Raw genomic sequence first — 81,958 nt, forward strand, 5'->3', positions numbered from 1 at the left:
CTCCATGGGCCCGGCCAGCAGGGCGGTGACCTTGCGCCCATGGAGCACCGAGCGCCCGCTGGCCGGATCGATGCAGCGTGCCAGGGCCAGGGGGCCGTGGCACACCGCGGCCACGGGTTTGTCGGCCTGGAAGAAGGCCAGGATGATCCGCCGCACCTCCTCGGATTCCAACAGGCTGCGCATGCCCCGGGCGTGGCCGCCGGGAATCAGCAAGCCCTCGTAGGCCGCCGGGTCGACCCCGGCATAGGGCAGAGGGCTGCAAAAGGCCGGGTCGCGGGTCATGGCGTGGTAGCGGGCCAGGTCGGCCGCCGGGGTCATCAACAACGGGTTGAGCGGGCCGAACCCCAGGCTCACCAGGCGCGAATCGGCGTAGGCCGGCATCCCCAGGGGGGTGGCGAACTGCGCGGCAAAACCGGCGTCCCGGGCAGCCTGCCAGGGCAGGCTGCTTTCGCTGGGGTCGTAGTCGGCGTGGGGCAGCAGAATCAGGATCATCGCGCGGGCTCGCAGCACCTAAGGGTGCGTTGCAGGTTAGCAGCCCGCCAGGGGATGCCGGCACGCCGCTGTTGCGCCGTGCCGGCATTTGTCACTTGGCCGCGGCGGCGCGGGTGCGTTCGATGTCCTGCACCAGGCCGTCGATGCGTTGCAGTTGCTCGCGGTTGTCGTGGTCCCAGGGGTGAAAGCCCGGCTTGAAGAATTGCAGCCAGGGCAGGGCGATCCGCGGGAACACCCCCTTGGGGCCGTAGAGGTACTTGACCACCTGCCACAACCCGCGCCAGTGGCCGCCGCGACGGCGGTCGGCGATCAGCATGCGCACATGGAAGTCGAACACCACCAGCCAGAAGCCCAGGGTGGTGAACAGCATGCTCCCGGTGCGGATCAGGTAACGCTTGGGCCCGGGCTTGATCACGCTGTTCCAGACGTCGTAGGACACGGCCTTGTGCTCGGTTTCCTCCAAGGCGTGCCACAGCCACATCTGCCGGTAGCCCGCCACCGAATTGCCGAAGCGGCTGGGGTCGCGCAGCAGCAGGTCGGCGAGGATTGCCGTGTAGTGTTCCAGGGCTACGGTGATCGCGAGGTTGAAGGCCGGCGGGAAGTGCTTCTTCTGGAAATCGAGGAAGAAGCGCAACCGCCGGTCCAGCAGATGGGCCGGCAGCCCGGCGTCCTGCAGCAGGTCGTTGTAGCGCAGGTGCTCGCGGCTGTGCATGGCTTCCTGGCCGATGAAACCCTGGATCTGGCGCTTGAGCTCGGGGTCGTGAATCTGTTCGCGGTAGTGGCGCACGCTGTCCATGAAGAACAGCTCGCCGGAAGGAAACAGCAGGGACAACGCATTGAAGAAGTGGGTCACGTGGCTGCCTTGCTCGTGCCAGTCGCAGGCGCGTTCGGCAGGCAGTTCGACCTTGATGTCGCGGCGGATGGGCAGCATGGCTGTCGCTCCTCTAGACATGAAAAAGGGTGGGCGGCGCTACAGGCCGCGTTCGTCCTGGGGCTCGTAGACCGCCGGCCGCGTCTTGCCCGGCTTGGGCGCCATGCGCCGGCTGGCCCACACCACCAGGGCCTGGTAGGCGCTGGGCAGCAAGCGGATGAACAGGTCGAGCAAGTGCGCGTCGCGGCCGATCAGCACCCGGCGCTTGTTCTTGCGCACCCCCAGCAGGATCACCTTGGCGGCGGTTTCGGCAGAGGTGATGAAGAGTTTTTCGAAGTCGTCCCGGGCCTGCTGCTCGTTGTCGATCAGGAAACCCTTGACGTTGTCGCTGATGCGGCTGGTGCGGGCGATATCCGTGCGGATGCCGCCCGGGTGCACGCAGGTGGCGGAGACGCCGTTGCCTTGCAGGTCGAGCTCCTGGCGCAGGGATTCGGTAAATCCGCGCACGGCGAACTTGGTGGCGTTGTAGCCGCTCATGCCGGGCTGGGAGAACAGCCCGAAGACGCTGGAGGTGTTGATGATGTGACCGTCGCCGGATTGCCTGAGGTAGGGCAGGAAGGCCTGGGTGCCGTGGACCACGCCCCAGAAGTTGACGTCCACTATCCACTCCAGGTCCGCCAGGCTCGAACCTTCCACGGTGCTCGACAGCGCCACCCCGGCGTTGTTGAAGATCAGGTTGATCTGGCCGTGTTCGGCGGCGCTGGCGGCGGCCCAGGCGAACATCGCCTCGCGGTCGCCGACGTCCAGTTCCTGGCTGCTGATGCGCAGCGGCAACAGGGTCGCGGCCCGGGCCTGGGCCACGGTCTGTGCCAGGCCCTGGGGGTTCTTGTCGGCCAGGGCCAGGTGACAGCCCTCACGGGCCAGGGCGACGGCCAGGGCGCGGCCCATGCCGGAGGCGGCACCGGTGATGGCGGCGACTTTACCGTTAAAGTTTTTCATTGAGAGCGGCCTCTTCAAGGTGCAGGGGGCGCGCGGCGGCCGGTGCGGCGGCGGGCTGGGCGTGGGGCAGGTGGCTGGCCTGGTAGTCCTGCAGCTCGAAGTGCTGCAAGGTCTTCTTGAAGCTCCAGGTGGAGCCCGGCCAGAGGGTGGTGTTCTGCCCGCTGCGCGGGTCCAGGTACCAGCTGCGGCAGCCCCCGGTGGACCAGATGGCCCCGGCCAGGCGCTGCTGCAGGCGCTGGTTGTACTGGCTTTCGACCTGGGGCCGGACTTCGATGCTGGCGATACGTTCGCGCTGCATCTGGCCCAGGGCCTTGAGGATGTAGTCCACCTGGGCCTCGATCATCAGGATCATCGAGTTGTGCCCCAGGCCGGTGTTGGGGCCGACGATCATGAAGAAATTCGGGAAGCCCGGCAGGCAGGTGCCCAGGTAGGCGTGGGCGCCCCGGGCCCAGCTGTCCATCAGGTCCTGGCCATGGCGGCCGAACAGCAGGCCCCGGGGGATCGGGTCGGTGGCCTGGAAACCGGTGCCGAAGATGATGCAGTCCACGGGGTGGCGGCTGCCGTCTGCAGTGATCACCGCGTCGCCGTCGATGCGCTGGATGTCATCAGTGATCAGCCGCACGTTGCCCCGGGTCAGGGCCGGGTAGTAGTCGTTGGAGATCAGGATGCGCTTGCAGCCGATGGTGTAGTCCGGGGTCAGGCGCTGGCGCAGCATCGGGTCGGGCACCTGTTTGCGCAGATGGCGCAGGGCCACGCGCTGCACCACTTTCATCAGTCTGGGCCGGCGGGCGAAGGCGATCACCCGGCTTTCCAGGGCCCAGTACAGCGCCGAGCGCACCAGCCGCTGGGTGAAGGGCAGGTGCTTGAAGGCCCAGCGTTCCACCGCGCTGAGCTCGCGGTCGGGCTTGGGCATGATCCACGGCGGGGTGCGCTGGAACAGCTTGAGCTGAGCCACCCGCGGGGCGATTTTCGGCACGAACTGAATGGCGCTGGCGCCGGTGCCGATCACCGCCACCCGCTTGCCTTGCAGGGCGTAGCGGTGATCCCACTGCTGGGAGTGAAACCGCTTGCCGGTGAAAGTGTCGAGCCCGGGGATGTCCGGGATCGCCGGGCGCGACAGGCCACCCATGCCGGAGATCAGTACCCGCGCACTGACTTCCCGACCATTGCTGAAGCGCAGGTGCCAGCGCTCCCGGGCTTCATCGAAGACCGCCTGTTGCAGGCCCATGTTGAAGTGCAGGTAGGGCGCCAGGGCGAAATCCCGGGCGCAGTTTTCCAGGTATTCGCGGATTTCCGGCTGGGGCGCGAACTGCCGGGTCCAGTTCGGGTTGGGCGCAAAAGAGAAGGAATAAACGTGGGATTGCACGTCGCAGGCGCAGCCGGGGTAGTGATTGTCGCGCCAGGTGCCCCCCAGGGACGCGGCGTGTTCGGCGACGAAGAAATCCTCTATCCCCGCTTGCTTGAGCTTGATCGCCATGCACAGCCCGGCGAAGCCGGCGCCGATGATGGCGATGTCAACGACCTCGGGGTCGTCGGGTGGCGAGTACGCATTCATGGTGTGTACCTCGATTGTAATGATGCTGCTGGGTGACTTTCGTCAGTGGGTGAAAACTCAGGATTGCACAATTTAAAATAATGTTTTAAAAATTAATTTAAATAAATTACCTGAAAATGTCACCTGCGCTGGTCGCCTGTGGATTTTGCGGGGCTCATCCAGGCCATGGGTGAGGCGTCACAGGCGGCACCAGGCCAGGGCGACACGCCACACCGCCAGGTCATTCCGATCACGGGCGAACGGCGCAGGGAAGCTGAGGGGGCGGGTTATGGAGTGGCTGGTAGCGGCAGCGGTATTCCTGGCGGTCAGTGCGGTGCTCTGGGTGGTGAGTTTTCGTATCAACCGCCGGATTGAAAGCCAGGTTCCGATCAACGGACGCTTTCTCGAGGTCGGTGGCGAGCGCATTCACTACACCGATGAGGGCAGGGGCCCGGCGCTATTGATGATCCATGGCCTGACCGGCTGCGGGCGCAACCTGACCCACTCCCTGGCCCCGCAACTGCGCGAACGCTTCCGGGTGATCACCATCGATCGTCCCGGTTCGGGCTATTCCACCCGGGCCCGGGGCGCCGCCGCAGACCTACCGGCCCAGGCCAGCCTGGTGGCCAGGTTCATTCGTACCCTGGACCTGGGCCAGCCGCTGGTGCTGGGGCATTCCCTGGGCGGTGCGGTGGCGCTGTCCCTGGCCCTGGACCATCGGCAATCGGTGTCCGGGCTGATCCTGGTGGCCCCCTTGACCCATCCGCAGCGCATGTTGCCGCTGGTGTTCCTGTCCCTGGCAGTGCGCCCGGCTTTGCTGCGGCGCTGGATGTCCCTGACCCTGGCGGCGCCCATGGCCATGCTCGGGCGCCGTGGCCTGGTCAAGTCGGTGTTCGCCCCGGACCCGGTGCCCGAGGATTTCGCCGAGCGTGGCGGCGGGTTGCTGGGGATGCGTTCGGACAGCTTCTACAACGCCTCCAGCGAAATCGCCGTGGTCAACCGTTCGCTGCCGGGCATGGTCAAGCATTACCCCAGCCTGAAGCTGCCGGTAGGGCTGATCTATGGCTCGGCGGACCCGGTGCTCAGTTACCGCCGGCACGGTGAGTCAATGGTCGGCAAGGTGCCGGGGCTGTCCCTGGAGATCGTCCAGGGCCGGGGCCACATGTTGCCCATCAGCGCAGTCGAGCGGGTGGTGGCCATGGTCCAGCACGTCGCTTCCCAGGCTGCGCCACAACGCAGCGCAACCATCCTGCACCCGCCGTTCGCGGCTTCAAGAGCAAGTTGAGGGCGTGGTGGGGGGCGGTTTCGAGCGCCCCTGCCGCGGCGTCGACAGCAGCTGTAAATGCTTCACGGGCGACATTCGAAACAAGCCGAAAAAATAGTTGACGAGCTAACGAACCCGAGCTATTTTTTTAAAAAAATGTTTTGAATGTTTTTTTTGAAAGTGCAATTGAGCGATTAAAAATAATGAAAATAACGCCATTTCACGCTTTTATTTTTTCATCCCTTCCCGCTCTGCACAGCGCAGCCGCGCTGTCCTTTATAGCACCTGTTTCGACTGCCATCCTGCGGAGGCTGCCATGACTGTTTCCGTGGCGGCACCCGGCGTCTGGACCGATAGCAAGCGTCACCTGTGGTGGCTGGGCACCTTGCCCATGATCACCCCTCTGCTGTCGGGGATCTTCGCCCTCACCACCGGGGTGCAAGTGTTCTGGTGGAGCGGGGTCCTGGTGATCTTCGGCCTGATCCCGCTGATTGACGGCCTGATGGGGGAAGATGCCAGCAACCCGCCTGAATCCGCCGTTCCCGATCTGGAAAAACAACCCTACTACCGCTTTATCGTCTACAGCTGTGCCGTGCTCTCGGTACTGTCTTTGGTGGTGACCGCCTGGATGGCCATCAGCGGGGTGGACTGGATCATCGCCGGCGGCCTGCTGCAACTGAGTGAACAACTGCACCTGCAAGGCAGCCTGGCGAGTTTCGCCGCCTTCCTCACCGAGCGTGCGCAACTGCACGGCAGTATCGGCTGGTTCACCTACCTGGGCATGGCGATGTCCACTGGCGCGGCCACCGGCATTGCCATCAACATCGCTCATGAGCTGGGGCACAAGAACCGCGGGATGGCCAAGTTCCTGGCCAAGCTGGCCCTGGCTTCGACCTTCTACGGGCACTTCTTCGTCGAGCACAACCGCGGCCACCATGTGCGGGTGGCCACCCCGGAGGACCCGGCCAGTTCACGCCTGGGCGAATCCTTCTGGAGTTTCCTGCCGCGCACCGTGTGGTTCAGCCTGAGTTCGGCCTGGCATCTGGAAAGCCAGCGCCTGGAAAAACTCGGCCTGCCGACCCTGCACTGGAAGAACGGCGTGCTCAGCGCCTGGTTGTACAGCGTGGTGCTGTGGGGCGTGCTGATCGCCTGGCTGGGGGCGGCGGTGATTCCCTTCCTGGTGATCCAGGGGATCTACGGCTTCTCTCTGCTGGAGGTGGTCAACTACGTCGAGCACTACGGTCTGCTGCGCCAGAAACAGCCCAACGGCCGCTATGAACGCTGCTCGCCGCGCCACTCCTGGAACAGCAACCGGATCGTCACCAACATCTTCCTGTTCCAGTTGCAGCGCCACTCCGACCACCACGCCAACCCGACCCGTGCGTATCAGGCCTTGCGTCACTTCGACGAGTCGCCACAGCTGCCCTATGGCTACGCCACCATGATCGTCTGGGCCTATGTGCCGGCCCTCTGGCGGCGCCTGATGGACCACCGGGTGCTGGCGCACTACTCGGGTGATGTACGCCTGGCCAACATGCACCCGGCCAAGCGTGACGAGCTGCTCAAGCGCTACGGCTTCAGCAACACCGATTCAGACACCGCTCTTTAGTTGTACCGCTCACCCCTTCAAGTGCTGGTGAACCGGTCGTGTTCGCCTGTGATGTGCCCGCTTGAAGGGTGAGCAACGCAGTAGGCAGTCCTTAAGCAAGTTGACCGACAACAACAATAAGCAACTGTAAGGAAGTCACGGATGTCTATTTCACCGCTATTCACTGCCCAGTTGTTCGTGGTCCTGGTGGGGATCTCCCTGATGGGGGCCGCCGAAGCCGCGCGCATTGAACCGGCCAATACCGAGTTCACCGCCAAGGGCCCCATCAGCTTTGCCAAGAGCATCATCAATGCCGACTGCACCATCCAGGTCAGCGGCAAGGTCAGCACCGACGGCAGCTTCGCCAGCGTCGAGAAAGTCGACTTCAGCGGCGGCCTCAAGTGCGGCCAGGTGGAAGCCACGCACCTACCCTGGAAGCTGATCGCCAAGGACGAAACCAGCGGCGCTATGTCGGGTATCCAGGTCACCGTGCACGCGCCCCTGGTGGGCGGCGACTGCGGGCCGTCCACCGCCGAAGGCAGTTGGAACAACAGCACCGGAAAACTCGAAGCGGCCCAGGTCAGCCTCGACGGTGGCTGCACCATCAAGACCGTATCGATCCAGATGCCACCCACGTTCCGGGTTGCACCCTGACGCGCACGTCACACCTTTATCGAATTGAAGATTTGGCTGGAAAGGGAAGCTCGGTCGCTGTTCTCCGTGTCGTCTCGCTCAAGGCCATTACCCCGGCGAAATGAATCGCCATACATGTGAGGAAAAACAACAATGAAAGGCATCAAAACTCTCGTGTCCGCCACCGCCATCGTTGCCTGCTTGGGAGCTGCTTCCATGGCCAGCGCTGCATCCATCGCCATTGATGGTGCGAACCCGGATGGTCCGTTCACTACCCCTGGCGGCACCATCACCGTGCGCTCGCCGTCCTCGTTCAACCAGCCCGTGACCTGCAACATCAACTTCAGCGGCAACATCGCCGGCGGCGTGGCCAGCATCACCGGCGCCACCGTCAGCGGCAGCAACGCGCTGTGCAACCTGCCGAAGATCACTGGCTTGCCATGGACCCTGAGTGCCTCCAGCACCACCGCAGGTACCGTGACCAACGTGGGTTACACCATTTCCTTCTTCCCTGCCACCAACTGCGGTCCGACCACCATCAACGTGGCCTGGAGCAACGTGACTCACTCGCTGAGCCTGAGCACGCCTCAGACCCTGAGCGGTGGCTGCTCCGTGGATGTGCTGAACGCCAAGCCGTCGCCACAGGTCAGCGTGATTTAAGCGTTATCTGGAACCAAGGGCTGATCACCCGCTGAAGGACACCGCCTCGCAAGAGGCGGTGATCTGCAGATCAGGAGGGCCCTGTAGTGTCGGTTGCTATCGATAATAATAAGGAGTGGGGCATGAATAATAAGAAACAACAGTTGCAGATCGCGGTGGCACTCGCCCTGTTGGGGGGCTTTGGTGCGATCGGCACTGTTCAGGCAGGCGGCTTCACCACGCCTACCTACGGCGCTCCCGGATGGGGCCGGGCCTTCGGTGGTGGTTCGTTGTTCAAGAACGACCCCAGTGCGGCTTACAACAACCCGGCGGCCATGGCGTTTATCGATCAGAACGTGGCACAGATGACGGTCGACTACGCCCGCATCAAGATGAAATACAAAGGCGATGCCTACGATTATCAAGGGAATCCGGCCACCACCTTGCCGGTGGATGCATCCGGCGTCCCCACCAGCGGTCCGGTGCCCCTGGAGGGCAATGGTGGCCAGGGCGGCTTCACCGCCTGGTTGCCGACCGGCTTCATGGTAATGCCGATCAACGATCAGTTTGCCTTCGGCCTGAGCCAGGTCGTGCCCATGGGCATGCGCAGCACCTGGGATAACGACAATTCAAAGATCCGCGACTTTTCGGTGGATACCAAGATCGAGACCGTGGGCCTGACCGGCTCGCTGTCGTTCAAGGTCAATGACGACTTCTCCCTGGGTGCCGGGGTCATCGTCCAGCACAGCAAGGGCTTCGTCAGCCAGAACCTCAACCTGACCGGTGCCGCGGCGGTATCTCCCGGCCTGGGCGGGATCCCGCTGCCATCCGGCGTCGGGGCGAACCTGATGCGGGTCAAGGTGGACAATACCTCGGTAGGCTGGTTCACCGGCGTGGTCTGGAAACCCACCGACCGCGACACCCTGGGCCTGAACTACCACGCCAAGATCAAGAACAAGATGGACGGCAAGTACAACGTGCGTGCCGACGCGGTAGGCCGCCAGTACATGACCCAACCGGCCGGGCCCAATGGTGAAAGCCTGGTGGAACTGGCCTATCCCGGCCTGAAGCTGAACCCGGATGGCGCCAACGCCAGTGCCCAGCTGGACATTCCAGCCTCCGCCGGGCTGGACTGGGTGCACGTGTTCGATGACCGCTTCACCCTGGGTGCCAGCATGCTGTGGACCCAATGGTCGTCGTTCAAGGACCTGACCCTGAAGTCCGATGGCAATACCCTGGTCTCCATCCCGTACAAGTACAAAGACACCATGATGTATTCCCTGGGTGGCGACTACCGCTTCACCGACCAGCTGACCCTGCGGGCCGGTGTGGCGTACGACCAGACACCAACCCGTAACAGCACACGTGACCCGCGGATTCCCGACAACGATCGCTGGTTCACTTCCTTGGGCTTCGGCTATGACATCAGGGCGATCCCCGGCCTGACCATCGACGGCGCCTATTCCCGGCAATTCGTCAAGGAAGCCAAGATCAAGACCCAGAACGTGGACCGTCTCGGTGCCTCGCGCCTGGATGGCAAGGTCGACGCCAAGGGCGAGGTGGTGAGTCTCTCCGCGACCTATCACTTCTGAGGGTAAAGGCTTTACCCACGCCTCGAGATAACGGCAGTACAAAGGGATTGTGCTACTGCCGTCGGCGGGACGGGTCACCTCAGGACCCGTCTTGACCTGCCATTTCCCCAAGCCCTGGCTGACATCGTTCGGCCGTTGTGCGTTGCTGAAATCACTCAAAACAATATTTAAAAATAAAATTTGAAACGCGGCAGTTTCCTTTGTAGGGTGATCTTCGAGGGGCCGGCACAACGCCCAGGCTCCAAGTGGTCGTCTGCATAGAACAAGAGAGGTATTCCATGATTGTCTGGTTATTGGTGGGACTCGCCGCTGCGTTCGCACTGGCCTATCGGCAGGCCCCGGCATCCTGGTGGCTGGGCTCGGCCCTGGTCTGGCTGGGGGCAGGGCACTGGTTGGGCCTGGTGGGCTCGCTGGGCATCACCCTCGCGGCGCTGCTGGTGGTGCTGCCGGCTGCGCTGCTGAGCGTCAAGCCGCTGCGTCGGGCCTTGCTCACCCGTCGTGCCCTGGTCATGTTCCGCAAGATCATGCCGGCCATGTCCGACACCGAGCGCGCGGCCATCGAATCCGGCACGGTCTGGTGGGATGCCGAGCTGTTCAGCGGCAAGCCCGACTGGTCGCGCCTGATAGGCGCCGCGCCGGCCAGCCTGAGCGCCGAAGAGCAGGCGTTCATGGACAACGAAGTGGAAACCCTGTGCGACATGGCCAACGACTGGGAAACCACCCAGGTCTGGCAGGACCTCTCGCCCAAGGCCTGGCAATACACCAAGGACGCGGGTTTCCTGGGGATGATCATTCCCAAGCAGTATGGCGGCAAAGGCTTCTCCCATTACGCTCACTCCCAAGTGGTGATGAAGCTCTCCACCCGCTGCTCGGCGGCGGCAATCTCGGTGATGGTGCCCAACTCCCTGGGCCCGGCCGAACTGCTGCTGCACTACGGTACCGAGGCCCAGCGCCAGCATTACCTGCCGCGCCTGGCCCGGGGCGAAGACATTCCCTGCTTCGCCCTGACCAGCCCCTATGCCGGCTCCGACGCCGGGGCCATTCCCGATACCGGCGTGGTCTGCAAGGGCCAGTTCGAAGGCCAGGAAGTGCTGGGCTTCCGGGTTACCTGGGACAAGCGCTACATCACCCTGGGCCCGATCGCCACGGTGCTGGGCCTGGCGTTTCGCGCCGAGGACCCGGACGGCCTGCTGGGCACCAAGGGCAGCCTGGGGATCACCTGCGCGCTGATTCCCACCACTCATCCCGGGGTCAATACCGGGCGGCGCCACTGGCCGCTGAACGCGGTGTTCCAGAATGGCCCGACCACCGGCAAGGATGTGTTCATCCCCCTGGAATGGGTGATCGGCGGTGGCGACCAGGTGGGCAACGGCTGGCGCATGCTGATGGAATGCCTGGCCGCCGGGCGCGCCATTTCCCTGCCCTCGGCCAACGTCGGCCTGGGCAAAGTGGCGGTGCGCGGCACCACGGCCTACGCGGCGATGCGCAAGCAGTTCGGCCTGCCCATCGGCAAGTTCGAAGGGGTGCAGGCGCCCCTGGCCCGCATGGCCGGGCACCTGTATGCCTGCGACGCGGTGCGCAAGGTCTCGGTGGCGTCCCTGGATGCCGGCGAGAAGCCCTCGGTGATCTCGGCCATCGCCAAGTACCACGTCACCGAGCGCGCCCGGGCCATGGTCAATGACGGCATGGACATCGTTGCCGGCAAGGGCATCTGCATGGGGCCCAACAACTTCCTGGCCCGGGCCTACCAGCAAAGCCCGATCGCCATCACCGTGGAAGGCGCGAACATCATGACCCGCTGCCTGATCATCTACGGCCAGGGGCTGATCCGTTGCCACCCCTATGTCTTTCGCGAGATGGAAGCGGCCCGGGATACCGGGCGCAAGGGCCTGGAAGCGTTCGACAGCGCGATGTTCGGCCACATCAGCTTCGTCTTCGCCAACACCGTGCGCGCTGCCGTGCACGCGGTCACTGGCGGGCGCCTGATCAAGGCCCCGGGCAATACCGACAAGGCCCTGGCCGCCTATTACCGGCAGATCCAGCGTCTGTCGGTGGTCCTGGCCCTGGCCTCGGACATTTCCATGGGCGTGCTGGGCGGTGCCCTCAAGCGCAAGGAAAGCATCACCGGGCGCCTTGGGGACATTCTGTCCCAGCTGTACATCCTGTCCTGCGTGTTGAAGCGCTTCGAGGACGATGGCCGGCCGCAGGCCGACCTGCCGCTGGTGCACTGGGCCGCCCAGGACTGCCTGCTGCGGGCCCATGAAGCCCTGGCCGAAGTGCTGGACAACTATCCGTCCAAGGCTGCCGCGCGGATCATCCGTGGCCTGAGCTTTCCCCTGGGCATTCCCCAGCGCAAGCCGTCGGACCGCCTGCTGGCGCAAGTCGCCGAACTGGTGCAGACCCCGGGCCCGACCCGCGACCGCCTGCTGGCCGACTCCTACATCCCGCAGCCGGACATCGACAAGCTGGCCTATGGCGAACTGGCGTTCCGCCTGCAGCCACAGGTGGACCTGATCGAGGCGCGGCTCAAGCCGGCGATCAAGCAGGGCAGCCTGGCGCCGTTGCCGATCTCCCGCGAGGCCTTCGTGATCTGGCGGGTCAAGGCCCTGGAGCTGCAGCTGATCAGCCCGGACGAGGACGAGCTGCTGGGGCGCTATGTGGAATACGGCGACCACGCGATCCAGGTCGACGACTTCCCCCAGGACTTCGGTCTGCTCGAAGCCCTGCAACAGCGTCAGGCTCACTTCGAACAAAGCGCCAAGCCGGCCTCGCGCAAACGCGCGGCCAGCAGCGAAGACGCAGTGGCCGCCAGCGATTCGGCCTATTGACCCTCTACAGGATTGGATCGGGATCTCTTTATGTCTGACGGTTATCTTTCGTTCGTCAATTCCGGCTGGGGCCGCTGGCTGGCCCAGCGCACCGGCCTGCCGCAACCGGTGCCGCTGCAACGGCACCGCGAGGGGCAGGGCGGCAACCTGCTCAACCCGGTGGTCCTCGCCGCAGCGCCCGAGGGGCGCCTGCTGGGCGAGCTGCAACGGATCTTCGCCGCCACCGACACCGTGGCGGCCCAGGCCGCAAGCATCACCGCGCCTTCCACGGTGAAGGTCCAGGGCCTGGTGTTCGATGCCAGTGGGGTGGCCAACATCGCCCAGCTGGACGAGCTGTACCGCTTCTTCCACGCCAATGTGCGGCGCCTGACTGCCCACGGCCGGGTGCTGGTGCTGGGTACGCCGCCGGAGCACTGCAAGGAACTGGCCCAGGCGGTGGCGCAACGGGCCCTGGAAGGCTTCGTGCGTTCCCTGGGCAAGGAGCTGCGTCGGGCCATCACGGTGCAGTTGCTGTACGTCGAGCCCGGCGCCGAAGCCGAGCTGGACAGCAGCCTGCGGTTCTTCCTGTCGCGCCGCTCGGCCTATGTATCGGGGCAGGTGGTGCGCATCGGCGAACCGGTGGAAGTGCCCCGGCACATCGATTGGCAACAGCCCCTGGGCGGGCGCCGGGCACTGGTCACCGGGGCCTGCCGCGGCATCGGCCTGGCCATTGCCAAGGTCCTGGCCCGGGAGGGCGCCCAGGTGGTGTGCCTGGACATTCCCCAGAGCGAGGCCGAGCTGCAGCAGGCGGCTGCCGGGATCAAGGGCAGCGCCCTGGCCCTGGACATCACCGCGGCCAACGCCGGGCAACGCCTGCTGGAGTTCGTCGGCGAGCACGGCGCCTTCGATATCGTGGTGCACAACGCCGGCATCACCCAGGACAAGACCCTGGCGAAGATGACCGAGGCAGCGTGGCGCAAGGTCATGGCGGTCAACCTGGAAGCGCCGCTGCTGCTCAGCCAGGCGCTGCTGGAAGGCCAGGGCCTGAATCCCGGCGGGCGCATCGTCTGCGTCTCGTCGATTTCCGGGATCGCCGGCAACCTCGGGCAGAGCAACTACGCCACCTCCAAGGCCGGGGTCATCGGCCTGGTGCAGAACCTCGCCCCTTTGGCGGCGCGCCAGCAGATCACCGTCAATGGCGTGGCCCCGGGTTTTATCGAAACCCAGATGACCGCGAAGATCCCGCTGATGATCCGCGAGGCCGGGCGGCGCATGAACTCCATGAACCAGGGCGGTCAGGCCGAGGACGTGGCGCAAACCATCGCCTGGCTGGCCCATCCGGCCTCCGGCGGGATCAATGGACAGGTGGTCCGCGTCTGCGGGCAAAGCCTGCTGGGGGCCTGAGCCATGAATGCTGATACCGCAATTCGCATCATCGAGCCGCCGCCCTCCCGGGGGCAGCTGCTTTACGACGGCATCCGCAGCCTGCGCAAGCCCAAGCCGGACGCCGCGCCCCAACTGCCGACGGAGCGCCTGGTGCGCCCGGCGGTAGAGCTCAAGGCCGACGAAATAGCCCGTTACGCCCGGGCCTGCGGCTTTCGCCGGGAACACGGGGTGCCGCTGGCGTTTCCCCACACCCTGGCGTTCCCGCTGCATCTGTTGCTGCTGACCCGCCCGACGTTTCCCTATCCGGCCAGTGGCATGGTCCACCTGGCCAACCGCATCCGCCAGTACCAACGGTTGGAGGAGGGCCAGGCCCTGCGCCTGGAGGTGTTTGCCGAGCGTTGGTTGGCCCATCCCAAGGGCCAGGCGCTGTCGATTGCCACCCGGGCCCACAGTGGCGGCAGCCTGGTCTGGGAAAGCGACAGCCTGTACCTGCGCCGCGGTGTAGCCGGGCCCATCGGCGAGCCCTGGGAGGGCTTGTTGCAATGGGATGAGCAGGCCTTGGTGCGCACTCAGCGCTGGAGCCTGGGGGGCGATCTGGGCCGCCGCTTTGCCCAGGTCAGCGGCGACTTCAACCCGATCCATACCTCATGGCTGGGCGCCCGGCTGTTCGGCTTCCGCCGGCCCATTGCCCACGGCATGTGGACCCTGGGCCGGGCCCTGGCGGCCCAGCAACCGCCCCATCCTCTGGCGGCAGCCCAGCTGGACTGCGAGTTCAAGCTGCCGATCTTCCTGCCGGCGGCGGTGACCCTGTGGAATCGCCTGCCGGACGGCCCGCGCCATGAGTTCGAAGTGCGCAACAACGCGGGGGACAAGCCCCACATGCGCGGTCTATTTATCTGGGGAGCTCGTTGATGGCTGAGTACAGTTTCAATCCGGCGCCGGTCCGCCGGGTGGCGATCCTGGGCGGTAACCGGATTCCGTTCGCCCGTTCCAACACGGTATATGCCAATGACAGCAACCAGGACCTGCTGGTGGCGGCGTTGCAGGGCCTGGTGGATCGCTACGGCCTGTCGGGCCAGCGCCTGGGGGAGTTCGCCGCGGGGGCGGTGATCAAGCATTCGCGGGATTTCAACCTGGCCCGGGAAAGTCTCTTGTCCACCACCCTGTCGCCGCAGACCCCGGCCTATGACCTGCAGCAGGCCTGCGGCACCGGGCTTGAGGCGGCGCTGCTGGTGGCCAACAAGATCGCCCTGGGGCAGATCGAAGTGGGCATTGCTGGGGGCGCCGACACCACCTCCGACGCGCCCATCGGCATTAACGAAGGCCTGCGCCGCACCTTGCTCCAGGCCAACCGCGCCAAGGGCACCGGCAACAAGCTGCGCAGCCTGCTCAAGGTGCGCCCGGGGATGTTCTTCAAGCCGTTGCTGCCACGCAACGGCGAGCCGCGCACCGGGCTGTCCATGGGCGAGCACTGCGAAGAAATGGCCAAGCGTTGGCAGATCAAGCGCCTGGCCCAGGATGAACTGGCCCTCACCAGCCACCACCAGTTGAATGCGGCCTACCAGCGCGGCTTCTTCGATGACCTGATCACCCCGTACCGCGGCCTGAAACGCGATAACAACCTGCGGGCCGACGCCAGCCTGGAGAAGCTCGCCGGCCTGGGCCCGGCCTACGACCGCCACAACGGCACCCTGACCGCCGGCAACTCGACCCCGCTCACCGATGGCGCCTCGGTGGTGCTGCTGGCCAGCGAAGACTGGGCGGCGGCCAACAATCTGCCGGTGCTGGCCTACCTGCGTACCGGGGAAACCGCCGCGGTGAACTTTGTCGACGGCAGTGAAGGGCTGCTCATGGCCCCGGCCTATGCCGTGCCGCGCATGCTCGCCCGGGAGGGCCTGAGCCTGGAGGATTTCGACTTCTACGAGATCCACGAAGCCTTTGCCGCCCAGGTGCTGTGCACCCTCAAGGCCTGGGAGGACGCTGATTACTGCCGGGACAAGCTCGGCCTCGACGGACCTCTGGGCAGCATCGAGCGCAGCAAGCTCAACGTCAACGGCGGCTCCCTGGGCTGCGGGCATCCGTTCGCCGCCACCGGTGGGCGGCAACTGGCGACCCTGGCCAAGGCGATCCATGAGCGTGGCGGCGGCCGCGGGCTGATTTCCATCTGTGCAGCAGGCGGGCTGGGCGTAACCGCCATCGTCGAAAAATAAAATAACAAGGAGACTGCCAATGACTGTCGTGAGCCTGCAACCCGTCGAGCGTATCTGGCTGAACGCTTACCTGCCGGGAGTGCCCAGCGATATCGAAGCCGAGATCGACCGTTACCCGTCGCTGCGGGAAGTGTTCCTCGAACACGTGGACAAGTATCGCCAACGGGTGGCCTATGTGAGCATCGGCACCGAGATGGGCTACGACCTGTGGGAGAAGCGGGTATTCGCTTTCGCCGCCTGGTTGCAGTCCAAGGGGGTGAAGAAGGGCGACCGGGTGGCGTTGATGATGCCCAACTGCCTGCAGTACCCGATCTGCCTGTTCGGCACCCTGCTGGTGGGGGCCGTGGTGGTCAACGTCAACCCGCTGTACACGGCTCACGAACTGCGGCACCTGCTCAAGGACAGCGGCGCCGAGACCGTGGTGATCTTCGAGAATTTCGCCCACACCCTGGAACAGGCGATGCCGGGCAGCCAATTGAAGAACATCGTGGTGGCCGCCATCGGTGACCTGCTGGGCACCTTCAAGGGCGCAGCCCTGAACTTCGCCTTGCGCCATGTGCAAAAGCAGGTGCCGAAATTCAACCTGCCGGGGGCCATCCGCTTTCCGGCGATGATGAAGCTGGCCAGCGTGCTGGAGCACCGCCCGGTGGAACTCAAGCAGGACGACATCGCCTTCCTGCAATATACCGGCGGCACCACGGGCGATGCCAAGGGCGCCATGCTCACGCACCGCAACATCCTCGCCAACCTGATGCAGGCCAAGGCCTGGGTCGGTGACCAGCTGGACGAGAACCAGCAGGAAACCAACGTCACCCTGTTGCCGCTGTACCACGTGCTGTCGCTGACGGTGAACTGCCTGATGTTCATGTGCCTGGGCGGGCGCAACATCCTGATCGCCAACCCGCGGGATGTGAAGCGGGTGCAGATGATCCTGCGCAAGGAAAAGTTCAGCGGCATCGTCGGGGTCAACACCCTGTTCAACGGCCTGCTGGAGAACGAAGAGTTTCGCGGCAGGGATTTCTCCGACCTGAAGCTGGCGATTGCGGGCGGCATGGCCACCCACACCTCGGTGGCCCGGCGCTGGAAGGAAGTCACCGGGGTGCCGATCATCGAAGGCTACGGCCTGACCGAGTGCTCGCCGGTGGTGAGCATCAGCCCGATCGACATTGCGCGCATGCGCGAAGGCGATTTCACCGGGACCATCGGCGTACCGCTGCCTTCGACCTGGGTGCGCTTCGTGCGCGAGGACGGCCAACTGGCCGAGCTGGGCGAGGAGGGCGAGCTGCAGGTACGCGGGCCGCAGGTGATGAAGGGCTACTGGCAGCGCCCGGAGGAAACCGCCAAGGTTCTGGACCGCCACGGCTGGCTGTCCACCGGGGATGTCGGGGTGATGAACGAGCAGGGCTTCATTCGCCTGGTGGACCGCAAGAAGGACATGATCCTGGTCTCCGGTTTCAACGTGTACCCCAACGAGATCGAAGATGTGGTGGCCCTGCACCCCGGGGTGGCGGAAGTGGCGGCGATTGGCGTCGAGGATGATGTGACCGGCGAGAAAGTGAAGATCTTCGTCGTACGCAAGGACCCGGCGCTGACCCAGGACCAGTTGCTGGCCCACTGCCGGGAATACCTCACCGGCTACAAAGTGCCGCGCTATGTAGAGTTCCGTACCCAAGAGCTGCCCAAGACCACCGTGGGCAAAGTCCTGCGCCGCGCCCTGCGCTGACCCGCAGGAGCCGGCTTGCCGGCGAAGAGACCCCTGGGCCTTGCGCCGTTTCCGAAGGCGCCTTCGCTGGCTAGCCAGCGCCTACAAGGCGTTGGGCAGGCGGACCTGGCCCGGTTGCAGGCCGAACACTTCCACGCCCTCCGGGGTCGATTGGCCCACGGTCACCGGCACCCGCTGGCCTGGTTGATCGGCCGTTGCCCGGTATTCCACGCTCATGCCGTCGGCGTCGCGCTGGATCGCCGCAGGCGGCAGCACGATGGCCTGGTCGTTGCGGTAGGTGACGATGGTCAGCCGCGCGCTCATGCCCAGGCGCACCCGTTGCAGTTGTTCGCGGCTCAGCTTGGGCACCGACAGGGTCACCGGGAATTGCGCTCCGGCACCTGCGGTTTCGTTGGGCAGGGCCAGGCTGCTGACGATATCCACCACGCCTTCCAGGCGTTCACCATCAAAGCCATCACCGAGAATTTCCACGCGCTGCCCCTGGTGCAGTTGGTTGATGTCCAGCTCCGACACCTTGCTGACGATCTTCAGCTGTTCGATGTTGGCCAGGCCGAACAGCACTTGCCCCGGGCTCAGGCGTGAACCGGTCTGCACCGGACCGTTGGCGGCACCGGCGGTGTTCGGGCCCGCGCCGCCATTGGGTGGCGGCACCACGATGCCGGCAAAGGGGGCGACCACGTTCTTGTGCTCCAGCAGTTTGCGCAGGGCGTCGTACTTGACCGTGGCGTTGGTCAACTCCATTTCGGCAATCTGCCGGTATTCCCCCGTGCCCTGGTTCAGCGCCTGCTGCAATTCACTCTGGGCGGCGGCCAGGTCCAGGCGCTGCATCTGTGCCTGTTGCTCCTGGTCGTTGAGCTCGTTGCGCGGAATGATTCCGCGCTGGAACAGGTTCTGGCTTTCCCGCAGCTTGCGTTCGGTATTGGCCAGGGACATCTGCGAGTTGCGCAGGGTACGGCGGGCCCGGGTGACCACGGCGCCGTTGTTCCAGTCCTGCAGCTCCTGGACGGTGCGGCGGGCCTTGAGCAAGGTGGAAAGGGCTTCGCGCGACTGGATTTCCACCAGCCCCGGGTCCATCTGCAAAAGGACCTGGCCGGCCTCTACGCGCTGGCCCTGTTCCACCAGGCTGGCCTGCACATTGCCTTCGAACGGGGCGGTGAGGACCACGGTCTTTTGGGGTTCGATCTTGCCCACCAGGCCGATCTGGTGAGTCAGTACCGTGCCTTGCACGCTGACCCAGCGGGCCTCGCTGGCCGGAGTGCTGGCGGGGGACTGGAGGGTGACCAGGGCAGCGGCGCCCACGGCGAGGGCGACGGCCAGGGCCAGCGCTTGCAGGGTATGGCGACGGCGCTTGCTCGCCTGCGGCTTGTCAGAAGTCATTGAGCGCAATGTCCCAGCTCTCCAAAGTCATGCCCAGGGTCAGGTCCAGTTGCGTCTGGGCGTTCAGGTAGGCGATCAGCGCATTGAGCCGGGCATTCTCGGCGTTGCGCAGGTCACCCTCGAAACTCAGCACCTGGAAGTTGCTGGAACGGCCGGCACTGAGCTTTTCCCGTTCGATGTCCAGCTTGCGCTTGGACAGTTCGCTGGCGCGCTGGGCAATCTCGTACTGGCGCCAGCGGGTGCCCAGGTCGCGCACCACGTTGTTGACGTCACGCTCCAGCACCTGGCGGGCATCGGCCAGGAGGATTTCCTGGTTCTCCACATTGACCCGGGCGTGGACCTCGGCCTGGCGGGTACTCAGGTCGCCAATGGGAATCTGCACCTGGACCCCGGCGTAGCTGTCCCAGCGCCGGTCCGAACCGTTGCTGGTGTCATTGTCATAGCGGCTGCGGGTCTGGTTGGCCCCGGCCACCAGGGATACGTCCCAGCGCGACTGGTCCTTGGCGATCACCAGGTTCAGATCGGCCTGCTGGCTGCCCAGCAGGGTAGCCAGGTATTCGGGCTGCTGGATCTGCGCAAGGCGCAGGGCCTCGCGCTGGTCGATGCTGATCTTGGCCGCCTGCAGGGCCTCGCTGGCGTGGATCCGGCTGGACATGTCCAGGGCCAGCAGACGCAGCAGCGACAGGCGGTTGACGTCCACCTGGTTGCGCGCTTCCTCCACCCCCAGCTCCTGGCTGGCGATGTCGGCTTCGGTCTGCACGATCTCGAACTCGGCCATGCGCCCGGCGCTGATCAGCGCGCGGTTGACTTCCAGCAGGGCATTGGCGCGCTTGAGGGCTTCCTGGGCGATGGTCAGCTGTTCCTGGGAACGCAGCAGCTCGCGGTAGGTGGTAATGATCGCGGTGATGGTCTGGGCGACCCCGGCCTTGAGGTTGAGGCGGTTGCTTTGTTCGGTGATGCGCGCCAGGCGCAACGGCGCGGTGGTCACGTCCCAGCCGGCGCCGCGCAGCAATGGCTGGATGATCGCCAGGTCCAGGCCGTCGCTGCGCTGGCGGCCGGCCCGATCGGCTTTGTTCAGGTCCTGGATCCAGGCCATGCTCAGGCGCGTGCCGTACTCGCTCAACAGGCTGGTGGCCGGGGCCATGTTGAGGTTCTGCGTGGTGTCGCTGCTGCCCCGGGTGGTGCGGTAGTTGCCGGTGATCAGCAGCTTGGGGTTGAACACATCCTCGGCCACCCGCAGGTCGAACTTCTGCGCCACCCGCTGCAGGTACGAACTGCGGATGCTGCGGTTGTTGCGCAAGCCCAGGTAGACCGCGTCCCCCAGGGTCAGGTCGGTGACCTGCTGGCTGAGCAGGGCGCTGCGCGAGTAGTCGCTGCGCATGGTGGGAGCGGAAGGGCGATCCACCCGCTCATCGGCGCTGAGCGCCGGCAAGTACAAAAGGCACAGGCAGGCGAGTGTTCGCAGGCGCCAGTCATTCATCGCGCAACGCCTCCACCGGTTGCAGTCTGGATGCCGAAATGGCCGGGTACAGGCCGAAAAACAGGCCCACCAGCAGGGTGCTCCCGATCCCCAGCGGCAGTGCGGCTCCCGCGAGGGAGAAGTGCCAGCCGGACATCCGGGCGTAGATAAAGGCCGAGGCGACCCCCAGTATCGCCCCCGACAGGGCGCCGACTGCGGTCAGGCTGACCGCCTCCAGCAGGAACAGGTTGCGGATGTCCTTTTGCCGGGCGCCCAGGGCCATGCGGATGCCGATCTCGCGGCGGCGCTCCGAGACATTCATCAGCATCACGTTCATCACCCCCACGCCACCCCCCACCAGGGAAATGCCGCCCAGGGCCATCAGCAGGTAGCCAAAGGTGCGGCTCTGCCGGGTCATGCCGTCGATGATCTGCTGCGGTACCTGCACTTCCACCTCACGTCCGCGCAGGATCTTTTTCAAGGCCTGGGTCATGGCCGCGGCGACCTGCTCCATGTTCTGGCCACCGGCGACCCGGGTCACCACGTTGTCGATCTGTGGCGAAGGGAAAATCCGCCGCATGCTGCCCTGGGGCAGGAACACCGAGTCATTGGCCTGGATTGGCACCAGCACCGCGCTGGGCTGGTTCTGCAGGATACCGATGACCAGGAACAGGTAGTCGTTGATCCGCACCCGGTCCCCCAGTTGCAGCGGGGCCCCGGCGGCGCCCAGGGTCTGAGCCACCTGATGGCCGACCACCGCATAGATTTCGTTCTGATCGAAGTCCGAGAGAAAGCGTCCCTCACGCAACTGCAGGCGCATGGCCGGCGCCAGCTCGGCGGTCGCGCCCACCACGCTGGCGTTGGCGGAGCGGCCATTGCGAATCAGCGTGGCGCTGAGCAACACCGTCGGGGCAATGTTGATCAGGCTAGGCACCGCCTGGCTCAGCGCCCGGGTGTCCAGGGCCGCGGGCAGCGGCGTGCGGCTGTCGGCGCTGGCGGGAAAGCGGGCCACCAGGGTGTCGGTGCCCATGTTCTGGAAGATTGCCGCGGCGTCCTCGGCGGCGTTGTGGCCGATGTTGATCAGTGCCACCACCGAGGAACTGCCGATGACGATGCCCAGCAGGGCCAGGATCGAACGCTTGCCCAGGGTGCGCAGGCTGACGAAGGCTTCGTGCAGCAGCTGGCTGGCGCTTTGCTCGACCTTGAGGCTCATGCCGGGCAGACCTCCTGCACCACGCCATTGGTGACACGGATCTGCCGTTCCAGGCGCTGGGCGATATTGGGGTCGTGGGTGACGATGATCAGGGTCACCCGGCGCTCGCGGTTCAGCGCCAGCAGCAGGTCCATGATGTCCTGGGCGGTGTGGCTGTCGAGGTTGCCGGTGGGTTCGTCGGCGAGGATCACCGAGGGTTCGCCCACCAGTGCCCGGGCGATCGCCACCCGCTGGCGCTGGCCGCCGGAAAGGTCCGCCGGGCGGTGGTCGGCGCGTTGCCCGAGGCCTACCTGGTCGAGCATGTGCATGGCCCGCTCCAGGGAATCACGCCGGGCCACGCCGCGGTAGCTCAGGGGCAGGGCGACGTTGTCCAGGGCGCTGAGACGCGGCAGCAGGTTGAAGCTCTGGAACACGAAGCCGATCTGCTGGTTGCGGATCGCCGCCAACTGGTCGGGGCTGGCGCGGAAGATATCGTGGCCGGCAAAGTGATAGTCGCCGCTGTCGGGCAGATCCAGCAGGCCGAGAATGTTCAGCAGGGTGCTTTTGCCGGAACCGGAGGCACCCAGGATGGCGCAGCTTTCACCGGCCTCGATGCAAAGGGAGACGTTCTTGAGAATGTGGAGCGGTTGCTCCGCCAGCCGATAGCTCTTGCCTATGCCCTGCAGGGAGATAAAACCTTGGTCGATTATCGTCTCTGTCATCGCTTACCGCGCCGGCTGGCTCGACTGGCTGCTTGAACAACCACGGGGCGCAGGGATCACGCAACAGGGGTATTCACGGGCAGGGCCAAGCTCTGGTTTTATTTATTATTTTAAAAACATTGTTTGAATAGTAACTGCGTTCATCCTGCCACGCCAGCCGTCTGAACCGGGTAATTGAGGGCTTTTTCCAGGTTTTTTTGCGGAGAAACCCGTGGGTCACAAAAAGGCCGGTGGCCACCGTGACGGTCCCTCGGGCGCTTGCTTTTAGGGCTTCTCGCAGGTATAAAAAATCAAATTTTTTTTTAAAACACTGTTCGAACGGTCAGTTTTTCATCCCAGCAAAGGTTAGTCCTCCATGGTCGCCAAGAAACTCAGTGCCCCCAATGTCACCAAGACCCGACTGCTGGAAGCGACCGAGGCATTATTTATCAAGTACGGCTACGACGCGGTGCTGCTGCGCCAGATCACCGAGCGGGCCAAGGTCAACCTGGCGGCGGTGAACTACCACTTCGGCGACAAGGATTCGCTGATGAAGGCCCTGTTGATGCAGCGCCTGGGGCCACTCAATGATCAGCGCCTGGAACTGCTGGCCAAGTGCGAGGAACAGGCCGAGGGCCCGCTGGACTGCGAAACCCTGCTGGGGGTGCTGTTCGCCCCGGCCATGGGCCTCGAGCGCAGCGACGAGAGTGGCGGCGTGGAAGGGCGCTCGTTCATCCGCTTCCTTGGCCGGGTCTACAGCGATACTTCGCCCTTTATCCAGGAATACCTCAAGGAGCATTACCAGCCGGTGTTCGAGCGCTTCTTCAAGGCCTTTGCCCTGGCTTTGCCGGACCTGCCGCGCAACGAGCTGGGGGTGCGCCTGCAATTTGCCCTCAAGGCTATTTCCGGCGTCATGGCCGGCACCGAGCTGCGCCTGCTGATGCAGGCCATGAGCCTTGGACGCCCGGCCACCGATGCTGAAGTCATGGCCAAGCTCATCAGCCTGGTGTCGGCGGCGATTCGCGCCCCCATGCAGGACCCCGATTCCGAGCAGGCCCTGGAGAAAGTCCTCGATACCCAGCGCCTGATCCGTCAGCAATCCCATTCCCTGGCCGGCTGATTCCCGGCTGAGCCGCCCGGCCCCGACAGCGCAGCAGGATCATTCGGAGCGTCAATGATTCTCGGGGCAGGTGCCCACATCTGCTAGGTTCTGCTCCTTGCATCTGCCTTGGAGCATTCGCCATGAGTTCCTCCCAACAGCATGTTCTGGCCGTCAACGGCATCGAGCTCAGTGTGCGGGTCAGCGGCCCGGAACACGGGCAGCCGGTATGGCTGCTGCACGGTTTTCCCGAGTGCTGGCATTCCTGGCGCCATCAAGTGCCGGCCCTGGTGGCAGCGGGGTTCCGGGTGTTCGTCCCGGAAATGCGTGGCTATGGCCGCAGCTCGGCTCCCGAGGCGGTGCAGGCCTACGACCTGCTGACCCTGTGCGCCGATATCCAGCAGGCCATGCACGCCTTCGGCCAGCAGCGGGTGTGCATCGTCGGCCACGACTGGGGCGCCCCCGTGGCCTGGCACCTGGCGCTGCTGGAGCCGCAGCGGGTGGCGGCGCTGGTGACCCTGTCGGTGCCCTTTGCCGGGCGGCCGAAACGCCCGGCCAGCGAGATCATGCGCCAGGTGCACGGCGAGCATTTCAACTACATCCTCTACTTCCAGCAGCCGGGAGTGGCCGAGGCGGAACTGGACGCCGATATAGACGCCAGCCTGCGCCTGTTCATGGGCAATGTCGGTGCATTGCTGCAACCCAAGCCGGCCGATGCCCGCTTGTTCGACGGGGTGACGGTGCCCGCAGGGTTGCCGCAGTGGTGCAGCGAGGAGGATTTCCAGGCCTATCGCCAGACCTTTGCCGGGCGCGGCTTTCGCGGTGCCCTGAACTGGTACCGCAATTTCGAGCGGACCTGGAAGCGCACCGAGTTCCTGGCCGATGCCCAGGTCCAGCAACCGACCTTGTTCCTGCTGGGCGACCAGGACCCGGTGGGTGTACTGGAAGCCCATACCCTCAAGCGCATGCCGGGCAAGGTGGCGGACCTTGAGCAGCACCTGCTGGCGGACTGCGGGCACTGGATCCAGAACGAACGGCCGCAGCAGGTCAATGCCCTGTTGCTGGATTTCCTGCAGCGCCGGTTCACCTAGGGAACCCGCCGCCCCGCAGGAGCTGGCGTGCCAGCGAACACGCCAGCAGGTGCGGCGCAAGGTGTTCGCCGGCAAGCCGGATGCTACGAGGCCGGGTGGTGCCAGCGAAGGGGGCCGATCAACCGAGCATTTCCCGCATCCGGTGCCAGAGCATGCCCAGGGCCAGCAGTGGTGCCCGCAGGGCCGGGCCGCCGGGGAAGGTCATGTGCGGCACGCCGCTGAACACGTCCAGGCCGCGACTGTGGCCGGCATGGATGGCTTCGGCCAGTAGCCGCGCAGTCCAGTGGGTGACGTTTAGGCCATGCCCGGAATAGCCCTGGGCGTAGTACACATTGGGGTACTGCGACAGGCGCCCGACCTGGGGGAAGCGATTGGCGGTGATGCCGATCTTGCCGCCCCACTGGAAGTCGATCGCCACATCCTGCAACTGCGGGAAGACCTTGAGCATCTTGGGTCGCATGTAGCCGGCAATATCCGCCGGATCACGCCCCGAATAGTGGCAGGCACCGCCGAACAGCAAGCGCCGGTCCGCGGTCAGGCGGTAGTAGTCCAGGCCGACTTTCTGGTCGCACAGCGCCAGGTTGTCCGGGATCAGTTGCCTGGCCCGGGCCTCGGCCAGCGGCTCGGTGGTGATGATGTAGCTGCCCGCCGGCAGCACCTTGCCACTGAGCCGCGGCTCGAGGTCTTCCAGGTGGGCATTGCAGGCCAGCACCAGGTGCCCGGCAGTGACGGTGCCGGTCGCGCAGCGCACTTTCACACTGTCGCCGTGGGTCAGTTCCAGCACCGGGCTCTGCTCGAAGATCCTCACCCCCAGGGACGCTGCCAGCCGCGCTTCGCCCAGCACCAGCTTGAGCGGGTGCAAGTGCCCAGAGCCCATGTCCACCAGCCCCCCGGCATACGCCGAGGAGGCCACCACCTGCTGCATGTCCTGGGGCGCCACCAGCCGAGTGGGGTGGCGGTAGCCCAGCCTGACCAGGCTGTCCTGCTCGGCCTGGAAGGCGGCGAACTGGGCCGGGGTGTTGGCCAGCTCACAGAAGCCCCAGCGCAGGTCGCAGTCGATGGCATGTTCGCTGATGCGCTGGCGTACCACCTCCACCGAGTCGATGCCGGCCTGCTCGAGGTATTTCACCCCTTCCTGGCCGACGTAGCGGGCAAAGCCTGTGACCTCGTGGCCAATGCCGCGGATCAGTTGGCCGCCGTTGCGCCCGCTGGCGCCCCAGCCGATGCGCCGGGCTTCCAGGAGGATCACCGAGAGCCCGCGCCGGGCCAGCTCGATGGCGGTGTTGACCCCGGTGAAACCGCCGCCGATCACGCAGACGTCGGCGCTCGGTTGGCCCTCCAGCGATGGGTAGCCGGGCAGGCTGCCGGCCGAGGCGGCGTAGTAGGAGCGGGCATGCCCGTTGGCGCTGCCCGAAAGGTTTGGCTGAATCATTTGTTGGACTTCACTTTGCTCCAGGAGCGGGTCATCAAGCGCATGATGGCCGGCGACTGGGTGGTGGAGATGTACAGCTTGTCGAGCACGGCCTGAGGTGGATAGACCTCGGGGTTGTTCACCAGGTCGGCCTCCATGTACTGCTGGGAAGCCGGGTTGGGGTTGGCGTAGCCGACATAGGCGCTGACCTTGGCGATCACTTGCGGGTCCAGCAGGTAGTTGATGAAGGCGTGGGCTTCCTTGACGTTGCCGGCATCGGCGGGAATCGCCAGCAGGTCGAACCACAGGTTACTGCCTTCCTTGGGAATCGAATAGGCGATGTTCACCCCGTTCTTGGCTTCCTTGGCCCGGTTGGCGGCCTGGAACACGTCTCCGGAGTAACCGAAGGCGATGCAGATATCACCGTTGGCCAGGTCCGAAACGTACTTGGAGGAGTGGAAGTAGGTGATGTAGGGGCGCAGGGTCAGCAGCTTGGCCTCGGCCTTCTTGTAGTCCTCGGGGTTCTCGCTGCGCGGGTCCAGGCCCAGGTAGTTGAGCACCGCCGGGAACACTTCATCCGGCGAGTCCATCATCGACACCCCGCACTGCTGCAGCTTCTTGAGGTTCTCAGGCTCCAGCAGCACCGCCCACGAGTCGATGTGGTCGATGCCCAGTACCTGCTTGACCTTGTCGACGTTGTAGCCGATGCCGTTGGTGCCCCAGAGGTAGGGCACCGAGTACTGGTTGCCGGGGTCGTTCTGCTCCAGCAGGGCCAGCAGCTTGGGGTCCAGGTTCTTCCAGTTGGGCAACTGCGAGCGGTCGAGCTTGAGGAACGCGCCGGCCTTCACCTGGCGCGCCAGGAAGTGGTTGGAGGGCACTACCACATCGTAGCCGGTGCGCCCGGCCAGCAGTTTGCCCTCCAGGGTTTCGTTGGAGTCGAAGACGTCGTAGATCACCTTGACCCCGGTCTTGCCCTGGAAGTCGGCGAGGGTGGTCTGGCCGATGTAGTCGGTCCAGTTGTACACGCTGACACTGGGTTGTGCCTGGACGGCGGTGCTGCACAAGACCGCCAATGCTGCCGGGACCACTGCTTTCAAAAGACGCATATCGACACCTCTTCGGGTTGTTTTTGTTGATTGCAGAATGCGGGTTGTCAGACGCTGAGCAGCAGGAACTCGCGTTCCCAGGAGCTGATCACGCGCTTGAAGTTCTCGTGTTCGGCACGCTTGACCGCCACGTAGCCGCGCACGAACTTGCGCCCCAGGTACTGCTCGATGGTCGGGCAGTCCTCCATGTGTGCCAGGGCGTCCTCGATGGTGATCGGCAGGCGCAGGTTGCGCCGCTCGTAGGCCCGGCCTTCCACCGCGGCGCTGGGCTCGATGCCCTCGACCATGCCCAGGTAGCCGCACAGCAGGCTGGCGGCAATGGCCAGGTAGGGGTTGGCGTCGGCGCCGGGCAGGCGGTTTTCCACGCGCATGGCGTCGGGGCTTGCGGTCGGAACCCGCAGGCCCACGGTGCGGTTTTCCTCACCCCATTCGACGTTCACCGGGGCCGAGGTGTCCGGCAGGAAGCGGCGGAACGAGTTGACGTTGGGGGCGAACATCGGCAGCAATTTGGGGATGTACTTCTGCAGGCCGCCGATGTGGTGCAGGAACAGCTTGCTTTTCTCACCGTTGGCATCGACGAAGATCGGCTTGCCGGTGTCGATGTCCACCACGCTCTGGTGCAGGTGCATGGCGCTGCCGGGCTCGTCGGCCACCGGCTTGGCCATGAAGGTGGCGGTGACGTTGTGCTTGAGCGCCGCCTCGCGCAGGGTGCGCTTGAACACGGTGATCTGGTCCGCCAGGTCCAGGGCGTCGCCGTGGCGGAAGTTGATTTCCATCTGCGCCGGGCCGTCTTCGTGGATCAGCGTGTCCAGGTCCAGGCCCTGGGCTTCGCACCAGTCGTAGACATCTTCGAACAGCGGGTCGAATTCGTTGGCGGCATCGATGGAGAACGACTGGCGACCGCTTTCCGCTCGGCCGGAGCGGCCCAGGGGAGCCTTGAGCGGCAGGTCCGGGTCTTCGCAGCGCTGGGTCAGGTAGAACTCCATTTCCGGGGCGACGATCGGCTTCCAGCCCTTGTCGGTGTACAGCTGCAGCACTTTCTTCAACACGTTGCGCGGCGACAGTTCGATGGGGTTGCCGAATTTGTCGAAGGTGTCGTGGATGACGATGGCGGTGGGTTCGATGGCCCAGGGCACCAGGTAGATCGATGACGAGTCGGGGCGGCAGACCATGTCGATATCGGCCGGGTCCAGCAGTTCGTAGTACAGGTCGTCGTCGACAAAATCCCCGGTTACCGTTTGCAGCAGGACACTTTCCGGCAGGCGCATGCCTCGCTCATGCAGGAACTTGTTGGTGGGCGCGATCTTGCCGCGGGCAATGCCGGTCAGGTCGCTGACCACGCACTCTACTTCGGTAATCTTGTGATCTTTCAGCCAGGAGGAAAGCTGATCGAAAGGGGCGTTCATAAAGACCTCGATGATTGGTTTTGTCTGCACCGAGGTGAGCGGGAGTATCCCGGCAAGGCTTCCCCTGCGGCGCATTGGCGACTATCTTGGGCGAGCCTTGTTGTTCCATCTATCCACTTTAAGCAGCACCAAAGCGCACCAAAAGAGTGCGCAAGGTCCCCCGATGACAGCGTCCAATCCGCTTCAGGTTCAAGCCTTCAACACCTTCGATGTCGCCGATCAGATCCGTGCCACCCCGGGTTGGGTCCAGCACTACCAGCAGATGTCCCCCGGGCATTTCAACGGTCTGGTGCGTTACCTCGACCTGCAGGGCGTGGAGATCTACGAGGAGTGCATGAACACCCGGGTCGAGCAGAATTTCAGCGCCCCTCAAGGCGCCCTGGCGTTCTGTTTCGATCGCAGCGACAACGCGCTGTACGTGCTCAATGGCGAGAGCCGCAACATCTGGATCACCCCGGAGAACTACCAGGAAGTGGCGGTGGTGTTCGGCCCCGAGTTCGTCCGCGGCCACGGCCTGGGTGTGGAGCGCCTCGACGGGCTGTTCATGGCGCCCCTCAACAGCCAGCAGAACGCCTTGTTCTGCCGCTGGCTGAGTTCGACCCTGACCCGCCTGTCCCAGACCCTCGACCCGCCCAGCCGCGAAGCCCTGACCCAGCAACTCCTGGAGGACTGCCTGTACATCCTCGACAACGCCTGCGTGCGCCTGGACCGCGGCGGCCTGCAACGGCGCAGCGAGGAGCGGGGGATCATGCAACGGGTAGCGCAGTGGGCCGCCGACGTGCCCGAGGAAACCCTCAACCTGCTGGAGCTGTCCCAGGTAGCCGGAGTGTCCCTGCGCCAGTTGCAGAGTGCGTTCAAGGCCTTTACCGGGATGGCCCCCAGCCAATGGCTGCGCCTGCGCCGGCTCAACAGCGCGCACCGCGAACTGCTCAGCCGAGGGCCGACTGAGACCACGGTGGCCGAGGTGGCAATGCACTGGTCGTTCTGGCACCTGGGGCGGTTTTCCAGCAGTTACCGGGCGCTGTTCAAGGAGCTGCCAAGCCAGACCTTGAAACGCAGTGCCGTGGTGCGTCGCTAGGGCGAGCGCCCGGGCCTTGCGGGCAAGCCCTCAGTACACTTGCAATGACTGGTTGAGGTCGCGCAGGGCCTGATCCAGCCGGGCCACCGCGGTGGACAATTGCTGCTCCTGGGGCGCTTCGGCCACCAGCTCTTCCAGGCTGACGCACAGCTCCAGCAAACCTTGGGCATTGAGCAGGTAGGCCGTGCCCTTGAGCTTGTGGGCGATGGCTTTCAGGGCCTGGCGATTGCCACTGGCCAGGGCCTTGCTCAAGGCCTGCAGTTCCTGGTTGTTGCTGTTGATCACGTGCTCGGCCAGAGCGGCGTGGATGTCGCCGTTCAACGACGGCACCGCGTTCTGCGCCGGGGGGGACGTCAGGCTCAGCTTGGGGATCAGGCGGTTCAGCCCGGCAAGGCTGATCGGCTTGGCCAGGGCACTGTCCATGCCCGAAGCCAGGCAGCGTTCCAGTTCCTCAAGCTGGGCGCTGGCGGTCAGGCCGATGATGGTGCAGGGGCGCACCCCCATCTGGCCCTCCATGCGCCGGATCGCCTGGCTCATCTCATGGCCGCTCATCTGCGGCATGTTGCAGTCGGTGATGATGATATCCACGTCATGCTCTTGCCACATGGCCAGGCCTTCCAGGCCGTTGTAGGCGATCAGGGCCTCGTGTCCCAGGTAGTTGATCTGCTGGTTGAGCAGGTACTGGCTGGGCAGGTGGTCTTCGACGATCAACACGCACAGGGGCTGGTCGGTGCTGTTGAGCACCGCTTGTTCCGCGCTGTCGGTGGCGCTGCTGCGCTCGTCGGCAACGCGCTGAAAACAGGCCTTGAAGGTCATGCGGGTACCTACGCCAAGTTCGCTCTGGACCTGCAGGCTGCCGTTCATCAACTGGGTCAGCGAATGACTGATGGACAGGCCCAGCCCCGACCCGGCGTTAGGGTTGCTGACCACGCTGTCGACCTCGAAGAACGGGGTGAAGATCTTCTGGATCTGCGAAGCCGGAATGCCCGGGCCGGTGTCGATCACTTCGACATGGAAGTCGAGAAAGTGTTGATCTTTCACCTGGCCCACGCAACGGATATGGATCTCGCCCTGTTCGGTGAACTTGATCGCGTTACTCAGCAGGTTGGAGATGATCTGCTTGAACTTCAGGCCATCGATCCACACTTGCGCGGTGGCCCAGGCATCGAACTGCAGGTGGATGTCCAGGTGCTTCTGGCGGGCCAGGCCATCGAAGACATTGGCCACCGATTCGATCAGGTCCTTGAGGCTGGCGGCTTCCGGGCGCAGGGTCAGGCGCCCGGATTCGATCCGCGAGATATCCAGGATATGGCCGATCAGCGCCAGCAGGTTCTGCGCCGACTCGTAGGCGATATGCACGGAACGGGTATTGAGTTCGCGGTCGTTGTCACGGGTCAGCACCAGCTCCAGCATGCCGACGATGGCGCTCAGGGGGGTACGGATCTCATGGCTCATGGTGGTCAGGAACACGGTCTTGCTGCGGCTGGCATGCTCGGCGGCTTCTTTGGCATCGCGCAACTGGTCGAGGATCAACTGGCGCTGCAGCAGGTCCAGGCGCTTGCGAATGATCCGTCGTCGCTGGCTCAGAATCCACCAGGCCGCCAGCATCAGCATCAGGCCCAGGCTGCCCAGGATTTTCCAGGTGAAGGCCGTAACACCTTTCCAGTAGCTGTCGTCGGTGCTGCCGCTGGCGCGCCAGCGACCCAGGATCTGCAGGTATTCCTGAGGGCTGATCTCGGCCATGGCCTGGTCGATGATGGCGATCAGTTGCTGCTGGCTTTGCGGTGCGGCGAAGGCGATCCGGGCTTCCTGGCCTTGCATCATGCCGTGAATCTTCAGGCTGTTCTGGAGCCTGAAGGACAGGTAGTAGTTGGCCAGGTTGGCTGGTGCCAGGGTGAAGTCCGCCTTGCCTTGGCGCACCCGGTTGAGGGCCTCGGCAACGGTGGATGTCTGCTGGACCCATAGCCGTGGATAGCGCTCGCGCAGGTCCTCGCTCTGCAGGTAGCCGGAGGCGAGCGCCACGGAGCCGATGGAGTCGCGGTTCAGCGGTGCCAGGGGCGGTGCGTCGGTCTTGCGCACAATCACATAGGGCGTAGTGACGATGGGCCGGGTGTACAGGTAGGACGCACGCCTGGGGTTGGCGCGGGCCAGTATGCTGAGGTCTGCACGGCCTTCGCGCAGGCGGGTGTCGACCTGCTTGAGCGAGCCGACCCGGGAGACCTCGAAGCGCAGCCCGCTCTTGCGTCGGATGAGGTCCAGAAGGTCCGAAGCGATGCCGTTGAACAGCCCGCGGCTGTTGAAAAACGCATAGGGCGCCAGGTCGTCGCTGATCACCAGCCGCACCGGCGGTGCATGCTCCAGCCAGAGACGCTGATCGGCGTCCAGGCGTTCGCGAAAACTGTTGGAGTCGCAGTTACCCGTACCGCCCCACATCTGCAGCGCCGATATCACCTGGCAGCGCTTGATGCCGCCCAGGGCTCGCTCGAGCAACTGTTGCAGGTGGGTATTGTCACGGGCCACGGCAAACCCGACCCGGATTTCCGGCAACCGTGCACTGTGGCTGATCACCAACTGGTCGCTGAACAATTGGCTGGATAGATAGCCGGTAGACAGCGAGTCCCCCAGGTAGATGTCTGCGTCGCCATCGAGTACCGAGCCCATGGCGGCGCGGGGGGAATCGTACAGCTGGATCAGGCCCCGTCCGCCGGTGCGCAGATAGAGCTCCAGGGCCATGCCGCGGGTGGCGGCGATCCGTGTCCTGGAGATGTTCGCGCGGTAGTCCCGCAGGTCACCGCTCTCGGCATACAGGGCCAGTTCGGTGACCGCGTAGCTCGGGCTCAGCCGGACCTGGTAATCCTCGGCTTCCACCTGGGTAGCGCTGTCTACCAGGTCGACCTCACCACTGCGCAAGGCGTGATAGGCGGCATCCGTATTGGGGTAGGTGCGGACTTCCACGGGGATCGCCAGCTCGCGCTGCAAGGCCCCCAGGTAGTCGGCCCCTATGCCTTCGAGTTCATGGCGCTGGTTGATTTCCCGGTAGGGGGGCAGGTCGCCACTGACGATGCCGACCAACAGGGCCTCTTTGTTACGCAGCCAGGTCTGTTCATCGATGCTGGGGCGAATATCGAGGAAGTCCAGCGGCTGGCGGGCACGGATCTTCACCCTGTCCTGCGCGAATACCGGCAGGGCCAACCACAATATCAGTACGAAAAACAGCGGGCGCGGCAGTAACCTCACATCAGGTTACTCAGACCAGTTCGTTCTGCCTGGCGATGTTCACCAGATCCACCACCGAAGTGACCCCAAGCTTGCTCAAGATATTGATCTTGTGGCCGCTGACGGTCTTGTTGCTCAGGTGCAGTTTCTCGGCGATCTCAAGATTGGTCAGACCTTCAGCGAGCAGCTTGAGGACTTCCAGTTCACGATTGGTCAGCGCCGCCAGGACGTCGCTGCTGTGTTTGCCGCGGCCGCCATCGCTGAACGGCATCGACTTCTTTGGGAAGAACACATAGCCCTCGACGATGGTGTCCACCGCCTTGAGCAGTCTGGTCAGGGGTTCGTTCTTGCTCACGAAACCACTGGCTCCGGCCTGCAGGCAGCGCATGGCATAGGTGTCGACGGACTGGGCGGTGAACACCAGCACCCGCACATCCAGGTTCGCTTGGGCGATGCGCTTGAGCACGGTGAGACCGTCCATTTTTTCCAGGCTGACATCCAGGATCACGATGTCCGGCTTCAGCGACAGGATCATGTTCAGGGCGCTGATACCGTCGGCAGTTTCGCCAACAATGGAGTAGCCCTGAGTCTCCAGGGTTTTGCGAATCGCCTCACAGACTACCGGGTGATCATCGACGATCAGTACACTTTTACTCATGCCAGGTTATCCAGAATCAAAATATCTAGGTAATAAGTGAGCCAACAACGGTCAGCGCCTTGATGAAATCTGAGGCTGGTTGAGATTTTTCTCTGACCTAGGGCGGATTTGCGGAAAGCTCAAATAAGAAAATGATGCCGAATAAGCCCCTCAGGGTCATCAGAATGTCACTGGCAGGCTAGCAGGAAGCAACCTGAGTACTGCCAAGAAAATTCCTGTTTTCGAATCCATTCCTTCGGGTTGACGGGCTCTTGGCAGCGATCTCGACTAGATGAATGCAATTCAAGACTATTCCTACATCCCACCCACAACGCAGAGCTTATCTTGCCCTGTCATTCAGCCAGGCACAGGGCGAGCCTGAGTGGCGGGCAGCATTCTAGTGCACTGTGCCAGCGGTGTGACGGCCCACTATTTTTCAGAGGTCGAACCAAGCGATGTTGAAGTTAAGGGTAGGGGTACTGGAGCAACATAATATTGTCCGCCACGGTCTGTACAAGCATCTGTCCAGGCAGTCGGTTCTGTGCCTGAGCGAGTTCTTCAATTTCGCCGACATGTTGGAGGCCCTGGAACAAAACCAGCTGGACGTGCTGATGATCGGCCACCTGATGGATAGCGACCCGGTTCATCTGGTACGAAACTTGATCACCCGCTACCCCGGTCTGAAAATACTCGTGCTGCTGAACCGTCCCGATCCTGTAATTGCCTCGCAGCTGCAGGCCGTGGGCGCACATGGGGTGATGTCCAAGACGCAGTCTTTGCCGGACTACGCTGATGCGCTGCGAAGCCTGGCCCGCGGCGAGCGCTATGCCATGCTCAGCGATGGCCGGGCAAGCATGGAAAAGCCACTCTACGACGCCTAGCCGAACAGGCCGCGTCGCCCTCGATTCAAGATTTTCTTTGGAAAACTTCAAGACGTTTCTTGTTATGGCGAGGCGGCCGGCGCTCTAGAGTACCCGGCACTGGTGACCTGAAAGACTGTCGCAAGGCCGTGACGGTCGGTGGGCCAGGACCACTCGGACTAGAGGCTTGAGAGGATGGAATATCCAGTTCTGAAGACCACCATCGAACGTTCTGGAGGCGCTATGTCACTTGTCGTTAACAAGCCCTTGCGCATCGCAGTGCTGGACGATCACGCATTGATTCGCATGGCAATGCAGCTACAGCTGCAGAGCGTGGCGGATTTCCAGCTGGTGGGTTTGTATGCCAGCAGCGGCGAGCTGATCTCGGCTCTGCGTGATACCGAACTGGACCTGCTGGTGCTCGATTACCAGCTGCAGGAATGCGACCTGGATGGCCTGCGCCTGATCCGCCTGTTGCGCAACAAATACCCGCATTTGCTGATCCTGGTGTCCTCGGCCACCGAGACGCCGTTTTTCGTCAAGCAGATCATCGATATCGGAGCCAATGGCTTTCTCGGCAAATCACAATCCCTGGACGACCTGATTCCGGCCATCCGCACGGTAGCCAGCAAGCGGCTCTATCTGTCGCCGTTGCTGGCTTTCGCCGTGCAGCACCCGCCAATCGGCCCCGCCGCCGAGCCGGGCAGCCCGCCATTGACCAGCCTTGAGACCCTGTCCCCCAAGGAGAACGAAGTCTTGCGCTGCTTTCTGGATGGCCTGCGGATCTCGCAGATCGCCAGCAAGTTTTCCCGCAGCATCAAGACCATCAGCGGGCAGAAGCAGGCCGCGTTCAGAAAGCTGGGGATCCGCACCGACGCCGAGCTGTTCAAGGTGCAGCGCAAGCTGGACCTGCATATTGCTTCCCGCGAGCCGGCAGACGAGCGTGCCCAGGACGACGCGACCCAACTGCCCCCTTAATTGGCCCGGAGCACTGTCCAGATCGCCGATGAACGCTCTGGACGCTGACGCAAGTTTCCTGGCTTCTCAGCCATTAACAGCCTCGTACCCCATGCTTAAGCTGAACCTCTCGTCCAGTGCCCCCGGGCAATTGGGTCATTGAACCCCGAAGGGAAAGTTCAAGCATGAAAAAATTGGAAAAGAAAGTTGCCCTGGTGACAGGGGCTTCCAAGGGTATTGGCGCGGACATCGCCAAGCAGTTGGCTCGCAACGGCGCCACGGTGATCGTCAACTACGCTCGCAGCAAGGCCGACGCCGACGCTGTGGTGGCGCAGATCTTGGAGCAGGGCGGTAGGGCCTATGCGATCCAGGCCGATGTGGCCAGGAGCCTTGAGGTCAAGACCCTGTTCAAGACCATAGAGCATCTGTACGGCCGCCTCGATATCCTGGTCAATAACGCCGGGGTCTATTCCACCGGCTCACTGGCGCAGGTCACTGAAGATGAGTTCCACCGGCATTTCGACCTGAACGTATTGGGTCTGATTCTGTGTTGCCAGGCGGCGTTGGACTGCTTCAACCCACAAGGGGCGAGCATCATCAATGTCAGTTCCAGCGTCACCTCCTTCACCCCTGCCAATTCGGCGATCTACACCGCTTCCAAGGGCGCAGTGGATGCGATAACTCGCACCCTGGCCAATGAGCTGGGCCCCAGGAACATCCGGGTCAATTCGGTCAACCCGGGACTTGTGATGACTGAGGGGGTGCTCTCCAGCGGCTTCTTCGCAGATGAGTTCCGCACCAAGATCGAGACACTCACGCCCCTGGGGCGCATTGGCGTACCTCGGGACATTTCGCCGGCGGTGGCCTTCCTGGCCTCGGACGATGCCAGTTGGATCACTGGCGAAACCCTGGTCATCGGCGGTGGTTTGCGCTGAGCGCTACAGGCTCTGCTGGCCGCGCTGATAATGGCGCGGGGCTTCGCTCATCACGCGCTTAAAGGCGGTACTGAAGGCGCTTTCGGACTCATAACCCAGGGAGAAGGCGATGCTGGAGATACTGTCGTCGGAATTGCGCAAGCGGTCGCTGGCCAGCAGCATTCGCCAGCGGGTCAGGTATTCCATGGGAGCAACCCCGACTACGGTCTTGAACCGCTGGGCAAAGGCCGAGCGCGACATGTTGGCCAGGCGTGCCAGTTCTTCCACGCTCCAGCGCCGCGCTGGCTCACCATGCAGTGCACTGATGGCGGCACTCAGGTGTCGGTCGGCCAGGCCGGCGAACCAGCCGGTGCCATCGCTGCCCAGGGTTCCCAGGTGAGCACGCAGCACCTCCACCAGCATGATGTGGGCCAGGTGTTCGGTCATCAATGAACGTCCCGGCTTGTGCTGGTGCAGTTCCGAAGTAAAGCGCTCCAGGGCCCAGCGCAGAATCGAGGCCTGGGCCGAGACACCGGTCAGGTGCACCAGGGACGGTAGGGTGCTGAGCAGGACTTGGGCCGGGACCCCGGTGAACTCGAAGCGTCCACCCACCAATTGGGTATCGGCGCCGCAGTAGTCAAGGGTGATTTCGTCTTCAGCGATCCGTTGGAAGTAGGAGGCGGAATCCATCGGGACCTGGTTCATATCGCTGTAAAGGGCAAAGGGCACGCCCCGGGTCATGAGGAAACAGTCACCTTGTTGCAAGCGTTGCGGTTGTTGTTCGCCTGCAACTAATAGCCAGCAGCCACCTTGAACTACGGTAGTGAACTTGATTCCGGCATTCTCGGGAAAACTGAACGCCCAATCACCCGCCATTCTTAATGTTGCGGAGTGATAGTTGCGAATTCGCAATAAAGAAAGAACGCCTGAAAGCGGATCCATTGGTTGCCCTTTGGGGATTTTGAAAATGGGAGATGAATGTTAACACCGTGATTATCCTGATGGATATATAAAGTCGCGCATCGACTTGCCCGAAATCGTTATGAAAGTTGTAACTTGAAAAGGAATAAACATGAATATCCAATTAGACGAAGTCTATGGTCCGTTGATTAACGGTGTATTTGAGAGTCGTGACAAACAGCCATTGCCCGCCCTGGATCCGGCCACCGGAAAGTGCCTGGCGACTATTCATTACTGTGACGCTCAAGATGTCGATCGAGCGGTGAATGCGGCGCAGGCGGCCTTTGCCGGATGGAATGCTTTGGGTCAGCAGGAACGGGGTCGATTGCTCAATGCCCTGGCCGACGCGGTGGAGGCGGACAGTGAACGCTTGGCGTGGATCGATGCCCATGACGTGGGGCGTTGCATCAGCGAGGTACGCAAGGATTACCTGACTGCGGTACGTCACTACCGCTACTTTGCCTCGGTGATCATGGCCCATGAAGACCATGGCCGAGAGATCCCCGGTGGCTACGCCCTGGGCAAGCGCGAGCCCCTGGGGGTGTGCGGGCAGATCATCCCCTGGAATGCGCCGGCGATCATGGCATCGTTCAAGCTGGCGCCAGCCCTGGCGGCTGGCAACACCGTGGTGCTCAAGCCGGATGAAAATGCTTCGCTGTCGACCCTGGAACTGGGCAAGCACATCACGCGGATTTTCCCGGCTGGGGTGGTCAATATCGTCACCGGCCTGGGGGAAGTCGTAGGTGCAGCCCTGAGCCAGCACCCCAAGGTGCGCAAGCTGTCCTTTACCGGCAGCACCGAAGTGGGGCGCATCGTTGCGCGAGTAGCGGCCGACCGGCTGGTGCCGGCGACCCTGGAACTGGGTGGCAAGAGCGCCAACATCGTGTTCCCGGATATCGATGACCTGGATGCCGTGGTAGACAACGCCACCTTCGCAGCGATCCACAATAACGGGCAGTCATGCCTGGCTGGCACTCGGCTGTTCGTCCATGACGCTATCTTCGAGACGTTCAAGCAAAAGCTGATCGAGTCATTCCAGCGCGTCAGCGTGGGTTCGCCGCTGGATGAAAATGCGCGGGTCAGTTGCCTGGTATCGGCCAGGCAGGGTGAAAAAGTCCTGGAGTACATTGCCCTCGGAGTGCAGGAGGGGGCTGAGCTGCTGGTGGGCGGAGCCCGGGTCGAGGTGCCGGATTGCCCAGCGGGCTACTTTATCCAGCCCACGGTTTTCGAGGTCCGCAATGACATGCGCATCTGCCGGGAAGAGATCTTCGGCCCCGTACTGTCACTGATCCGCTGGAGCGATTACGAGCAGATGATCGCCCAGGCCAATGACTCCGAATACGGTCTGGCCGCCGGTATCTACACCAGCAACCTGAAGCACGCCATGGATACCGCCAATCGCCTGGAGGCCGGTTCAGTGTGGATCAATCGCTACTCCAACATCAGCGACGGCACGGCGTTCGGTGGCTACAAGAACAGCGGTATTGGCCGCGAGTTCAGCCGCGAAACCCTGAATGCCTACACCCAGATCAAGACCATCACGGTCCAGGCTGAGGTGCCGGCGCCCTGGTTTGCACCGCGCTGAATCGCGAGTGTCATTAAACCGCCTGTTCCCTCCGGGAGCAGGCGGTTTTTCTTTTGTAATCAATTAAACAAGCTATAGGTTTGTAGGATTAGTCCTACATATTTAGATGATTTATCTTTAGATGTAGGGCGATTCCTACGATTGTTGCACTTTCTGTCCTGGGTAAGAATTTGCTCGCTTCCTTTAAGGAACAATTAAAGCCATCAACTTACACAGACCAAGGAAATGACAGTGTTCAATCCCATGAGAGCTATTCTGGCAATTACTGCCTCTGGCCTTGTTGCCAGTTCCGCAATGGCGGCTGACGGGACAATCAACTTCACGGGTGAAATCAGCAGCGTATCGTGCAGCATTACAGCCGGCGGAGGCACAGTCGGAGGTAGTGCTCAAACTATTACCGTGCCTTTGGGGAAAGTCAGTATTGATTCAATAAAAACCCCCGCAGAGGGTACTATCGCCTCAACTGTCCGAATCAATCTAAATCTGGACTGCGGCTCAACCGGATCGGGTCTTAGCACAGTTGATATGAAGTTTGACCCTGCTGCCGGTTCTGGCATTGATCTCAAGGACCCCAGACTCTTGAAAACTCAGGGGGCGGGCAAAGGTGTAGGTATCGCGATCTATAATGAAAATAATCAAATAGTAAATATGTCCGCGAACGAAATCATCAGTGGAACATTGACTCAGTCACCTCCAAGTACTGGCACTTATAAGAGTAGCATCAGCTTGCGTGCCGGTTATGTTGCCAATACTGAAGATTTTGTCGCAGGCCAGGCTAATGGCACCCTGCCGTTTAGCTTGACTTACAGGTAATAGTAAAAAAGAGAGGCTGAACATGCCTCTCTTGCTCACGAGTGGTGCCTATTCAATGAACGCAATTTCCAGATACTTGCTGCTGGGCTTCGCCTTGCTCGGCAGTAGCCTTGCCTGTGCCGGAATTACCCTCGATGGAACTCGAGTGATATACCCGGAAAAAAGCAAGGAAGTTTCAATCCTGATCAGGAACACTGGTTCGCAGGACATCATGATTCAATCCTGGCTGGAATCCAATGAACTGCATAATGAACAGAATATTCCCTTTGCTCTGACCCCTTCCTTGAGTCGCCTTGCCGGGAATAACCAACAGATGTTGAGGATCTTTTATTACGGCAAGGGTTTACCAACTGATAAAGAGTCGATCTTCTGGTTGAACGTGCAGGAAATCCCGCAAAAGTCAGCGGAACAAAATACCCTGCAAATTGCCGTGCGTCAGCGCATCAAGGTGTTCTATCGCCCGAAAAACCTGACGGAAAACTCCCAGGAGGCAGTCGGTAACTTGAAGTGGAAAATGCTTCGCGAGAATGGGAAGAGCTATTTGCAAGTTTCTAATGGTTCGCCTTATCACATCTCCTTTAGTTCGGGAGTGTTAAGTGTGGGCGAAAAGAAATACCCCGTTGAGTTGGATATGGTGACGCCCGGAAGTGTCAGCAAGTTTGCTGTGACGGGAGAGCCTACGGCTCAGCCAAGCCAGCGGGCGCTCGTTGAGTTTCATAGCATTAACGACTACGGCACTCCAATCAAGGGTACAGCGACTGTCACTTATTGAAAGTGGCTGCCTCGCTGGTTTATTCGATACTTGCTTTGTAGAGAGCAGGCTGATGTTCAATCACTGGTATAAGGGATTGCGCCTGTGCACGTTTTCAGGAAAAAGCTCAATCTGAAGAATACAGGTTGTTCCTTTTTATTTTTCATGAGCATGGCCACGCCTGTGGCCGCGTTGTCAGTAGAGTTCAATGAGGTTTTCCTGAACAAGGGTGGAGCCCCGGTAGAGTTGAAGTACTTCGAATCGGGTAGTGGTATTTCCCCCGGAAACTACAATCTCGATATCTATCTCAATCAAGCGATGGTAGTTCGGCAGAGTGTCACCTTCATTGCAACAGGCAACTCGCCTGAAGTACGCCCGCAGATCAGTCTGGGCACTCTAAAAGCAATGGGCATCAATACTTCGCGGCTTGCTCAAGAGCGGCTCATCGCTACCGACAGCAGCGATGAATCGATCATCGACGTTGCCAGGCTGGTCAGTGGTGCCAGCGTCGAGTTTGATGTCAGCGCTCTGGCCCTGAAGATCAGCGTGCCCCAGGCCTACATCCAGCGCGGTGCCGGTCATTCGGTGGATCGCTCCCTGTGGGACGATGGTGTTACCGCGCTCTTCACCGACTATCAGTTGAACTTCAACCGCAATATCAGCCAGGGCTACCACAACGACTACCGCTTCCTGGGGTTGCGCAACGGTTTCAACCTGGGTGCCTGGCGGTTACGCAACGAGTCTTCAGTGTCGGGTTACACCGGTGTGCGCGACACCTTCAGCAGCAACCGCAGCTACATCGAGCGGGATGTTGCCTCTCTGAACGGCCGGTTTGCAGCGGGAGAGTTGTACACCCAGGGCGAGGTCTTCGACAGCGTGCGTTTTCGCGGGGTGCAGCTCAGTTCCGAGCTGAGCATGTTGTCGGATGAGGAAATCGGTTACGCACCGGTGGTGCGTGGCATTGCCGAGACCAACGCCACGGTGGAGGTGATCCAGAACAACTACGTCATCTACTCCACCAGCGTCTCGCCGGGCGCCTTCGAGATCCAGGACATCTATCCCAGTGGCTCCAACGGTGACCTGGTGGTGAAGATCATCGAGGCTGACGGTCGCGAACGGCAGTATTCACAGGCCTATTCCTATCTGCCGGTCATGATCCGCAACGGCAGTGCTCGCTACAGTGTTGCCGCTGGCCAATACAAGAACCATGACCAGGCTGCGCCAGGATTCGGCCAAGGCACCCTGGTATATGGCATGAGCGACAACTTCACCGGTTACGGCGGCCTGCTGGCGGCCACGGGGTACAAGGCCCTGAACCTGGGGCTGGGCATCAACTCGCCCTGGGGCGGGGTGTCGTTCGACGTGACCCAATCCAGTTCCGAGAGCCTGCGGGGCCAGGTGAGCCGGGGGCAGAGTGCCCGCGCTCTGTACTCCAAGACCCTGGGCACCACCGATACCAGCTTCACCATGATTGGCTATCGCTACTCCACCGAGAACTACCGGACCTTCAGCCAGCATGTGGAGGAGTCCGGCGACGTCGGTGGGAGCCATTACGGACGGCAGAAAAGCCGCTTTGACCTGAACGTCAACCAACCCCTGGGGCAATCGGGTTCGCTGTTCGCCAGTATGGGGGAAACCAGCTACTGGAATCGTCAGGGCAGTACCCGGCGCTGGCAGTTCGGCTACAACGGTAACTATCTGGACGTCAGCTACAACCTGGCCCTGTCGCGTACAGAAGGCCAGGGCATGGAGCAGGGCGCCGATAACCAGCTCAGCGCATCGCTGAGCGTGCCATTCGGTGGCTCGGGCCGGCACCAGCGGGCCTATAGCAGTGTGACGTCGTCGTCCCAGGGGGATTCGTCGGTCCAGACTGGAGTCTCGGGCAATTTGGATCAGCGAAATGCCTGGAACTACTCGGTCCAGGGCAGCCAGAGCCGGCAGGGTGGACGTTCCGCCAACCTCGACCTGAGCTGGGATGGGCCCGCAGCGAAGGTCAGCGGCAATTACGGCCAAGGCTCCGCCAGCAAGCACATGAGCCTCGGCGCTGCGGGTTCGCTGGTGGCCCACGCAAATGGCATCACCTTGGGCCCCTCGGTGGGGGAAACCTTTGCCCTGGTCGAGGTGTCCGGGGTCAAGGGGGTAGGGGTCGATAGCAGCGCTGTCACACGTACCGATGACAAGGGTTATGCCATCGTTCCCTATGTACAACCCTATCGCTACAACTGGATCAGCCTCGACAGCGACACCCTGGGCAGTGATGTAGAAATACAAGAAAGTTCGCGCATGGTGGTGCCCACCCGGGGTGCGGTAGTCAAGAGTCGCTTCGAGTCCACGTCCGGGCGCCGCCTGCAGTTCGACCTGCGCACAGTAGATGGCCAGCAAATCCCATTTGGCGCTCAGGCCTATGACTCCCAGGGAAACTTGCTGGGTGTCGTCGACAACTTGTCCAGGCTGTTGCTGTTTGGTATCGGGGATAAAGGTGAGCTGGATGTTCGCTGGGGTACAAAGCACTGCAAGGTGAATTATGAGTTGCCCGCGGCGAACAAAGAGATGATTTACGAAAAGTTTGAGTTTTCCTGCAGTACTCCGAAGGCCTTGATGGCGAGCACTGAAGTAATTAGTTCAAGTAGCCAATGATGGCTTCGAGGTAAGTGGATGAAGCTGGTTTGTGTTTTTTTTGCAAGAATATGGCTGTGCATGGTTCTGGGGGGTGTCCCGTACGCCATTGCCGGATGTTCTCAGGTGCTCGGCCAGACGCTCCAACCGGCGATACCGGAAGTCTCGCAAGGAGCGACAGGAATGCTCTCCAGTTATTGGGCATCAGCAACGGTCTTGGTGTCCTGTAGCGGTCTGGTGGCATATGGGAAGTACTTTAACAACATCTATGCAACCGCGGGCGACTCGGGGAAGACCCTCTATTTCGAGGGCGCCAACTACAAGCTTTACAAGACTAGTTCCGCTGATGTGATGTTCATCGCCAAGGCTGCTGGTCCGGATAATATAGCTCGCCCTTTGGGCGACCTGAACCGCACGCCCGTATCTGTTAGCAGCACAGGAACTGCCGGCTTCGGGATGATCATTTATGTGCGGTATTATTCCCCGTCGCAGAAGCTGTTTCCGGGCTTGTACAGCATCACCGGGCAAGATCTGTTTGCCGGGCTGCTCAGTTACAACAATGGTGATCCTTCGGTTAATTTCGGTTATTGGGGAACCAAGGCGCTGGACTTTTCATTTCTGGTCATGGCGAGAACTTGCCAGCTTTATAATAATGCTCCAGTGAAACTGAAAAAAATCAGTTTGTCGGCACTGCCAGTTCGAGGCTCAACGGTGGACGCGGGAACAGTCCGCCTGGATATAGGCTGCGAGAGCAGCATGAGCAGCAATAGAATCAGCGTCAATATGATTGATATGGCCACCCCCTGGAATAACTCGTCGAACCTGACATTTACTACTCACGCCACCCAACCTTCGGGAGTCACCTTGCAACTGATGAATGCCGGGAAGCTCCTTAATCTAGGCGTCTCGTCCAGTAATGTTATTGGCTATACGCCGGCCGGCACCACAGACATCAGTAAAGTGCTTGACGTTCGTTATATCCGCACCGAAGACAAGGTAATCCCAGGAGCAGGCAATGCGGCAGTTTCAGTTACCGTCACTAGTGACTAGCCTGTTTTGCATAATCTTTTTCAAGCTATGCATTCACTATTATTCTCAAGTCGCCTACGGCATCATCCACCGAGTCAAGAAATCAGGAACAACCAAATCATGGGCAACATAGTCATAGTCGACGATCATCCACTGATGCGCATGGCCGTGCGTGTCATGCTCGAAAGTGAAGGGCATACCATCATGGCGGAAATCGACAACGGCGTGGATGCCCTGGAAATCATCCGCAAGTTGCTGCCTGACCTGATCGTGCTTGACCTGAGCATCCCCAAGATGGACGGTCTTTCGGTGATTGCGCACCTGACCTCCATCGGTATCTCCACCAAGGTGCTGATCCTCACCTCGGGCGACGCCCGCAACTTTGCCATGCGCTCGCTGCAGGCGGGAGCCGCAGGTTTCGTGTGCAAGGACGACAGCCTCGATGAACTGGCCGGGGCGGTGAAGGCGGTACTGGCCGGATACAGCTATTTTCCGGCGAACACGATTCACATGCTGCGGGACAACTCCCAGGCTGCGTCTCAGGAAAGCCTCAAGCTGGCACAGCTGTCCGATCGCGAGATTACCGTGCTCAAGCTGCTGGCCCGTGGCATGGGTAACCAGGATATAGCCCAGCAGTTGATGATCAGCCACAAGACGGTCAGTACGTACAAGGTGCGCCTGCAGAGGAAACTCAGCGTGGAAAACCTGATCGCCATGGTGGAACTGGCCAAGCGCAACGGCCTGGTGTGACCCCCGGCAGGGCCGGCGCAGGAGAACCTGCGCCGGCCTTTTTTTGCCTGGGCTTCAGTGCGGCAGGGCGAAAGCCTTTTCGATCCGCAGCAGCTCGGCTTCCAGCTCCGCGGTTCTGCCGGGCAAGGTGTCCGGATTGTGTTCCGTGCAAGCCTGCTCCAGGTCCTTGCACAGTTGCGTCAGCCGGGCATTGCGCATGATGGCTGCACTGCCACGGATACGATGCGACAGGCGCACCAGGGCGTTGACATTCATCTCTTCGCACAACCACCGCAGCTCCTCGAGGTCCCGGCGATTGCTCTTGAGCAGTTCAAGGCGGAACTGTTCCTGAAGTGTCGGGTTGCTGCTCAGTTTGTTGAGGGATTGGCTGGCATCGCCATGGGCCTGGAGGATGTCGGCGGGCGGCGGGGATTCCTGGTAGGCCAGTGTCTGGGCCTGGTCCTGGGGCAGCAAGGTCGACAAGCGCTCCTCCAGGGTCGCGAGGCTCACCGGCTTGATCAGGCAGTCGCGCATGCCGGCATTGATGCAGCGCTCTATTTCCTCCTGCTGGGCATCGGCGGTCAGCCCGATAATCAGGGTGCGCGGGCGTTGCTGCTCATGCTCCTCGCGGCGAATGGCCAGGGCCAGTTCAACGCCATTCATCTGTGGCATGTGATAGTCGGTGATCAGCAGGTCGAACGCCTTCTGCTGCCATAGCTGCAAGGCCTGCACGCCGTTTTCGGCTTCCACCGCCTGGCAGCCGAGGAACTCCAACTGGGCCCGCAGCATCTGCCGGTTGGGGGTGTTGTCGTCAGCCACCAGAACCCGGGTCGCCCGCTGTGCTGCGAACCGCAGCTTGTTGATTGTCGGCGCGGGGGCCTCGGGCACCGGCTCCAGCACTTTCAGGCGCAGGGTGACCGTCACTGTGGTTCCCTTGCCTGGGGTGCTGAGCATCTCCAGGGCGCCGCCCATCATTTCGCACAGCGAGCGCGATACCACCAGGCCCAGGCCGCTGCCGCCCTGGCCACCGAGGGAGGGTTGGGCCACTTGGGCAAAAGGCCGGAAGAGCAACTGGCGGTCCTCCACCGAGATGCCTCGGCCGGTGTCCTGTACTTGCAACTTGATGTCGAGCATCTGCTCGCCGTCGAGTGCGCTTTCAAGGCGGATGCTCACCCGGCCCTGATCGGTGAACTTGATCGCATTGCTCACCAGGTTCGTCAGCACCTGCTTGAAACGCATGGGGTCGATCAGCACATCGAGATTGCTGCCCGCGTCCATTTCCAACAGCAGTTCCAGGCTCTTCTGTTGCGCCAGGCCTTCGAAGACCCGGGCCACGGGCTCCAGCAGTTCCTTGAGACGGGTACGCCGGGGAAAGAAGCTCAGGCGCCCGGATTCGATACGCACGATGTCCAGGGTATTGCCCAGCAGTTCTAGCAGGTTCTTCGCCGCGCTGTGGGCGACATCGATGTGGTAGCGGTCGAGCACCCCTTGATCGGCCCGTTTCAGGACCAGCTCCAGTGTGCCGATCACCGCGCTCATGGGGGTGCGTATTTCATGGCTGATGGTGGCCAGGAACTGGGTTTTCGCCTGGTTCGCTTCATCGGCCTGGCCCTTGGCCTGTTGCAGGTCGTGGACCAGGCGCTGGTGTTCGGAAATGTCCTGCCAGCCACAGATCACTCCCTTGATAGTGCCCGAGGAGTCACGAAATGGCTGGATCCAGTGCTCGATGCACAGGCTGTTGCCGGCAATGACGATCTGATACTGGCGTTCGATGGTGATGCCGCTGTCCATGGCTTGCAGGTAGCTGTTGTGCAGGGCCAGGGCCACCTCGAAGTGCTCGATGGGCATCTCCAGGGCGGTCTTGCCCAGTACCTGGTCCTGACGCAGGTTCATCACCTGCATATAGCTGCGGCTGCAGGACAGCAGGCGGCCCTTGCGGTCGCGCACGTAGATGGGAATGGGCATGGAGTCGTCCAGGGTGCGCTGGAACTGCAACTGGTCGCTCAGGGCTTTCTCTGCCAGCAGGCGCCGGCGGATCTGCCGGCGCAGCTGGAAGATGCGGATCATGAACACCGTCATCACCAGTAGAGCGCAGCCGAGAATTTCCAGTATTACCCGCCCGTAGTCGCGCCAGCTCTGGCCACTCATCGCGGCATTGGCCCGCCAGCGAATGGTGATGGCGTTCAATTCATCGGGCGGGATGCTCAGGATCGCCTTGTCGAGGATCGACTGCAGCTGGGTGTCACCGCGGCGCATGGCGAAGCTGGCGGTGGCGGCATCGCCGTCGAGGATGGCGGCGATGCGCAGTTTCTTTTCGTACAGGCGCGCGGTGTAGTAGCGCGCCATGGACAGCGCCATGACGGCGGCGTCTGCCTGCCCGCTGGCCACCATGCTCATTGCCTCCAGGTTGTTGGAAGGGCGTAGCAGATGAATCTGCGGGTAATCGACGCCCAGGCTGGCGCTCAGTACATGTCCCCGGGCGATGGCCAGGCGTTTCCCGGACAGCGCAGCGAGGCTGGCGATGTCCTGCCGGCCCTGGGCAGTGACCAGGACAAAGGAGCTGGTGGCAAAGGGGTGAGTGAAACGGAAGGCTTCCTCACGCTCGATGCTCGGTGTCAGCACCGCGAGGTCGGTTTCGCCGTTGCGCAAGGCTTTCTGGATGCCCTGGAAGCTGGAGGTGCGCTGCACCTCGAAGCGCAGGCCGGTGCGCTGGGTGATGATCTCGAACAGGTCGGAGATCACCCCGTTGAAGCGCCCGTCGGCATCGAAGAATGCGGAGGGGGCCATGTCGTCGTTGATCATCAGCCGGGCTACCGGGTGCCGAGCCAACCAGCGCCGCTCCTGATCGTCGAGGACCACCCGGTCTTCGGGCATGACGATGCCTCCACCGGTCCAGCGCTTGACGATAAAGCTCATGCGCAAGGCGCCCAGCGAGGTCAGGGTGCGGTTGAGGATGTGCATCAGGCGCTGGTCGTCGGCGCGCAGGAGAAAGCCGTAGCCCCCGGATTCCAGGTCGATGAAACGGCTGAATTTCAGGTAGTTGAAGAAGCTGTGGTTGATCAGATAGTGGGCGCTCAGGGAGTCGCCGATGTAACCGTCAACGCCCTGGAAGGCCACCGCGGCCATGGCCTGGGCGGCGCTGCTGTAGCTGAGAATCTGCGCCTCGGGGAAGTGGCTGCGAAACAGCTCCGCGGGCAGGTAGTCCTGGACCACGGCGATGGTCATCCCCCGCAGGTCCTCGGGCAGGTTTCGCTCATCGCCCTGGCGTCGATAGAGCGAAGGCGCGTTCTGCGCATAGGGCAAGCTCAGGGCGGTGGCTGGAGTCTGGCGCTGGTAGTCGCTGGCGCGGCTGAGCAGGTCGACCTTGCCGGCCCGCAGGGCTCTCAGAGCGTCTTGGGCGTCATCGAAACCCAGTACCTGGATCTCGATGTTCAACTGCTGTTTCAGCAGGGCCACCACATCGGCGCTGACCCCTTCGTAGTCACCGTTGCTGTAGATGATATCCATGGGCAGGGAGGAAGGCCCGGCGATCCCCAACACCAGCCGTCGCTTCTCCCGCAACCAGGCCCAGTCCTCGGCGTCCAGCTGGAGTTTCTGCGGCTCGCTGGCCAGTTGGCTGGTGAGGTGCAGGTGGTCCGGCACGGGCGCTGCGTGGCTGCGGGTGGCGAGCAGCAGGGTCAGGCAAAACACGCAGGACGTGATCAGTGACTTGGTCATGAACATAGGACGACTACCAGGGATAAAGCGGTCGGTTAGGGGGGCGAGATGAAGGGGCGCGGGCTCCATGGATCGCAAGGCATGGGCAAGCAACTCAGGCAGAGGCTATGGAACGTCGCGAGCGGGCGTTGTGCAGGCAGTAGTTGATCAGGTGCTGCTCCGGCATCGGCCGGCCGATGGCGAAACCTTGGACGACGGGGCAACCCAGGGCCTTGAGCTGCTTCATCTGCCTTGGTGTCTCCACTCCCTCGACCACCAGTGACAGGCCCAGGGTGGCGGCCAGCCGCACAGTGCTTTCCACCACACTGCGGCAGGTGGGATGGGAGTCCAGCTTGCGCACGAACGAGGCGTCCAGCTTGATCTGGTTGAACGGCAGGTCGCACAGCCGCTGCAGCGAAGAGAAGCCGCTACCATAGTCGTCCATCGACAAGCCGCAGCCCAGCACCCGAAGTTGCAGCAGGTTCTTCAGGCTGACGGCGGGCAAGTGGATGGAGCCGGTCTCGGTCAGTTCGAACATGATGCCTTCGGCCGGGCAGCGGTACTCGCGCAACAGATCGCTGACACCCTTGCTGAACCCTGGGTTGCTCAATTGCTGGGGCTCCAGGTTGAACGCCAGCTCCATGGTCACACTCAGTTCGGCGAGGATCTGCTGCAATTGCAGCCCCTGCTCGAAGAGCTGGGCAAACAGCATGTGCACCAGGCCGGCCTGGCACATCACGGGCAGAAAATGCTCCGGTGCCAGTATCCCCGCCTCGGGGTGGTCCCAGCGCGCCAGGACTTCGGCCCCGGCCAGCCTGCCATCGAGCAGTGACAGCTTGGGCTGGTAATAGGCGACGAACTCGTGGCGCCTGAGGCCCTGGAGCACTTCATCGGCACTGGGGGCGGCCAGTGGTACAGGGCTGAAAGATCCGGCGTCGGATCTGGGCGTCCCGTGTTGCGCTCGCCGCGCCGCGGGCACAGGCGCGCGGTCAAGCAAGGCGGTGCGGTTGAGGAAGGAGTTTTTCATGGCGCTCGACGATCCAATACGGTCTACCCACATTGGCGTAGCTCGATCAGACTGTCAGTCGGCGTTTTCGATGACAAATGTAGGACCGCTCCTACAATGGCAACAAGTTCAGGTAGTGTGCGTGACCCTCGCGGGTGCGGGGTGATGTTGATGAAGGACCTTTGGGGAGCATGAGATGCAACAAACAGCAGGTTTCGCCGGTTCACCCTCCCATGGTCTATAGACAATCCAGGGTCAAGCGCCTGGAGCGTGTGTCGCTGCGATTGAACCTCGGCCTGGTGATTTCCTTCCTGCTACTGGTGTTTTTCGTGAGTGCCGGTTACTGGGCGACCTACAAGGTGATGCGAGGTGAACTGGTCAAGGTCAATTACCACTTCCTGCGCCTGGTGGCCCGGGCCAACGACCATGAGACCTTTTTGCTGCGTGCCATCAAGAGCAGCGGTTCCAGCACCTACCGGCCCGAGACCGACTACCGGGGCCATATCTTCACGGAAATGCCCAAGGGTGATGTGCGCATCTACGAGGGCCTGGCGTCGCAGTACCTGACCAAGGTGTCCGTGGTCCTGCCCGAACACACCGACCGCCTGGGCCCCAGGGTCATCAACCGGCAACTGGGGCTGGCCCGGGGCCTTGCCAATGTCTACAGCGACTTCTGGATCGGTTCGTCCTTTACCGCGCCACAGATGTTCCTGTTCGACCTGGACCGTCACTTCGACATCGCCATTCCCTGGATCGAAACCCAGCCGCAGCAGGTTGGCGCTACGCAGCCCGACCTGTTGCCGGTGCTGAGCCGGGTCAAGGCGGCGATCCGCCGCGACCCACCGAAAAACAGCGATCTGATCGTGCGCTGGAGCCCCGCCGAGCCGTTCATGATGAACGGGCGCCAGGCCCTGCTGGCCTATGTCCTCGATCAGACGGCGGACGAGTACCGGGTGGCGGGGCGTGCGCCACGTGAGGTGGTGGCAGCCACCCTGCTGGAGCTGAGTGAGCTCAACGATTTCGGCGAGCGGATCGACAGGCAGTTCTATGAGCGGCCGGACTTCGAGTCCATCGACCTGCTGGCCCCCGACGGGCGCTTGCTGGTGGGCGCTGCCGACAGTGATATCCGGGACTATCAGAACGGCTTGCACCTGAGCGCATCGGGGTTGCTGATCAAGCGCAGCGCCGGTACCCAGGGCACCTGGCAGGCGCTGTACCGGATCAGCTACAAGAGCCTGCTGGAGGACGGATTCTGGCCGCTACTGAGCCTGTTGGGGCTGCTGCTGACGTGCGTCTTCGGTGGCTGGGGAGTGATCGAGTGGTATCGGCGGCGGGTGGTGGAACCGGCCGGCAGCGATTTTCGGCAATTGCTGGTTACCCATGATTTCAACCACTCCATCCTGCAGACCGTACCGCTGGCGTTGTGTGTGGTCAGGGGGCCGACGCTGCAGCCGGTAACGCATAACAGTTTGTATGGGGCCTGGCTGGGAGAAGCCACGGACCTGCGTTTGCTGATGCAGCACTGGGAAATGTTCGACCAGGGCCGGCCGATTTCGGGAGAAGGCTGCCTGGAAGTCGGCCCGCGTTCCTTGTACGTGCGTTTTGCGCCCACCGACTACCAGGGTGAGGATGTGCTGCTGTGCACCTTTACCGACATCACGTCGCACCGCGAAGCCGCGGCCTCGCTGATCATGGCCCGGGACGCGGCGGATGCCGCCAACGAGCAGAAGAGCAACTTCGTCGCCACCGTCAGCCATGAGATCCGAACACCCTTGTATGGTGCCCTGGGGACCCTGGAGCTGTTGGCGATGACTGACCTGAGCGAGCGTCAGCGCGCCTACCTGCGCACCATCGACAGTTCATCGACGGTGCTGCTGCAACTGATCAGCGATGTGCTGGATGTGTCCAAGATCGAGGCCGGGCAAATGGTGCCTGAATCGGTCAGGTTCAACCCACGGGAGCTGCTGGAAGAAACCCTGCGGGGCTTTTCGGCCATGGCCGCGAGCAAGGGCCTGGCGCTGTACGCCTGCATCGACCAGCCGTTGCCGGTGGAGGTCCTGGGGGACAGCCTGCGCATCCGGCAGATCGTCGGTAACCTGATCAGCAACGCCATCAAGTTCACCGCTCACGGGCGGGTGGCGGTGCGCCTGAACCAGGTGCAGTGCGCAACGGGCCGGGCTCGCTTGCAATGGCAGGTGGCCGATAGCGGGCCGGGCATACCCCAGGAGGTGCAGGCGCGCCTGTTCGAACGTTTCTACCAGCGGGACAACCGGCAGCCGAACATACGCGGTACCGGACTGGGCCTGCCGATCTGCGCCAGCCTCAGCCAGATGCTGGGGGGGCACCTGAGTTTCAGCAGCGAAGAGGGCCAGGGCAGCACATTCAGCTTTGCCCTCGACCTTGAACTGGCGGAGTCCGAGGGGGCCGCCCCGGTGGACCTGCGCCTGCAGGGCAAGCGCATACACCTGCGTACCCCGTTCGCCGATCTGAGCGCCAGCCTCGGCGCCTGGTTGCAGCAGCACGGGGCGCGGGTGTCGACCCAGCCCGAGGCTCTGGGCGACATGCCCGATGTCATGCTGGAGGTGATGCCTGAAGCCCTGGCCGGCCTGGATTGGGCCGGAACCAAGGTCTTTGCCCAGCACGATTTCAATCTTCAGCCTCAGGTCATAGGCAAGGACATCCTGGTCAATCAGCACAGCCTGCCGGCCATCCTCCAGGCCTTGAACATGGCGCTGACGGGGGAGGTGTGCGAGCCCGACACCACGCCCGGTGGAGCGAGCAGACAACCGCTGGGCCTGAGCGTGCTGCTGGCCGAGGACAGCCCGGTGAACCAGTTGCTGATGAAGGAACAGCTGGAAACCATCGGCTGCCTGGTGGATGTGGCCAGCAATGGCATCGAAGGCTTGCACCTGCTTGACCAGCAGGCCTACGACCTGATCCTCACCGACGTCAACATGCCGCTCATGGACGGCTATGCCTTCGCCCAGAGCGTGCGCGAACGCAATCTGGACACGCCGATCATCGGTGTCACTGCCAACGCCTTGCGCGAGGAGGGGGAGCACTGCATCCGCGTCGGGATGAACAACTGGCTGACCAAGCCGATTGATATCCAGGGGCTTTACTTGTGTCTCAAGGCGGCCATCGAGATCCCGTTGCAGCCCGTGGTTGCCGACGCGGTCCAGGCAACGGGCCTACCCCAGGACGATCCGTTGCGCGTGCCCGAGCGCATGCTGGAGCTGTTCCAGCTCACCATCGGCCAGGACCTGGAGGCGCTCAAGGCCGCGCTGGCAGGGGGCGACAAGGTGCAGCTGATGGACCAGTTGCACCGCATTCGCGGTGCCCTGGCAGTGGGCAAGGCCAAGAGCCTGATCCTGGTTTGCGCCAGCCTTGAAGCCTCGGTGGGCGGCCATGGTGCCAGGCTGGAGGAGGGCCAGTTGCAGCGATTCATCGAACGGGTCGAGCGGCTGATCAGCCAGCTCTGAGCGGCTAACCCGCCGGGGGTAATGCAACGGGGTAATCGTCAGCGGTTGTGCGGATTCTTACACTTCGACCCCTTGATTGTTCGACAGTGGAGACCGCAACCATGCGTATACGCGACCTTGGCATCACCCTCGGCACCGGTACCCCCGGCATCTACAACGCTATTACCGATGTGCCGGGGGTGCGTGTCGGCCATCACACCCTCAACCTGGAAACCGCCGATGCGTCGATCCATACCGGCGTCACGGTGATCGAGCCGCGGGCCGGTTCGGCCCACCTGGAGCCGTGCTTCGCCGGGGTCCATGTGCTCAATGGCAACGGCGATGCCACGGGCCTGGAGTGGATCCGCGAGGCCGGCTTGCTGGCCACACCCATTGCCTACACCAACACCCATAGCGTTGGCGTGGTGCGTGACGCCCTGGTGGCGGCCGAGCGAGAAATGGCCAGGCAACATACTTACTGGTGCATGCCGGTGGTGCTGGAAACCTACGACGGCGTGCTCAGCGATATCTGGGGCCAGCACGTGACGGCCGAACACCTCCACGCGGCCCTGAGCCAGGCCAGTTCCGGGCCGGTGGCGGAGGGCAACGTCGGAGGAGGCACCGGCATGATCTGCCACGAATTCAAGGGCGGTATCGGCACTTCTTCGCGGGTCCTGAGCCAGGAGCAGGGTGGCTGGACCGTGGGCGTCCTGGTACAGGCCAACTATGGAGTGCGCGAAGCGTTGCGGGTGGCCGGCTACCCGGTGGGCACGGTACTGGGGGACGTGGCGTCACCGTTCAAGGGCCCGACTCCGGTCGGTGAGGCCGGCATGGGTTCGATCGTGATCACCATCGCCACCGACGCGCCCCTGCTGCCACACCAGTGCACGCGCCTGGCGCAGAGGGCCAGCATCGGCCTGGCGCGGGTCGGGGGAGGCACCGAGGATTCCAGCGGAGACATCTTCCTGGCGTTCTCGGTGGGCAATCGCAACCTGCCGGTGGCCAATCACGGCCACCCCGGTGCCCCGACCAGCGCCTTGCAGATGGTCAACAACGATTACATTTCAGCGCTGTTCGTGGCGGCCGCCGATGCGGTGGAAGAGGCCATTCTCAACGCCATGCTGGCCGCTCGCGATCTGTCGGGCTGTGGCAGCCAGGCCCGTGCGCTCACTCCCGAACGCTTGCTGGCTGCCCTGGAACAGGTCGGCTGGCGACCACGGGGCCAGTGACAGGAGCAGGCACACGGGGTTGAGACTGTGCACCGGATGCTCGATTTATCTGCACAGTCTTGACGATTATTCCTTGAGTCGCTGTCTCCCACTCTTATTCCGGGGCCGCAACATCCACTCTTAGACTTCGCCGCAATTGCCCTGACATGCCTCCAACCCTCATCGGACGGGGCTGCATTGTCATCCTGCGGAGAGACCTCAGTTGTCGAGATGGAAAGGCCCCTGGCCCTTGCGCGGCCTGATCGCCCTGGTGCTGCTTGCCCCTCTGGAACAGGGCCTGGGCGCGCCGGCCCTGGGCTCGCTTGGCAATGGCTCGCGGCATCAGGACCAGCAACTGGAAGCCTTGCAGGCCCAGGCCTTGAAACCGGTGGACATGCTTGCCGAACAGGCCCCGGTGGCCGGCAGCTCGCTGCGCCTGCCGGCCGAGTCGCCCTGTGTGCTGATCCGCTCGGTGCAGTGGCAGGGCGCCGAGGCCTTTGCCTGGATGACCGCTACCTCGCCGATCATTGGCCAGTGCGTCGGCGGCAACGGCCTGGGCTTGCTGCGCCATTGGCTGGCGGAGCAACTGATACTGCGTGGCTACCTTACGACTCAAGTCGCCATTCCGGCCCAGGACCTGGCCGGCGGACGCCTGCTGATCCAAGTGATCGCCGGGCGGATCGGCACTATTGAACAGCAACCCCAGGGTATCGGTTGGGCCCGGCCGTTGTTTCCCGCCGGCCAGGGCCAACTGTTGAATGTGCGCGACCTGGACCAGGCCCTGGAAAACCTGCGGCGCCTGCCGGGGCAGGCCCTGAGTGCCTTTGACCTGATTCCGGGGACGGCCCTGGGCAGCACCGATATCGTCATCCGGCAACCCGAGGAGGTACGCCGGGTGATGGGCATGCTGACCCTGGACAACGCCGGCATCGACGCCACCGGGCGCAATCAGTTGGGGGCCATCCTGGCGATCGATTCGCCCCTGGCCCTGTATGACCAATTGCTACTGACCGCCAGTTCGGACAGCGCATTCGCCGACCACAGCCTGGGTTCCTGGTCGAGGAGCCTGGCCTGGAACCTGCCTCTGGGCTACACCGCGCTGTCCTTGGGCGCCAGTGAGTGGGGCAGCCGCCAGCAACTGTTCAAAGACGCCGACCAGCGCCTGGGGTTCATCTCCAGGACCCGACGTCTGGATGCCGGCCTCAGCCTGGTGACTTACCGCTCGGCCCACAGCCGGGGCACCTTGCAGGGGCGGTTGGTGCGTCGCCAGGACCGGGCCTGGGTCGGCAACACCGAGTTGGGCCAGCTTTACCGGGACATCACCGGCTATGAACTGAGCATGGCCCACCGGGAAAAATGGAACGCCAGCACCCTGGATTTCGAACTCGGCCTGCGCGGCAGCCTGCCCGGGATGAGCGCAGCGCCGGGGGCGGTCTACGAGGAGCAGTACTGGAACGGTCGTTACCGGATCTTCACCGGCAAGGCCGCAGTGGCCGGCGCCCTTGGCGTGGGCGCCAGTGTGCTGGGCTACCAGAGCGGTTTGTTCGTGCAGTACGCGCCGGTGCCGGTGCCGCCCACCGAGTACCTGCAGATCGGTGGCCGCTACACGGTGCGCGGCTTCGATGGCAACAGCACCCTGGCCAGCCCGGGTGGCTGGACCTGGCGCAACGAGCTGGCCGTGGCGGCAGGCTGGGGCAGCCAGTTCTACACGGCCCTGGATGCCGGCCAGGTAGTGCCCAGCGCCAGCCTGCGGTCAGGGGAGCGCACCCTGATCGGTAGCGCCGTCGGCCTGCGCGGCAGCTTCAGCGCCCTGAGCTACGACATTGCCCTGGGCCTGCCGTTGAAAAAGCCCGACGACCTCAACAGCCGTACTCCCACCCTGGATTTCTCGTTGCGTAGCCGCTTCTAGGCCATAGCGTTTCGCCAAGCGGCCTGTCTTCCAGCCCTGAACCAGGAGGTGCCACCACCGCCGAACCTGTTACCCGCGTGCCCGCCGATTCAAGCGCACGCCTTATGCCAACAACACCACCGAGATCAATATGAAAACCAAGAATAAATCTACCCCGCACCTGCCACAGCCCGCTTTCGGGGCACAGCGCCTGGCGCTGGCCATCCTGCTGGCACTGCCGCTCCTGGAGCAGAGCGCCCTGGCCCAGCCCGGGCTGGTGGTGGACCCGTCCGCGGCGCTGCGACCGGTGCTCTCGACCAGCAACGGCACGCCGCTGGTGAACATCGTCGCTGCCAATGGTGCGGGCCTGTCCCACAACAAGTTCACCGAGTTCAACGTCGGCCAGGCCGGGCTGATCCTCAACAACAGCACCACGGGTGTGCAGACCAGCCTGGGCGGCGCCATAGCCGGCAACAGCCTGCTCAATGGCCAGTCGGCAAGCGTTATTCTCAACGAGGTAACCGGGAAAATGGCCTCCCAGCTCAACGGCGTGATTGAAGTCGCCGGTGCCAATGCGCGGGTGATCGTGGCCAACCCCAACGGCATTTCCACCCAGGGCGCGGGGTTCATCAATGCCAATCGAGTGACCCTGGTGGCCGGCAACGCTGTGCTGGACGGGCAGGGTGGAGTTGCGCGCCTGCATACCGAGAATGGCCAGATCCGTATCGACGGCGCGGGCCTGGATGGTTCCGGGGCCAATGAAGTGGACCTGGTAGCCCGTACCATTCAGTTGAATGCGGCGCTGCAGGCGCAGAAGCTCAACCTGTCCGCACTCAAGGGCGATGTGAGTGCCAGCAACACCTTGTCCCTGGCCAGCTCCGGCAGCGCTGGACAGTCCGCGGTGGGGGTGATCATCAACGGTAAGGAGCAGGGCTTTACCGGCAACCAGATCATCATCAATGGCCAGGTGCAATCGGGTTCCGACTTTGCCGACAAACCCTTCAACAGCAGCCAGTTCGGCAAGGGCAACACCCAGGTGGTTTCCGGCCCGCCAGTGCCGGTGGCTGGCGTTTCAGTGCCAGAGGTGGTGGCTGAGACGGTTGTTCCCGAGGTCGCCATCGATGTGGCACGCCTGGGCAGCATGCACGCGGACTCGATCCGCATGCTGGGCCGATCCGCCGGTGTCGGGGTCAATGTGGCGGGGCAGGTCAAGGCCCTGACCGGCAACCTCACTGTCACCGCTGATGGCAAGGTGCAGGTGGCCGCTGGTGGGGCCCTGGAAGCCGGGCAGGCACTGTCGATCACCGGCGGCCTGGACAACCAGGGCCAGGTTTCGGGTGCCCGGGTCTCGGTCAACGGCGATACGCTTCAGGGTCGACAGGGGGCGCTCGTGGCGCACGGCAGCCTGTCGCTGCAAGGCGCCCTGGAAAACCATGGCACCCTGCGCAGCGGGCAGGCGATGACTCTCAACGCCAGCAAGGTATTCAACGACAATCTGATCCACAGCGGCGCTTCGCTGACTGCCTACGGCGCCCTGGAGAATCACGGCACCCTGCGCAGCGAGCAGTCCATGACCCTCAACAGCAGCACGCTGTTCAACGACAAGGTGATTCACAGTGGCGCCTCCCTGACGCTCCTGGGCAGCCGCCTGGACAACACTGCCAGCGGCACCATCACCAGTCGCGGCAGGCTCACCAACTGGGTCGGCAGCCAGCGCAATCAAGGGGTACTGGGGGGCGGTCATGCCGAGCCTCCACGCCAGTCCGGCGCAGCGGCGACTCCGGTCTCCAGCGTGGCGCTCAAGCCGGCTCCTGCCGTGCTTTCGGCCTATGGCCATGGCTCCTACGGCTACGCACAGGTCCAGTGGACAGCTCCGAGCTACGTCTGGACCGGGCTCTCGGAAATGGCCTACCAGGCGCCGGGGCGAGGTAACTACCTGCGCTTCTAATGCCTGAAACTGCGGGGGCGGGGCGCTGGCCGCTGCGCCCCCACGGCCTGGCATCAGGCGTCCTGGGCCTGGAGGAACAGGGCAAACAGCTCGGACTGGGACTTGATCCCCAGCTTGCTGTACATGTGCTTGCGGTGAACCTTGACCGTCTCGGCGGAAATCCCCAGCTTGCGCGCAATCTCCTTGTTCGAGCAGCCACTGAGCAACCACTGGCCCACATCCAACTCCCGCGCCGAAAGGGGCGAACTCAACTGGGCAGTGGCCTGTTCCAGGCGGCTCTGCCAGTTGGGCGCGCTGGGCGTCGTGGCTTGGGGCTCGGACTCGAAATGCAGGCGCTGGCGCATCAGCGCCGCGATCCAGGGTTGCACCAGGCTCAGCAGGGCAGTCTGCTCAGGGCTGAAACGCGATTGGCTGCCGAGCGACAGGCTGAGGGTACGCTCGCCGTCCAGCAGGATATTGATGTGCACCTCGTCGGTCAGCACGTTCAGGCAGAAATAGCGCTGGTAGTAATCGGTCTGCTCGAAGCATTCCGGGGCCACGTCCTGCAGGCGAAACAGGCCACTGCGCGGATGTTCCCTGGCGTGGATGTAGAACGGATCCAGCAGGTACAGCCCCTTGAGATAGTCCTGGAACAGGGAGTCGGCTTCGCCGTCCGTTGCCGGGGATTCGGCCAGTAACCGGGGCCGGCCGCCGCTGAAGACCAGCACCACCCAATTGTCCACCGGCACATAGTGCTGCAGCAGGCGCACCAGGGCGCTCCAGAAATTGTCCCGGTCCAGGGTCTCGATAACGCGGCCCACGGCGTCGTGCCAGGCCACGTCCTGCAAGGTCAGGCGCGTTTCACTACCCATTGAGGGGTACCCCATCGAAGTGATTTTTTGCCGCGTCGCGGCGCTCCATACTCGGCCCGTCCCCGGCACCTGCGGTCGCAAGCCCCGGGCGTCGCCAACGAGTGCAAGGATTAGAAATGAACATTGAACTGGTACAACTGGCCGGCCGTGACGGCGACACCGCTTATAACCTGGACCGGGTGCTCGAAGCCATTGCAACCTGCGCTGGCGACACCGATCTGCTGGTGTTCCCCGAAACTTGCCTGACCGGCTTCCTCAGCGCCGTACAGTTGGCCGAGTGCGCTGAAACCCTGGACGGGCCCAGTGTCCAGGCGGTGCTGCAGCAGGTCCGTGAGCGTCAGGTCGCGGTGGTCATCGGCCTGGCCGAGCGGGCCGGGGAGCATTACTACAACAGCTCACTGCTGCTGACCCCCGAGGGCATCGCCTTGCATTACCGCAAGACCCACCTATGGCCCTCGGAGCGCGGTGCGTTCTGCCCCGGCGACCGTTTCACCACGGTGCAGTGGAAGGGGCTGCGGGTCGGCATCCTGATCTGCTACGACATCGAGTTGCCGGAAACGGCCCGGGCCCTGGCACAACTGGGGGCCGAACTGATCATCGTCACCAACGGCAACATGGACCCCTACGGCCCGGTGCACCGCACTGCGATCATGGCTCGAGCCCAGGAAAATCAGCTGTTCGCGGTCATGGTCAACCGGGTGGGCGAGGGCGATGACGGCCTGGTCTTCGCCGGGGGCAGCGCTGCCATCGACCCGTTCGGGCAGGTGCAGTGGGAAGCCGGGCGCGAGGCGTGCCAGCAGCGCGTGAGCCTCGACCTGCACCAGCTCAAGGCCTCGCGCCGCGACTACCACTACCTCAGCGACCGCCGTCTGCCCCTACCCGGTGAACAGGTGGAGCACCCGGACGGGCGCCGCGAGCTGCTGATTCCCTGATTCCTGCCCATTGCTCTGATTCCTGCCACAACAATCCCAAAAACAGCAGGCGCGGCCACCTTCCCCATGGAGCAGGGGCCGACGCTATGGAGCTTGACGATGAAAACCCTTCACTGCGTTCCCCTGGCCCTGGCCTTGAATTTCTGCCTGGCCTTTACCGCCAGCGCCGAACCCAAGGTGCACATCTACAACTGGTACGACTTCATTGCCCCCGAGACCACCAAGGACTTCCAGGCACAGACCTCCGTCGCCGTGACCTACGACGTGTTCGACAACGGTGACGTGATGCAGAGCAAGCTCATGGCCGGCCGCAGCGGCTACGACGTGGTAGTGGCCACCGGCGACCTGCTGCCGAACCTGATCAAGGCAGGGGTGCTCAAGGAACTGGACCGCAGCCAGTTGCCCAACTGGCCCAACCTGGACCCGCAGATCCTGGCCAAGGTGCAGGGCAACGACCCGGGCAATCGCTATGCCGTACCCTACCTGTGGGGCACCACGGGCATTGGCTACGACGCAGACAAGGTCCGGGCGATCCTCGGGCCGGACGCCCCGGTGGATTCCTGGGACCTGATCTTCAAGGAGCAGAACCTCGCCCGGCTCAGCCAGTGCGGTGTGGCCATGCTCGATGCCCCAGGCGAGATCGTCCCCATTGCCCTGCATTACCTGGGGTTGCCCTACAACAGCCAGAACCCCGAGGACTACCGCAAGGCCGAGGCCCTGCTGCTGAAGCTGCGCCCCTATGTGCGCTACTTCGATTCCTCGAAGTTCATCACCGACCTGGCCAATGGCAATATCTGCGTGGTAGTGGGTTGGGCCGGCGGTGTGCTTGACGCCAAGAGCGCATCGGAGGCCGCCGGCAACGGCCGCCAGATCGAGTACCGGATTCCCCGCGAGGGTGCCCCGATCTGGGTGGAGAGCCTGGTGTTGCTCAACGACGCCCCCAACCCGCAGCAGGGCTTGCAGTTCATCGACTACATGCTGCGCCCCCAGGTGATCGCCGCGACCACCCGCTACCTGAAGTACCCCAATGGCAACCTGGCGGCCAAGGCGCTGGTGGAGCAGCAGATCCGTGACAACCCCAGCGTCTACCCGAGCGCTGCGGTGCTCGACACTCTGTTCCCCCTGGAACCGCTGCCGTTGAAACTGGAGCGGGTGCGTACCCGGGTCTGGAGCAAGGTCAAGAGCGGTAGCTAGTCCCGAGTGGCAACAGCGGCGGCGCTGGTTGTCCCTGGCGCTCGCCAGCCGCCCCCCAGCGCCTTGTACAGCGCGACCACATTCACATAGGACGCGGTATCCGCCTGGGCCAGGGCATCCTCGGCCTGCAGTCGGCTGGCCTGGGCCTGCAGCGCCAGCAGGTAGGGCGCCGCACCTGCTGTGTAGCGCACCTGGGCCAGGGTGGCGGCCCGGCTACTTTGCCGGGCGGCTTCCAGCAGATCCCCCAGGCGTTGCTGGGACTGGCTGTAGGTGGTCAGGGCGCTCTCGGCTTCCGCCACCGCCAGCAGCACCACCTGCTCGTAACGAGCCTGGGCACCTTGGCTGCGCGCCTCGGCCTGGCGTTGCCGGGCCTTGACACTAGCCAGGTGCAGGGCCGGCCAGCTGATGCCGGGGGTGAAGCTGAAGGCCCGGCTGCTGCCGGCGCCCAGGTCCGCGCCGCGGATGGCCACGAAGCCGAGGAAGCCCCCCAGGTCCACCCGGGGATACAACTCGGCGGTCACCGCACCGATGTCGGCGCTGGAGGCGGCAAAGTCGCGCTCGGCACTGGCGATGTCCGGGCGCTGACGCAGCAGATCGGCGAGGTTGCCGATCGGCAGGCGGGTCGCAAGCGGTACCAGGGCAGCCTGACGATCCAGGGCTTTCAGCTCGCCGGGCTGGGCGGCCACCAGCACCGCCAGGCGATAGCGGGCCAGTTGGCTGCGGGTGTACAGGGGCGCCAGGGAGGCCTGCTGGCGTGCCCGCTCGGCCCGTGCACTGGCCAACTCGTCTTCGGCGCCACGCCCGGCTGCGACCATGGCGGCCACCACCTGCACCATGTGCGTCTGGTTATCCAGGGCTGCCCGGGCCACCTCCAGCTGGCGTTGCGCACCGCGCATCTCGAAGTAATTGCGCGCTACTTCGGCCGCTACCACTATCCGCGCCTGGGCCAGATCGGCCACGGCGGCTTGATCACGGGCGGCCGCAGCTTGGGACAGGCGCTGCAAGCGGCCGAACAGGTCTATCTCCCATTGGGCGTCAAACCCCGCCCGGTAGCTCTTGGCCAGGTTGCGTTCGCCGGCGGGCCCTGGATTGTCCTGGGCCAGGCTGCGGGAATAACCACCGCCGGCGGTCACGGTCGGCAAGCGGTCGAGCTGGCGCTGGTCCAGCTCGGCGCGTGCTTCCAGCAACCGGGCCTGGGCCTGGTGAATGTCCCGGTTGCGACTCAGGGCCTGGTCCATCAACTGGTCCAGTTGCGGGTCCTGGAATTGCCGCCACCAGTCGCGCTGCAATTGCTCGCTGGAGTACAGCGCCGGGTCCGGTTGCTGGGACAGGTGCAGCGGCGTCGCAACCTGTGGCTGATAATCGGGGCCCAGGGTGCAGCCACCCAGCCCCAGTGACAGCAGCAGCCAGTACAGGGGCTGCCGCGGGTTGATTGCAAAGTGACGCATGAGTTGCTCCTTAGACCCGAGGGGCCATGGCGGGGGCTGCGGCATCCAGGGATGCCAGTTCGCGCGCCCGGGGAGTGTTAGCCGCGCTGCGATGGTCCACGGCAATGATCGAGTACATGGTGGGCAGCACCAGCAGGGTGAACAGCGTGCCCACCAGCATGCCCACCACAATCACCAGCCCCAGGTCATGGCGGCTGTGGGCGCCAGCACCGCTGGCGAACAGCAGGGGGACCAGCCCGGCGACCATGGCCGCGGTGGTCATCAGGATCGGCCGCAGGCGCATCTTCGCCGACTTCACTATCGCCTCATGGCGGTCCAGGCCTTCCTTGACCTGCAGCTCATTGGCGAACTCCACCATGAGGATCCCATGCTTGCTGATCAGGCCCACCAAGGTGACCAGCCCGATCTGGGTGTAGATGTTGATGGTGGACAGCCCCAGCGCCAGGGGAATCAGGGCGCCGAAGATCGACAGCGGAACACTGATCAGGATGATCAGCGGGTCCCGCAGGCTTTCGTATTGGGCTGCCAATACCAGGTAGATGACGATGATCGCGAACACGAAGGCCATGATCAGCGCCCCCCCTTCCTGCTGATACTGGCGGGCGTCCGAGAGCCAGTCATAGGTGAAACCCGGCGGCAGGTTGCGTGCCTGCTGTTCGAGGAAGCCCACGGCATCGCCCATGGCCACTCCCGGTGCGGGAATCGCCTGGAAGACCGCCGAGTTGAGCTGGTCGAACTGAGTCAACTGGTTGGGTTCCACCCCGGTGGACAGGGTTACCAGATTGCCCAGCGGAACCTGGCCGCCGCTGGCGCTGGTGACGTAGAAACGCGCCAGGGCCTCGGGAGACAGGCGCTCATTGCGCAGGCTCTGGGGGATTACATCGTAGGAGCGGCCCTGCATGCCGAAGCGGTTGACGTAGTTTTCGCCCACCAGCACCGCCAGGGTGTCGCCGATGTCCTTCATGGTGACCCCGAGGCTGTTGGCCTTGGCCCGGTCGATGCGGATCCTGATCACCGAGTTGTTGTAGTCCAGGTCGCTGTCCACCACCATGAACAGGCCGCTTTTGCGCGCGGCGTCCTTCAGCTCCTGCATGGCCTCGTAGACCAGCCGGTAGTCGCCGGCACTCTTGATTACCATCTGCACCGGCAGGCCGCCGGTGGAGCCGGGCAGCGAGGGCAACTGGAAGGCGAAGACATTGCTGCCCTCGATGTCATTGGCGCGACTCTGCATGTCCACCTGGATCTGGTCGGCGTTGCGCTGGCGTTGCTCCCAGTCGACGAAGTTGACCCCGCCAATACTGTTGGAGACACCGTTGATGCCGTTGATCAGCCACAGGTTGCTCTGCTCGGGCAGGGTCACCATCACCTGGTTCCACTTCTCGCCGAATTTCTCTACATAGTCGATGTTGGCGTTCTGCGGCGACTTGATGGCCGTCAGCACCGTGGACTGGTCTTCCACCGGTGCCAGTTCGCGCCGGGCCTGGTTGTACAGCAACGGCACGCTGACCAGGACCAGCAGGGCAATGACGCAGATCACCCGGCGATGTTCCAGGGACATGCTCAGCACCCGGCCATAGGCCGCCCCCAGGCGTGCGAAGCCGCGTTCGGCCTGGCGCGCCATCCAGCCTTCGTTCATCTGGCTATCGAGCAGGAACGAGCTCATGACCGGGGACAGCGTCAAGGCGATGATCCCGGAGACCACCACGGAACCGGCGAGGGTGAAGGCGAACTCCTTGAACAGCGACCCGGTAAGGCCGCCCATCAGGCCGATGGGCGCATAGACCGCGGCCAGGGTCAGGGTCATGGCGATCACCGGCGCGGCGACCTCCCGGGCGCCGATCAGGGCGGCGAGGGCCGGGGACTTGCCTTCTTCGATATGCCGGTGGACGTTCTCCACCACGATGATCGCGTCATCGACCACCAGGCCGATGGCCAGAACCATGGCCAGCAGGGTCAGCAAGTTGATACTGAAGCCAAATAGCGCCATGAAGGCCGCGGCGCCGAGCATCGACAGCGGGATGGTGATGACCGGGATGAGCACCGCCCGCACCGAACCCAGGCTGAGGAAGATGACCAGCACCACGATCACTATCGCTTCGATCAGGGTACCGGAGACTTCATCGATGGAGGCGCTGATGAAGCGGGCCAGCTCGAAGGGCACCGCTACCTTCACGTCCGGTGGCAGGTTGGCGCGGATCCCCGGCAGCAGCTCGTTGAGCTTGTCGACTATCACCAAAGGGTTGGCATTGGGGGCGGCATTCAAACCGAAGTACACCGCATTGACCCCATCCATGAGGGCACTGGTATCCGTCGCGGCCGCGCCCAGTTCCACCGTGGCAACGTCTTCCAGGCGCACCAGGCCGGCAGGGGTGCTCTTGACCACCAACTGGCGAAACTCGGCGACGTTCACCAGGTCGGTATCGACCTGGATGTCGGACACCACATACAGCCCCTTGGCCTGGCCCGGCGCGGCCTGCACGTTGTTGTCGCGCAGGGCCCGGGCCACCTCGCCGGCGGACACACCGTGGGCGGCCAGGCGGCTGGCGTCGAGCCAGATGCGCATGGCCATTTTCTGCCCGCCGTTTAAGTCGATGCTGCCCACACCCTCGATGGACGACAGCTGTGGCTGCACCACCCGGGTCACGTAGTCGGACAGCGCCGCGGTGGACAGGGTCGGGCTGGAAAAGCCGACATAGGCCACGGCCGTGGCTTCCCCGGAGGACTTCACGATCACCGGGTCGTAGGCCTCGGCGGGCAGCCGGTACTTGACCTCGTTGACCTTGGCCATCACCTGGGTCATGGCCTTGTTCGAGTCGGCATTGAGCTTCATGCGCACTGCGATCACGCTGCGGCCTTGGGTCGAGGTGGAGGTCATGTAGTCGACGTCCTCCACCGTGGCCACCGACTGGGCGATGGCCTGGGTGACAAAGCCCTGCATCAATTGCGGCGAGGCGCCGGGATACTGGGTGGTGATGGTCAGGGTCGAGCTTTCGGTCAGCGGGTACTGGCGGATCGGCAGCTTGTCGATGGCCAGCCACCCCATCAGCAGAATCAGGGTGCTGACCACCAGCGCCAGTACCGGGCGCCGGACGAATAAATCAGTGAAGGTCATGATGGGATCCTTGGTGTTTCACTGGGCCCGGGCGGCGGTAGCCGGGGCATCGAGGGCCAGGCTGTCCTGGTTGGCTATCTGCACGGGGGCGCCGTTCTGCAGGCGCAACTGGCCCGAGGTCACTACCCGGTCTCCCGGCTGGACGCCTTCTTGCAGGACGACGCGGCCATCCAGGCGCTCGCCGGTCTTGACGTACGCCTGGCGCACGCTGAGGGCGCTGTCATCAGTGCCTTGCACCACGTAGACAAAGTCGCCGTAGGCGCTGTAGCTGACGGCTGTTTCCGGGATACTCATGCGCGGCGGGCCCGGCGGCAGTGCCACCTGGCCATGGACATACATGCCCGGGGTCAGCAGGTGGTCGGGGTTGGCCACTACGGCCTGCACGAGTACGGTCCGGGTGCCAGGATCGATGCGCGGCTCCAGGGTGCCGACCCGGCCCTTGAACGAGCGCTGGGGATAGGCGTCTACCGCCACGGCCATGTCCTGCCCTGTGGCCAGTGCGGCCAGGGAGCGCTCGGGCAGGGTGATGTTGGCGTACAGGGTGCGTGCGTCGGTCAGGGACACCACAGGTTCACCGGCTTTCAGGTATTGGCCGAGGTTGACCTTGCGCACGCCGAGTACGCCGTCGAACGGCGCCTTTATGCGCTTTTGCTCGATCAGGGCTTTGACCCGGCGGATGTCCCCCAGCACCTGCTGATAGGCCCAGTGAGCCTGGTCCAACTGCTCCTGGGTGGCGGCCTGTTGCGGCAGCAGCGTGCGGGTACGCTGCAATTGTGCCTGGGCATTGCTGGCCTGGGCCTGGAGCCGCGCCAGTTCGCCCAGTTGCGGCTCGGCGTTCAATTGCACCAGCACCTGGCCGGCGCGCACCCGGTCTCCGGGGGCGAAGGCGATGGCGCTGATCAGGCCGCTGGTCTCGGCGCTGACCATGACTTGCCGGGTGGCTTCCAGCTCGCCGATACCGCTCAATACGTTGGGCACATTGCCGAGCATTACCTGGGCAACGGCCACTTTGGTGGCCGGGCGCGAGCTATTGCCGGCGTCCGAACCTGAGGGAGCGGGGGCATACAGCACCTTGCAGGCGACCGCGAGCATTGCCAGCGCTACGGCAGCGCCAGCGGAGAATTTGAGTTTTCTATTCATGATCCTGACTACTGATAAGTGAATGACAGGGGGCGACGGACGATGGGCTTGTGCGTCGGTGTTAAAGCCTTGCTGGGGAAAACCTGATTCGGTACGCCATCAGCAACAGACCGGTCCCCAGAAGCAGAAACAGCATCAGGGCACCGTGCACGGCCGGGGCCATGCCCGTTGCGTCCACCAGCAGCCCCAGGGGTACGGGGACGGCGTTGAACAGGTAGACCGTCATGTAGAAGTAGGCGATGAGCTTGCCGTGGCCCTTGCCCTTGGCCAGCTGATTGATCAGCCGCGCGCTGCCGACGAATATCGCGCCATAGGCATAGCCGCCGATGATCAGGGCCGGCACCGCCAGCAGCAGCGACGCCTGGAAAAAGGCCAGTAGCAACACCGCGAAGGCCAGGCATTGGCTCAGCAGACCGCTCAGAAGGGCACGCCGGGCGTCCAGGCGCTGGCAGAACAACTGGCTGGCCCCGGCGATCAGCAGGTAAGCCGAAATGCTGTAGCCGAATACCCCGCGATCACCCAGGCCCAGTAGCTGCTCGGCGGCCCCGGGGCCGATGACGAACACGCAGGCGGCAAACGACCAACTGAAGAACACCGACCAGGCGCAAAGATGGAAGGGCATGCCAATGCCCTTGAGGCTTTGCAGCAATCCCGGGGCCTTGGCCTGCATAGCATCCGGTGTGGCGTTGGCGACCTGTACCGATGTGGGCCAGCCGCCCAGTACGCCGCAGGTGGCGACGAGGGTCAGGCCCATGATCAGCCAGAAGGGCAGTGCCATGGGGTAGAGGTCCAGTTGCAGGGCGGCACCGCTGAGCAACGGGCCCAGAGCCAGGCCCATGACCATCGCCAGGGTGGCCAGCAGCGCCGCCAGCTTGCCGTGGTCGGCGGGGCCGAAGCGCACCAAGGCGACGTTGACTCCGGCGGTCATGGCTCCCGAGCCGATACCGGCAATCAGGCGCCCGGCACCCAGTTGCCAGGGCGCCTCGCCCCGGGAAAACAACCAGGCACCGCAGAACACCAGGGCTGCCGCGGGCACCAGCAACTTGCGCAGATCTTGCAGGCGGCCGGCAAGCCCGCCCAGGGTCAGCAGCGATAGCAGTACGCCGACGCCATAGACGCCGAAGATCAGCGTCAACTGCACCGAGCTCAATTGCAGTTGCTGCTTGTAGAAGGGGTAGAGCGGCGTCGGCACGCTGCTGTTGATCAGGGACACCATCAATGACAGCGCCAGAAACAGCAGGAGCAGCCGCGATGGAGCTTTATTGCAGGCGTGCGGATTCGCGGACATGACTTATCCAGGCCAATGACTGTGGGGGCATGGCAGTTGAGGTTGTTGGAAGGGGCGAAGAGAGCACCGGCGCCCTACAGCGCAGTGACAGGCACGTTGTCGCGCAGGCAGTCACTCAAGGGGGTTGCAGGGGCTCTCGGGCTTTGTGAATCGAGTGGCGCCGGCAGTACCGGCGTCGCTCAAATCCTGAAGCAAATGATAGCGATTGAGCCGATCACTACCATGCTTGAAACCCCAGAGTTCATCTTGCTGCGTCCAATGGGGGGGGACGGCGCAGGGGCCAGGCAGGAGGGCAGACGTGCAGCGCGGTGAGCCGCCCGCTCAGCCCGGCGGCAGCAAGCGCAGCGGATCCACCGGCACGCCGTTGGCGCGGATCTCGAAGTAAAGCTGGGCGCGGTCGGTGTCCTGGGAACCGGCTTCGGCGATCTTCTGGCCCTTGATCACCATCTGCCCTTCCTTGACCAGCAGCCGGCTGTTGTAGGCGTAGGTGCTGGTGTAGGAGGGGCCGTGCTGGAGAATCATCAGGTTGCCGTAACCGCGCATGTAGCCGGCGAACGCCACCTTGCCGCCCAGGGTGGCGTGGATCGGCTGGCCCTGGGTGGTGGCGATGCGGATGCCCTGGTTGAGCTTGCCGGTGGGGGAGAAGCGCCCGATCAGCACTCCGCGCAACGGCCAGCTCCAGCCCTTGAGGGTGACCTTGGGCATGGGGGCAGGTGCCGGGGGCGCTGTTCGGCCCTTGCTGGCGGTGGTTCGCGACTTGCTGCTGACCACCCGGGTGGTCCTGGCCGCGCCGCCTACCCGCAGCACCTGGCCGACCTCCACGGTATAAGGCGCCTTGAGGCCGTTGAGCCGCGCCACCTCCTTCCAGTTGGTGCCGTTGCGGCTGGCAATGGAATACAGCGTGTCGCCGCGCTTGACCCGGTACTCGCCGGCCTTGAGGGGGCCGGAGTTGGAAGGGCTGGAGCTGCAGGCTGACAGGGTCAGGAGCAATGCGATGAAAAGCAATCTTGCGAACACGCGACATCCACTATGTCTTGACGGGGCCAGGGGGCCCGAAACTTCGGCGTTAGCCAGGCCGATAAAGCCGGCAACTATACCTGTTTGCCGATGAAGAGGCGCGTTATAGACCGCTGCCACAGCGGTTAAATTCAATCCGGATGTCACAGGACGCTGATCTTTCCTGCGCCATGAACGCCCACGGCAATCTTTGTGAACCCTCGTCGCCTGCACCGCACTAAGGCAGTACAGACCGGGAGGAATCTTATGCAAGTGCAATACCTGTTGATCGTACTGGCCGTGATCGTGCTGCTGGCCGAGATCTGGGCCATCAGAAGCCTGCTGCGCAGCGGTGCGCGGGCAGAAAACAAGGGGCTGTGGATCGTGGTGATCATCTTCGTGCCGCTGTTGGGGCTGTTGCTATGGCTGATGGTCGGCCCCAAGGCCCTGAACCGGGACGCGCCGGCCGAGCGCGGCAGAAGCTGAAAACGGGGGAGCAAACCCGCGCAAGGGTTGATCACGACATGCCAAGAATTCTTACATCCCATGTGGACGAAGCCGAGCTGACCGAGCACAACGCCAAGATGTTCGGCTCGCCCAAGGAACGGCTGGACTTCTATCGCCGGGAGATCCAATACGAAACCAGCATCCTGGCCAACCGCACCGATGCCTACCTGACGGCCCAGGCATTCCTGGTAATCGCCTTCGCTTCGTGCATGGCCAACCTCAATCCGGAATGGGGCAAGCTGTTTACTCTGTCCGTGCCGCCTTTCCTGGCGTTGCTGGGGATCCTCAGCTCTCTCAATGCCTGGCCAGGCATCAGGGCCGCCTACGAGATCATCGATCATTGGCATTTCAAGCAGAGCCACCTGCTGCACAGCGAACCGGTGATGGGCCTGGCCTATGATGAATCGCCGCTGTTCTGCGAAAGCGAGTCGAGCCACAAGGGCTATCGCAAGTCGTTGCTGTTTTCCATGCGTTCGCCCTGGTTGTTCGCGGCGTTCTGGCTGCTGCTGGGGATTTGGGCGGTGTATATCCAGGTGACCAATCCGGGCTCCTGAGGGCGCAGGCTCGCTGCCTGCGCTGCGGGACACAACGCTACCGGCCTATGGGCGCCAGCTGGCCGGTGTGCCGCGCAAGCGAACGCGGCACCTGGGTGCCACGCTCGCCGGTCACTCAGTGCGGAGCGCGGGGAATGGTCTTGAGCAGGTCTTCGGGGCTGATATGGCCGACCACGGCCTCGGCGGCGCTGCCCGGTAGCGGCAGGTCGAGGATATGACCCTTGATCTTGCCCACCACATGCATTTCGCACGGCTTGCAGTCGAATTTCAGGGTCAGCACTTCATCGCCGTGTACCAGTTGCATCGGTGCCACCTTGGTGCGCACGCCAGTCACGCCCTTGGCCTGCTTGGGGCACAGGTTGAAGGAGAAGCGCAGGCAGTGCTTGGTGATCATCACCGGCACGTCGCCGTGCTCTTCATGGGCCTCGAAGGCCGCGTCGATCAGTTGCACCCCGTGACGGTGGTAGAAATCCCGGGCCTTCTGGTTGTAGACGTTGGCCAGGAATGACAGGTGCGATTCCGGGTAGACCGGCGGCGGGCTGCTTTCGGCCTTGCGCGAGCCCCGTGGGTGGGCAGCGATGCGTGCGACGTCCAGGGCTTCGATGACCTCCCGGCGCAGGGCCTTGAGCTGGGAGTTGGGGATGAAGTAAGCCTGGGGCGCGTCCAGCTTGATGCTGGTGGCGTGGTAATGGGTGGTGCCCAGCTGGCCCAGCAGATCCTGCAGTTGCCCCAGGGCCTGTTCCGGCTTGTTGGCCACGCCGAACGGGCCATCCAGGGCGACGCTGGCGCTGATGCCTTCCTCGCTGGTGGCGGTCAGTTCCAGCCGTGCTTCGCTCAGGCGGGCCAGCCAGGACAGGCCGATGCGCCGCTCGGCGGAAGTGCGGGTCAAGGCTTGCTGCCAGTTGTGGTCGAGGTTGCGGCTCAGCGGGTGGTTGGGCCGCAGACGACTCAGGGCTTCGGGCATCTCGTTGGGTTCGACCCGATAGCGGTAGCGTTTCTCGCCATCTTCTTCGAACTCGCCACGGGCCTCGGCGATGTTGGCGCGGAAACCCACCACCTCACGCTTGACCAGCAGGTTCAGGCCATCGCCATTGGACAACGGCTCGAAGGTCACCACCTGCAGGTCGCGCTTGCCGACCTTTTCCACGGTGCCTACCGGCAGCCCGGTGAAAGTCGGCGAGTCGAAGGCGCCGATGTCGATCTTGCGCTCGCTGACAAAGTAGTCGGTGCTGCCGCGGTGGAACGTCTTGTCCGGGTCGGGCACGAAGAAATGCGCGGTACGGCCGCTGGAGGCGCGAGCCAGGTCGGGGCGATCTTCCAGAACCGCGTCCAGGCGCTGGCGGTAGTAGGCCGTGATGTTCTTCACATAGGCCATGTCCTTGTAGCGCCCCTCGATCTTGAACGAGCGCACGCCGGCTTCCACCAGGGCGCGGATGTTGGCGCTCTGGTTGTTGTCCTTCATCGACAGCAGGTGCTTTTCATAGGCGATCACGCCGCCGTGCTCGTCCTTGAGGGTGTAGGGCAGGCGGCAGGCCTGGGAGCAGTCGCCACGGTTGGCGCTGCGGCCGGTCTGGGCGTGGGAAATGTTGCATTGGCCGGAGAAGGCCACGCACAAAGCGCCGTGAATGAAGAACTCGATGGCAGCATCGGTTTCAGCGGCGATGGCACTGATTTCCTTGAGGTTCAGCTCGCGGGCCAGGACCAGCTGGGAGAAACCGGCCTGGTCGAGGAACTTCGCCCGCTCCAGGGTGCGGATGTCGGTCTGGGTGCTGGCGTGCAGCTCGATGGGCGGGATATCCAGCTCCATCACCCCCAGGTCCTGGACGATCAGCGCATCGACCCCCGCGTCATACAGCTGGTGGATCAGCTTGCGCGCCGGTTCCAGCTCGTTGTCGTGGAGGATGGTGTTGAGGGTGGTGAACACCCGGGCGTGATAGCGGCGGGCGAACTCCACCAACTGGGCGATCTCGCCCACCTCGTTGCTGGCGTTGTGGCGGGCGCCGAAGCTCGGGCCGCCGATGTACACCGCATCGGCGCCATGCAGGATGGCTTCGCGGGCGATGCTCACATCGCGGGCAGGGCTGAGCAGTTCCAGGTGATGTTTGGGCAAGGACATGTTTTTTTAGTCAGGCTTATCAGGGTCAAGGCGCGCATTGTAGCGGCGAAACGCTTGCCCGGCACCCGTGCGCTGCCAGGTGGCGGCCACGCCTTGCGCGTAGCCGCCGATTGAAGCGCTGCCTCAGGCCTTTGCGGCCATTGCCGTGACTTCCACGCGCATGCCTTCCACCGCCAGGGCGGCCACGCCAACCGCGGCACGTACCGGCCAGGGCTTGGCGAAGAAACGCTGGTAGACCGCATTGAATGCCGCACGATCGGCCATGTCGGTGAGGTAGATGGTCAGGTGCATGACCCGGTCCATGGAACTGCCGGCGCGCTCCAGGGCCACTTTCAGCGCCTGCAGCGTGCATTCGCTCTGCAGGGTGATGTCCCCCAGTTCCAGGCTGCCGTCGGCGCGGGTGGGGATCTGGGTGGAGACCAGGATGCCGTTGAAACCGACCACGTCGGAGGAGATGGAATCGGCGTCCGGGTCGGGGGTGAAGCTCAGGTCTTGGTTGGCCATGGGGGTCTCTTGATTTGTGTAAGGGCGCAGCGGTCGCACTCGCTACGGTTGGTCGGAAAGATCAGTCAGGCGACAGTTCAATTTAAGACTCATGCCTTTGCGCTATGTCCATGCAGGCTTCATGAGTGAACAGGTCTGTGCAATGAATCATTGAGTACTCATCGAGTTGATGCACAAAGAGGCGAGCATTGTCCATTGGACTTCTCGAGGCCGGGAACATTTCGCTTGTCGAGCCGTCGATGAAGCTCAGGTCTCTTCGCTCAATGATTTCGTCCTTCAAACCGGAATGGCGATAACGCACCGACTCCAGATAAACAACACCGTCGCTATGAGTAAGTTTAATCGAGTGGAAGTCCGGCTTCAGGTAGTCCGGGTACTTCTTCTTCAAGTCAGGGAGTATTTCCACACCACAATTTGTCCCGATCCGAGGCACGAGATATCCGACGGATTCCTCCATTAATCCACGTATCGCTTGCCTGACTGGAATTTCAAAAAACTCGCGATTCGGTTGATAGCGAAAAGAGTCAAAACGCGCGTGCATCCGTTTTTCAACAGTTTTGCAGTCAGTCACAAGCTCGTCGTAAACGGTAATGAAATCAGTCGGCAACCCCGTACTTCGTAGATCTTTGGCCCGGTCATCAGACGTTCTCTCGGTTAATCCGATTTTGACTAATCCAGGCATGGCCGGGTTGATCATGATGTAAACAAATCCACTACTCATAAAGACGAGGCTCCAAATTGAAGTAGAAATGGCAGGGGGCCGATAACGCCTGGAGCGACTCGGTAATGGCTGTATTCGCCGATGTCATCCTTGAGTGTCTTTACGTCATTGCGAGTGGTTGAGCCATGTCGCCAGCACCCGCCGGTCCAGCTCTTCCCAGTCGGCCATGCCCAGGACCCGGGTGGTGTTCAGGCCACGCAGGTAGCCACGCAATTGATAGGCGGCGATCCGCAGGCTTTGCGGGTCGGCGCTGCTGTCACCCAGCACCTGTTCGTACTCCACCAGGTAGTCCGCCACCCGCTCACGGAATTCCGGGAGAACGGCGTCGCGAATCAAGTCAAAGGTGCGCATGGGGAAATCCTTTTTTTAGTTGTAGTCGGGCTGCCAGGCAGTCTGCCCGGGGGGCAACTATCGGTTCAAGTAATAGTGACAATCAAGCAACGCAAGTTCTGCTTTGGGCGCCAACCATGGACAATCGCCCCCGACCCACAACCATGACCGCAACGGCAGCGCCCGTGACGCTGAACCGTTGCGCACCGAACCAGGCTGTACATTTTCAGGACTTACCGATGCGCCCTCTATTTGCTCCCGCCATGACCCTGGCCACCTTGCTGCTGGCCGGTTGCGCCACCGCGCCCAACGACCCGACCCTGGTCATGCAGACCCGGAAAACCCCGGCCGAATATGCCGAGTGCGTGGTGCCCAAGCTGCAAGGCAACGCCCAGAGCCCGACGGTTTCCCAGACCCAGCGCGGTTTTCGCATTGTCGTTGCCAGCAAGGTGGCTGCAGACAACGTACTGGAAGCCTACAAGGCGCCCAATGGCGGCAAGGTGTTCCTCTACGAGCGGCACTTGCTGGCCTCCAGCTTCGCCCCGTCGAGCTTCGAACGCGCGGCCCAGGAATGCCTGTAGCCAGCCGTGTTAAACCGCCTCTTTCAGTAACTTCTCGATCTGCGCCAGCTCCCAGGTACTGAGCAGGCTCACCGGGTCGGTGCCGAAGCGTTGCCGCGTATCGAGCTGCCAGACATCGCCTTCGGCGCTGCGGCAGCTCTGGCAGTGATGCAGATGCCGGCCATCGAAATCCAGCAGCAACTGCCAACCCTCGATATCCACCTGCACCTGGCCAGCGCCCGAATGGCTGGCGCCGGGCCGTAGGGGGTAAACGCCAAGGGCGGCATCGCGCAGGCGCTGGCAGACATCTCGGGCATTCAGGCAGGGCATGGGGCTCTCGCGGGCAGTGCAGGGACGAAGGCGCTCAGGATATCCATCGACTGCGTGGGTGCAAGTGCCGATTGGTCGCTGTCCGACGCTGGCCCGGGCCAGTGGCTGGCGAACTCACTGCACGCCTTAAATGGCGCCGCAAAGCCCAGGGCCTTGCGGCAACCCCTCGATCAGAAGCTGTAGTCGGCGGTGACGAACAACGAGCGCGGTTCACCCATCAGCCATTGCTGGCCGCTGTTCTGTTGCGCCGCGGCATAACGCCGGTCCAGCAGGTTGTTCACCTGCAGGCCCAGGCGCACATCGGGCAGGGCCTGCCAGCCGAGGTTGGCATCCAGCACCGTGTAGCCGGGTACATCGACGCTATTGGCGGTGTTGGCATAACGCGCATCGACGTAGCGCAGGCCCATGCCGGCTTCCAGGCTCGGGGCCAGGGCCTTGTTCAGCCACAGGTTGGCGGTGCGTCGCGGCACGTTGGTGGGGCGATTGCCGGCCCGGGACACCGCTTTGCCAGAGACCACCTCATCGAAGTCATCGTACTCGGCACGCACCACCGAGGCGTTGGCCGAGACTTGCCAGCCGTGATCCAGGGCCAGCTCCAGCGAGGTTTCCAGGCCGTCGGCGGATTGCTGGCCGACCTGCTGCGCCAGGCGGGTCACCGGATCGGTGGTCAAGAGCTTTTTCTTGACGATGTGGTAGGCCGCCAGGGTCCATTCGCCACGGCCGTTCCAGAACTGCTGCTTGAGCCCGAACTCGGTCTGCTTGGCTTCGGTCAGGTCCATCTGCAACTGGCTCGGGTTGAGGCTGATCAGGTTGCTGACCCCGTCTTCACTGGTGGAGTACTGGCCGTACAGCGACAGTTGATCGGTGACCGCGAACACCAGGCCGGCGCGCCAGTTGCCGCCGGTGAGGCTGCGATCGGTGCGGGTGCCGGCGCGCAGATCACTGCGATCGATATGGTTCTGGTCGCGGCGGATGCCGGTCACCAGCGACCAGCGCTCCGACAGTTGCAGGCGGTTTTCCGCAAACAGGGCGAAAGTGCGGGTGCTGCTGTCGGTCTGGGGCGAGAAGGGCGAGCGGCTCTGGAAGTAGCCCGGTGCCGGGTTCCACGGATCGATATAGTCGCTACCGATATCCTTGTAGGGCGAGTTGTTGGCCACGCCGAAGCGAATCCTGTTGTACTCCAGGCCGATCACGGTCCTGCTGTCCAGGCCGAACAGCGAGTGGTTGAAGGTGAAGCTCTGGCGATCGCCGATCTGCTCCTGATCGTGCTTGATCTCCAGGTAGTCGCCGCGCAGCAACTGCTCCCGGGAGCTGACCCAGTTGTAGGCTTCGGCGTTGCGCCAGTGGCGGCGGCTCTTGATGTAGTAGAGCTGGTTGCTGGCGCTGAGGTTGTCGCTCAGGGTCCAGTCGGTGTTGAGCCGGGTCCATTCGTCGTTGTAGCGCTGCACGGCGTTGCGCAGGTTGTAGTTCTTGTCCCGCAGGCTGTCGCGGTATTGGCCGGCAATCAGCGGCGTGCCGAAATAGCTGGCGGGTTCGCTTTCACCGCGTTCATGGGCCAGGGTGAAACCGAGGTCGTCGGTGGCTTGCCAGCGTAGCGCCGCGCTGAGTGCCAGGCTGCGTGACTGGCCCTGGTCGACCCAGCCATTGCTCTGCTGCTGGTTCAGGGTCAGGCGGTAGCTCAGGGTGTCGGTCAGCGAGCCGCCGCTGTCCAGGCCCAGTTGCTGGCGATCATGGGAGCCATAGCCCAGGCGCAGGCGGTTGTGGATCTCACCGTCGAAGGGCTTCTTGGCAATCACGTTGATCACCGCGCCGGTGGCGCCTTCCCCGTACAGCACCGAGGCCGGGCCGCGGATCACGTCGATGCGCTCGACCATCCACGGGTCCACCGGGAAGGTCTGGCTGCCGGCGCCGGTGTACAGGCGCGCGCCGTCGAACAGGGTCATCACCGAGGAGTGCCCGGTAAAGCCGCGGGCCGACAGTGCGGTATTGCCGTTGCCCGGGGTGGCGATGCTGGTGATGCCGGGGGAGCGGGTGACGGCATCCTGCACCGTGAGGTTGTTGCGGTTGCTGATGGCGTCGTTGCCCAGGCTGCTGGTGCTGGCCGGAGTCTCCAGGGCCGTGAGGTTCAGCCGCGAGCCGGCGGGCAGGGGCGTGTCCAGAGAGGTTTGCGGGGCGCTGGAGACTCCGCTCACTTGGGTCTCGGGTAAGACCAGGGAGGTTTTCTGTTCAGCCAAGGCCAGGGCCGGGTAGGCCATGCAGGGCAGGAGGGTGAAACACAGCGAGGGGCTCGCCAGGTGTTGCAGCAAGGAGGTGCGGGACATGCGATTCCTACTACTTGTAAGGAATGAATCCCGGAGGGAACAACGCATAGGGAATCGCGGGCAGCCGCGCCCACGAAAACCGGACTGCGCCCGCCCACCGCGGGGTTGTCAAACGAAGTTGCAGGCCGGTCTCCGGGCTTGCGAGGGTCATGAGGCATTCACCTTCCCATGCCTTGGCACAGTGGTCTGTCGAATGCTTCGCTCGCTTACCGTTGCGGGGGCAGCGCCGGACTGATCATCGAAATGACGCACCGGCTTCCCGTTTAACCCCATGCACGGCGGCATGGGACACCTGAAACTGGCGCGCATATGAGCACTGCCGAGCCCTTGCGTCAATGGCATGTGGCCATCTACGGCGGCGGTTTCAGCGCTTTATGCCAGGCAAGTCAATATATTGACCTATTTTTCCTGGCGCTTAAATAATCGACAAATATCGACGCATTATTGACGATTTTGCTTTTCTGACCCAGTATGTCGGCGCTGAGCGATTGATTATCTTGAGTTTTTTTTGACGCCAAAGCGCTGAACTCTGCTCCGAAAATAGGCGAAACAGCCTATGGCGCAGAGCAGCCACTAAAAACATGACGGCCAGGATGGCAAGTAGCCAGGGCTGATCCGTTGGCTGTGCTAGCTTCAGACGGCGTAGCCGCGATATTTCTCTTTGGAATGATCTATGTCTGCCGAACGGATACTGGTTACTGGGGGTGCTGGTTTTATCGGTTCTCACCTCGTGGATGCACTGCTGGCCAAGGGTTATGCGGTGCGGGTTCTGGATGACCTTTCCACGGGCAAGGTCGGCAATCTGCCCATGGGCGATGCTGGCCTGGAACTGCTGGTGGGGGATGCCGCCGATGCGGCACTCCTGGCGGATGCCGTTCAGGGCTGCGATGCCGTGGTGCATCTGGCTGCTGTGGCGTCGGTCCAGGCTTCGGTCGAAGACCCGGTGGCCACCCACCAGAGCAATTTCATCGCCACCCTGCGCCTCTGCGAGGCGATGACCGCGGCCGGTATCCGCCGCGTGGTGTTCGCCTCCAGTGCGGCGGTCTATGGCAATAACGGCGAGGGCACGCCGATTGCCGAAGACACCCCTAAATCTCCCCTCACGCCCTACGCGGCGGACAAGCTCGCCAGCGAGTACTACCTGGACTTCTACCGCCGCCAGCATGGGCTGGAACCGGTGATCCTGCGCTTTTTCAATATCTTCGGCCCGCGCCAGGACCCTTCATCGCCGTATTCCGGGGTGATCAGCATTTTCAGCGAGCGGGCCAAGGCCGGGCGGCCCATCACCCTGTTCGGCGATGGCGGGCAGACCCGCGACTTCGTCTATGTCGCGGACCTGGTGAAGATCCTGGTGCAGGGCCTGGAATGCCCCGCGCCGGCAGCCGATGCCACCAATGTCGGGCTCGGCGGGGTGACCACCCTCAACGATCTGATTGGCGCCCTGCAGCAGATCAGCGGCAAGCCGCTGCAGGTGAGCCACGGCGCGACCCGCTCCGGGGATATCCGCCATTCCAAGGCCGACAACCGCCGCTTGCGCGAGCGCTTCGACCTGGGCACGCCCAGCAGCCTGGCCGAGGGCCTGGAACGGCTTTACCGCAGCCTTTAGTTCGTTGCCTTAGGGGCGCCCGCCATGGCGGCTGCCCTAGAGCCTGATGTTGTGCAGATTGATCTACTGAAGAGTGAGTTATGGATATCGAGTTTCGCAGGGGGCATGTCTGCAAAGTGGTTCGACGCCTGTTTACCGCATTGGCCTTGTGTGCCACCAACACCCTGGTGCAGGCCGCACCCGCGGCGCCCGCCAGTGTCGGGTTCTGGTACGCCGAGCAGCCACCCTTGCAGGAGCTGGCGCAGTTCGAATGGGCAGTGGTCGAGCCCGGCCATATGGCCAGCGCCGATGTCGCCACCTTGCGCAAGCTCGGCAGCCAGCCGTTCGCCTACCTGTCGGTAGGGGAGTTCGACGGCAACCGCGCTGCCCTGGCCAAGCAGGCCCTGGCCCAGGGCGCGAGCCCCGTGCGCAACAAGGCCTGGGACAGCCAGGTGATGGACATCGCCACCCCGGCCTGGCGCGAACACCTGTTCAAGCGTGCCAAGGCGCTGCAGGACCAGGGCTACGCCGGCCTGTTCCTGGACACCCTGGACAGTTTCCAGTTGCTCCCCGAGGCCGATCGCGAACCGCAACGCAAGGCCCTGGCCTCGTTCCTGCGGGAACTGCACAGCCGGCTGCCCAACCTCAAGCTGTTCTTCAACCGGGGCTTCGAGGTACTGGGCGAGCTCGATGGCGTCGCCTCGGCCGTGGCGGTGGAATCCATCCACGCCGGCTGGGATGCCTCGGCCAAGCGTTACCGCCCGGTTTCCGAAGCCGACCGCACCTGGCTTGAAGGCGAACTCAAGCCGCTGCGCGCACGCAACATCCCGCTGGTGGCCATCGATTACCTGCCGGCCAACCGTCGGGAAGAGGCACGCAAGCTGGTCCGGCAATTGAGCCAGGAAGGCTTTATACCGGTGGTCACCACCCCGGACCTCAACGCCCTGAGCATGAGCACCGTGGAAGTCCAGCCGCGGCGCATCGCCATGCTCTATGACCCGCGCGAAGGGGAACTCTACGATCACGCCGGGCACCGCATGCTCGGTGGCCTGCTGGAATACCTGGGTTACCGGGTGGACTACTTCCCGGTGGACGACAGCCTGCCTGCCTACAGCTTCGCCGGCCTTTACGCCGGGGTGGTGCTGTGGATGACCAGCGGCCCGCCCGAGGACAGCCGTGCCTTCTATAGCTGGGTCGGCCAGCGCCTGGATGAGCAGGTGCCCCTGGCGATCATGGCCGGCCTGCCGATCGAGGACCGGGCGCTGCTCAAGCGCCTGGGGCTGAACCTGGCGGCGCCGGGGGCTCGCGATGCCCTGCATGTGCTGAGCCAGGACAAGAGCCTGATCGGCGCCTTCGAGGCCCCGGTGGTGGCGCGCAGCCGTGAACTGACCCGCGTGAGCCTGCTGCCCGACGGGCCGAAACCAGCCCTGGTGCTGGGCGATGACAAGGGCGGCAAGTACGTCCCGGTGGCCACCGCCGCCTGGGGCGGCATGGCCCTGGCCCCCTATGTGGTGGAGGCCAATGTGGAGCGTAGCCGCTGGATCCTCGACCCGTTCGCCTTTATCCAGAAGGCCCTGCGCCTGCCGTCCCAGCCACGCCCGGACACCACCACCGAGAACGGTCGGCGGATCGCCACGGTGCATATCGACGGTGACGGTTTCCCGTCCCATGCCGAAGTGCGTGGCACCCCGTATTCCGGGCGCCAGGTGCTGGACGACTACATTCGTCCCAACCCGTTCCTGACCTCGGTCTCGATCATCGAAGGCGAAGTCGGGCCCAAGGGCATGTCGCCGTTCCTGGCGCGGGAGCTTGAGCCCATCGCCCAGGAGATCTTCGCCGACCCCAAGGTCGAAGTGGCCACCCACACCTACAGCCACCCGTTCTACATGCAGCCGGAGAAGGCCAAGAAGGACGAGGATTTCCACGCCGAATACGGCCTGCGCCTGAATATCCCGGGGTACAAGACCCTGGATTACAAGCGCGAGATCCTCGGCTCGCGGGACTACATCAACAGCCGCCTGACCACCGCGCAGAAACCGGTGAAGCTGGTCTTCTGGCCGGGGGATGCGCTGCCCAGCGCCGAGACCATCAAGCTGGCCTACGACGCCGGGCTGAAAAACGTCAACGGCGGGCAGACCATCCTGACCAAGGCCAACTCATCGCTCACCGGCCTGTACCCGCTGTTGCGGCCGACCTCGGGCGGCTTGCAGTACTACGCTCCGGTGATCAACGAGAACATGTACACCAACCTCTGGAAAGGCCCGTACTACGGCTTTCGCGATGTGATCGACACCTTCGAGCTGACCGACAGCCCACGGCGCCTGCGCGGCATCCACCTGTACTACCACTTCTATTCGGGCACCAAGCAGGCGTCGATCAAGGCCATGACCGACATCTACCAGTTCATGCGTGGCCAGCAGCCGCTGTCATTGTGGATGAGTGACTACCTGGACCGGGTCCACGGCCTGTACCAGGCAAGCCTGGCGCGGACCGCCAATGGCGACTGGCAGGTACGCGGCATGGACGGCCTGCGTACCTTGCGCCTGGACCCGGCGCTGGGTTGGCCGGACCTCGGCCGCTCGGTGGGGGTGGCCGGGGTGCGCGACTTGCCCCAGGGGCGCTATGTAGCCTTGAGCAGCGATCATGCGCTGTTGGCCCTGCGCCCCGAGCGCGATCCGCGCCCGGCCCTGGAGCTGGCCAATATTCCCCTGCGCGACTGGCGCTATGTCAATGACCGGCAGGTGAGCTTCTCCTTTGCCGGCCAGTTCAACCTGGAATTCTCGGTGCGTTCGGCCAGCGCCTGTCGGGTCGAGGTCCAGGGCCAACGCTACGCCGGCAAGTCCGAACAGGGCCTGTGGCATTTCCAACTTCCCATGAAGCAGGTGAGTGATGCCCAACTCCTCTGCAACTAAGGCCAAGGCGCCCAGCGCGCGGCTGCTCAACCCCTGGGCCTTGCTGCTGGTGGCGATCGCCGTCGGCGTGCTGCTGTGGGCAACCTTTCGCAATGAAGAGGCGTTCCGCCCCAAGGGCGGGCAGCCGGACGAAGTGTCGGCCAGCTACGCCGAGGTGCTGCTGGCCGCACACCCGGAAAACAATGAGCTGCGCACCCAGCTGCTCGACCTGCTGATTCAGCTGGGGGACTACCCCAAGGCGGAAAAACACCTGGCCCAGTGGCAGCGGCCCGATCCGGCGCTCAAGGCCTACTACCGCTTGCAGCTCGATGCCCTGGCGCTGAACAACAGCACCGACAGCGCGGCCCTGCAGGCCCTGGCCGAACGTTTCAAGGCCTTTGACTACAAGCCGCTGCCATCGCCGCAACTGGAGCGCCTGGCCACTTTGGCCCTGAGCGCCCAGGCCCCGGGGCTGGCGGCGGATGCCTATGCCGAGCTGGCGCGGCGCGACCCGACACGGCGCGAGCAGTGGCTGCCTGAAGCCGCCAAGTGGTACCAGGCCAGCGAACAGCCGGGGCGCGCGGCCGATCTCTATGTGCAGTTGCTCGATGCCAGCCAGACCCCCGAGGCGCGTCGGCAGTTTCTG

62 protein-coding genes and 1 riboswitch are annotated in these 81,958 nt (G+C 63.3%); of the genes, 34 read left to right on the plus strand and 28 right to left on the minus strand.

Annotated features, from left to right (window positions below):
- From F6S12_RS05220 to F6S12_RS05235, 4 genes are all read right to left on the minus strand, one after another.
- Window positions 1-492: type 1 glutamine amidotransferase domain-containing protein (locus tag F6S12_RS05220; protein WP_315868773.1), on the minus strand; the 492-nt coding region annotated here is incomplete at its 3' end.
- A gap of 91 nt (window positions 493-583) precedes the next feature.
- Window positions 584-1,423, minus strand: a complete 840-nt coding sequence (locus tag F6S12_RS05225) for a metal-dependent hydrolase (protein WP_011061220.1) — start codon at window positions 1,421-1,423, stop codon at window positions 584-586.
- Window positions 1,424-1,462: 39 nt separating this feature from the next.
- A complete protein-coding gene (locus tag F6S12_RS05230; RefSeq protein ID WP_065364015.1) occupies window positions 1,463-2,362 on the minus strand; it encodes an SDR family NAD(P)-dependent oxidoreductase in 900 nt (299 codons plus the stop codon).
- Window positions 2,349-3,917 carry a flavin-containing monooxygenase gene (locus F6S12_RS05235; RefSeq protein ID WP_161466807.1) on the minus strand — a complete coding sequence of 523 codons (1,569 nt, stop codon included), beginning with the start codon at window positions 3,915-3,917 and terminating at the stop codon, window positions 2,349-2,351. Before F6S12_RS05235 ends, F6S12_RS05230 begins: the two co-directional genes overlap by 14 nt.
- A 268-nt stretch (window positions 3,918-4,185) precedes the next feature.
- Between F6S12_RS05235 and F6S12_RS05240 the strand changes: the two genes are divergently transcribed.
- The 10 genes from F6S12_RS05240 (at window position 4,186) to F6S12_RS05285 (ending at window position 17,738) form a co-directional block, all read left to right on the plus strand.
- Window positions 4,186-5,181: an alpha/beta fold hydrolase gene (locus tag F6S12_RS05240; protein WP_072441899.1), complete on the plus strand. Its 996-nt coding sequence runs from the start codon at window positions 4,186-4,188 to the stop codon at window positions 5,179-5,181.
- Between the two features lie 295 nt (window positions 5,182-5,476).
- Window positions 5,477-6,769 (plus strand): alkane 1-monooxygenase, encoded by a 1,293-nt coding sequence (locus F6S12_RS05245; protein ID WP_011061224.1) that lies wholly within the window; start codon window positions 5,477-5,479, stop codon window positions 6,767-6,769.
- Between the two features lie 141 nt (window positions 6,770-6,910).
- The gene (gene praA / locus F6S12_RS05250; RefSeq protein WP_315868774.1) at window positions 6,911-7,402 is read left to right on the plus strand and encodes an alkane oxidation protein activator PraA; all 492 of its coding nucleotides are present in this window, start codon (window positions 6,911-6,913) and stop codon (window positions 7,400-7,402) included.
- Between the two features lie 132 nt (window positions 7,403-7,534).
- On the plus strand, window positions 7,535-8,041 hold the full coding sequence (gene praB / locus F6S12_RS05255) for an alkane oxidation protein activator PraB (protein ID WP_011061226.1): 507 nt from the start codon (window positions 7,535-7,537) through the stop codon (window positions 8,039-8,041).
- 122 nt (window positions 8,042-8,163) lie between these two features.
- Window positions 8,164-9,612 carry an outer membrane protein transport protein gene (locus tag F6S12_RS05260; protein WP_011061227.1) on the plus strand — a complete coding sequence of 483 codons (1,449 nt, stop codon included), beginning with the start codon at window positions 8,164-8,166 and terminating at the stop codon, window positions 9,610-9,612.
- 278 nt (window positions 9,613-9,890) lie between these two features.
- Complete coding sequence (locus F6S12_RS05265; protein ID WP_041118142.1) at window positions 9,891-12,440, plus strand: acyl-CoA dehydrogenase; 2,550 nt, start codon at window positions 9,891-9,893, stop codon at window positions 12,438-12,440.
- A 30-nt stretch (window positions 12,441-12,470) separates the two neighbouring features.
- A complete protein-coding gene (locus tag F6S12_RS05270) occupies window positions 12,471-13,823 on the plus strand; it encodes a 3-oxoacyl-ACP reductase (RefSeq protein ID WP_123473357.1) in 1,353 nt (450 codons plus the stop codon).
- A gap of 3 nt (window positions 13,824-13,826) precedes the next feature.
- Window positions 13,827-14,717, plus strand: a complete 891-nt coding sequence (locus tag F6S12_RS05275; RefSeq protein ID WP_236203358.1) for a MaoC family dehydratase — start codon at window positions 13,827-13,829, stop codon at window positions 14,715-14,717.
- Window positions 14,717-16,015, plus strand: coding sequence for an acetyl-CoA C-acetyltransferase (locus F6S12_RS05280; protein ID WP_011061231.1), 1,299 nt, complete (start codon window positions 14,717-14,719; stop codon window positions 16,013-16,015). The genes F6S12_RS05275 and F6S12_RS05280 overlap by 1 nt, the downstream gene beginning before the upstream one ends.
- A 19-nt stretch (window positions 16,016-16,034) precedes the next feature.
- The gene (locus F6S12_RS05285; protein ID WP_315868775.1) at window positions 16,035-17,738 is read left to right on the plus strand and encodes an AMP-binding protein; all 1,704 of its coding nucleotides are present in this window, start codon (window positions 16,035-16,037) and stop codon (window positions 17,736-17,738) included.
- 81 nt (window positions 17,739-17,819) lie between these two features.
- On the opposite strand, the gene F6S12_RS05290 is transcribed toward F6S12_RS05285, so the two are convergent.
- The 4 genes from F6S12_RS05290 to F6S12_RS05305 are packed head-to-tail and all read right to left on the minus strand — an operon-like array spanning window position 17,820 to window position 22,488.
- Window positions 17,820-19,115: an efflux RND transporter periplasmic adaptor subunit gene (locus F6S12_RS05290; protein WP_015635570.1), complete on the minus strand. Its 1,296-nt coding sequence runs from the start codon at window positions 19,113-19,115 to the stop codon at window positions 17,820-17,822.
- Window positions 19,105-20,595 (minus strand): TolC family protein, encoded by a 1,491-nt coding sequence (locus F6S12_RS05295; RefSeq protein WP_011061234.1) that lies wholly within the window; start codon window positions 20,593-20,595, stop codon window positions 19,105-19,107. The genes F6S12_RS05290 and F6S12_RS05295 overlap by 11 nt, the downstream gene beginning before the upstream one ends.
- Window positions 20,588-21,787, minus strand: coding sequence for an ABC transporter permease (locus F6S12_RS05300; RefSeq protein WP_053151586.1), 1,200 nt, complete (start codon window positions 21,785-21,787; stop codon window positions 20,588-20,590). The genes F6S12_RS05295 and F6S12_RS05300 overlap by 8 nt, the downstream gene beginning before the upstream one ends.
- Window positions 21,784-22,488 carry an ABC transporter ATP-binding protein gene (locus tag F6S12_RS05305; protein ID WP_019095527.1) on the minus strand — a complete coding sequence of 235 codons (705 nt, stop codon included), beginning with the start codon at window positions 22,486-22,488 and terminating at the stop codon, window positions 21,784-21,786. The genes F6S12_RS05300 and F6S12_RS05305 overlap by 4 nt, the downstream gene beginning before the upstream one ends.
- A gap of 355 nt (window positions 22,489-22,843) precedes the next feature.
- Here F6S12_RS05305 and F6S12_RS05310 point away from each other — a divergent pair, with 355 nt between their 5' ends.
- Entirely contained in the window at window positions 22,844-23,587 is a 744-nt protein-coding gene (locus F6S12_RS05310; protein ID WP_011061237.1) for a TetR/AcrR family transcriptional regulator, read from the plus strand.
- 122 nt (window positions 23,588-23,709) lie between these two features.
- On the plus strand, window positions 23,710-24,657 hold the full coding sequence (locus F6S12_RS05315) for an alpha/beta fold hydrolase (protein ID WP_011061238.1): 948 nt from the start codon (window positions 23,710-23,712) through the stop codon (window positions 24,655-24,657).
- 118 nt (window positions 24,658-24,775) lie between these two features.
- Here the strand turns inward: F6S12_RS05315 and F6S12_RS05320 are convergent, their stop codons facing one another.
- From F6S12_RS05320 to F6S12_RS05330, 3 genes are read right to left on the minus strand one after another with little or no spacing between them, the layout of a single operon-like run.
- A complete protein-coding gene (locus tag F6S12_RS05320) occupies window positions 24,776-26,089 on the minus strand; it encodes an NAD(P)/FAD-dependent oxidoreductase (protein WP_015635573.1) in 1,314 nt (437 codons plus the stop codon).
- Entirely contained in the window at window positions 26,086-27,174 is a 1,089-nt protein-coding gene (locus tag F6S12_RS05325) for a polyamine ABC transporter substrate-binding protein (protein ID WP_015635574.1), read from the minus strand. Before F6S12_RS05325 ends, F6S12_RS05320 begins: the two co-directional genes overlap by 4 nt.
- Window positions 27,175-27,221: 47 nt before the next feature.
- Complete coding sequence (locus tag F6S12_RS05330) at window positions 27,222-28,580, minus strand: glutamine synthetase family protein (protein ID WP_011061241.1); 1,359 nt, start codon at window positions 28,578-28,580, stop codon at window positions 27,222-27,224.
- A 163-nt stretch (window positions 28,581-28,743) separates the two neighbouring features.
- Here F6S12_RS05330 and F6S12_RS05335 point away from each other — a divergent pair, with 163 nt between their 5' ends.
- Complete coding sequence (locus F6S12_RS05335) at window positions 28,744-29,658, plus strand: helix-turn-helix domain-containing protein (RefSeq protein WP_315868776.1); 915 nt, start codon at window positions 28,744-28,746, stop codon at window positions 29,656-29,658.
- 30 nt (window positions 29,659-29,688) lie between these two features.
- Here the strand turns inward: F6S12_RS05335 and F6S12_RS05340 are convergent, their stop codons facing one another.
- Window positions 29,689-32,895: an ATP-binding protein gene (locus F6S12_RS05340; protein ID WP_409999836.1), complete on the minus strand. Its 3,207-nt coding sequence runs from the start codon at window positions 32,893-32,895 to the stop codon at window positions 29,689-29,691.
- 10 nt (window positions 32,896-32,905) lie between these two features.
- Window positions 32,906-33,532: a response regulator transcription factor gene (locus F6S12_RS05345; RefSeq protein WP_125063114.1), complete on the minus strand. Its 627-nt coding sequence runs from the start codon at window positions 33,530-33,532 to the stop codon at window positions 32,906-32,908.
- A gap of 434 nt (window positions 33,533-33,966) precedes the next feature.
- Here F6S12_RS05345 and F6S12_RS05350 point away from each other — a divergent pair, with 434 nt between their 5' ends.
- The 3 genes from F6S12_RS05350 (at window position 33,967) to F6S12_RS05360 (ending at window position 36,263) form a co-directional block, all read left to right on the plus strand.
- Window positions 33,967-34,392, plus strand: coding sequence for a response regulator transcription factor (locus tag F6S12_RS05350; protein ID WP_123430796.1), 426 nt, complete (start codon window positions 33,967-33,969; stop codon window positions 34,390-34,392).
- Window positions 34,393-34,614: 222 nt separating this feature from the next.
- Window positions 34,615-35,349, plus strand: coding sequence for a response regulator transcription factor (locus F6S12_RS05355; RefSeq protein WP_077934099.1), 735 nt, complete (start codon window positions 34,615-34,617; stop codon window positions 35,347-35,349).
- Between the two features lie 164 nt (window positions 35,350-35,513).
- A complete protein-coding gene (locus tag F6S12_RS05360) occupies window positions 35,514-36,263 on the plus strand; it encodes an SDR family NAD(P)-dependent oxidoreductase (RefSeq protein WP_065364023.1) in 750 nt (249 codons plus the stop codon).
- Window positions 36,264-36,266: 3 nt separating this feature from the next.
- Here F6S12_RS05360 and F6S12_RS05365 read toward each other — a convergent pair whose 3' ends face one another.
- Window positions 36,267-37,184, minus strand: a complete 918-nt coding sequence (locus F6S12_RS05365) for an AraC family transcriptional regulator (RefSeq protein ID WP_065364024.1) — start codon at window positions 37,182-37,184, stop codon at window positions 36,267-36,269.
- Between the two features lie 130 nt (window positions 37,185-37,314).
- Between F6S12_RS05365 and F6S12_RS05370 the strand changes: the two genes are divergently transcribed.
- The 6 genes from F6S12_RS05370 (at window position 37,315) to F6S12_RS05395 (ending at window position 44,746) form a co-directional block, all read left to right on the plus strand.
- Entirely contained in the window at window positions 37,315-38,787 is a 1,473-nt protein-coding gene (locus F6S12_RS05370; RefSeq protein ID WP_077934100.1) for an aldehyde dehydrogenase family protein, read from the plus strand.
- Window positions 38,788-39,012: 225 nt separating this feature from the next.
- Window positions 39,013-39,600 (plus strand): fimbrial protein, encoded by a 588-nt coding sequence (locus tag F6S12_RS05375; protein ID WP_123473365.1) that lies wholly within the window; start codon window positions 39,013-39,015, stop codon window positions 39,598-39,600.
- Window positions 39,601-39,622: 22 nt separating this feature from the next.
- Window positions 39,623-40,372 (plus strand): molecular chaperone, encoded by a 750-nt coding sequence (locus tag F6S12_RS05380; protein ID WP_309295698.1) that lies wholly within the window; start codon window positions 39,623-39,625, stop codon window positions 40,370-40,372.
- Window positions 40,373-40,456: 84 nt separating this feature from the next.
- Window positions 40,457-42,988, plus strand: a complete 2,532-nt coding sequence (locus tag F6S12_RS05385) for a fimbria/pilus outer membrane usher protein (RefSeq protein WP_123430794.1) — start codon at window positions 40,457-40,459, stop codon at window positions 42,986-42,988.
- 162 nt (window positions 42,989-43,150) lie between these two features.
- Window positions 43,151-44,017: a fimbrial protein gene (locus F6S12_RS05390; RefSeq protein WP_077934102.1), complete on the plus strand. Its 867-nt coding sequence runs from the start codon at window positions 43,151-43,153 to the stop codon at window positions 44,015-44,017.
- Between the two features lie 99 nt (window positions 44,018-44,116).
- Window positions 44,117-44,746: a response regulator transcription factor gene (locus F6S12_RS05395; RefSeq protein WP_065364027.1), complete on the plus strand. Its 630-nt coding sequence runs from the start codon at window positions 44,117-44,119 to the stop codon at window positions 44,744-44,746.
- A gap of 54 nt (window positions 44,747-44,800) precedes the next feature.
- Here F6S12_RS05395 and F6S12_RS05400 read toward each other — a convergent pair whose 3' ends face one another.
- Complete coding sequence (locus F6S12_RS05400) at window positions 44,801-48,442, minus strand: transporter substrate-binding domain-containing protein (RefSeq protein ID WP_185057787.1); 3,642 nt, start codon at window positions 48,440-48,442, stop codon at window positions 44,801-44,803.
- Window positions 48,443-48,536: 94 nt separating this feature from the next.
- A complete protein-coding gene (locus F6S12_RS05405) occupies window positions 48,537-49,448 on the minus strand; it encodes an EAL domain-containing protein (RefSeq protein WP_185057786.1) in 912 nt (303 codons plus the stop codon).
- A gap of 170 nt (window positions 49,449-49,618) precedes the next feature.
- On the opposite strand from F6S12_RS05405, the gene F6S12_RS05410 reads away from it, so the two are divergent.
- The 4 genes from F6S12_RS05410 to F6S12_RS05425 all read left to right on the plus strand — a co-directional run bounded on the left by F6S12_RS05410 (window position 49,619) and on the right by F6S12_RS05425 (window position 57,932).
- Window positions 49,619-52,909, plus strand: coding sequence for an ATP-binding protein (locus F6S12_RS05410; protein WP_123430791.1), 3,291 nt, complete (start codon window positions 49,619-49,621; stop codon window positions 52,907-52,909).
- A 101-nt stretch (window positions 52,910-53,010) separates the two neighbouring features.
- Window positions 53,011-54,117: a P1 family peptidase gene (locus F6S12_RS05415; protein ID WP_065364031.1), complete on the plus strand. Its 1,107-nt coding sequence runs from the start codon at window positions 53,011-53,013 to the stop codon at window positions 54,115-54,117.
- A 202-nt stretch (window positions 54,118-54,319) separates the two neighbouring features.
- A complete protein-coding gene (locus F6S12_RS05420) occupies window positions 54,320-56,005 on the plus strand; it encodes a ShlB/FhaC/HecB family hemolysin secretion/activation protein (protein ID WP_125063106.1) in 1,686 nt (561 codons plus the stop codon).
- 130 nt (window positions 56,006-56,135) lie between these two features.
- Window positions 56,136-57,932, plus strand: a complete 1,797-nt coding sequence (locus F6S12_RS05425; protein WP_123430789.1) for a filamentous hemagglutinin N-terminal domain-containing protein — start codon at window positions 56,136-56,138, stop codon at window positions 57,930-57,932.
- A 53-nt stretch (window positions 57,933-57,985) separates the two neighbouring features.
- Here the strand turns inward: F6S12_RS05425 and F6S12_RS05430 are convergent, their stop codons facing one another.
- Window positions 57,986-58,783 carry a LuxR C-terminal-related transcriptional regulator gene (locus F6S12_RS05430; RefSeq protein ID WP_065364034.1) on the minus strand — a complete coding sequence of 266 codons (798 nt, stop codon included), beginning with the start codon at window positions 58,781-58,783 and terminating at the stop codon, window positions 57,986-57,988.
- Window positions 58,784-58,899: 116 nt separating this feature from the next.
- Here F6S12_RS05430 and F6S12_RS05435 point away from each other — a divergent pair, with 116 nt between their 5' ends.
- Together F6S12_RS05435 and F6S12_RS05440 are read left to right on the plus strand one after the other, a co-directional pair.
- Window positions 58,900-59,715, plus strand: coding sequence for a carbon-nitrogen hydrolase family protein (locus F6S12_RS05435; protein ID WP_123430788.1), 816 nt, complete (start codon window positions 58,900-58,902; stop codon window positions 59,713-59,715).
- A gap of 99 nt (window positions 59,716-59,814) precedes the next feature.
- Window positions 59,815-60,909, plus strand: a complete 1,095-nt coding sequence (locus F6S12_RS05440) for a polyamine ABC transporter substrate-binding protein (protein WP_077934109.1) — start codon at window positions 59,815-59,817, stop codon at window positions 60,907-60,909.
- Here F6S12_RS05440 and F6S12_RS05445 read toward each other — a convergent pair.
- From F6S12_RS05445 to F6S12_RS05465, 5 genes are all read right to left on the minus strand, one after another.
- On the minus strand, window positions 60,906-62,357 hold the full coding sequence (locus tag F6S12_RS05445) for an efflux transporter outer membrane subunit (protein ID WP_123430787.1): 1,452 nt from the start codon (window positions 62,355-62,357) through the stop codon (window positions 60,906-60,908). The two genes, F6S12_RS05440 and F6S12_RS05445, sit on opposite strands and share 4 nt — an antisense overlap.
- A gap of 10 nt (window positions 62,358-62,367) precedes the next feature.
- Complete coding sequence (locus F6S12_RS05450) at window positions 62,368-65,469, minus strand: MexW/MexI family multidrug efflux RND transporter permease subunit (protein WP_123473371.1); 3,102 nt, start codon at window positions 65,467-65,469, stop codon at window positions 62,368-62,370.
- Between the two features lie 18 nt (window positions 65,470-65,487).
- Window positions 65,488-66,609, minus strand: coding sequence for an efflux RND transporter periplasmic adaptor subunit (locus F6S12_RS05455; RefSeq protein WP_315868778.1), 1,122 nt, complete (start codon window positions 66,607-66,609; stop codon window positions 65,488-65,490).
- Window positions 66,610-66,670: 61 nt separating this feature from the next.
- Window positions 66,671-67,897, minus strand: a complete 1,227-nt coding sequence (locus F6S12_RS05460; protein WP_065364040.1) for an MFS transporter — start codon at window positions 67,895-67,897, stop codon at window positions 66,671-66,673.
- A gap of 321 nt (window positions 67,898-68,218) precedes the next feature.
- Window positions 68,219-68,914, minus strand: a complete 696-nt coding sequence (locus tag F6S12_RS05465) for a peptidoglycan DD-metalloendopeptidase family protein (protein WP_026020258.1) — start codon at window positions 68,912-68,914, stop codon at window positions 68,219-68,221.
- Window positions 68,915-69,160: 246 nt separating this feature from the next.
- Between F6S12_RS05465 and F6S12_RS05470 the strand changes: the two genes are divergently transcribed.
- Window positions 69,161-69,379, plus strand: a complete 219-nt coding sequence (locus F6S12_RS05470) for a PLDc N-terminal domain-containing protein (RefSeq protein WP_015635581.1) — start codon at window positions 69,161-69,163, stop codon at window positions 69,377-69,379.
- A gap of 38 nt (window positions 69,380-69,417) precedes the next feature.
- Window positions 69,418-69,954: a hypothetical protein gene (locus tag F6S12_RS05475; RefSeq protein WP_011061248.1), complete on the plus strand. Its 537-nt coding sequence runs from the start codon at window positions 69,418-69,420 to the stop codon at window positions 69,952-69,954.
- A gap of 115 nt (window positions 69,955-70,069) precedes the next feature.
- Here the strand turns inward: F6S12_RS05475 and F6S12_RS05480 are convergent, their stop codons facing one another.
- The 4 genes from F6S12_RS05480 to F6S12_RS05495 form a co-directional block, all read right to left on the minus strand.
- Window positions 70,070-72,070, minus strand: coding sequence for a peptidase U32 family protein (locus F6S12_RS05480; protein WP_053151611.1), 2,001 nt, complete (start codon window positions 72,068-72,070; stop codon window positions 70,070-70,072).
- A gap of 123 nt (window positions 72,071-72,193) precedes the next feature.
- The gene (locus tag F6S12_RS05485; protein WP_015635583.1) at window positions 72,194-72,574 is read right to left on the minus strand and encodes a RidA family protein; all 381 of its coding nucleotides are present in this window, start codon (window positions 72,572-72,574) and stop codon (window positions 72,194-72,196) included.
- 82 nt (window positions 72,575-72,656) lie between these two features.
- On the minus strand, window positions 72,657-73,295 hold the full coding sequence (locus F6S12_RS05490) for a GIY-YIG nuclease family protein (protein WP_161466816.1): 639 nt from the start codon (window positions 73,293-73,295) through the stop codon (window positions 72,657-72,659).
- Between the two features lie 105 nt (window positions 73,296-73,400).
- Entirely contained in the window at window positions 73,401-73,646 is a 246-nt protein-coding gene (locus F6S12_RS05495; protein ID WP_152686213.1) for a hypothetical protein, read from the minus strand.
- Window positions 73,647-73,864: 218 nt separating this feature from the next.
- On the opposite strand from F6S12_RS05495, the gene F6S12_RS05500 reads away from it, so the two are divergent.
- A complete protein-coding gene (locus F6S12_RS05500) occupies window positions 73,865-74,206 on the plus strand; it encodes a lipoprotein (RefSeq protein ID WP_015635586.1) in 342 nt (113 codons plus the stop codon).
- Window positions 74,207-74,215: 9 nt separating this feature from the next.
- Here the strand turns inward: F6S12_RS05500 and F6S12_RS05505 are convergent, their stop codons facing one another.
- Both F6S12_RS05505 and F6S12_RS05510 read right to left on the minus strand, forming a co-directional pair.
- On the minus strand, window positions 74,216-74,515 hold the full coding sequence (locus F6S12_RS05505; protein ID WP_015635587.1) for a hypothetical protein: 300 nt from the start codon (window positions 74,513-74,515) through the stop codon (window positions 74,216-74,218).
- Between the two features lie 170 nt (window positions 74,516-74,685).
- Entirely contained in the window at window positions 74,686-76,836 is a 2,151-nt protein-coding gene (locus F6S12_RS05510) for a TonB-dependent receptor (RefSeq protein WP_123577829.1), read from the minus strand.
- Between the two features lie 105 nt (window positions 76,837-76,941).
- Window positions 76,942-77,147, minus strand: a riboswitch (cobalamin riboswitch).
- A 362-nt stretch (window positions 77,148-77,509) separates the two neighbouring features.
- Between F6S12_RS05510 and F6S12_RS05515 the strand changes: the two genes are divergently transcribed.
- The 3 genes from F6S12_RS05515 to F6S12_RS05525 all read left to right on the plus strand — a co-directional run.
- On the plus strand, window positions 77,510-78,442 hold the full coding sequence (locus F6S12_RS05515) for an NAD-dependent epimerase/dehydratase family protein (protein WP_011061259.1): 933 nt from the start codon (window positions 77,510-77,512) through the stop codon (window positions 78,440-78,442).
- A gap of 80 nt (window positions 78,443-78,522) precedes the next feature.
- Window positions 78,523-81,333 (plus strand): bifunctional glycoside hydrolase 114/ polysaccharide deacetylase family protein, encoded by a 2,811-nt coding sequence (locus F6S12_RS05520; RefSeq protein ID WP_015635589.1) that lies wholly within the window; start codon window positions 78,523-78,525, stop codon window positions 81,331-81,333.
- On the plus strand, window positions 81,311-81,958 hold a 648-nt coding region (locus F6S12_RS05525; protein ID WP_315868779.1), incomplete at its 3' end, for a tetratricopeptide repeat protein. The genes F6S12_RS05520 and F6S12_RS05525, both read left to right, overlap by 23 nt.

Source organism: Pseudomonas sp. JV245A (assembly GCF_032424515.1).
Lineage (GTDB): Bacteria > Pseudomonadota > Gammaproteobacteria > Pseudomonadales > Pseudomonadaceae > Aquipseudomonas > Aquipseudomonas protegens.

Bases quoted from the DNA above. Each gene is read 5' to 3' on its own strand.
- F6S12_RS05225 (WP_011061220.1), bottom strand. From the start codon at position 1,423: ATGCTGCCCATCCGCCGCGACATCAAGGTCGAACTGCCTGCCGAACGC.
- F6S12_RS05230 (WP_065364015.1), bottom strand. From the start codon at position 2,362: ATGAAAAACTTTAACGGTAAAGTCGCCGCCATCACCGGTGCCGCCTCC.
- F6S12_RS05235 (WP_161466807.1), bottom strand. From the start codon at position 3,917: ATGAATGCGTACTCGCCACCCGACGACCCCGAGGTCGTTGACATCGCC.
- F6S12_RS05240 (WP_072441899.1), top strand. From the start codon at position 4,186: ATGGAGTGGCTGGTAGCGGCAGCGGTATTCCTGGCGGTCAGTGCGGTG.
- F6S12_RS05245 (WP_011061224.1), top strand. From the start codon at position 5,477: ATGACTGTTTCCGTGGCGGCACCCGGCGTCTGGACCGATAGCAAGCGT.
- praA (WP_315868774.1), top strand. From the start codon at position 6,911: ATGTCTATTTCACCGCTATTCACTGCCCAGTTGTTCGTGGTCCTGGTG.
- praB (WP_011061226.1), top strand. From the start codon at position 7,535: ATGAAAGGCATCAAAACTCTCGTGTCCGCCACCGCCATCGTTGCCTGC.
- F6S12_RS05260 (WP_011061227.1), top strand. From the start codon at position 8,164: ATGAATAATAAGAAACAACAGTTGCAGATCGCGGTGGCACTCGCCCTG.
- F6S12_RS05265 (WP_041118142.1), top strand. From the start codon at position 9,891: ATGATTGTCTGGTTATTGGTGGGACTCGCCGCTGCGTTCGCACTGGCC.
- F6S12_RS05270 (WP_123473357.1), top strand. From the start codon at position 12,471: ATGTCTGACGGTTATCTTTCGTTCGTCAATTCCGGCTGGGGCCGCTGG.
- F6S12_RS05275 (WP_236203358.1), top strand. From the start codon at position 13,827: ATGAATGCTGATACCGCAATTCGCATCATCGAGCCGCCGCCCTCCCGG.
- F6S12_RS05280 (WP_011061231.1), top strand. From the start codon at position 14,717: ATGGCTGAGTACAGTTTCAATCCGGCGCCGGTCCGCCGGGTGGCGATC.
- F6S12_RS05285 (WP_315868775.1), top strand. From the start codon at position 16,035: ATGACTGTCGTGAGCCTGCAACCCGTCGAGCGTATCTGGCTGAACGCT.
- F6S12_RS05290 (WP_015635570.1), bottom strand. From the start codon at position 19,115: ATGACTTCTGACAAGCCGCAGGCGAGCAAGCGCCGTCGCCATACCCTG.
- F6S12_RS05295 (WP_011061234.1), bottom strand. From the start codon at position 20,595: ATGAATGACTGGCGCCTGCGAACACTCGCCTGCCTGTGCCTTTTGTAC.
- F6S12_RS05300 (WP_053151586.1), bottom strand. From the start codon at position 21,787: ATGAGCCTCAAGGTCGAGCAAAGCGCCAGCCAGCTGCTGCACGAAGCC.
- F6S12_RS05305 (WP_019095527.1), bottom strand. From the start codon at position 22,488: ATGACAGAGACGATAATCGACCAAGGTTTTATCTCCCTGCAGGGCATA.
- F6S12_RS05310 (WP_011061237.1), top strand. From the start codon at position 22,844: ATGGTCGCCAAGAAACTCAGTGCCCCCAATGTCACCAAGACCCGACTG.
- F6S12_RS05315 (WP_011061238.1), top strand. From the start codon at position 23,710: ATGAGTTCCTCCCAACAGCATGTTCTGGCCGTCAACGGCATCGAGCTC.
- F6S12_RS05320 (WP_015635573.1), bottom strand. From the start codon at position 26,089: ATGATTCAGCCAAACCTTTCGGGCAGCGCCAACGGGCATGCCCGCTCC.
- F6S12_RS05325 (WP_015635574.1), bottom strand. From the start codon at position 27,174: ATGCGTCTTTTGAAAGCAGTGGTCCCGGCAGCATTGGCGGTCTTGTGC.
- F6S12_RS05330 (WP_011061241.1), bottom strand. From the start codon at position 28,580: ATGAACGCCCCTTTCGATCAGCTTTCCTCCTGGCTGAAAGATCACAAG.
- F6S12_RS05335 (WP_315868776.1), top strand. From the start codon at position 28,744: ATGACAGCGTCCAATCCGCTTCAGGTTCAAGCCTTCAACACCTTCGAT.
- F6S12_RS05345 (WP_125063114.1), bottom strand. From the start codon at position 33,532: ATGAGTAAAAGTGTACTGATCGTCGATGATCACCCGGTAGTCTGTGAG.
- F6S12_RS05350 (WP_123430796.1), top strand. From the start codon at position 33,967: ATGTTGAAGTTAAGGGTAGGGGTACTGGAGCAACATAATATTGTCCGC.
- F6S12_RS05355 (WP_077934099.1), top strand. From the start codon at position 34,615: ATGTCACTTGTCGTTAACAAGCCCTTGCGCATCGCAGTGCTGGACGAT.
- F6S12_RS05360 (WP_065364023.1), top strand. From the start codon at position 35,514: ATGAAAAAATTGGAAAAGAAAGTTGCCCTGGTGACAGGGGCTTCCAAG.
- F6S12_RS05365 (WP_065364024.1), bottom strand. From the start codon at position 37,184: ATGGATCCGCTTTCAGGCGTTCTTTCTTTATTGCGAATTCGCAACTAT.
- F6S12_RS05370 (WP_077934100.1), top strand. From the start codon at position 37,315: ATGAATATCCAATTAGACGAAGTCTATGGTCCGTTGATTAACGGTGTA.
- F6S12_RS05375 (WP_123473365.1), top strand. From the start codon at position 39,013: ATGACAGTGTTCAATCCCATGAGAGCTATTCTGGCAATTACTGCCTCT.
- F6S12_RS05380 (WP_309295698.1), top strand. From the start codon at position 39,623: ATGCCTCTCTTGCTCACGAGTGGTGCCTATTCAATGAACGCAATTTCC.
- F6S12_RS05390 (WP_077934102.1), top strand. From the start codon at position 43,151: ATGCTCTCCAGTTATTGGGCATCAGCAACGGTCTTGGTGTCCTGTAGC.
- F6S12_RS05395 (WP_065364027.1), top strand. From the start codon at position 44,117: ATGGGCAACATAGTCATAGTCGACGATCATCCACTGATGCGCATGGCC.
- F6S12_RS05400 (WP_185057787.1), bottom strand. From the start codon at position 48,442: ATGACCAAGTCACTGATCACGTCCTGCGTGTTTTGCCTGACCCTGCTG.
- F6S12_RS05405 (WP_185057786.1), bottom strand. From the start codon at position 49,448: ATGAAAAACTCCTTCCTCAACCGCACCGCCTTGCTTGACCGCGCGCCT.
- F6S12_RS05410 (WP_123430791.1), top strand. From the start codon at position 49,619: ATGAGATGCAACAAACAGCAGGTTTCGCCGGTTCACCCTCCCATGGTC.
- F6S12_RS05415 (WP_065364031.1), top strand. From the start codon at position 53,011: ATGCGTATACGCGACCTTGGCATCACCCTCGGCACCGGTACCCCCGGC.
- F6S12_RS05425 (WP_123430789.1), top strand. From the start codon at position 56,136: ATGAAAACCAAGAATAAATCTACCCCGCACCTGCCACAGCCCGCTTTC.
- F6S12_RS05430 (WP_065364034.1), bottom strand. From the start codon at position 58,783: ATGGGTAGTGAAACGCGCCTGACCTTGCAGGACGTGGCCTGGCACGAC.
- F6S12_RS05435 (WP_123430788.1), top strand. From the start codon at position 58,900: ATGAACATTGAACTGGTACAACTGGCCGGCCGTGACGGCGACACCGCT.
- F6S12_RS05440 (WP_077934109.1), top strand. From the start codon at position 59,815: ATGAAAACCCTTCACTGCGTTCCCCTGGCCCTGGCCTTGAATTTCTGC.
- F6S12_RS05445 (WP_123430787.1), bottom strand. From the start codon at position 62,357: ATGCGTCACTTTGCAATCAACCCGCGGCAGCCCCTGTACTGGCTGCTG.
- F6S12_RS05450 (WP_123473371.1), bottom strand. From the start codon at position 65,469: ATGACCTTCACTGATTTATTCGTCCGGCGCCCGGTACTGGCGCTGGTG.
- F6S12_RS05455 (WP_315868778.1), bottom strand. From the start codon at position 66,609: ATGAATAGAAAACTCAAATTCTCCGCTGGCGCTGCCGTAGCGCTGGCA.
- F6S12_RS05460 (WP_065364040.1), bottom strand. From the start codon at position 67,897: ATGTCCGCGAATCCGCACGCCTGCAATAAAGCTCCATCGCGGCTGCTC.
- F6S12_RS05470 (WP_015635581.1), top strand. From the start codon at position 69,161: ATGCAAGTGCAATACCTGTTGATCGTACTGGCCGTGATCGTGCTGCTG.
- F6S12_RS05475 (WP_011061248.1), top strand. From the start codon at position 69,418: ATGCCAAGAATTCTTACATCCCATGTGGACGAAGCCGAGCTGACCGAG.
- F6S12_RS05480 (WP_053151611.1), bottom strand. From the start codon at position 72,070: ATGTCCTTGCCCAAACATCACCTGGAACTGCTCAGCCCTGCCCGCGAT.
- F6S12_RS05485 (WP_015635583.1), bottom strand. From the start codon at position 72,574: ATGGCCAACCAAGACCTGAGCTTCACCCCCGACCCGGACGCCGATTCC.
- F6S12_RS05490 (WP_161466816.1), bottom strand. From the start codon at position 73,295: ATGAGTAGTGGATTTGTTTACATCATGATCAACCCGGCCATGCCTGGA.
- F6S12_RS05495 (WP_152686213.1), bottom strand. From the start codon at position 73,646: ATGCGCACCTTTGACTTGATTCGCGACGCCGTTCTCCCGGAATTCCGT.
- F6S12_RS05500 (WP_015635586.1), top strand. From the start codon at position 73,865: ATGCGCCCTCTATTTGCTCCCGCCATGACCCTGGCCACCTTGCTGCTG.
- F6S12_RS05505 (WP_015635587.1), bottom strand. From the start codon at position 74,515: ATGCCCTGCCTGAATGCCCGAGATGTCTGCCAGCGCCTGCGCGATGCC.
- F6S12_RS05510 (WP_123577829.1), bottom strand. From the start codon at position 76,836: ATGTCCCGCACCTCCTTGCTGCAACACCTGGCGAGCCCCTCGCTGTGT.
- F6S12_RS05515 (WP_011061259.1), top strand. From the start codon at position 77,510: ATGTCTGCCGAACGGATACTGGTTACTGGGGGTGCTGGTTTTATCGGT.
- F6S12_RS05520 (WP_015635589.1), top strand. From the start codon at position 78,523: ATGGATATCGAGTTTCGCAGGGGGCATGTCTGCAAAGTGGTTCGACGC.